The 110887-nt window shown below is 68.5% G+C and carries 117 protein-coding genes and 1 tRNA gene; 58 read left to right on the top strand and 60 right to left on the bottom strand.

Features of this window, described 5'->3' with window-relative positions:
• Nucleotides 1–567: 567 nt before the first annotated feature.
• The gene (locus ACFWNN_RS32085) at nucleotides 568–852 is read right to left on the bottom strand and encodes a MoaD/ThiS family protein (RefSeq protein ID WP_382443684.1); all 285 of its coding nucleotides are present in this window, start codon (nucleotides 850–852) and stop codon (nucleotides 568–570) included.
• A complete protein-coding gene (locus tag ACFWNN_RS32090; protein ID WP_382443685.1) occupies nucleotides 849–1928 on the bottom strand; it encodes a WD40/YVTN/BNR-like repeat-containing protein in 1080 nt (359 codons plus the stop codon). The genes ACFWNN_RS32085 and ACFWNN_RS32090 overlap by 4 nt, the downstream gene beginning before the upstream one ends.
• Before the next feature lie 147 nt (nucleotides 1929–2075).
• Between ACFWNN_RS32090 and ACFWNN_RS32095 the strand changes: the two genes are divergently transcribed.
• Nucleotides 2076–3764 (top strand): acyl-CoA dehydrogenase family protein, encoded by a 1689-nt coding sequence (locus tag ACFWNN_RS32095; protein WP_382443686.1) that lies wholly within the window; start codon nucleotides 2076–2078, stop codon nucleotides 3762–3764.
• Here the strand turns inward: ACFWNN_RS32095 and ACFWNN_RS32100 are convergent.
• Complete coding sequence (locus ACFWNN_RS32100) at nucleotides 3761–4390, bottom strand: TetR/AcrR family transcriptional regulator C-terminal domain-containing protein (RefSeq protein WP_382443687.1); 630 nt, start codon at nucleotides 4388–4390, stop codon at nucleotides 3761–3763. The two genes, ACFWNN_RS32095 and ACFWNN_RS32100, sit on opposite strands and share 4 nt — an antisense overlap.
• A gap of 68 nt (nucleotides 4391–4458) precedes the next feature.
• Between ACFWNN_RS32100 and ACFWNN_RS32105 the strand changes: the two genes are divergently transcribed.
• On the top strand, nucleotides 4459–4899 hold the full coding sequence (locus ACFWNN_RS32105) for an ester cyclase (RefSeq protein WP_382443688.1): 441 nt from the start codon (nucleotides 4459–4461) through the stop codon (nucleotides 4897–4899).
• Here ACFWNN_RS32105 and ACFWNN_RS32110 read toward each other — a convergent pair.
• The 5 genes from ACFWNN_RS32110 to ACFWNN_RS32130 form a co-directional block, all read right to left on the bottom strand.
• A complete protein-coding gene (locus ACFWNN_RS32110) occupies nucleotides 4896–5795 on the bottom strand; it encodes an asparaginase (protein ID WP_382443689.1) in 900 nt (299 codons plus the stop codon). The genes ACFWNN_RS32105 and ACFWNN_RS32110 overlap by 4 nt on opposite strands.
• Nucleotides 5776–6543, bottom strand: a complete 768-nt coding sequence (locus ACFWNN_RS32115) for an amino acid ABC transporter permease (RefSeq protein ID WP_382443690.1) — start codon at nucleotides 6541–6543, stop codon at nucleotides 5776–5778. The genes ACFWNN_RS32110 and ACFWNN_RS32115 overlap by 20 nt, the downstream gene beginning before the upstream one ends.
• On the bottom strand, nucleotides 6543–7157 hold the full coding sequence (locus ACFWNN_RS32120; RefSeq protein ID WP_382443691.1) for an amino acid ABC transporter permease: 615 nt from the start codon (nucleotides 7155–7157) through the stop codon (nucleotides 6543–6545). Before ACFWNN_RS32120 ends, ACFWNN_RS32115 begins: the two co-directional genes overlap by 1 nt.
• Nucleotides 7154–7906, bottom strand: coding sequence for a glutamate ABC transporter substrate-binding protein (locus ACFWNN_RS32125; protein WP_382443692.1), 753 nt, complete (start codon nucleotides 7904–7906; stop codon nucleotides 7154–7156). Before ACFWNN_RS32125 ends, ACFWNN_RS32120 begins: the two co-directional genes overlap by 4 nt.
• A 236-nt stretch (nucleotides 7907–8142) precedes the next feature.
• Complete coding sequence (locus ACFWNN_RS32130; protein ID WP_030468404.1) at nucleotides 8143–8349, bottom strand: cold-shock protein; 207 nt, start codon at nucleotides 8347–8349, stop codon at nucleotides 8143–8145.
• Nucleotides 8350–8589: 240 nt separating this feature from the next.
• On the opposite strand from ACFWNN_RS32130, the gene ACFWNN_RS32135 reads away from it, so the two are divergent.
• Nucleotides 8590–8799, top strand: coding sequence for a hypothetical protein (locus tag ACFWNN_RS32135; RefSeq protein WP_382443693.1), 210 nt, complete (start codon nucleotides 8590–8592; stop codon nucleotides 8797–8799).
• 74 nt (nucleotides 8800–8873) lie between these two features.
• On the top strand, nucleotides 8874–9578 hold the full coding sequence (locus ACFWNN_RS32140; protein WP_382443694.1) for a hypothetical protein: 705 nt from the start codon (nucleotides 8874–8876) through the stop codon (nucleotides 9576–9578).
• Between the two features lie 12 nt (nucleotides 9579–9590).
• Here the strand turns inward: ACFWNN_RS32140 and ACFWNN_RS32145 are convergent, their stop codons facing one another.
• Nucleotides 9591–10688, bottom strand: coding sequence for a sugar ABC transporter substrate-binding protein (locus tag ACFWNN_RS32145; protein WP_382443695.1), 1098 nt, complete (start codon nucleotides 10686–10688; stop codon nucleotides 9591–9593).
• Nucleotides 10689–10918: 230 nt separating this feature from the next.
• On the opposite strand from ACFWNN_RS32145, the gene ACFWNN_RS32150 reads away from it, so the two are divergent.
• The 5 genes from ACFWNN_RS32150 (at nucleotide 10919) to ACFWNN_RS32170 (ending at nucleotide 16887) form a co-directional block, all read left to right on the top strand.
• Nucleotides 10919–12619, top strand: coding sequence for a S8 family serine peptidase (locus ACFWNN_RS32150; RefSeq protein WP_382443817.1), 1701 nt, complete (start codon nucleotides 10919–10921; stop codon nucleotides 12617–12619).
• Between the two features lie 170 nt (nucleotides 12620–12789).
• Nucleotides 12790–13506, top strand: coding sequence for a MerR family transcriptional regulator (locus ACFWNN_RS32155; RefSeq protein WP_382443696.1), 717 nt, complete (start codon nucleotides 12790–12792; stop codon nucleotides 13504–13506).
• Nucleotides 13507–13561: 55 nt separating this feature from the next.
• Nucleotides 13562–15022: an alpha/beta hydrolase gene (locus ACFWNN_RS32160; protein WP_382443697.1), complete on the top strand. Its 1461-nt coding sequence runs from the start codon at nucleotides 13562–13564 to the stop codon at nucleotides 15020–15022.
• A gap of 115 nt (nucleotides 15023–15137) precedes the next feature.
• Nucleotides 15138–15923: a chitosanase gene (locus ACFWNN_RS32165; RefSeq protein ID WP_382443698.1), complete on the top strand. Its 786-nt coding sequence runs from the start codon at nucleotides 15138–15140 to the stop codon at nucleotides 15921–15923.
• Nucleotides 15924–16098: 175 nt separating this feature from the next.
• Nucleotides 16099–16887 carry a chitosanase gene (locus ACFWNN_RS32170; protein ID WP_382443699.1) on the top strand — a complete coding sequence of 263 codons (789 nt, stop codon included), beginning with the start codon at nucleotides 16099–16101 and terminating at the stop codon, nucleotides 16885–16887.
• A 520-nt stretch (nucleotides 16888–17407) separates the two neighbouring features.
• Here the strand turns inward: ACFWNN_RS32170 and ACFWNN_RS32175 are convergent.
• Both ACFWNN_RS32175 and ACFWNN_RS32180 read right to left on the bottom strand, forming a co-directional pair.
• The gene (locus tag ACFWNN_RS32175) at nucleotides 17408–20338 is read right to left on the bottom strand and encodes a glycine--tRNA ligase (protein ID WP_382443818.1); all 2931 of its coding nucleotides are present in this window, start codon (nucleotides 20336–20338) and stop codon (nucleotides 17408–17410) included.
• 283 nt (nucleotides 20339–20621) lie between these two features.
• On the bottom strand, nucleotides 20622–21020 hold the full coding sequence (locus tag ACFWNN_RS32180; protein WP_382443700.1) for a hypothetical protein: 399 nt from the start codon (nucleotides 21018–21020) through the stop codon (nucleotides 20622–20624).
• On the opposite strand from ACFWNN_RS32180, the gene ACFWNN_RS32185 reads away from it, so the two are divergent.
• From ACFWNN_RS32185 to ACFWNN_RS32200, 4 genes are all read left to right on the top strand, one after another.
• On the top strand, nucleotides 21019–22440 hold the full coding sequence (locus tag ACFWNN_RS32185; RefSeq protein WP_382443701.1) for an LCP family protein: 1422 nt from the start codon (nucleotides 21019–21021) through the stop codon (nucleotides 22438–22440). The two genes, ACFWNN_RS32180 and ACFWNN_RS32185, sit on opposite strands and share 2 nt — an antisense overlap.
• A gap of 115 nt (nucleotides 22441–22555) precedes the next feature.
• Nucleotides 22556–23041, top strand: coding sequence for a helix-turn-helix domain-containing protein (locus tag ACFWNN_RS32190; RefSeq protein WP_382443702.1), 486 nt, complete (start codon nucleotides 22556–22558; stop codon nucleotides 23039–23041).
• Between the two features lie 77 nt (nucleotides 23042–23118).
• Entirely contained in the window at nucleotides 23119–24366 is a 1248-nt protein-coding gene (locus ACFWNN_RS32195; protein ID WP_382443703.1) for a MurT ligase domain-containing protein, read from the top strand.
• Nucleotides 24359–25066 (top strand): type 1 glutamine amidotransferase, encoded by a 708-nt coding sequence (locus tag ACFWNN_RS32200; protein WP_382443704.1) that lies wholly within the window; start codon nucleotides 24359–24361, stop codon nucleotides 25064–25066. The genes ACFWNN_RS32195 and ACFWNN_RS32200 overlap by 8 nt, the downstream gene beginning before the upstream one ends.
• On the opposite strand, the gene ACFWNN_RS32205 is transcribed toward ACFWNN_RS32200, so the two are convergent.
• Nucleotides 25032–25634: a TetR/AcrR family transcriptional regulator gene (locus ACFWNN_RS32205; RefSeq protein WP_382443819.1), complete on the bottom strand. Its 603-nt coding sequence runs from the start codon at nucleotides 25632–25634 to the stop codon at nucleotides 25032–25034. The genes ACFWNN_RS32200 and ACFWNN_RS32205 overlap by 35 nt on opposite strands.
• Before the next feature lie 97 nt (nucleotides 25635–25731).
• On the opposite strand from ACFWNN_RS32205, the gene ACFWNN_RS32210 reads away from it, so the two are divergent.
• Entirely contained in the window at nucleotides 25732–27204 is a 1473-nt protein-coding gene (locus ACFWNN_RS32210) for a flavin-containing monooxygenase (RefSeq protein WP_382443705.1), read from the top strand.
• Here ACFWNN_RS32210 and ACFWNN_RS32215 read toward each other — a convergent pair.
• Entirely contained in the window at nucleotides 27188–28222 is a 1035-nt protein-coding gene (locus ACFWNN_RS32215; protein ID WP_382443706.1) for a zinc-dependent alcohol dehydrogenase family protein, read from the bottom strand. The two genes, ACFWNN_RS32210 and ACFWNN_RS32215, sit on opposite strands and share 17 nt — an antisense overlap.
• Before the next feature lie 112 nt (nucleotides 28223–28334).
• On the opposite strand from ACFWNN_RS32215, the gene ACFWNN_RS32220 reads away from it, so the two are divergent.
• Nucleotides 28335–29462, top strand: coding sequence for a carboxylesterase family protein (locus ACFWNN_RS32220; RefSeq protein WP_382443707.1), 1128 nt, complete (start codon nucleotides 28335–28337; stop codon nucleotides 29460–29462).
• On the top strand, nucleotides 29459–30190 hold the full coding sequence (locus ACFWNN_RS32225) for a class I SAM-dependent methyltransferase (RefSeq protein ID WP_382443708.1): 732 nt from the start codon (nucleotides 29459–29461) through the stop codon (nucleotides 30188–30190). The genes ACFWNN_RS32220 and ACFWNN_RS32225 overlap by 4 nt, the downstream gene beginning before the upstream one ends.
• Here ACFWNN_RS32225 and ACFWNN_RS32230 read toward each other — a convergent pair.
• Both ACFWNN_RS32230 and ACFWNN_RS32235 read right to left on the bottom strand, forming a co-directional pair.
• Nucleotides 30177–31811 carry an NPCBM/NEW2 domain-containing protein gene (locus tag ACFWNN_RS32230; RefSeq protein WP_382443709.1) on the bottom strand — a complete coding sequence of 545 codons (1635 nt, stop codon included), beginning with the start codon at nucleotides 31809–31811 and terminating at the stop codon, nucleotides 30177–30179. The two genes, ACFWNN_RS32225 and ACFWNN_RS32230, sit on opposite strands and share 14 nt — an antisense overlap.
• 16 nt (nucleotides 31812–31827) lie before the next feature.
• Nucleotides 31828–32403: a hypothetical protein gene (locus ACFWNN_RS32235; RefSeq protein ID WP_382443710.1), complete on the bottom strand. Its 576-nt coding sequence runs from the start codon at nucleotides 32401–32403 to the stop codon at nucleotides 31828–31830.
• 355 nt (nucleotides 32404–32758) lie between these two features.
• Here ACFWNN_RS32235 and ACFWNN_RS32240 point away from each other — a divergent pair, with 355 nt between their 5' ends.
• Nucleotides 32759–33370 carry a TetR/AcrR family transcriptional regulator gene (locus ACFWNN_RS32240; RefSeq protein ID WP_382443711.1) on the top strand — a complete coding sequence of 204 codons (612 nt, stop codon included), beginning with the start codon at nucleotides 32759–32761 and terminating at the stop codon, nucleotides 33368–33370.
• Here ACFWNN_RS32240 and ACFWNN_RS32245 read toward each other — a convergent pair.
• A complete protein-coding gene (locus tag ACFWNN_RS32245; RefSeq protein ID WP_285638153.1) occupies nucleotides 33367–33588 on the bottom strand; it encodes a DUF3618 domain-containing protein in 222 nt (73 codons plus the stop codon). The two genes, ACFWNN_RS32240 and ACFWNN_RS32245, sit on opposite strands and share 4 nt — an antisense overlap.
• A gap of 109 nt (nucleotides 33589–33697) precedes the next feature.
• On the opposite strand from ACFWNN_RS32245, the gene ACFWNN_RS32250 reads away from it, so the two are divergent.
• A tRNA-Leu gene (locus ACFWNN_RS32250) sits at nucleotides 33698–33771 on the top strand.
• Between the two features lie 14 nt (nucleotides 33772–33785).
• Here ACFWNN_RS32250 and ACFWNN_RS32255 read toward each other — a convergent pair.
• On the bottom strand, nucleotides 33786–34898 hold the full coding sequence (locus ACFWNN_RS32255) for an ATP-binding protein (RefSeq protein WP_382443712.1): 1113 nt from the start codon (nucleotides 34896–34898) through the stop codon (nucleotides 33786–33788).
• A gap of 127 nt (nucleotides 34899–35025) precedes the next feature.
• Here ACFWNN_RS32255 and ACFWNN_RS32260 point away from each other — a divergent pair, with 127 nt between their 5' ends.
• Nucleotides 35026–37629: a glycoside hydrolase family 97 catalytic domain-containing protein gene (locus tag ACFWNN_RS32260; protein ID WP_382443713.1), complete on the top strand. Its 2604-nt coding sequence runs from the start codon at nucleotides 35026–35028 to the stop codon at nucleotides 37627–37629.
• A gap of 94 nt (nucleotides 37630–37723) precedes the next feature.
• Nucleotides 37724–38338 (top strand): DedA family protein, encoded by a 615-nt coding sequence (locus ACFWNN_RS32265; protein WP_382443714.1) that lies wholly within the window; start codon nucleotides 37724–37726, stop codon nucleotides 38336–38338.
• A gap of 515 nt (nucleotides 38339–38853) precedes the next feature.
• On the opposite strand, the gene ACFWNN_RS32270 is transcribed toward ACFWNN_RS32265, so the two are convergent.
• Nucleotides 38854–39960, bottom strand: coding sequence for an NAD(P)-binding domain-containing protein (locus ACFWNN_RS32270; RefSeq protein WP_382443820.1), 1107 nt, complete (start codon nucleotides 39958–39960; stop codon nucleotides 38854–38856).
• 95 nt (nucleotides 39961–40055) lie between these two features.
• Here ACFWNN_RS32270 and ACFWNN_RS32275 point away from each other — a divergent pair, with 95 nt between their 5' ends.
• The 6 genes from ACFWNN_RS32275 (at nucleotide 40056) to ACFWNN_RS32300 (ending at nucleotide 46705) form a co-directional block, all read left to right on the top strand.
• The gene (locus ACFWNN_RS32275; protein WP_382443715.1) at nucleotides 40056–40811 is read left to right on the top strand and encodes a hypothetical protein; all 756 of its coding nucleotides are present in this window, start codon (nucleotides 40056–40058) and stop codon (nucleotides 40809–40811) included.
• Nucleotides 40812–40818: 7 nt separating this feature from the next.
• Complete coding sequence (locus ACFWNN_RS32280) at nucleotides 40819–41847, top strand: LLM class flavin-dependent oxidoreductase (RefSeq protein ID WP_382443716.1); 1029 nt, start codon at nucleotides 40819–40821, stop codon at nucleotides 41845–41847.
• A gap of 337 nt (nucleotides 41848–42184) precedes the next feature.
• Entirely contained in the window at nucleotides 42185–42712 is a 528-nt protein-coding gene (locus ACFWNN_RS32285; protein WP_382443717.1) for a hypothetical protein, read from the top strand.
• Between the two features lie 23 nt (nucleotides 42713–42735).
• On the top strand, nucleotides 42736–43203 hold the full coding sequence (bcp, locus tag ACFWNN_RS32290) for a thioredoxin-dependent thiol peroxidase (RefSeq protein ID WP_382443718.1): 468 nt from the start codon (nucleotides 42736–42738) through the stop codon (nucleotides 43201–43203).
• A gap of 285 nt (nucleotides 43204–43488) precedes the next feature.
• Nucleotides 43489–43827, top strand: coding sequence for a DMT family transporter (locus tag ACFWNN_RS32295; protein WP_382443719.1), 339 nt, complete (start codon nucleotides 43489–43491; stop codon nucleotides 43825–43827).
• A 10-nt stretch (nucleotides 43828–43837) separates the two neighbouring features.
• The gene (locus ACFWNN_RS32300) at nucleotides 43838–46705 is read left to right on the top strand and encodes an NACHT domain-containing protein (RefSeq protein ID WP_382443720.1); all 2868 of its coding nucleotides are present in this window, start codon (nucleotides 43838–43840) and stop codon (nucleotides 46703–46705) included.
• Here the strand turns inward: ACFWNN_RS32300 and rdgB are convergent.
• Both rdgB and rph read right to left on the bottom strand, forming a co-directional pair.
• Nucleotides 46702–47301 carry an RdgB/HAM1 family non-canonical purine NTP pyrophosphatase gene (gene rdgB, locus ACFWNN_RS32305; protein ID WP_382443721.1) on the bottom strand — a complete coding sequence of 200 codons (600 nt, stop codon included), beginning with the start codon at nucleotides 47299–47301 and terminating at the stop codon, nucleotides 46702–46704. The genes ACFWNN_RS32300 and rdgB overlap by 4 nt on opposite strands.
• A complete protein-coding gene (rph, locus tag ACFWNN_RS32310; protein WP_382443722.1) occupies nucleotides 47298–48065 on the bottom strand; it encodes a ribonuclease PH in 768 nt (255 codons plus the stop codon). Before rph ends, rdgB begins: the two co-directional genes overlap by 4 nt.
• Nucleotides 48066–48114: 49 nt before the next feature.
• Between rph and ACFWNN_RS32315 the strand changes: the two genes are divergently transcribed.
• Complete coding sequence (locus tag ACFWNN_RS32315; protein WP_382443723.1) at nucleotides 48115–48609, top strand: DUF2231 domain-containing protein; 495 nt, start codon at nucleotides 48115–48117, stop codon at nucleotides 48607–48609.
• Here ACFWNN_RS32315 and ACFWNN_RS32320 read toward each other — a convergent pair.
• The 4 genes from ACFWNN_RS32320 to ACFWNN_RS32335 are packed head-to-tail and all read right to left on the bottom strand — an operon-like array spanning nucleotide 48567 to nucleotide 51121.
• Nucleotides 48567–48983, bottom strand: a complete 417-nt coding sequence (locus ACFWNN_RS32320; protein ID WP_382443724.1) for an OsmC family protein — start codon at nucleotides 48981–48983, stop codon at nucleotides 48567–48569. The genes ACFWNN_RS32315 and ACFWNN_RS32320 overlap by 43 nt on opposite strands.
• Nucleotides 48980–49747, bottom strand: a complete 768-nt coding sequence (locus ACFWNN_RS32325) for an MBL fold metallo-hydrolase (RefSeq protein WP_382443725.1) — start codon at nucleotides 49745–49747, stop codon at nucleotides 48980–48982. Before ACFWNN_RS32325 ends, ACFWNN_RS32320 begins: the two co-directional genes overlap by 4 nt.
• A gap of 1 nt (nucleotide 49748) precedes the next feature.
• The gene (gene murI / locus ACFWNN_RS32330; protein ID WP_382443821.1) at nucleotides 49749–50498 is read right to left on the bottom strand and encodes a glutamate racemase; all 750 of its coding nucleotides are present in this window, start codon (nucleotides 50496–50498) and stop codon (nucleotides 49749–49751) included.
• Between the two features lie 11 nt (nucleotides 50499–50509).
• Entirely contained in the window at nucleotides 50510–51121 is a 612-nt protein-coding gene (locus ACFWNN_RS32335; protein WP_382443726.1) for a rhomboid family intramembrane serine protease, read from the bottom strand.
• A 33-nt stretch (nucleotides 51122–51154) separates the two neighbouring features.
• Between ACFWNN_RS32335 and ACFWNN_RS32340 the strand changes: the two genes are divergently transcribed.
• The gene (locus ACFWNN_RS32340; RefSeq protein ID WP_382443727.1) at nucleotides 51155–52015 is read left to right on the top strand and encodes an SMP-30/gluconolactonase/LRE family protein; all 861 of its coding nucleotides are present in this window, start codon (nucleotides 51155–51157) and stop codon (nucleotides 52013–52015) included.
• Nucleotides 52016–54088 carry a LuxR C-terminal-related transcriptional regulator gene (locus tag ACFWNN_RS32345; RefSeq protein WP_382443728.1) on the top strand — a complete coding sequence of 691 codons (2073 nt, stop codon included), beginning with the start codon at nucleotides 52016–52018 and terminating at the stop codon, nucleotides 54086–54088.
• A 156-nt stretch (nucleotides 54089–54244) separates the two neighbouring features.
• On the opposite strand, the gene ACFWNN_RS32350 is transcribed toward ACFWNN_RS32345, so the two are convergent.
• From ACFWNN_RS32350 to clpS, 6 genes are all read right to left on the bottom strand, one after another.
• Nucleotides 54245–55195: a PLP-dependent cysteine synthase family protein gene (locus ACFWNN_RS32350; protein ID WP_382443729.1), complete on the bottom strand. Its 951-nt coding sequence runs from the start codon at nucleotides 55193–55195 to the stop codon at nucleotides 54245–54247.
• Nucleotides 55196–55203: 8 nt separating this feature from the next.
• The gene (locus ACFWNN_RS32355; protein ID WP_382443730.1) at nucleotides 55204–55476 is read right to left on the bottom strand and encodes a MoaD/ThiS family protein; all 273 of its coding nucleotides are present in this window, start codon (nucleotides 55474–55476) and stop codon (nucleotides 55204–55206) included.
• 31 nt (nucleotides 55477–55507) lie between these two features.
• A complete protein-coding gene (locus ACFWNN_RS32360) occupies nucleotides 55508–55918 on the bottom strand; it encodes a Mov34/MPN/PAD-1 family protein (protein WP_382443731.1) in 411 nt (136 codons plus the stop codon).
• Nucleotides 55919–56002: 84 nt separating this feature from the next.
• A complete protein-coding gene (locus ACFWNN_RS32365; RefSeq protein WP_382443732.1) occupies nucleotides 56003–56914 on the bottom strand; it encodes a P1 family peptidase in 912 nt (303 codons plus the stop codon).
• Nucleotides 56911–57468, bottom strand: coding sequence for a DUF2017 domain-containing protein (locus ACFWNN_RS32370; protein WP_382443733.1), 558 nt, complete (start codon nucleotides 57466–57468; stop codon nucleotides 56911–56913). Before ACFWNN_RS32370 ends, ACFWNN_RS32365 begins: the two co-directional genes overlap by 4 nt.
• Nucleotides 57465–57764 (bottom strand): ATP-dependent Clp protease adapter ClpS, encoded by a 300-nt coding sequence (gene clpS, locus ACFWNN_RS32375; RefSeq protein WP_030479230.1) that lies wholly within the window; start codon nucleotides 57762–57764, stop codon nucleotides 57465–57467. The genes ACFWNN_RS32370 and clpS overlap by 4 nt, the downstream gene beginning before the upstream one ends.
• Before the next feature lie 79 nt (nucleotides 57765–57843).
• On the opposite strand from clpS, the gene ACFWNN_RS32380 reads away from it, so the two are divergent.
• On the top strand, nucleotides 57844–59127 hold the full coding sequence (locus ACFWNN_RS32380) for a nicotinate phosphoribosyltransferase (RefSeq protein ID WP_382443822.1): 1284 nt from the start codon (nucleotides 57844–57846) through the stop codon (nucleotides 59125–59127).
• 1 nt (nucleotide 59128) lies between these two features.
• The gene (locus ACFWNN_RS32385) at nucleotides 59129–59668 is read left to right on the top strand and encodes an isochorismatase family protein (protein ID WP_382443734.1); all 540 of its coding nucleotides are present in this window, start codon (nucleotides 59129–59131) and stop codon (nucleotides 59666–59668) included.
• On the opposite strand, the gene ACFWNN_RS32390 is transcribed toward ACFWNN_RS32385, so the two are convergent.
• The 4 genes from ACFWNN_RS32390 to ACFWNN_RS32405 form a co-directional block, all read right to left on the bottom strand.
• Complete coding sequence (locus ACFWNN_RS32390) at nucleotides 59665–60333, bottom strand: hypothetical protein (protein WP_382443735.1); 669 nt, start codon at nucleotides 60331–60333, stop codon at nucleotides 59665–59667. The genes ACFWNN_RS32385 and ACFWNN_RS32390 overlap by 4 nt on opposite strands.
• 118 nt (nucleotides 60334–60451) lie before the next feature.
• The gene (wecB, locus tag ACFWNN_RS32395) at nucleotides 60452–61624 is read right to left on the bottom strand and encodes a non-hydrolyzing UDP-N-acetylglucosamine 2-epimerase (protein WP_382443736.1); all 1173 of its coding nucleotides are present in this window, start codon (nucleotides 61622–61624) and stop codon (nucleotides 60452–60454) included.
• 76 nt (nucleotides 61625–61700) lie between these two features.
• Complete coding sequence (locus ACFWNN_RS32400) at nucleotides 61701–61892, bottom strand: LPXTG cell wall anchor domain-containing protein (RefSeq protein WP_382443737.1); 192 nt, start codon at nucleotides 61890–61892, stop codon at nucleotides 61701–61703.
• Between the two features lie 12 nt (nucleotides 61893–61904).
• Complete coding sequence (locus tag ACFWNN_RS32405; protein ID WP_382443738.1) at nucleotides 61905–62669, bottom strand: choice-of-anchor P family protein; 765 nt, start codon at nucleotides 62667–62669, stop codon at nucleotides 61905–61907.
• 298 nt (nucleotides 62670–62967) lie between these two features.
• Between ACFWNN_RS32405 and xrtP the strand changes: the two genes are divergently transcribed.
• The 5 genes from xrtP to ACFWNN_RS32430 all read left to right on the top strand — a co-directional run bounded on the left by xrtP (nucleotide 62968) and on the right by ACFWNN_RS32430 (nucleotide 68711).
• Nucleotides 62968–63486 (top strand): exosortase P, encoded by a 519-nt coding sequence (gene xrtP, locus ACFWNN_RS32410; RefSeq protein ID WP_382443739.1) that lies wholly within the window; start codon nucleotides 62968–62970, stop codon nucleotides 63484–63486.
• A gap of 44 nt (nucleotides 63487–63530) precedes the next feature.
• On the top strand, nucleotides 63531–64853 hold the full coding sequence (locus ACFWNN_RS32415; protein ID WP_382443823.1) for a glycosyltransferase: 1323 nt from the start codon (nucleotides 63531–63533) through the stop codon (nucleotides 64851–64853).
• A 116-nt stretch (nucleotides 64854–64969) separates the two neighbouring features.
• Complete coding sequence (locus ACFWNN_RS32420; RefSeq protein ID WP_382443824.1) at nucleotides 64970–65512, top strand: biotin transporter BioY; 543 nt, start codon at nucleotides 64970–64972, stop codon at nucleotides 65510–65512.
• A gap of 313 nt (nucleotides 65513–65825) precedes the next feature.
• A complete protein-coding gene (locus ACFWNN_RS32425; protein ID WP_382443740.1) occupies nucleotides 65826–66635 on the top strand; it encodes a TIGR04222 domain-containing membrane protein in 810 nt (269 codons plus the stop codon).
• A 156-nt stretch (nucleotides 66636–66791) separates the two neighbouring features.
• Nucleotides 66792–68711 (top strand): ATP-dependent DNA helicase, encoded by a 1920-nt coding sequence (locus ACFWNN_RS32430; protein WP_382443825.1) that lies wholly within the window; start codon nucleotides 66792–66794, stop codon nucleotides 68709–68711.
• Here the strand turns inward: ACFWNN_RS32430 and ACFWNN_RS32435 are convergent.
• The 8 genes from ACFWNN_RS32435 to ctaD all read right to left on the bottom strand — a co-directional run bounded on the left by ACFWNN_RS32435 (nucleotide 68680) and on the right by ctaD (nucleotide 75690).
• On the bottom strand, nucleotides 68680–69273 hold the full coding sequence (locus tag ACFWNN_RS32435; RefSeq protein WP_382443741.1) for a hypothetical protein: 594 nt from the start codon (nucleotides 69271–69273) through the stop codon (nucleotides 68680–68682). The genes ACFWNN_RS32430 and ACFWNN_RS32435 overlap by 32 nt on opposite strands.
• A 48-nt stretch (nucleotides 69274–69321) precedes the next feature.
• Nucleotides 69322–69606 (bottom strand): hypothetical protein, encoded by a 285-nt coding sequence (locus ACFWNN_RS32440; RefSeq protein WP_382443742.1) that lies wholly within the window; start codon nucleotides 69604–69606, stop codon nucleotides 69322–69324.
• Complete coding sequence (locus tag ACFWNN_RS32445; protein WP_382443743.1) at nucleotides 69603–69908, bottom strand: helix-turn-helix transcriptional regulator; 306 nt, start codon at nucleotides 69906–69908, stop codon at nucleotides 69603–69605. Before ACFWNN_RS32445 ends, ACFWNN_RS32440 begins: the two co-directional genes overlap by 4 nt.
• 10 nt (nucleotides 69909–69918) lie before the next feature.
• Nucleotides 69919–70494 (bottom strand): hypothetical protein, encoded by a 576-nt coding sequence (locus ACFWNN_RS32450; RefSeq protein ID WP_382443744.1) that lies wholly within the window; start codon nucleotides 70492–70494, stop codon nucleotides 69919–69921.
• 22 nt (nucleotides 70495–70516) lie between these two features.
• Nucleotides 70517–71896, bottom strand: coding sequence for a phosphatidylserine/phosphatidylglycerophosphate/cardiolipin synthase family protein (locus tag ACFWNN_RS32455; RefSeq protein WP_382443745.1), 1380 nt, complete (start codon nucleotides 71894–71896; stop codon nucleotides 70517–70519).
• Between the two features lie 30 nt (nucleotides 71897–71926).
• On the bottom strand, nucleotides 71927–72604 hold the full coding sequence (locus ACFWNN_RS32460; RefSeq protein ID WP_382443746.1) for a peptidyl-tRNA hydrolase: 678 nt from the start codon (nucleotides 72602–72604) through the stop codon (nucleotides 71927–71929).
• On the bottom strand, nucleotides 72604–73818 hold the full coding sequence (gene serB, locus ACFWNN_RS32465; RefSeq protein ID WP_382443747.1) for a phosphoserine phosphatase SerB: 1215 nt from the start codon (nucleotides 73816–73818) through the stop codon (nucleotides 72604–72606). The genes ACFWNN_RS32460 and serB overlap by 1 nt, the downstream gene beginning before the upstream one ends.
• Nucleotides 73819–73899: 81 nt before the next feature.
• Nucleotides 73900–75690: a cytochrome c oxidase subunit I gene (ctaD, locus tag ACFWNN_RS32470; protein WP_382443748.1), complete on the bottom strand. Its 1791-nt coding sequence runs from the start codon at nucleotides 75688–75690 to the stop codon at nucleotides 73900–73902.
• 143 nt (nucleotides 75691–75833) lie between these two features.
• Between ctaD and ACFWNN_RS32475 the strand changes: the two genes are divergently transcribed.
• Nucleotides 75834–76340 (top strand): DUF305 domain-containing protein, encoded by a 507-nt coding sequence (locus tag ACFWNN_RS32475; RefSeq protein WP_382443826.1) that lies wholly within the window; start codon nucleotides 75834–75836, stop codon nucleotides 76338–76340.
• Nucleotides 76341–76356: 16 nt separating this feature from the next.
• On the top strand, nucleotides 76357–77142 hold the full coding sequence (locus tag ACFWNN_RS32480) for a phosphotransferase family protein (protein ID WP_382443749.1): 786 nt from the start codon (nucleotides 76357–76359) through the stop codon (nucleotides 77140–77142).
• On the opposite strand, the gene ACFWNN_RS32485 is transcribed toward ACFWNN_RS32480, so the two are convergent.
• From ACFWNN_RS32485 to ACFWNN_RS32495, 3 genes are all read right to left on the bottom strand, one after another.
• Nucleotides 77139–77843 carry an LPXTG cell wall anchor domain-containing protein gene (locus tag ACFWNN_RS32485; RefSeq protein ID WP_382443750.1) on the bottom strand — a complete coding sequence of 235 codons (705 nt, stop codon included), beginning with the start codon at nucleotides 77841–77843 and terminating at the stop codon, nucleotides 77139–77141. The genes ACFWNN_RS32480 and ACFWNN_RS32485 overlap by 4 nt on opposite strands.
• A gap of 1054 nt (nucleotides 77844–78897) precedes the next feature.
• A complete protein-coding gene (locus tag ACFWNN_RS32490) occupies nucleotides 78898–80130 on the bottom strand; it encodes an aKG-HExxH-type peptide beta-hydroxylase (protein ID WP_382443751.1) in 1233 nt (410 codons plus the stop codon).
• Nucleotides 80131–80314: 184 nt separating this feature from the next.
• Entirely contained in the window at nucleotides 80315–80467 is a 153-nt protein-coding gene (locus ACFWNN_RS32495; protein ID WP_382443752.1) for a hypothetical protein, read from the bottom strand.
• A 159-nt stretch (nucleotides 80468–80626) separates the two neighbouring features.
• On the opposite strand from ACFWNN_RS32495, the gene ACFWNN_RS32500 reads away from it, so the two are divergent.
• Nucleotides 80627–81424, top strand: a complete 798-nt coding sequence (locus tag ACFWNN_RS32500; protein ID WP_382443753.1) for a FadR/GntR family transcriptional regulator — start codon at nucleotides 80627–80629, stop codon at nucleotides 81422–81424.
• A gap of 91 nt (nucleotides 81425–81515) precedes the next feature.
• A complete protein-coding gene (locus tag ACFWNN_RS32505) occupies nucleotides 81516–82649 on the top strand; it encodes a hypothetical protein (RefSeq protein ID WP_382443754.1) in 1134 nt (377 codons plus the stop codon).
• A 1-nt stretch (nucleotide 82650) separates the two neighbouring features.
• Here ACFWNN_RS32505 and ACFWNN_RS32510 read toward each other — a convergent pair whose 3' ends face one another.
• The gene (locus ACFWNN_RS32510) at nucleotides 82651–83709 is read right to left on the bottom strand and encodes a hypothetical protein (RefSeq protein ID WP_382443755.1); all 1059 of its coding nucleotides are present in this window, start codon (nucleotides 83707–83709) and stop codon (nucleotides 82651–82653) included.
• Nucleotides 83710–83983: 274 nt separating this feature from the next.
• On the opposite strand from ACFWNN_RS32510, the gene ACFWNN_RS32515 reads away from it, so the two are divergent.
• The 5 genes from ACFWNN_RS32515 to ACFWNN_RS32535 all read left to right on the top strand — a co-directional run bounded on the left by ACFWNN_RS32515 (nucleotide 83984) and on the right by ACFWNN_RS32535 (nucleotide 89595).
• On the top strand, nucleotides 83984–84967 hold the full coding sequence (locus ACFWNN_RS32515; protein ID WP_382443756.1) for a LacI family DNA-binding transcriptional regulator: 984 nt from the start codon (nucleotides 83984–83986) through the stop codon (nucleotides 84965–84967).
• A 109-nt stretch (nucleotides 84968–85076) separates the two neighbouring features.
• Nucleotides 85077–86414, top strand: a complete 1338-nt coding sequence (locus ACFWNN_RS32520; RefSeq protein WP_382443757.1) for an ABC transporter substrate-binding protein — start codon at nucleotides 85077–85079, stop codon at nucleotides 86412–86414.
• The gene (locus tag ACFWNN_RS32525; RefSeq protein ID WP_382443758.1) at nucleotides 86415–87272 is read left to right on the top strand and encodes a carbohydrate ABC transporter permease; all 858 of its coding nucleotides are present in this window, start codon (nucleotides 86415–86417) and stop codon (nucleotides 87270–87272) included.
• Complete coding sequence (locus ACFWNN_RS32530; RefSeq protein ID WP_285638041.1) at nucleotides 87269–88102, top strand: carbohydrate ABC transporter permease; 834 nt, start codon at nucleotides 87269–87271, stop codon at nucleotides 88100–88102. The genes ACFWNN_RS32525 and ACFWNN_RS32530 overlap by 4 nt, the downstream gene beginning before the upstream one ends.
• 11 nt (nucleotides 88103–88113) lie before the next feature.
• Nucleotides 88114–89595 (top strand): glycoside hydrolase family 13 protein, encoded by a 1482-nt coding sequence (locus ACFWNN_RS32535; RefSeq protein WP_382443759.1) that lies wholly within the window; start codon nucleotides 88114–88116, stop codon nucleotides 89593–89595.
• 71 nt (nucleotides 89596–89666) lie between these two features.
• Here ACFWNN_RS32535 and ACFWNN_RS32540 read toward each other — a convergent pair whose 3' ends face one another.
• Genes ACFWNN_RS32540 through ACFWNN_RS32555 form a run of 4 tightly spaced genes read right to left on the bottom strand, consistent with a single transcriptional unit; the run spans nucleotide 89667 to nucleotide 91825 of the window.
• Nucleotides 89667–90542 (bottom strand): WXG100 family type VII secretion target, encoded by an 876-nt coding sequence (locus ACFWNN_RS32540; protein ID WP_382443760.1) that lies wholly within the window; start codon nucleotides 90540–90542, stop codon nucleotides 89667–89669.
• Nucleotides 90539–90877 (bottom strand): type VII secretion target, encoded by a 339-nt coding sequence (locus ACFWNN_RS32545; RefSeq protein ID WP_382443761.1) that lies wholly within the window; start codon nucleotides 90875–90877, stop codon nucleotides 90539–90541. Before ACFWNN_RS32545 ends, ACFWNN_RS32540 begins: the two co-directional genes overlap by 4 nt.
• Before the next feature lie 3 nt (nucleotides 90878–90880).
• Nucleotides 90881–91345 (bottom strand): YbaB/EbfC family nucleoid-associated protein, encoded by a 465-nt coding sequence (locus ACFWNN_RS32550; RefSeq protein WP_382443762.1) that lies wholly within the window; start codon nucleotides 91343–91345, stop codon nucleotides 90881–90883.
• Complete coding sequence (locus tag ACFWNN_RS32555; RefSeq protein WP_382443763.1) at nucleotides 91346–91825, bottom strand: DUF6346 domain-containing protein; 480 nt, start codon at nucleotides 91823–91825, stop codon at nucleotides 91346–91348.
• 277 nt (nucleotides 91826–92102) lie between these two features.
• Here ACFWNN_RS32555 and ACFWNN_RS32560 point away from each other — a divergent pair, with 277 nt between their 5' ends.
• From ACFWNN_RS32560 to ACFWNN_RS32600, 9 genes are all read left to right on the top strand, one after another.
• Complete coding sequence (locus ACFWNN_RS32560; protein ID WP_382443764.1) at nucleotides 92103–92864, top strand: DeoR/GlpR family DNA-binding transcription regulator; 762 nt, start codon at nucleotides 92103–92105, stop codon at nucleotides 92862–92864.
• Nucleotides 92865–92938: 74 nt separating this feature from the next.
• Nucleotides 92939–94273, top strand: coding sequence for an ABC transporter substrate-binding protein (locus ACFWNN_RS32565; RefSeq protein ID WP_382443765.1), 1335 nt, complete (start codon nucleotides 92939–92941; stop codon nucleotides 94271–94273).
• Nucleotide 94274: 1 nt separating this feature from the next.
• Nucleotides 94275–95207 carry a carbohydrate ABC transporter permease gene (locus tag ACFWNN_RS32570; protein ID WP_382443766.1) on the top strand — a complete coding sequence of 311 codons (933 nt, stop codon included), beginning with the start codon at nucleotides 94275–94277 and terminating at the stop codon, nucleotides 95205–95207.
• Complete coding sequence (locus tag ACFWNN_RS32575; protein WP_382443767.1) at nucleotides 95204–96019, top strand: carbohydrate ABC transporter permease; 816 nt, start codon at nucleotides 95204–95206, stop codon at nucleotides 96017–96019. Before ACFWNN_RS32570 ends, ACFWNN_RS32575 begins: the two co-directional genes overlap by 4 nt.
• The gene (locus ACFWNN_RS32580; protein ID WP_382443768.1) at nucleotides 96016–97005 is read left to right on the top strand and encodes a zinc-dependent alcohol dehydrogenase family protein; all 990 of its coding nucleotides are present in this window, start codon (nucleotides 96016–96018) and stop codon (nucleotides 97003–97005) included. The genes ACFWNN_RS32575 and ACFWNN_RS32580 overlap by 4 nt, the downstream gene beginning before the upstream one ends.
• Nucleotides 97006–97126: 121 nt before the next feature.
• Nucleotides 97127–97351, top strand: coding sequence for a hypothetical protein (locus tag ACFWNN_RS32585; protein WP_382443769.1), 225 nt, complete (start codon nucleotides 97127–97129; stop codon nucleotides 97349–97351).
• Between the two features lie 41 nt (nucleotides 97352–97392).
• Nucleotides 97393–99204 (top strand): ATP-binding protein, encoded by a 1812-nt coding sequence (locus ACFWNN_RS32590; RefSeq protein WP_382443770.1) that lies wholly within the window; start codon nucleotides 97393–97395, stop codon nucleotides 99202–99204.
• Entirely contained in the window at nucleotides 99201–99845 is a 645-nt protein-coding gene (locus ACFWNN_RS32595; RefSeq protein ID WP_382443771.1) for a response regulator, read from the top strand. Before ACFWNN_RS32590 ends, ACFWNN_RS32595 begins: the two co-directional genes overlap by 4 nt.
• A 71-nt stretch (nucleotides 99846–99916) precedes the next feature.
• Nucleotides 99917–100462, top strand: coding sequence for a hypothetical protein (locus ACFWNN_RS32600; RefSeq protein ID WP_382443772.1), 546 nt, complete (start codon nucleotides 99917–99919; stop codon nucleotides 100460–100462).
• On the opposite strand, the gene ACFWNN_RS32605 is transcribed toward ACFWNN_RS32600, so the two are convergent.
• The 3 genes from ACFWNN_RS32605 to ACFWNN_RS32615 form a co-directional block, all read right to left on the bottom strand.
• Entirely contained in the window at nucleotides 100449–100622 is a 174-nt protein-coding gene (locus tag ACFWNN_RS32605) for a DUF397 domain-containing protein (protein ID WP_382443773.1), read from the bottom strand. The genes ACFWNN_RS32600 and ACFWNN_RS32605 overlap by 14 nt on opposite strands.
• Nucleotides 100597–101442 carry a helix-turn-helix domain-containing protein gene (locus ACFWNN_RS32610; protein ID WP_382443774.1) on the bottom strand — a complete coding sequence of 282 codons (846 nt, stop codon included), beginning with the start codon at nucleotides 101440–101442 and terminating at the stop codon, nucleotides 100597–100599. The genes ACFWNN_RS32605 and ACFWNN_RS32610 overlap by 26 nt, the downstream gene beginning before the upstream one ends.
• Nucleotides 101443–101503: 61 nt before the next feature.
• Nucleotides 101504–102439 (bottom strand): asparaginase, encoded by a 936-nt coding sequence (locus ACFWNN_RS32615; protein WP_382443775.1) that lies wholly within the window; start codon nucleotides 102437–102439, stop codon nucleotides 101504–101506.
• A 24-nt stretch (nucleotides 102440–102463) separates the two neighbouring features.
• On the opposite strand from ACFWNN_RS32615, the gene ACFWNN_RS32620 reads away from it, so the two are divergent.
• Complete coding sequence (locus ACFWNN_RS32620; RefSeq protein ID WP_382443776.1) at nucleotides 102464–102961, top strand: GNAT family N-acetyltransferase; 498 nt, start codon at nucleotides 102464–102466, stop codon at nucleotides 102959–102961.
• On the opposite strand, the gene ACFWNN_RS32625 is transcribed toward ACFWNN_RS32620, so the two are convergent.
• The gene (locus ACFWNN_RS32625) at nucleotides 102945–103673 is read right to left on the bottom strand and encodes a FadR/GntR family transcriptional regulator (protein WP_382443777.1); all 729 of its coding nucleotides are present in this window, start codon (nucleotides 103671–103673) and stop codon (nucleotides 102945–102947) included. The genes ACFWNN_RS32620 and ACFWNN_RS32625 overlap by 17 nt on opposite strands.
• A 158-nt stretch (nucleotides 103674–103831) precedes the next feature.
• Between ACFWNN_RS32625 and ACFWNN_RS32630 the strand changes: the two genes are divergently transcribed.
• On the top strand, nucleotides 103832–104824 hold the full coding sequence (locus tag ACFWNN_RS32630) for a hypothetical protein (RefSeq protein WP_382443778.1): 993 nt from the start codon (nucleotides 103832–103834) through the stop codon (nucleotides 104822–104824).
• Between the two features lie 54 nt (nucleotides 104825–104878).
• Here ACFWNN_RS32630 and ACFWNN_RS32635 read toward each other — a convergent pair whose 3' ends face one another.
• The 6 genes from ACFWNN_RS32635 to ACFWNN_RS32660 all read right to left on the bottom strand — a co-directional run bounded on the left by ACFWNN_RS32635 (nucleotide 104879) and on the right by ACFWNN_RS32660 (nucleotide 109571).
• Complete coding sequence (locus ACFWNN_RS32635; protein WP_382443779.1) at nucleotides 104879–105556, bottom strand: polysaccharide lyase family 7 protein; 678 nt, start codon at nucleotides 105554–105556, stop codon at nucleotides 104879–104881.
• A gap of 110 nt (nucleotides 105557–105666) precedes the next feature.
• Nucleotides 105667–106230, bottom strand: a complete 564-nt coding sequence (locus ACFWNN_RS32640; protein WP_382443780.1) for an acireductone dioxygenase — start codon at nucleotides 106228–106230, stop codon at nucleotides 105667–105669.
• Nucleotides 106227–106817 carry a methylthioribulose 1-phosphate dehydratase gene (mtnB, locus tag ACFWNN_RS32645; protein WP_382443781.1) on the bottom strand — a complete coding sequence of 197 codons (591 nt, stop codon included), beginning with the start codon at nucleotides 106815–106817 and terminating at the stop codon, nucleotides 106227–106229. The genes ACFWNN_RS32640 and mtnB overlap by 4 nt, the downstream gene beginning before the upstream one ends.
• Nucleotides 106814–107473, bottom strand: a complete 660-nt coding sequence (gene mtnC, locus ACFWNN_RS32650) for an acireductone synthase (RefSeq protein WP_382443782.1) — start codon at nucleotides 107471–107473, stop codon at nucleotides 106814–106816. Before mtnC ends, mtnB begins: the two co-directional genes overlap by 4 nt.
• Complete coding sequence (locus ACFWNN_RS32655) at nucleotides 107470–108471, bottom strand: s-methyl-5-thioribose-1-phosphate isomerase (RefSeq protein WP_382443783.1); 1002 nt, start codon at nucleotides 108469–108471, stop codon at nucleotides 107470–107472. Before ACFWNN_RS32655 ends, mtnC begins: the two co-directional genes overlap by 4 nt.
• A complete protein-coding gene (locus ACFWNN_RS32660; protein WP_382443784.1) occupies nucleotides 108471–109571 on the bottom strand; it encodes an acyl-CoA dehydrogenase family protein in 1101 nt (366 codons plus the stop codon). The genes ACFWNN_RS32655 and ACFWNN_RS32660 overlap by 1 nt, the downstream gene beginning before the upstream one ends.
• Nucleotides 109572–109711: 140 nt before the next feature.
• On the opposite strand from ACFWNN_RS32660, the gene ACFWNN_RS32665 reads away from it, so the two are divergent.
• Together ACFWNN_RS32665 and ACFWNN_RS32670 are read left to right on the top strand one after the other, a co-directional pair.
• Nucleotides 109712–109915: a cold-shock protein gene (locus ACFWNN_RS32665; protein ID WP_285637992.1), complete on the top strand. Its 204-nt coding sequence runs from the start codon at nucleotides 109712–109714 to the stop codon at nucleotides 109913–109915.
• A gap of 154 nt (nucleotides 109916–110069) precedes the next feature.
• Complete coding sequence (locus ACFWNN_RS32670; protein ID WP_382443785.1) at nucleotides 110070–110636, top strand: hypothetical protein; 567 nt, start codon at nucleotides 110070–110072, stop codon at nucleotides 110634–110636.
• The last annotated feature ends 251 nt before the right edge of the window (nucleotides 110637–110887 follow it).

Genomic DNA, 110887 nt, shown 5'->3' on the forward strand with positions numbered 1-110887 from the left:
TCGGCCGGAAAAGGCCGGGCTGAAAAGCGCCCGGCCGAGCTCGAGAAGCTAGCACCTCGCACCCAAAGTCAAGCCCCAATCTCTTTGCAGCGTGGTTGCGTTTGTGCTGGTACGTCACGTCATTACCGGTTGCCCTGGTTCGCCCAGGAGGGACGCCTCGCCTTCGGCATTGCGTTGAAGCAGGGAAGCTCGGCTGCGCCATCGCCGTACGCACGCTCAGACGGGCTCGCCTTCGGCTTCGCGTGTCCTCAAGCCATTGGTGACCTGAGTCTTGGCTCCACCCGTCTTGGCTCTACCCGTCTTGGCTCCACCGTCCTGGCTCCACCGTCCTGGCTCCACCCATCCCGGTGCTACCCCGTCCTGACTCCACCCGTCCTGACTCCACCCGTGTTGGCTCACCACCGGCCCGCACGCCCAGCCACCGCACCCCGACCACGGCGTTCGGCGGCCTCGCCCCGGCCACCGGTCAGCAGCCCACCAGTCCCACCGGCAAGCCCGCCCCGTCGTTCCCGCTGACAAGCCCGCGCCGCAGTCGCCGCCGGTCAGGTCGCTCGCCTCGTCGCCGGGTCAGCCTCCTGCCACGCTCGGCAGGATCTGCACCTCCGCCCCCTCCGGCAGCAGTGTGCCCGCGCCCTCCAGCCGTCGGCACTCCTCCCCGTTGACGTAGAAGTTCACGTACCGCCGCAGGCCAGCCCGCTCGTCGCGCAGCCGCCGGTCCAGGCCTGGGTACCGGTCGGCCAGCACGTCCAGGGTCGAGCCCAGGGTGGCTGGTGGAGGCACGTCCACCTCCAGTGAGGCGGCGCCGTCCACCACTCCTCGCAGGACGCCTGGGATCAGCACCTTCACCTTCACGTCGGGACCACCGCCGCTCGGACCGACATGACGTCGGGCAGGTGGGCGGCCACCTGGTGCCAGGTGTTGCCCTCGTCCGGGCTGGCGTAGACCTCGCCTGAGCGCGAGCCGAAGTAGACGCCTGGGGTCGGGGCCGTGTCGGTGCACATGGCGTCGCGCATCACGGCCGACCAGAAGGTGTCGGGTAGGCCCTCGCCGAGGGCTTGCCAGGTGGTGCCTGCGTCTTGGGAGCGGTAGACGCGGCACTTGCCTTCTGGTGGGAAGCGGCGGCCGTCCGCCTCGATCGGGAAGGTGAAGATCGTGTCCGGGTCGTGGGGGTGGACGACCATCGTGAAGCCGAAGTCGGTGGGCAGGCCGGCTGCGATGGACTGCCAGGTGTCGCCTCCGTCGTCGCTTCGGTAGACGCCGTGGTGGTTCTGGGCGTAGAAGCGCGAGGGCGAGGCCGGGTGTTGGGCGACCTTGTGGACGCACTGGCCGAACTCTGGCCACGGGTCCGGGTAGAAGTAGGCCTTGATGCCCTTGTTGCGGGCTTCCCAGGACTTGCCGCCGTCGGCTGTGCGGTAGACGCCGCCGGTCGACATCGCCACGAGCATGCGGTCGGGGTCGACCGGGTCGGGGACGATCGTGTGGATGGCCTGGCCGCCGAAGCCCTCGCCCCAGTCCGGGCGGTGCGGGTGGTTCCAGAGGCCCTCCACGAACTCGAAGGAGCGGCCGCCGTCGGAGGACTTGAAGAGCGCGGACGGCTGGGTGCCCGCCCAGACGACGCCCGGTTGGGAGGACGGGGCCGGTTGGAGTTGCCAGACGCGTTCCAGCGAGGCGTCCTCCACCGGGAACGCGATCGGGGGTGTCGAGGACTCCTCCCAGGAGGCGCCCAGGTCGTCCGAGATCGAGACGCCGGGGCCGAAGTGCGGGGACGAGACGCCGGCGAGCAGGCGCAGCCCGGAGCGGGCGTCGAACGCCACGGCGTACACCTCCTGCATCGCGTGGTGCGGGCCGTCGACCTGCCACGAGACCCTGTCCTCGCTGCGGGCCAGCCAGAGCCCCTTGCGCGTACCGATCGCCACCACCACCGTCATCGCAACGCAGCCTCCCAAGCCCAGGAATGTGACTCACAGCACGTTACGCCGAGGGTCTGACAATTTCTGAACGAGAGGGAAACCCCACGTAGACCCACAAGTTACTCACTGGTAGCGTCCGAACGCAGAGACGCAAGGAGGCGCACAGTGCTGCTCGACCCGAACCACTACGACCCGGCCCACCTCGACGACGAGACCCGCCGCCTGCTCAGGGCGACCGTCGACTGGTTCGAGGCCCGCGGCAAGCGGCAGCTCATCGCGGACGCGCAGGACAAGGTCTGGTACACCGAGTTCCTCGACTTCGTGAAGCGCGAGAAGCTCTTCGCCACCTTCTGCACGCCCGGCAGCGTCGACGGCACCAAGCGCTGGGACGCCGCCCGCAACGCCGCGTTCAGCGAGGTGCTCGGCTTCTACGGCCTCCAGTACTGGTACGCCTGGCAGGTCACGGTTCTCGGCCTCGGCCCCATCTGGATGAGCGGCAACGAGGAGGCCAAGCAGAAGGCCGCGGCCCTGCTCGACTCCGGCGCCGTCTTCGCGTTCGGCCTCTCCGAGAAGGAGCACGGCGCCGACGTCTACAGCACCGACATGATCGTCACGAAGACGGACACCGGCTACGAGGCCACCGGCGGCAAGTACTACATCGGCAACGGCAACGTCGCCGGCATGGTCAGCGTCTTCGGCAAGCTCGCCGACTCCGACGAGTACGTCTTCTTCGCCGTCGACAGCCAGCACGAACGCTTCGAGCTGGTCAAGAACGTCGTCGACAGCCAGATGTTCGTCAGCGAGTTCAAGCTCAACGGCTACCCCATCACCGACGCGGACGTCCTGCACCGCGGCCCCGACGCGTTCTCCGCCGCGCTCAACACCGTCAACGTCGGCAAGTTCAACCTCTGCACGGCGAGCATCGGCATCTGCGAGCACTCGTTCTACGAGGCGATCACGCACGCCCACAACCGGATCCTCTACGGCAACCCGGTCACGGACTTCCCGCACGTGCGCCAGAACTTCGTGGACGCCTACGCCCGCCTCACCGCCATGAAGCTCTTCGCGGACCGCAGCGTCGACTACTTCCGCAGCGCGAACGAGGACGACCGCCGCTACCTCCTCTTCAACCCCATCACCAAGATGAAGGTCACGAGCGAGGGCGAACACGTCATCGACCTGCTCTGGGACGTCATCGCCGCCAAGGGCTTCGAGAAGGACACCTACTTCACCCGCGCCACGGCCGACATCCGCGCGCTGCCCAAGCTCGAAGGCACCGTGCACGTGAACCTGGCCCTGGTGATCAAGTTCATGCCGAACTACCTCTTCAACCCGAAGAGCTACGACGAGGTCCCGACCCGCCACGACGCGACGGACGACGACTTCTTCTGGCACCAGGGCCCGGCACGCGGCCTCGGCAAGATCCAGTTCCACGACTGGGAGCCGATCTACACCGAGCACGCCCACCTGCCCAACGTGAAGCTGTTCCACGAGCAGGCGAAGGCCATCAAGACCCTGCTCACCACGGCCGCGCCGGACGCCGACCAGCAGAAGGACCTCGACTTCCTGCTGAACCTCGGCCACCTGTTCACGCTCGTCGTCTACGGCCAGCTCGTCCTGGAGCAGGCCAAGATCACGAACACCGACCAGCACGTGCTGGACCAGATCTTCGACGTCCTGGTCCGCGACTTCGCCGGCTACGCGACCGCGTTGCACGGCAAGGCGAGCAGCACCGAGGCCCAGCAGCAGTGGGCCGTGGGCCAGATCCGCAAGCCGCACGTCGACCCGGCCCGCTTCGACGCCGTCTGGCAGCAGGTCGAGGCCCTCTCCGGCCGCTACGAGATGCGCCCCTAGGACTGGTAGCACTCCAGCGCCGCGATCATGAGTTCGAGCCCGAACTCGAACTCGTGGTCGTGGTCGTAGGTCGCCAGCTCGTCGATCACCCCGGCGGACAACGGGAACGCCGACACGTCGACGTCCGCGTACGGCGACAACGCGATCCCGCCGAGCTCCGGCGACGTCGCGACCTCCCGCATCAACGTCCCCAGCAGGTACGACACCATCGCCCGCATCATCCCGACGGCGATCTTGCCGCGGAAGCCCGCCCGGTCGAAGTTCACCAACGCGGCCTCGATCGTCCGGAACCCCGCCTCCGAGCTCAGCCGGCGGGTCGCGAGCAGCACGAACGCGCGGGGGTGCCGCCGGGCCAGCTCCCGGACCGCACGGGCGTGCGCCCGGAAGTGATCACGCCAGTCGTCGCTGTCCACGTGGTACGGCCGGGCGTCCGCCATGATCCGCTCGGCCGCGAGATCGACCAGCACGGCCTTGTTCGGCACGTGGTTGTACAGCGACATCGTGCCCGCGCCCAGCTCGGAGGCGAGCCGTCGCATCGAGACCGCCTCGACGCCCTCGCGTTCGATCAGCCGCACGGCCGCATCGACGATGCGGTCGCGGGTCAACGGTTCACGAGATGAGGACACTGGCGGAGACCATACGACGTGGAGTAGCTTCCCTGCGACGTACGGCGTACGTAGGAGGGTCGGCCGGCATGACCGAGTCCAAGGCGCTCAGAGCGCTGCGTGAAGCGATCGTCTTGGAGCACATGGAGTCGCAGAACCAATTCGACTTCGACACCTCCCTGAACACGTTCCCCCACCCCCGCTACGAGATCATGGCGTCCGGCCAGGTCCTCGACGGCGTGGACGCGGTCTGGGACTACTGGCAGCGCACCCGCGCGGCGTTCCCCGACCAGCGCAACAAGGTCATCGACGTCCACCACGCGGACAACGCCGTGATCCTCGAGTTCGAGTTGCAGGGCACGCACCTCGGCAGCCTCACCGGCGAGGAGGTGACCGGACGGTCGTTCAAGGTCAGAATGGTCGGTTTCTTCCTGTTCGACAAGGACGTCCTCGTCTGCCAGCGGGTCTACGGTGACACAGCCACCGTGATGGCCCAGCTCGGCCTGCTGGACGTACCGGAAGAGTTCTAGAAGACCACCCGGACCTCCCCGACGACCTGTCCACCTCCTGTCACGGGTACGGCCAGGGATTCCTTCGCGGGCGACACGTCGAACCCCATGGCCGCCAACGCCGTGAGCCCGATCGCCGTCGTGGCGCGGGGATTGCCGTCGAGCACCTTCACCGCCACGGCGTGCCCGGCCGCGGTCGCGAGCACCAGCACGCCTTCCGCACCGCCCTTGGCCACCACGCCGGGCAACCGCTGCATGATCACCGTGTTCACGTGCCCGGTTCCCCCGACGTACTCGGGAAATCCGCGCATCGCGTCGGCCACGGGAGTGCGCACGAGACCCTGCATCGCGCGCGCCAAGCCGTGCAACGACAACGCGAACACCGGCGCTCCACAACCGTCGATCGCCGTGTGCACAACGGACTCGCCGGCCAGTTCCTCCAGAGTCCGCCGCACGAGCTGTTGCAACGGATGCGACGGCTCCAGATAGGTCTGTGTGGGCCACCGCGACGCCACACAGGCCGCCAACATCGCCGCGTGCTTGCCGGAGCAGTTCATCCGCACGCGCGAGGGTTCCTTCAACCGTTGACGCGTCTCCTCGTCCTCCGGCCACGACGGCGGGCAGCGCAACAACCCCACCGGCAACCCGCCGAGCAGCTGCCGGACGAGCTCGACGTGCCGGTTCTCCCCCGTGTGCGACCCGGCCGCGATCGCCAGCGACGGCCCTGCCAGCGGCGCTCCCGCGGACAGGCAGGCCAGCGCCTGGAACGGTTTCATGCACGACCGCGGCAGCACCGGGTCCTCGACCGCGCCGACCGCCACGCCCACCTCACCGGACGGCAGCAGCCCGATGACGCTGCCGTGGTGCAGGCTCTCCACGAACCCGGAGCGGGTGACCTCAGCGAGCAGTGCGGGCACGGGATGCCTCCAGCCTGTGGGCCAGCCTGGACAGCGCCAGGTTGACCACGAGGTAGACGAACGCGACGACGATGAAGGTCTGGATCAGCAGGCCGTTGTAGTTCGCGAGCACCCGGCCGTTGAACAGCAACTCCGTGTAGGACACGACATATCCCAGCGAGGTGTCCTTCAAGAGGCTGACAGCCTGCGTCACGAGCAGCGGTGTCATGTGCCGCACGGCCTGGGGCAGCACCACGACCCGGGTCACCAGCCCGTCCGGCATGCCCAGCGACAACCCGGCTTCGCGTTGCCCCGCGTCGACCGCCTCGACGCCCGCCCGGAAGATCACCGCGTACGACGCCGCGTGCGACAACGCCAGCGGCACCACGAGCTTCCAGAACAGCGGCAGGTTCACGCCGAACGACGGCAGCACGAACAACATCACGTACACGAGCAGCAGCACCGGGACCGTGCGCATGACCTCGGCGTACGCGCGTGTGAACCGGTTGGGCCGCAACGCCAGCAGCAGCCCGGCGGCCATCGCCAGCACTCCAGTCGCACATGCCGCCACCACCGTCGAACCCAGGCCTTCGAGCAGATAACGCCACACGGGCCAGGTCAGATACGGCTGCCACCGAACCGGCTCCAGCTGGCCGTTCGCGGCGAACTGCCGCAACCCCAGCGCCACCAGCCCGAGCAGCACGACGGCGGACACCGCCGTGACCCAGCGGACGCGGCGGCGGAACCGGGGACCGGGAACGTCGAACATCAGGCCAGCCGCCGTTCCAGCACGCGCGCACCGAACCCGATGCCCGCCGCCATCACCAGGTAGCAGAGTCCGACGCCGGTGAACACCAGCAACGGCTGGGCGATCTCCAGGTTGATCCGTTGCGCCGCACGGGTCATGTCCACCACGCCGACGACGCCGGCCAGCGCCGTGGCCATCGTCAGCGCGATCGCGATGTTCGCCAACGGCTGCACGACGTTCTTCAGCGCCTGCGGCAGGATCACGTGCCGCAACGACTGCCGGAACGTGAGCCCCAGCGCCCGTGCGGCCTCGCCCTGACCCGGCGCCACGGCGTGCACACCCGACCGCAGCGCCTCCGCCACGAACGCCGCCTCGTACAGCGCGATCGCCGTGAAAGCCGTCCAGAACAACGGCATCCGCACGCCCACCTCGGGCAGTCCGAACACGAACAGCACCAGCCACGCGAGCAGCGGGACGTTGCGCCAGACCTCGACGTAGACCGCCCCGACCCCGCGCAGCAACGGCACCGGCACGATCCGCAGGACCGCGACCAGCGCTCCGACCAGCAACGCTCCGGCACAACACAGCAGGGTCAGCGCGACGGTGTTCAGAAACCCTTCGAGGACCAGGCTCATGAGGCGATCGCGGGTGGCGCCGGCGCGTCGCCCGCGACCACGGTACCGATGGTCTGCCGCCAGACCTCCTGCCACAGCCCGGACTTGCCGATCTCGCGCAGCCAGTCGTTCACGAACTTCGTGAACTCGGCGTCCCCGTGCTTGATGCCGATCCCGTACGGGTCCTCGGTGAACGGCTCGCCGACGAGCTCCAGTTCGGCGTCCTTCGACGCGTCGGCCACGAGAATCGCCTGGTCCTGCACGTAAGCGTCGCCGCGACCCTGCTTCAGCGCCGTCACGCACTCGGGGTCGGAGCCGAACTCGACGATCTTCGCGGTGGGCGCGGTGTCCTGAACCGCTTTCACCCCAGGGGTGTTCGCGCCGACGATGACCGTTTTACCTGCCAGGTCAGCGGGTTTCGAAACACCGGTCGTGCCCTTGCGCACCGCGATGGCCTGCCCGGACTGGTAGTACGGCCCGGCGAACGACACGCGCTCCTGCCGTGCGGGGGTGATCGTGTAGGTCTGGATGATGACGTCGACGGTGCCGTTGGCCAGCAACGGTTCGCGCGTCTCGGAGGTCGCGGTGAGCAGCTCCGTCGAGGGCTTGCCGACGATGTAGTGCGCGAGCAGCTTGCCGAGGTAGGCGTCGAAGCCCGTGAGCTCGCCGCTGATCGGGTCGAGCTGGGACAGCAGCGGGGCGTCCTGGGAGCCGCCGACGATCAGCTCGCCTCGCTTCTTGATGCGGTCGACCGCCGAGCCTGGGGTCACCTGACCTGCGTAGACAGGGGCTTTGGCCAGTAGGGCGTCGATCTTGCTCCCACCGGGGACAGCGTCTGAACCGCCGGAACACCCGGCCACGAAGAGCAACAGAGCGGCTACGAACAGTCTCCCCATGCCCCGAAGCTACTGATCGCGTTCGGACGGGCACAAGACGCAGCGAAGCCGCCTGTCCAATACAGGACAAGCGGCTTCGTTGTGAGATCAGCTGTGCTGACCGGTCAGACTCAGACGGCGCGAACGCCCTGGGCCTGCGGGCCCTTCTGGCCCTGACCGATCTCGAACTCGACCCGCTGGTTCTCCTCGAGAGCCTTGTAGCCGTTCATCTGGATCTCGGAGTAGTGGACGAACACGTCGGCGCCACCGTTGTCGGGGGAGATGAAGCCGAAGCCCTTCTCCGCGTTGAACCACTTGACGGTGCCCTGTACTGCCATCTTGCTACTTCTCCTCTAACAGGTGCCGGATCGCGCTCGCGACCACCGGGTCAAGTCGGAAGAGCGCCTTCTCCGGAACCTGGAGAAACCGCACAACTCGCGACCTCGTTCCGCGAGCGGGGTTTGTCCACGAACACGAAACGTACGACCTCGGACAGTCAACCACGCCTCCCTGGTCGCAGTCGAGCCATCAATCTCACTGCTACCGTGAGACCCCGAACGACCGCACGGAGGTCCCCGGTGTCCGAGTTGACGACGATGTCGATCACCGTCACCGTCGCCCCGCACACGGCCGGAGCCCTCACCGCTCTCGTCGAGCAGCACCTCGCCGCGCCCCCCGTGAAGCGCTCCCCCAAGCGCCGCTCGAACACCGTCACCTCGGTCACCGGCGGCAACGTGTTCCAGATCGGGACGATGTACGGCGACGTCCACACCGACCGGGACCGGTAATCTGGTGGGTCGTTGACCCAGGGGGCCGTGGTGTGACCGGCAGCGAGAGACTGCTCTTCTTCTTCATCGGTTTGGTGACCACCTTCGTGTTCATCCGCATCAGCGTGCGCATGATCAGGGCGAAGGTGCGGTGGTGGCCGGGAAACATCGTGCATGGCGACACGCACGTGCATCACGTCGTGTTCGGCACCGTGCTGCTGCTCCTGTCGAGCGTGATGGGCCTGGTGATCCCGGACGACATGTACGGCGCCCGGCTGGCCGCCGCGGCCGGGCTCGGCGTGGGCGCGGCGCTGGTGCTGGACGAGTTCGCGCTGATCCTGCACCTGCGGGACGTGTACTGGACCAAGGCGGGCCGGCTGTCCGTCGACGCCGTGTTCCTCGCCGTCGGCCTCACCGGCACGTTCCTGCTGGGCGCCCGGCCGCTCGGCTACGACGAGGTGCTCCAGCTCAACCCGGAGACCACGCCCGCGTCCACGTTCACGCTGCGGGTGATCGCGATCGGCGTGAACCTCTGCTTCGCGATCGTGGCACTGCTCAAGGGCAAGATCTGGACGGGCCTGCTCGGCCTGCTGATCCCGGTCGTGCCCGCGGTGGGGGCCGTGCGGCTGGCCCGGCCGGGCTCGCCGTGGGCGCGCTGGCGGTACCCGGAGGGCTCGCGGAAGCTGACCCGCGCCTACCGCCGGGAGGCGCGGATCAGACAGCCGATCATCCGGGCGAAGATCGCCGTGCAGGAGTTCATCTCCGGTCGCCACGACCTGCCCGACCAGGACAGGCCGTAGCGACCGGGAGCGTCAACCGCCGACGATGTCCTGCTGCTTGCACACCGGTCCGAGATCGCCGGCGCACAGCTCGGCCGCCTTCACGATCCCCTCGGTGACCAGACCGCGCACCGAGTCCTTCTTGACCAGCGTGGCGCCCAGCAGCACCGACTTCATGTCGCGCCGCGACACGGGGTCCCGGAGGTTGCCGGTGGCGAGGTCGTCGGCACCGTCCAGGTCGCCCTTCGCGATGGCGATGGCGAGCCGCGCGGCCGCCTCCGCCTCGTCGCGCACCGGCTTGTAGACCGTGACGCACTGGTCGCCCGCGAGCACCGCGCGCAGACCGTCGATCGTGGCGTCCTGGCCCGTGACCGGCACCTTGAGGTTCTTCTTCTTGAGCACCGCGATGACCGCGCCCGCGAGGCCGTCGTTCGCCGCGACCACGCCGTCGACCTTGCCGCCGTTGTCGTTCAGGATCTGCTCGAACAGCTGCCCGCCGAGCTCGTTGTTCCAGTCGGCGACCGGCTGCGACTTCACGAGCTTGAGCGCGCCGCTGTCGTACTTCGACGACAACCGCGACTTCTGGCCCTGCGTGAACAGCGTGGCGTTGTGGTCGGTCGGCGCGCCCTCGATCTCGATGATCTGCGCGCCCGGCTTGTTGCCGAGGCACTCCAGCAGCCCGTCGGCCTGGAGCTGGCCGACGTTCACGCTGTCGAACCCGACGTGGTACTCCGCCTGGCCGCCGAGCGTCACCCGGTCGTAGTCGATGACCGGGATGTTCGCGGCTTTCGCCTTCTTCTGCACCGCGAGACCGCCCGCCGCCGACAACGGCGTGATCATCAGGACCTTCACCTTGCGGCGGATCATCTCGTCGGCGATCTGCGCGAACTTCGCCTCGTCGCCCTCGGCGTTCTCCATGAACGGTTCGATGTCCGCGTAGTTGAACGCCTGCGTGAGCAGCGGCCGGTCCTGCTCTTCCCAACGCGCGGATGTCGTTCGGTCGGGAAGGATTACCCCGACGATTGGTTTGGGACCGCGCGTGGGCAGCGTCGGAGAACCCTGACCAGCGTCACCACAGGCAGAGAGGAGAAAGAGCAGGCACGCCGACGATGCCATTACCCGTCTTCGCATAATCGCGAAGTCCAGCGCTTGAATCTTGTTAAGTCAAGATTTCTTCTCATAACATCACGCTCCGCTTCCGATCGGCTACAGTTCGATTCCGTACGAAAGGTGCTGATGCGAGGCGAATTTTCGTGTCAGTGTGTCCAACTTGGGCGGCAATCGGGGGCCGCACCGATGTTGTTGGATCCAGCCCTGACCGGGTGTGAGGAGACAGCTAGGTGAGAACGCGCAGAACCGTGATGGCGGTGGCGGCAACGGTGTCGCTGATCGCCGCGGGCACTTCGGCGGCGGGGGCCGCGCCGGCCAGCACCGGGCCGGTGACGGAGTACACCGTCCTTCTGGAACAACCCGGTAACCGCGACTTCGCGATCGACGCCGTGGAAGCGGCGGGCGGCGAGGTCCTGCGGAGCAACGACGCCGTCGGCCTGCTGACGGTCAAGGCGCCCGCGAACGGCTTCGTGGAGAAGGTCTCCGCTTCGAAGGAGATCGTCGGCGCCGCGCGGACCACGCCGATCGGGCACGCGCCCGCGGCGAAGGCCGCGAAGATCAAGCAGGACAACGTCGAGAAGGAGAACAAGGGCGAGAAGCCGAACAAGGCTCCCGCCCAGCAGGGCTCGACCGCCGGCATGGACCCGCTCGACGGGGACCTGTGGGGTCTGAACCTGGTGCGCTCCAACATCGCGCGGGCCAAGCAGGCCGGCGACAAGCGCGTGTACGTCGGCATCCTCGACACCGGTGTGGACGGTTCCCACCCGGACATCGCGCCGAACTTCAACAACGAGCTCTCGCGCAACTTCACCATCGACATCCCGAACGACTCCGATGGTGGCGTGTTCGACGGCCCGTGTGAGTTCCGCGGTTGCGTCGACCCGGCCAACTGGGACGACGGCGGCCACGGCACGCACGTCGCCGGCACCATCGGCGCCGCTGCCAACGGCTTCGGCATCTCCGGTGTCGCGCCGAACGTGTCGCTGGTCAACATCCGCGGCGGCCAGGACGCGGGCTCGTTCTTCCTGCAGCCCGTCGTCGACGCCCTCACCTACGGCGCCGACATCGGCCTGGACGTCATCAACATGTCGTTCTACGTCGACCCGTGGTACATGAACTGCGCCAACGACCCCACGGCCTCCGCCGAGGAGCAGCTGGAGCAGCGCACGATCATCAAGTCCGTCCAGCGCGCGCTGAACTACGCGCACAAGAAGGGCGTCACGCTGATCGGCGCCGGCGGCAACAACCACGAGGACCTGGGCAAGCCGCGCCAGGACGTCGTGAGCCCGAACTACCCGCCGGGCCACGCCCGCCCGCGTCCGGTCGACAACGCGACGTGCCTCAACCTCCCGACCGAGGGCAACCACGTCATCTCCGTCTCCGCCCTGGGCCCGTCGACCTCGAAGGCCGACTACTCCAACTACGGCCTCGAGCAGACGGCGGTCTCGGCTCCCGGTGGTTACTTCCGCGACGGCCTCGGCACGCCGTGGTACCGCACCAACGAGAACCTGATCCTGTCGACCTACCCGCGCAACGTCGCTCTCGCCGAAGGCGCGATCGACGAGGCCGGCAACATCACCCCCGACGGACTCGCCGTGGGCGTGAAGAAGGCCGTCCAGGGCGACAAGGTCGGCTACTACCAGTTCCTGCAGGGCACCTCGATGGCCGCTCCGCACGCCGCTGGTGTCGCCGCGCTGATCGTCAGCCAGTACGGCAAGAAGGACAAGAAGAACCCGGGCCTCACCCTCGACCCCGAGAAGGTTGAGAAGGTCCTGCTCAAGACCGCGACGCAGCGCGCCTGCCCGAACCCGCGCACCGTGTCGTACGTCAACGTGGGCCGTCCGGCCGAGTTCGACGCCACCTGTGAGGGTGACGCGAAGTTCAACGGCTTCTACGGCCACGGCATCGTGGACGCTTACGGCGCTGTCACCCGTGGTGGCCAGTTCCTGTAAGTCCTTGTAACGCAACAAAAGGCCCCCGGTGTCTTGCCGGGGGCCTTTTGCGTGCGACGAAAGTGGACTCGCTCTCACACCTTCGTCTGAAAGATCCGTTCTGCCTTGACCGTGCCGTAGCGGCATAGTTTCCACTGGGTCCTGTCAGCAAGCCGGAGAGGAGGAACGTCGTGGGGTGGAGCACCAGTCAGCTGGCCGATCTCGCCGGCACGACGTTGCGCACGATCCGGCACTACCACGACGTGGGCCTGCTCACCGAGCCGGAACGCCGCGCCAACGGCTACAAGAGCTACGGCGTGGACCACCTCGTGCGAGTGCTGAGGATCAAGCGTCTCACCGATCTCGGGCTGTCGCTCGCGCAGATCGCGGAGCTCGGCGACGGCGACGAACACCCGCGTGAGGCGTTGCGGGAGCTCGACGCCGAACTGGCCGCGCAGATCGAACGCCTGCAGCAGATGCGGGCGGATCTCGCGCTGGTCCTGCACCAGCAGGTGCCGACCGATCTGCCGCCGGAGGTCGCGGTGATGATCGAGAACGCGAACCTGTCACCGCAGGACCGCTCGTTCACGGTCGTGCTGGCCCAGCTGCTCTCTCCGGAGACGCTGGCCCGCTACGCCGGGACGTTGAAGGACTACTCGCGGGATCCGGCGGTGATCGCGTTCGACACCCTGCCGGAGGACGCGGACGAGCAGACCCGGCAGGCGGTGGCGGACGGCATGCGCGCCATGCCGTACATGGCCGAGATGCGGGCGGCGTTCCCGGATCCGGCCGGTCTGTACAGCGACGCGCCGCGCGGCGTGGAGCACGCGAAGCAGACCGTCATCAAGGTCATGGTCGAGCTCTACAACAAGGCCCAGCTGGATGTTCTCGTCCGCATGAGCAGCTGACATTCCATTGGTTGAGGCGTGCCGAGGGGGCACGCCGTCGGGGAGGTATTTGCTAATGCGAAAAACGATGTCGCTGGCCGCGGTGGTGACCGCGGCGGCAGCGCTGGTGATCACGCCGGGGGTGTCGTCGGCGACCACGCCGGCCGTGGAGATCAAGTGGGCCGCGTGCCCGTCCGACGTGGCGTTGCCGGGTCTCGAGTGCGGGACCATGCAGGTACCGCTCGACTACCGCAAGCCGTCGGGCCGCAAGACCGAGGTGATGATCTCGCGGCTGGCCAGCCAGAACCCGGAGAAGCGCAGGGGAATCCTGCTGACCAACCCGGGCGGGCCGAGCGAGGGGCTGACGTTCCCGTTCGTGCTCAAGGCTTTGGGGCTCCCACAGAGCGTGCTCGACGCGTACGACGTGATCGGCATGGACCCGCGCGGCATCGGCTACAGCTCGCCGTCGACGTGCGACATGACCGAGGAGCAGATGGCGGACGGCAGCGTTCCGCCGTACGCCAACAACTCCGCCGACGTGCGGCAGCGCGCCGCCGAGGTGAAGCAGATCGCCGAGCAGTGCCTGAAGTCGTCGTCGGCCGAGGCGTTGCCGTACAACACGACGCAGAACATCGCGCGTGACCTGGACACGGCCCGTGCGGCGCTGGGCGAGAAGAAGGCGTCGTTCCTCGGCTACTCCTACGGCTCGTACCTGGGTTCGGTGTACGCCACGCTGTTCCCGAAGACCTCCGACCGCGTCGTGATCGACAGCAACCTGCCGAAGACCGGCTGGGACGTCGAGGGCGGCCGGCTGATGGGCCGCGGCGTCGAGGACACGTTCCCGGACTTCGCGAAGTGGGCCGCGGCGCACCCCGAGTACAACCTGGGCACGACGCCCGCGCAGGTGAAGGCCAAGTTCTTCGAACTGGCCGCACGCCTCGACAAGAAGCCGTCGGTCGAGGGCATCGACGGCAAGCTGTTCCGCTTCACCGTCTTCACGAAGCTCTACGCCACGGGTGACGCGACGTTCAAGAAGATGGCCGAGTCGTGGCAGGCCTTCGACACCGGCAAGCCGCAGCCGCCGGAGGAGTACCCGCCGGTCGCGCGCGTGCAGGCCCTGCTGGCCGGACGCCTGAACGTGATCTGCGGCGACTCGGCCTGGCCGACCTCGGTCAGCACCTACGAGCGCAACGTCGCGATCGACCGCGTCAAGCACCCGATGTTCGGTGCGGCGGCCGCGAACATCCAGCCGTGCGCGTTCTGGCCGAAGCCGGTCGAGAAGCAGGTCCTGCCGTCCGACAAGGGCCCGCGCAACGTGCTGCTGGTGCAGAACGAACGCGACCCCGCGACGCCGTTGGTCGGCGCTCAGTCGACGCGCCGCGCGTTCGGTGACCGGGCCGCGCTGATCACCATCGACCAGGGCGGTCACGGCGCCTACGCGCTCGGCAAGAACAAGTGCGCCAACGACAAGGTCACCGCGTACCTGCTCGGCGGCGAACGTCCGAACGACACGAAGTGCGCAGCTGAAACTGGCTGATGACCGACAGGGCCGGTCCGCTTCCCGCGGGCCGGCCCTTGCCGTGGGAGCGCTCGCACGCTAGCTTGGCCACCGCACCAACGTCGCCGCCGAGTCCACTGTGGAACGGAGCGGCATGAAGACGTTTACACGGCTCGCGGCAACGGTTCTGTGCGCGGCAGCGCTGATCACCCCTGCCACCGCGCACGCGGCCGACCTGAACGACCCGCAGCTCAAGGACATCGCGATGCAGCTGGTGTCGAGTGCGGAGAACTCCTCTTTGGACTGGCGCGCCCAGTTCGGGTACATCGAGGACATCGACGACGGCCGCGGCTACACCGCCGGCATCATCGGCTTCTGCAGCGGCACCGGCGACATGCTCGACCTGGTCCGCCTCTACCGCGACTGGAGCCCCGGCAACGTCCTGGAGAAGTACCTCCCGGCGCTGGAACGCGTGAACGGCACCCCGTCGCACGACGGCCTCGACCCGAACTTCACGGGCGACTGGGAGCAGGCGGCCCAGGACGGCACGTTCCAGGGCGCCCAGGAACACGAACGCGACCGCGTCTACTTCGACCCGGCCGTGAACCGCGCGAAGCAGGACGGCGTCCAGGCACTAGGCCAGTTCATCTATTACGACGCAATCGTGATGCACGGCGACGGATGGGGCGATCTGGACTTTTCGTCCATCCGCCAGCGCGCACTCAACACCGGCGTTCGCCCGCCCGCGCAGGGCGGCGACGAAACCCAGTGGCTGCACGCGTTCCTGGACGCCCGCGCGTGGGCCATGAAGCAGGAGCCGGCCCACGAGGACACCAGCCGCGTCGACACAGCTCAGCGCCGCTTCCTCAACGAGGGCAAGCTGAACCTCGAACGCCCTCTCCAGTGGCACGTCTACGGCCAGCAGTTCGACATCAGGTGATCTGACGTTCCGGCGGAAGCGCGTGCAGGACAAGCGTTTCCGCCGGAATGCCGCCCCGAACGGCAATTGTCCGTTTCGCGAATTAGTAAAGACTCTTGCCAATAAAGGTCTGAACCCCTTACCGTTGCTCCCACGCCGCCCGGGCCCCCACAATCCCTGCCCCGGAGGGAACTTCGTGAAAATCACTGGTCGCCTCGCGGCCGCACTGCTGACGTGCGCCGCCCTCTTCACCACCACGGTTGGCACCGCCTCCGCGGCCAACCTGGACGAGCCCCGCCTCAAGGACATCGCGATGCAGATCGTGTCCAGCGCGGAGAACTCCTCCACGGACTGGAAGTCCCAGTTCAGCTACATCGAGGACATCGACGACGGCCGCGGCTACACCGCGGGCATCATCGGTTTCTGCAGCGGCACCGGCGACATGCTCGACCTCGTCGAGCTGTACAAGACCAAGAAGTCCGGCAACGTCCTGGAGAAGTACCTCCCGGCGCTGCGCAAGGTCAACGGCACCGACTCGCACTCGGGCCTCGACCCCAACTTCACCAAGGACTGGAAGACCGCGGCGAAGGACTCCGTCTTCAAGGCGGCACAGGAGTCCGAACGCGACCGCGTGTACTTCAACCCGGCCGTGAAGCAGGGCAAGGCCGACGGCGTGCGCGCCCTGGGCCAGTTCGCCTACTACGACGCGATCGTCGTGCACGGCGACGGCGGCGACAAGACGAGCTTCACCAACATCCGCAAGCGCGCCCTCACCAAGGCGAAGCCCCCGTCACAGGGCGGCAACGAGACCACGTGGCTCAACGCCTTCATGGACGCCCGCGTGTGGGCCATGAAGCAGGAGGCGGCCCACGAGGACGTCTCGCGCATCGAGACCGCCCAGCGCGTCTGGCTGAAGGCGGGCAACTTCGACCTGAAGACCCCGCTCAAGTGGAAGGTCTACGGCGACAGCTTCTCCATCAGCTAGTCGCACCGCTTCACCCGTGAGAAGAGGGGCGCTCCCGGCAGGAAGCGCCCCTCTTCTCACGTCCAGGAAAGGCAAGCACAGCACCAACCGCAGTCGTCAAAGCAAGGCGACCACGCACGCCAGCCCGGCGCGCGCACCCAACCGGCAGCCGTCAACGCAAAGCCAACCACCTACGAAACCTGGCACGCGAAGCCGAAGGCGAGCCCGAACGGGCCAATGCCCGCCACAGAGCCGGTTCCACCGCTCAAGGCGATTGGGGCTTGACTTTGGGTGCGAGGTGCTAGCTTCTCGAGCTCGGCCGGGCGCTTTTCAGCCCGGCCCTTTTCCGGCCGACCAGCGCCTCGCAAGGGCCCCGAAGTCAAGCCCCAATCGCAACCCCCCAGGTCTTTCGTCGAGACCCGCGCGCCCACCCTCGCAACCGCCAGCCGAAGTGTGGAACGCAACCAACCCCGCTGGAACAGGAACCGACAAACGAAAAGGGGCGTCCCGCACCGGGGACGCCCCTCCTCCGTCGTGAGAACTACAGCTGCGTCCAGTCGAGCACCGGCGCCGCGAAGTCGCGGATCGACGCGAGCAACCCGAGCCGGGCCGCCTTCACCTTCTCGTCCTCGGCCATCACCAGCACCTCGTCGAAGAACGTGTTGATCGGCCCGGTCAGCCCCTCCGCCGCGGCGAAGAACGCGGCCAGCCCGACGACGTCCCGCGACACCCCGTCGAACGCCTTGTGCAGCGCCACTTCCGCGGGCTCGCTCAACACCGAGGCGTCGTAAGCACTCTCGACCGTGCCGGGCACGATCCGCCGCACCCGCTGCAACGCCGCGGCCAGTGCGTCGAAGGACTCGTTGCCCGCCAACGCTTCCAGCTGTTCAAGCGTCTCGTCGGCGAGCACCGGCGAGTCGGCCAGCGGCAGCACCGCCTGCACGAACCGGTGCTCGTGCCCAGCGTCCAACAGGGCCTGCTCGTACCGCCGGACCGCGAACTCCCGAGCGGTCTCCAGTGCCTCGGCCGAAACCGAAAGACCCTCGGCGGCAAGCGAAAGCGCCACCGGCAACGTGATCGCCCGCAGGTCCGGGAACGCCCGCAGCACCGTCACCGCGCCGAGAGCGGCACGGCGCAGGCCGAACGGGTCGGACGAGCCGGTCGGCTGCGCGCCGATGCCGAAGAGCCCGGCCAGGAGGTCGAACCGGTCCGCCAGCGACAGCAGCGCACCCGGCACCGACGACGGCAGCGCGTCACCGGCCGAGCGGGGAAGTTCCATCTCCCACAACGCCAGCGCGACCTCGGACGTCTCGCCCGCCCGCGCCGCGTACTCGCGAGCCATCACACCGGCGAGCGACGACAGCTCGATCACCATCTGCGAGCCGAGGTCGAACTTGGCCAGCGCACCGGCCCGGTCGAGCGTCTCGCGGTCGACGTCGACGACCCCGGCGAAGCGTCCCGCCAGAGCGGCGATGCGACCCGCGCGGTCGGCCATCGACCCGAGCTTGTCCGCGAACGTCAGCTTCGCGAGACCGGCCTTCATCTCCTCCAGCGGCGTCTTCAGGTCGGCCCGCCAGAAGAACGCGGCGTCCTCGTACCGGGCCCGCAGCACGGCCTCGTTGCCCGCCCGCACCAGGTCCGCGTCGATCGACCCGTTCGCCACGGCCACGAAGTGCGGCAGCAACGCCCCGTCGGCCGCGCGCACCGGCAGGTACCGCTGGTGCTTGCGCATCACGGTGGTCAGGATCTGCGCCGGCAGCTCCAGGTACCGCTCCTCGAACGAGCCGAGGATCGGCGTGGGCCACTCGACCAGGTTCGTGACCTCGTCCAGCAGGCCGTCGACCTCCACGACACCGCCGACGGACGCCGCCAGCTCCTGCGCGGCCTCGACGATCGCGGCGGACCGCACCGACGCGTCGGCCTGGATCCCGTGCGACACCAGGAACTCCAGGTAACCGTCCGCAGTGGACACCTCGACGACCGGAGCGTCGGCCGTGCGGTGCACGCGGGTCGACGTGCCGGAGGCCAGCGACGACACCGCGACGGGCACCGGGGTCTCGCCCAGCAGCGCGAGCAGCCACCGGATCGGCCGGGTGAACGACAGCTTCGGGTCGTTCCACTTCATGTTCTTCTCGGCGCGCAGGTCCGACACGACCTCGGCCAGCAACCCGCTGAGCACCTCGACGGCGCCGCGGCCCGCGTCGGACTTGGTCAGCGCCACGAACTCGACGTCGTTCTCGACCACGCGCCCCAGCGCGGAGACCTCGACGCCCTGACCGCGCGCGAAGCCCTGCACGGCCTTCGTCGGGTTGCCGTCGGCGTCGAACGCGGCGGAGACCCGAGGCCCGCGCACGGTGCGTTCGGCGTCCGGCTCCCGCGGCGAGACTGCGGGCACGGAAACGATGATCCGGCGTGGCGTGCCGTGCACGGTGACCTCGCCGTGCGTCAGGCGGGTCGCGCCGAGCTTCGCGGACACGGCCTCGCGCACGGCGGCCACGGTCCGCAGCACCTCGTGCGGAGGCAGTTCCTCGGTGCCGATCTCGAACAGCAGCGTGGCCGGCGCCACGACGTCGGCGAACGACGAGGGCTTCGCGACCGCGGCGGGGAGTTCGGCGACCCCGAGCGGGTGCCCGAGCTCGGCCCGGCGCTCCGCCCACAACGCCGCGACCTCACGCGCCAGCCCGCGCATCCGGCCGAAGGCACGCGCGCGCTCGGTCGTCGAGATCGACCCGCGCGCGTCCAGCACGTTGAAGATGTGCGAGCACTTCAGGACGAAGCTGTGCGCCGGAACGGGCAGACGGGCGTCCAGCATCCGGCGCGCCTCGGTGGCGAACTCCTCGAACAGGCGCTTGTTGGCCTCGACGTCGGCGTCGTCGAGGTAGTACCGGGACATCTCGTACTCGGCCTGGCCGAACGCCTCGCCGTAGGAGATGCCGGGCGCGTAAGCGATCTTCTTGAAGTGGTCGACGCCCTGCAGCGCCATCATGATGCGCTCGATGCCGTAGGTGACCTCCACCGACACGGGGTCGAGCGTCATGCCGCCGGCCTGCTGGAAGTACGTGAACTGGGTGATCTCCAGCCCGTCCAGCCAGACCTCCCAGCCGAGGCCCCAGGCGCCCAGCGCGGGCGAGGCCCAGTTGTCCTCGACGAAGCGGACGTCGTGCGCGCGCACGTCGATGCCCAGCGCCTCCAGCGAGCCGAGGTAGAGCTCCTGCGGGTCGCCCGGGTCGGGCTTGAGGATGACCTGGAACTGGGTGTGCGTCTGCAGCCGGTTCGGGTTCTCGCCGTAACGGGCGTCGTCGGGCCGCACGGACGGCTCCACGTACGCCACGCGCCACGGCTCGGGACCCAGCACCCGCAGCACGGTGGCCGGGTTCAGCGTTCCCGCCCCGACCTCGGTGTTGAACGGCTGCACCACGATGCAGCCTCGGTCGGTCCAGTACTTGGTCAGCGCGAGCAGCGCGTCCTGCATCGTCAACACGGCGACGAGTCTACGAAACAGACAAAACCGCTGGTCAGGGGGTCTGAATCGGGTGGCCCTCGCCACTGTGTCACCCTGTGCACAACCGAGTGGACCTCCCGCACGTCTACTTGGAGTACCCGGATGTGCTGAGAGGAGTGGGTGTGGACAACCGGCCGCCGCGGCCAGGAGACCCGAACGGGAATCCCAGGCGACCCTCCGCCACCCCGCGCCCCCAGGCGGGCCAGCCCCGCCGCCCGCAGACGCCCCCGCGCGCCGCTGACCAGCAAGGTCGTCAGCCGGGCCGGGCGGAACCGCCGCGCAGGGAACCCCCGAAGCGCGCGGAACCGCCGCGCTCCGACCCCCCGCGCCGCACGTCGGCGAACCGGAGCGAGCCACCCCGCCGGGAGCCCCAGCGCCGCGACCCGGCGGACCGGAACGAGCCGCCCCGCCGCACGTCGGCGAACCGCTCGGAGCCGCCGCGCCGCGCGTCCGTCGGCCGCACCGACCCGCCTCGCGCCACGTCGTCGGCGCCGCGCCCGCGTCCGGTAGCCGACCGCCCGACGGTCCGGACCACCCCCGCGAAGGCGAAGGCCGAGGCAGCGCCCCGCCCGCGTCCCAGGCCGGCGGCGGCACGCAGGCCGAGCAGCGCCCAGCGCGGCGCGTCCACCGGCGCCAAGATCTTCCTCAGCATGCTGTCCGCCACGATCCTGCTGGTCACCGGCATCGCGTGGCAGAACCTGACGGCACTGACCGACGGCCTGACCAAGCAGGACCTGAACCTCGCCGACGCCGGGGAGAAGCCCGCCGACGGCGCGATCGACATCCTGCTCGTCGGCATGGACAGCCGCACCGACTCCAAGGGCAACCCGCTGCCGCAGGAGATCCTCAACGAACTGCAGGCCGGCGGCAGCGACGACGGCGGTTTCAACACCGACACGCTGATCCTGCTGCACATCCCGAACGACAGCGGCAAGGCGTACGCCGTGTCGTTCCCGCGCGACTCCTACGTGAAGATCGCGGGCGGGTTCGGCCGACACAAGATCAACTCAGCCTACGGCTACGCCAAGAACCAGGCCGCCGAGAAGCTCCAGGGCAGCGGCAAGGCCGCGCCCGACGTCGAGATGGAGTCGCGCAAGGAAGGCGCGAACAACCTCATCGCGACCATCCAGGACCTGACCGGCGCGACGATCGACCACTACGCCGAGGTCAACCTGGTCGGCTTCTACGAGATCACCAAGGCCATCGGCGGCATCGACGTCTGCCTCAACACCAAGGTGCGCGACAGCTTCTCCGGCGCGAACTTCCCGGCGGGCCAGCAGACCATCGAGGGCAAGAACGCGCTCGCGTTCGTCCGCCAGCGGCACGGCCTGCCGATGGGCGACCTCGACCGCGTCGTGCGCCAGCAGGTCTTCATGGCGGGTCTCGCCAAGAAGATGCTGTCGGCGGGCGTGCTCACCGACAGCACCAAGCGCAGCGACATGATCAAGGCCGTGAGCGGCGCGATCGTGCTCGACGACGGCTGGGACATCACCAAGTTCGCCCTGCAGATGAAGGACATGACGGGCGGCAACATGACGTTCCAGACCATCCCGACCGGCAACCCCGACCTGCAGACGCCCGAGGACGGCTCGGCGGTCGAGGTGGACGCCGCCGAGGTCAAGACGTTCGTCAAGAACCTCGGCAAGGCGCCCGCGTCGAACAGCCCGGCCGACCCGAAGTTCGACAAGGCCTCGGTCACGGTCGACGTCCGCAACGCCTCCGGCCAGCCCGGTCTCGCCGCCACGGTGCTCGAGTCGCTCGTCGCGAAGGGCTTCACCGGCGGCCAGACGGGCAACGCCGACGCCCTGGCGAAGTCGGTCGTCCGGTACGGCAAGGGCGGCGAGGCGGGCGCGAACGCCGTCTCCGAGGCCCTCGGCGGCGTGAAGATCGAAGAGGACGTCAACGTGCCCGCGGGCGCGGCCCGCGTCTTCCTCGGCTCCGACTACTCGGGTCCCGGATCGCAGGGTTTCGCCGGCTCGGGAGTGCTCGCCCTGGACGGTGCGCGTCAGCAACCGGCTGACCCCGCGGCCCCTCCGCCCATCTCCGCAGACGGCGTGCGCTGCGTAAACTGATACTGAGAGTAGAGATGTATAGCCCGTTCGGGGGATTCTGCCAGTAAGTTGCGTAAGCGACGAAGCACCAGCGCCTTCCATCACCGTGAGATGCGCTCACGGGGTGGAGGGACCAGTGCAGACTGCGAACGGCCAAATCGACACAGCGGCGTACCAGCGCGTGCTCGGTGATGAGATCCGCAGCCTTCGCAAGCAGCGCGGATGGACCCGCAAGGAACTGAACAAGCGGTTGCAGACGGAGATCTCGCTGCAGACGCTCGCGACGTACGAGCTGGGCACGCGGCAGTGTTCCGTCGTGCGCCTGGTGGAGATCTGTCACGCCCTGGACGTTCCGGCACACGAAGTCCTCGCTCGTGTGCACGAACGCTTCTTCGGCGACGCCCCCGCCGGGCACCTGACGCTGAGCCTCACCGCGATCGCCGCGAGCGACAACCCGCGCATCCTGCCGTTGAAGCGGTGGGCGGCGGGCCGGCTGCACGCGTTGCCGCCGGGCGCGTCCCCGGAGATCCACCTCGACCTGCCGGCGTTGGAGAACATGGCTCAGCTGTGCCAGTTGCCGACGGTGGAGCTCATCAGGATCCTCCGCGGACTGAGCCGGTAGTCGCACCGAACCCGGTTCACAGCAACGAAACGACCGTGCGGAAAGGGGCGAATTCCAACGCCGGTAGAGTCTTTGGGGTGAACGATTCCCCCGCCCGCCTCCCTCTGCGGACCGCAGCCGCCGTGAAGCTGGGCAACCTGAGCTCCACGTTGTCGCAGAAGATGGGCCTCGGCGCCGGTGGCATGATCGGCGGCCGGGTCGCGCTGAAGCTCGACCCGCAGGCGCTCAACCGCCTCACCCAGGGCCGCACCGTCGCCGTCGTCACGGGCACCAACGGCAAGACCACCAGCACGATGATGCTGGCGAGGGCCGTGGGCGCGCTGGGCGAGGTCGCCACGAACCACAGCGGCGCGAACATGCCCGACGGCCACGTCACGGCGCTCTCGAAGCAGCCGGACGCGCCGTACGCGGTGCTGGAGTGCGACGAGGCCTACTTCCCGGCCGTCGCGGGCGCCAGCAACCCGTCCGTCGCGGTGGTCCTGAACCTCTCGCGCGACCAGCTCGACCGGGTCGGCGAGGTCCGCACGATCGAGCGCTCGCTGCGCGACGCGATCAACAAGCTGCAGAACTGCACGATCGTCGCCAACTGCGACGACGTGATGGTGACGAGCGCGGCGTGGAACGCCTCCAAGGTCGTCTGGGTCGCCACCGGCACCGGCTGGCACCACGACTCGGCGAGCTGCCCGCGCTGCGGCAGCCCGATCCGCTGGCAGGGCGAGCACTGGCACTGCACCGGCTGCGACCTGGCACGGCCGCACCCGAACTGGATCACCGCCGACGAGGCCATGATCACGCCGGAGCACCGCAAGCTGGAGCTGCGCCTCACGCTGCCGGGCAAGTTCAACCAGGCCAACGCCGTCATGGCGTCCGCCGCGGCCCACGCGATGGGCGTGCCCGCGGACGAGGCCGTGCGCAGGCTGCGCGGCGTCTCCAACGTGAGTGGCCGCTACCGCACGATCACCCGCAACGGCCGCAGCGCGCGGCTGCTGCTCTCCAAGAACCCCGCGGGCTGGAGCGAGACGCTCACGGTCGTCAAGGAGGCCAACCACCCGGCCGTCCTGGTGATCAACGCCCAGGAGGCCGACGGCCGCGACCTGTCGTGGCTGTGGGACGTCCCGTTCGAACGCCTGCAGGGCCGCACGGTCATCGCGTCCGGCGAGCGCGCCACCGACCTGGCCGTGCGCCTGACGTACGCCGAGGTCCAGCACACGATCGTGCCGGACCCGTTGAAGGCCATCGACCAGATGCCCCAGGGCGCGGTCGAGGTCATCGCCAACTACACCGCGTTCCGCGACTTGAATGCCAGGGCTGCCGCTGATGAGTGAGTCGACAATCCAGATCGCGCTCGTGCTGCCGGATCTCCTCGGCACGTACGGCGACTTCGGCAACGCCGTGGTCCTCGAGAAGCGCATGAAGTGGCGCGGCATCAAGGCCGAGATCGTGCCGATCAACTACGGCCAGCCGGTGCCGGACTCGTGCGACATCTACGTCGTGGGCGGCGGTGAGGACACCGCGCAGACGCTGGCGGTGAAGCACCTGCGCGAGCACCCCGGCCTGCAGCGCGCCGTCACGAAGAACGCCGTGGTGCTGGGCGTGTGCGCCGGCATCCAGATCTTCGGCGAGAGCTTCACCCGTGCCGACAACGTCACGCACCCCGGCATGGGCCTGATCGACTCGTCGTCCCACGCGGGCGGCAGCCGGGCGATCGGCGAGGTCGTGGCCGAGCCGGCGAACGGCCTGTTCGCGGGTCCGCTGATCGGCTTCGAGAACCACCAGGGCCGCACCACGCTGGGCCCGGCCGCCCGGCCGCTGGCGCACGTCAAGGTCGGCACGGGCAACGACGGCAGCGTCGAGGGCGCCGTGCAGGGCCGGATCGTCTGCACCTACCTGCACGGCCCGGTGCTGCCGCGCAACCCCGCTCTGGCGGACATGCTGATCGAGTGGGCGACGGGCACGAAGGTCGCTCCGATCGACCTCCCCGCCGTCACCGCTATGCGGGCTGAGCGGGTGAAGGCAGCTTCATAAGGCGGTTTTCGACGCCTGGCCAGATCACGGTCATGACGTAGTCGGTTGCGAGCGCGGGTCCTACCTTGGGCCTGCGCTCCATCCACACCGCGAGCCGTTCCGTCGCCCCGACGACGATCTCCGCGAACGCCTCCGCCTCCAGCGGGTCGATGTCCGGCGTGAACGACGCCAGCACGGCCCCGATCATGTCCGTCTGCTGCTGACGGATGCCCTCGACCTCCTCCTGCGCCGACGGCACGGCCACGGCCGCCTCCTGCCGCAGCAGTGCCCACGACTTGCGGTGCTCGTCGATGAACTCGAAGAACGCGCGGAGCCCGAGCCGGAGGAACTCCTCCGGGTTCTGCGCGCCCGAGATCGCCGCCGCCGTCTTCTCCCGCAACTCGGTGCGCGCGCGATGGATGCACCCGATGAGCAGGCCTTCTTTAGAGCCGAAGTACTCGTAGAGCATCGGCTTGGAGACGCCGACGCGTTCGGCGATCTCGTCCATCGACGTGGCCAGATACCCCTGCTCGGCGAAGATCTCCTCCGCGACGGTGAGCATTTGAGCCATGCGCTGGGCCTTGGGCATGCGGCGCCGCGGAGCAGTCACGAACGGAGTCTACCGCTCGTAACTTACTTCGAGTAACCTACTGCGAAGTAGCCACCGCGAGCGGAGGGACTCCCCCATGCACCGGACGACGAAAGTGCTCGTCATCGGCACCGGCTTCTCCGGCCTGGGCATGGCCATCGAGCTGAAGCGCCGGGGTGAGCACGACTTCGTGGTGCTGGAGAAGGCGGCCGACGTCGGCGGCACCTGGCGGGACAACAACTACCCGGGCTGCGCCTGCGACGTGCCGTCGCACATGTACTCGTTCTCGTTCGAGATGAACCCGAAGTGGTCGCGGATGTTCGCACAGCAGGGCGAGATCCAGACCTACCTGCTGCGCGTCACCGAGAAGTACCGGCTGCGGCCGCACATCCGCTTCAACACCAAGGTGTCCGGGGCGCAGTGGGACGACGATGCCAAGCGCTGGACCGTCACGACCGAGCAGGGCGACACGTACACGGCCCAGGCGCTGGTCGCGGGCGTCGGCGCGTTGCACATCCCGAACGTCCCGGAACTGCCCGGCATCGAGAACTTCGCCGGCGAGGCGTTCCACTCGGCGCAGTGGAACCACGACCTCGACCTGACCGGCAAGCGCGTGGCCGTGATCGGCACGGGCGCGTCGGCGATCCAGTTCGTGCCGAAGATCGCCGGGCAGGTCGCGTCGATGAAGATCTTCCAGCGCACGCCGCCGTGGATCATGCCCAAGGCGGACCGGTCGATCAACGGCTGGGAGCAGAAGCTGTTCCGCGCCTTGCCGTTCACGCAACGGGCGTACCGCAACTTCGTGTACTGGACCCGCGAGTCGTCCGCGCTGGGGTTCGCGGTGAACCCGAAGATCATGCAGTTCGCGCAGGGGATCGCGTTGCGGCACATGAAGAAGCAGGTGCCGGACCCGGAGCTGCGCCGCAAGCTCAAGCCCGACTACACGATGGGCTGCAAGCGCGTGCTGATCTCCAACGACTTCTACCCCGCGCTGGGCTACCCGAGCGTGGACCTGGTGACGGACAAGGTCTCCGAGGTGCGCGAGAAGTCCATCGTGGACAGTGCGGGCGTCGAGCACGAGGTCGACGTCATCATCTACGGCACCGGGTTCCACGTCGTCGACTCGTTCGACTACCTGGACATCCAGGGCAAGGGCGGGGTCGACCTCGCCAAGCAGTGGCGGGAGAAGGGGATCGAGACCTATTTCGGCATCACGGTCTCGGGCTTCCCCAACCTGTTCTTCCTGCTGGGCCCCAACACCGGACTCGGGCACAACTCGGTCGTGTTCATGATCGAGTCCCAGATCCGGTACATCTCGCAGTGCCTCCAGCTCCTCGACAAACACCGCGCAGAGGAGTTGGACGTACGAGTGGAGGCCCAGCAGGAGTTCAACCGCGAGATCCAGCAGAAGCTCACCAAGGGCGTGTGGACCCAGGGCGGGTGCAAGAGCTGGTACCTCGACGCGCAGGGCGTGAACCGCACCGTGTGGCCGGGATTCACCTGGCGGTACTGGATGCGGACCAAGCGCGTGCGCGCCGAGGACTACGTGCTGACTACGGCTGGACGATGACCTTCAGGGCGGTCCGCTCGTCCATCGCCTGGTAGCCCAGGGCGACGTCGTCGAGCGAGACCGTCCGGTCGAAGACGGGGCCGGGGTCGATGCGCCCGGCGAGCACGTCCGCGAGCAGCTCGGGCAGGTACGCGCGGGCCGGGGCGACACCGCCACCGATGGCGATGTTGCGGTTGAAGAGCTTGTTCAACGGCAGCCCCGGCATCTCGTGCGGCACGCCGACGTACCCGATCCGGCCGCCGTCGCGCACGATGCCCATCGCGGTCTCCCACGACTGCTCGGTGCCGACGCACTCGAGCACCGCCGACGCGCCGAGCCCGCCGGTCATCTCCTTGATCCGCTCGATCGCGGCATCACCGCGTTCGGCGACCTGGTCCGTGGCGCCGAAGAGCTGGGCGATCTTGGCGCGGTCCTCGTGGCGTCCCATCGCGATGATCCGCTCGGCACCGAGGCGCTTGGCCGCGAGCACACCGCACAGGCCGACCGCGCCGTCACCGACGACCGCGACCGTGCTGCCCGCCACCACCCCGGCGCCCATGGCCGCGTGGTGACCGGTGCCCATGACGTCGCTGAGGCTCAGGAACGCGGGCAGCAGCGCCGCCGGGGCGTCCGCGGGCACCCGGACCAGCGTGCCGTCGGCCTGCGGCACCCGCACGGCCTCGCCCTGCCCGCCGTCGCTGCCCTTGCTGCCCCAGAACCCGCCGGCGCGGCACGACGTCTGCAACCCGGCCTGGCAGTACGCGCACGTGCCGTCGCTCCACACGAACGGCGCGATGACGCGGTCGCCGACGTTGACGGACTTCACCGCGCTGCCGACCTCCTCGACGATGCCGAGGAACTCGTGCCCGATCCGCTGCCCCTCCTGGCGCTTCGCCACGCCGCGGTACGCCCACAGGTCGCTGCCGCAGATGCACGCCAGCTCGACCCGGACGACGACGTCGGTGGCCTCCTGAACGGCCGCGTCCGGCACCTCCTCGACGCGGATGTCCTTGGTGCCGTAGATCGTCGTAGCCCGCACTCGGAGCCCTCCTCATGTCTCGTTGCCCAACCGTTACATCGTCCTCCTGTCCTCGGGTTTCCGCCGAATCGAGACACTGTGGAATTGCTTACTCATGCTTACTATCGAGGGCGTGATCACAGGCCTGGTGCAAGCCCGCGGCATCCGTTACGCGACCGCTGACCGTTTCGCCCCGCCGACTCCCGTTGCCTGGGACGGCGAGCGCGGCTCCACGCGTGGCCCGGCCTGCCCGCAACCGCCGTCCGCACTCGTCGCCGTCGTCGGCAACTCGGTCGAGGGCCTGGAGTTCTCCGAGCACTGCCAGGTGCTGTCGGTCACCGCCCCCGCCGACGCCTCCGGCCTCCCGGTGATGGTCTGGTTCCACGGCGGCGCCTACGTGACGGGCAGCGGCGAGTCGTTCAAGTACGAGACGACGTTGCTCGCGTCCGAGGGCGTGGTGGTCGTCAGCGTCAGCTACCGCCTGGGCGTCTTCGGCTACCTGCGCGACAACCTCGGCCTGCAGGACCAGTTCGTCGCGCTGCGCTGGGTCCGCGACAACATCGCGTCGTTCGGCGGCGACCCGTCCAACGTCACGATCTTCGGCCAGTCCGCGGGCGGCGACTCCGTCTACGCGCTGATGCTGACCGACACCGAGGCCCTGTTCCACCGCGCGATCATGCAAAGCGCACCCCTGGGCACCCGCAGCCCGGAACGCGCCGACATGACCGCGGCCCTCCAGACCGCCGTCGAGGTAGACGCCACGACGCCCGTAGTGGACGTCCTCGCCGCCCAGGCCGCCGCCGTGGCGTCGGTGGGCCCGCAGTTCGCCCCGTCCGGCGGCATGCCGTTCGCCCCCGTCGTCGAGGGCGACCTGGGCGCGGCCGCCTCGCGCGTCGAACTGCTCATCGGCCACACCGCCGACGACGGCAGCCCGTACGTCCCCAGCCGCGAGCACTGGGAGGCCGTGACCGAGCTGATCTTCGCCGGCGGCGCCCGCTCGTTCGTGGCGGACTTTGCCGCGGCGGGCGGCGAGGTCGCCACCTACCTGTTCAGGTGGGCACCGGAAGGCGCCCCGCTGGGCTCCTGCCACTGCATGGAGCTCCCGTTCCTCTTCGACCCGGAGCCGTGGCTCGGCGCGGGCATGCTCGCCGGCGCCAAGCCGGACCCCGACCTGGCGCGGACCATCCGGAGCACGTGGGCGGGTTTCGCCAGGGAAGGCCTGGCCGCCCTCCCGTCCCGCACGCTTGAATTCGGCGGGTGACCGACCTCCGCAGCACCTTCGGCACCGACGCGGCCCGCTACCGGCGGGCACGTCCCGCCTACCCCGCCGAGCTCTTCACGCACCTGACCGGTCCGCGCATCCTGGAGATCGCGCCGGGCACCGGTCAGGCCACGTTGCCGTTGACCGCCCTGGGCCACGTCACGGCCGTCGAGCTGAGCCCGGCACTCGCCGCCCTGGCCCGCGTGCACGCCCCCGCCGCCGACGTGGTCGTGGCGGACTTCGACCACTGGCCGCTCCCGTCCGACGCGTTCGACCTCGTGGTGTGCGCGACGGCGTTCCACTGGCTCGACCCGGCCACCCGCATGTCGCGCTGTGCCGCCGCTTTGCGCACCGGCGGCGTGCTCGCGGTGATCTCGACCCATCACGTGGCGGGAGGCACCTCGCGGTTCTTCGTGGACGTCCAGGAGTGCTACGAGCGCTGGGACCCGTCCACCCCGCCGAACCTGCGCCTCTCCCCCGCCGCCGCGATCCCGCGCGAGTTCGACGAGAGCGACCTGTTCGGCCGGCCCGCGTTCCACCGCTTCGAGTGGGAGCAGGCCTACGACACCGAGGCGTACGCCGACCTGCTCCTCACCTACTCGAACCACATCGCGCTGCCGACCCGTGACCGGCTGATCGCGGACATCAGGTCGTTGATCGACACCCGGCACGACGGCCGCGTGGTGAAGCGGTACATGACCCAGCTGGCCGTCGCTACGCGCAGGTGATGCGCGGCGAGGCCCAGTCGCCGTGGTCGGAGTTGATGCCGTCGCCGGCGTCGGTCAGCACCAGCCGCAGGGTCTCGGCGCCGCTGACCGACGCGGTGAGCCTCACCGCCGCGTCGGTCCCGGTGAGCCGCCCCGACTCCGCCACCTTCACGTCGTCCGCGAACACCTGGAACACCACCGACCCGCGCCCCGCGGCCACCTCGTCGTCCACCCCGACGTCCACGGTCAGCGAGGAACACTTGCGCCCCAGGTAGAACTCGATCGCCGAGGCCGCGTGCGCCCCGAACCCGCGCGCGTGCCCGACACCGTTGATCGCGATCGCCTTACCGTCACCGGCGCCCTGGCCGCCGACGGACCGGTCGATCTCGACGGGCCCCCAGCCGTTGGCCGAGGACGAGGCCCCGAACGCGGACAGGTCGGAGACACCGGCCGGCGGGGTCGGGCGTGGCCCGTTCGAGGAGACCCGGTAGAGCACCGTGCCGTGCGAGGGCACCGAGGCCGAGATGGTGCCGGTGGTCGTGCGGGTGGCCTTGGTCCACAGGTCCTTCAGCACCGCCGGGCCGCTCATGCCGATCTCGGCCAGCGAGGTCGAGATCGTCTGGGTGGAGCCCGACTTGTTGAACAGCGCCACCGCCTTGTCGCCGCCCGCCAGCGGTTTCACGATCACGTCGACGCCCGACGTGCCGGTGGTGCGGATCCGCTTGCCCTGCACGCCCAGCCTGTCCTGGTCGATGGCGATCACGTCGCGGTTCTCCAGGATCGTGAACGTGTCGGCGGAGACCTTGCGCAGGTCAGAACCGATCAGCAGCGGCGCGGCCATGACGGCCCACAGCGAGAAGTGGCTGCGGTACTGGGTGGAGCTCATCTTGCCGTTGCCGACCTCCAGCATGTCGGGGTCGTTCCACCGGCCAGGGCCCGCGTAGGAGTCGAGCACCACGTTCTTCTCGTAGATGTCCATGGTGCGTGGCCAGGTGTCGTTGATGTCGCCCGTGGTGCGCCAGAGGTGTCCCGTGTCGGAGGACCACTCCCACGGCTTGTTCTGGCCCCATTCGCAGAGCGAGAACACGATCGGACGGCCGGTCTTCTTGAGTGCGTCACGCATCTTGCGGTAACGCTGCTTCGCGTCAACGCCCTGGTTGTTGCAGTTGTCGTACTTCAGGTAATCGACGCCCCACGACGCGAACTGCTGCGCGTCGGACTCCTCGTGGCCCAGACCGCCGGGGAAGCCGTTGTCCTTGTTGCACGTCTTGGTGCCGGCGCTGGTGTAGATGCCGAACTTCAGGCCCTTGGAGTGGACGTAGTCGGCGACGGCCTTGATGCCGTTGGGAAAACGCGTGCGGTGCGGGACGAGCTTGCCCGCGGCGTCGCGGGTCTTCTCGGCCCAGCAGTCGTCGATGTTGACGTACTCGTAGCCCGCGTCCTTCAGGCCCTTGCTGACGAAGATGTCGGCGATGCCCTTGACCATCGCCTCGGTGAACTCGGCCCGGCAGGCCGTGGTGTTCCAGTTGTTGAAGCCCATCGGCGGGGTCAGGGCGAGGCCGTCCGGCAACGCCGAGGCCGCCGGCACGGCCAGTCCGAAACTGACCATCGTGGACACGATCGCAAGCGCGGCAATGCGCATGAGAACTCCCTTTTCGTCAGGCGGGCAGACCCCAGGGCCTGCCCGGAGTCGTGATGGCGATCGGCCGCACGGCCAGATCGGGACGGCGGCCCTTCGGGTGCACGAGCACTTCCTGCCCGCGCCGCAACGGGATCTCCAGCGTCCCGTCGCCGCGGTCCCGGTACCGCACCGGGCTCACCGCGGTCACCGGGTCCGGGTTGAGCACGTACCCGTCCGGCAGCGGGTTGAAGTCCGCGCGAGGCGGAATCGCCAACGCCGGCACGAACTCGATCGCCGGCCGCTCGGTCCCGGAAGCGCTGAAGTCCAACGAGAACACCGAGCGTTCGGAGTGGACGCAGGCGGCGAACGTGATCACGCCGGCCGCCGCGATCTTCAGGTTCCCGACAGGAAGCCGGCACACGCCGAACCGGCTGCCGCCGGTGTCGCGGTGATCCTGCACGTCGGCGCGCTGCACGATGAACCTGACGACGTTCCCCTCGGCGTGGACGACGCGCCCGTCACCGAGGAACGGGGCCTGTCCGTACCGGGTCGGCGGCCGCCGCCAGACAAGATCCTGTGCCCCGACGAACTCTTTCCAGGACCGTTCCGACATGCCGGAACACCCGAAGACCTCCGATGGCCCGGTCCCTTTCCCGGTCGCCGCCCCCGACTGACCCAGCGGCACCGCCACCGTGGCATCGCCGAGAAAACCCCTTATGCCAAAGACCATCACCCACTCCTCGCCCGCGCATGACGACTACTCACGTTCAGCTGCGCGGCGAGGCAGCCTGGTCTGGACAAGTCGAAAGGTAGGAGTTCTGGGGCACATCGCGCAAGACCCAACCGAGAACAACACGAAGCAACAACCGGGTGCTGCTCACCCTGCAAGATGGGCAAGACGCCTAGGATGTGCCGCCAAAGGGGCGGGGAGGACACGCACGAGCCGTGCCCTGGTACGAGGAGGTGGCATGGCCGTGTCGACAACGGCGTTCAACGAGGGAAGGACCCCGCAACGGGGCCGTCCTCGAGACGCCAGCAGGGACGACGCTTTACGTCAGGCAGCGCTGGAGGTGATGGCCGAGGTCGGGTACCGGGCGCTCACCATGGACGCCGTGGCCGCGCGGGCCAGGGCGGGCAAGGCGACGATCTACCGGCGGTGGGAGTCGAAGCTCGATCTCGTGATCGACACGTGCACCCAGCTCGCCACGCAGAACCTCGCGGCACCGGACACCGGCTCACTGGCCGGGGACCTGCGCGAGTTCCTCTCGTCGTTCGCCGCGTTCCTCTCGGGACCGATCGGCAAGGCGGCTCAGGCACTCGTGGGCGAACTGCCGCACGAGCCGGAGCTGGCGGCGGCGTTCCGGGAGACGTTCCTGATCTCGCAACGCGATGTGCTGCGCGGAATTCTCGACCGGGCCGCCGAACGGGGCGAGCTGCGCGCCGACGCGCCGCGCGGCATGGCCGTCGAGATCGCGGGCGCCGCGTTGATCTACCGGCTGATGCTGACCGGGGACCCGCTCGACGAGCCGTTCGTGGAGAAGGTCGTCGAGCAGGTGCTCCTGCCGTTGGTGCGTTCTTAGCGGAACAGCTTGCGGACCAGCGCGAAGCCGACCACGGCGCCGACCGCGATCAGCGTGTACTTGACCTTGGGCTGGCTCAGCACGTCGAGCACGGACGACTTGCCCTGCTCGACGAGCTTCTGCGGGTTGGCCCGCTCGCTGAGCTCGTCCAGGGTGGCGGCCAGCGCGGCGCGAGCCTGCTCGATCTCGCGCTGGATGGTGTCGGGATCGCGAGCCACATGTCCTCCTAGCAGCGGTTCTGCCCGCAACCGTAGTGGACGGTCAGGACCGCGGCTTCGCGCGACCCGCGAGAGCGAGTCCACGGAGGGGCTATAGGCTTCTCCGCGAGGGGTCGTAGCCCAATTGGCAGAGGCACTGGGTTTAGGTCCCAGCCAGTGGGGGTTCGAGTCCCCCCGACCTCATTGATCTGCGGTTTTCAGTGGTTCGCCGCGGGGGCTGGCCCGCGGCGAACTGCCCTCAGGTTAGCCGCGGCGACACCGGGTGTATCACCAGTGAACTGCTCGGCGAGGCGCTCGCGGCCGTAGAGCCGCACGGACTCCAGCTGCTCGAACCGGCCCGCGCCGGTGAACATGAGCAACGACTTCGCCACCAGCGCCGACAGCAGCACCAGCACCCGGTCCGACGGCAGGTCGCACGCCTGCACGGCGACGTCCAGACCGAACCCGCCCGGTCCCTTCGAGATGCACCGGAAGACGTGCTGCTCGTCGGCGCTCAGCCGTTCGTAGCTCCAGCCGATCGCGGCGCGCAGGCTCTGGTGCCGCACCGCCGCGGTGCGGTTGCCGCGGTTGAGGAGTTCCAGGCGGTCGTCCAGGCGCGCCAGGAGTTCCTGGACGGGCAGCACGGTCACGAGCCTCGCCGCGAGCTCGATCGCGAGCGGCAGGCGGTCCAGGCGGTCGCAGAGGGCGGCGATCGCGTTGCGGTCGCCGAGCCGCAGCCCCACCTGGTTCGCGCGGGCGCGGTCGGCGAACAGGTCCACGGCGTCCGTGATCGACAACGGCTCTACGGCGAACAGGACCTCGCCCGGCACCCGCAGCGGTTCGCGGCTCGTCGCGATCACCGAGAGGCCGGGGCAGCCGAGCAGCAACGGCTCCAGCAGCGCCGCGCACTCCCGTGCGACGTGTTCGCAGTTGTCCAGCACCAGCACGGTCCTGCGGGCCGCCAGAGCGCTCACGAGTGTGCTCAGCGCCGGTTCGGAGGTCTGCTCGCCCAACGCCTCGGCGCACGCCCGTGCGACGTCCTGGGCGTCGTCGAGCTCGACCCAGGTCGCGTCCTTCGCGAGCTCCTTGACCAACCGGCTCTTGCCGACGCCCGCCGGTCCGACGAGCGTCAGCACGCGCGGCCCGACCCTGGCGAGACGGGCCAGTTCGGCGTCGCGGCCGATGAAACTGTCCAGTGCCGTAACGGGTTCGTGGACGCGCTGCCGGTAGGCCCGTTGCCGGCAGGCGTTCGAGCAGTACCTCGCGTGTCTGCGCCGGGAGGTGGCGGTCGCGGTGCCGCAGATCGCACACGTCCCCACCAGGTCAGCCATCGAACCCGATCGTAGTCAAACGATTACATGCCGGAAAGGCCTTTCCCTCCGGTTGTGGACCAATGGCCCTCGACCGCGTATACATCGGATGTGTCGCCGCCGCGACCGACGTCGGGAAGGACTGGACATGCGGTTGTCCACCGTGCGGCGACACGTGGCGGGAGCACTCGTCGCCACGCTCGCAGTGAGCGCGATAACTCCTACAGCAGAAGCACAAAACTCTCCCTGGCCGAAAGCTGTCGTGACGCTGTCGGACGGTGTCCCGAGCCTGTCGGTGACCCGTGGCGGCACCACCGTGCTGGAACCGAGTCCGCTGGGCGTGGTGACGGAAAGAGCGGATCTTTCGTCCGGGCTCCGGTTGACCGGACGGACCGAACGGCGGGTGGTCGAGCACTACACGGCGTCGTCCGGCAAGCAACGGCAGCGTTCGGTGGTCCACCGGGAGGAGCGCTACTCGTTCGCCGGAGCGGCCCGTGTGGATCTTGTCGTGCGGACCGCGGAGGACGGTGTCGCGTACCGCTACGAGGTCCCGGCCGGACTGGGCGGCGTGCTGCGCGAGACGTCGGCGTTCCGCGTTCCGTCCACTGCGACCGGGTGGATCGCGAAGTACCGGCGTGACTACGAAAACCCGTTCGTGCAGACGAACGCGGCGGCCGCCGAGACGGCCGAGTACCTCCATCCCGCACTGTTCGAGACGAACGGTGTGTACGCGCTGCTGACCGAGTCCTCTGTGGATGGACGCCACTCGGGCGCTCGCCTCGCGCACACCGCGGGCTCCGGCCTCTACTCGATCAGGTACTGGGACGAGCGGGTGGCGGTGGACGGCGCCTGGCAGTCGCCGTGGCGCACCGTCGTCGTGGGCTCGCTGGCGGACGTGTCGGCGTCGACCCTGGTGGACGACCTGGCGCCGCGCTCGAAGGTGCGCGACACGTCGTGGATCAAGCCGGGCAAGGTGTTCTGGAGCTGGCTCGCGGGCGGCCGTGAAGCAGGTCAGAGCCTCGCGATGCAGAAGCAGTACGTGGACTACGCCGCAGCACACGGCTGGCCGTACGCACTGGTCGACGCGGGGTGGTACTTCGACCCGAACTGGGACTACGACCCGACGTGGGAGCAGACGTCGTGGATCCCGTCGCTGATCGCGTACGCCTCCGCCCGTGGCGTGAAGATCCATCTCTGGGTCCACTACGACGAGCTGGACACCCCGGCCGAGAGCGCCGCACGGCTCGCGCTGTTCGAACGCTGGGGCGTGGTGGGCGTGAAGATCGACTTCATGGACTCCGACGGCCAGGACCGCTACCGCTGGTACGACCGCGTCCTCGCCGAGACCGCCGCCCACCACCTGCTGGTCAACTTCCACGGCTCGACCATCCCGCACGGCGTCCACCGCACCTGGCCGCACGTGATGACGATGGAGGCGGTCCACGGCGGCGAGAAGTCCTCGGGCCTGACCGGCCCCCACCTGACCGCGCTGCCGTTCACCCGCGGCGTGGTGGGCGGCATGGACTACACGCCGCTGGCCTGGCACCGCCCGTCCCGCACCACCTCGGACGCCCACGAACTGGCCCTGACCGTGCTCTACGAGTCGGGCCTGGCCAACCTGGCGGGACGCCCGGAGGACCACGCGGCCCGCCCCGCGGCCGAACGCTTCGTTGACCAGGTGCCGACGACCTGGGACGAGACCCGCCTCCTGTCCGGCCGCCCGGCCGACCACGCGGTGTTCGCCCGCCGCTCGGGCGACCGCTGGTTCCTCGGCGGCGGCTACTCCGGCCAGGCCCGCACCGTCTCCGTACCCCTCTCCCTGCCCGCGGGCCGCTGGCTGGTGGAGATCACCCGGGACGGCCCAGCGGGCCTGGTCTCCGAGTCCCGCACCATGCGAGCGGGCGAGGCCCTGACGCTGGACGTGGCCACCAACGGCGGCTTCGCGGCCATCGCCTGCCGAGCAGGCTCCCGAACCTGCGCACGCCCGACCCCCACCGTCCCGAGAACCTCGGTCTCGGCCTCGGCGAACGGCTTCGCGATAACCGGCCTCTTCACCACCACCACGGACGTGCGCGACGTGACGCTGACACCCCGCGTACCCACCGGCTGGTCGATCCAGGGATCCCCTGCCACGGCCAAGGTCCTGCGCCCCGGCCAAGCGCTGTCCGGCAACTGGACCGTCATACCTCCCGCAACCGAGGGCTACTTCGACATCCCGGTGGTCGCGTCCTTCGACAACGGCACGGAGTCGGAGAGAACAGCCCGCGTGCACGTGGTGCGCCCCCTGCCGGCCGGCTGGTCCTACCTCTCGGACCGCCCCTGGTCCTCAGCGACAGGCGGCGACGGCCCGGTGGAAAGAGACCTCTCCAACGGCGGCCCATCGGCCAACGACGGCCGAGGAATAGCACTACGCCGCTCCACCTACGGCAAAGGCCTGGGCACCCACGCCGATTCCGAGATCACCTACGACCTGCCCACCCCCTGCACCACCTTCTCCGCCTCCGTGGGCGTGGACGACGAAGCAGGCCTGGACGTGGCCCGCCAACGAGCAGGCGGCACCGTCTCGTTCCAACTCCTGGGCGACAACAACGTCCTGACCACCACACCGGTGCTGAACGTGCGCTCCCCAGCCACCACCATGACCGCAGACCTGACCAACGTGAGGACTCTCACCCTGCGCGTCTTGGACGGCAACGACGGCACCCAGAACGACCACGCTTCTTGGGCAGACGCAAGGATCCTCTGCTCCTGAGCACGCGACCCTGAGAGGAGGGTGGGGTTTCCCCCACCCTTCTTTTGTGGTTTACCCCAATGTCGACCCCCACCAGCGTCCGTAACTTGGACTCATGAACTTGGTCGACTGGGTCACCGACCTGATGCACACGGCCGGCGCCCCCGGAGCGGCCTTGGCCATCGCGCTGGAAAACCTCTTCCCGCCCCTACCAAGCGAAGTCTTCCTCCCCCTGGCCGGCTTCACCGCCGCCCAAGGCAAGATGTCCCTGCTGGACGCCATCCTCTGGACCACCTTCGGCTCAGTGGCAGGCGCCATCCTCCTGTACTGGATAGGCGCCCTCCTGGGCCGCGGCCGAGTACGAGCAATAGCAGCAAAAATGCCCTTGGTCAGGGTGTCCGATGTGGACAAGACAGAGGCCTGGTTCCTCCGCAACGGCTACCGAGCAGTCTTCTTCGGCCGCATGATCCCAGTCTTCCGCAGCCTGATCTCCATCCCAGCAGGCGTGGAACGCATGCGCTTGGCCCCGTTCCTCGCCTACACAGCAGCAGGCAGCCTCATCTGGAACACAGCCCTGATCCTGGCGGGCTACCTACTGGGCGACAACTGGCACCTGGTCGAGCAGTACGTGGGCATCGGCTCAAAGGTGGTCCTAGCCCTGGCCGCAGTAGCCGTAACCATCTTCGTAGCCACCCGCCTGACCAAAAACCGCACCAAATCCAAGACCTAACCCCAACCCCAAGCCCACCAAACAGCCAACGCAAGGCACCACGCACACAGGCCAGGCGCGCGCTCTCAACCGCAGTCGTCAACGCAGGCCAACCACGCCCGCAAGCCAGGCGCGCGGTGCCAACCGGACAGCCGTCAACGCGAAGCCAGGCCACCTACGAGGCCCGGTACGCGATGCCGCAGGCGAGCCCGTCCTACCTGGTCGGGGACACGGAGGCGGTGCACAACTGCTCTGGCGATTGGGGCCTTACCTTGAGGAGGCGGGATGCCACCCTCGCGGGATCGGCTGGGCGCTTTTCAGCCCGGCTTTCCGGACGACAGGGCGTCCCGCCAGAGGCTCAAGGTCAAGCCCCAATCGCAACCCCATACGTCGACACGACCCGCGCGACCAACTCTCGCAACCGCAGCCGAACCAACAAACGCGACCAACCCAGCTGGAACGCGACATACCAACAGAACCGGCACCGGCCCAAAAGCCGCCCGAAGCTCTAGCCGCGAGACACGACGCGCAAGGCGCTAAGCCACCTTGACCTGACCCAAATACCCGACCAACTCCCGAACAGCCGCCCGCCCAGCCCGATTAGCCCCAACAGTGCTGGCCGAAGGCCCATACCCGACCAAATGGATCCGAGGATCCGAAACCACCCGAGTGCCGTCCACCTGAATCCCACCCCCAGCCCCACGCAACCGCAACGGCGCCAAATGATCCAGATCATGCCGAAACCCGGTAGCCCACAAAATCACGTCAGCATCGAACCGCTCACCGGTGTCCCACTCCACCCCACCAGGAGTGATCCGGGAGAACATCGGCTTCCGATCCAGCACCCCAGCCGCGATCCCAGCCCGAGTCTCCTCGTTCAACGCCAGCCCGGTAACACTCACCACGCTGCGAGGAATGAGCCCAGCCCGAACCCGTTCCTCGACCATCCCGACAACCCACCGCCCGTAGTCCTCGGTGAACGGCCCCTCCCGCCAAACAGGCTCATGCCGGGTAACCCACCGAGTCTCAGCAGCAAAGGGAGCCAACTCCAGCAAGAGCTGGGTAGCCGAAGCACCCCCACCGACAACAACCACCCGCTTACCGACGAACTCCTCAGGCCCCTGGTAATCAGCGGTGTGCAGCTGCCGACCGGCAAACGTCTCCTGCCCTGGGTAGTGAGGCCAGAACGGCCGCCGCCAAGTCCCAGTCGCATTGATCAACCCACGCGCAGCCCACACCCCGGCAGAAGTCTCGACCCGAAGCAAGCGGCCCTCGCCCTCAACCAAGCCGCCCTCAGTCAAGCCACCCCCACCCAAAGGCCCCTCGTTCGCCACGGACGTGACGTTCACCGGCCGAACCACCGGCAGCTCGAACAACCGCTCGTACCGCCCGAAGTAAGAGGGGATCGCCGAGTTGGCCCGCTCCTCGGGCGACGGCTGCTCGAACGGCATCCCGGGCAACTCGTGGATCCCGTGCACGGTCCGCATGCGCAGGCTCGGCCACCGGTGCAACCAAGCCCCGCCGGCAGACTCGTTGGCGTCGAGCACCACGTGATCGACACCGCGCCGCCGCAGGAAGTAGGAGGCGGACAACCCCGCCTGTCCCGCACCGATCACCACCACATCCGTCACGTCCACGTCCACACCAACGTCAACGGAAGGAGGGACGAACTCCTTCTCCCCCTGTGAGCGACAAAACATCAGGCAAAAGGTGAGAGCCACCGCTAACTTCCGGGGGCGTGCACCTACTTCTGACGATGGCGTTGCTCGCGACTCCCGCGACCACGCTCGCGGCCCCCGTGACCACCACTACGGCGTCCTACGCGGTCTACGACCGGATCACGCACAAGCTGACCGGACGAGACGTGCACAAGCAGATCAGATCCGCCTCGCTCGTGAAGATCCTCATCGCGATCGAGCAGTTGGAGACGCGCGGGGACGACCCGCGCATCGAACCCATGTTGCGCGTCAGCGACGACAACGCGGCCAGTGAGCTGTGGGTCGAGAACGGCTGGGAGCAGCTCGTCGTGCGGGTGGCCGACCGTCTGAAGCTCGAGGACACGCGGCCGCCGGAGAACCGGGGCATGTGGGGTTACACGGCCGTGAGCGCGTCCGACATGGTCAAGGTCTACCGGTACCTGCTGGAGGACGCGAAGCCGAAGGTGCGCTTCACGATCATGGGGCACCTGCAGCGGGCCGAGAAGTGCGCGTCGGACGGGTTCGACCAGTCGTTCGGGCTGCCGTCGGCCACCTGGCATCCCGCGTTCAAGCAGGGCTGGTCGGGGTTCGGTGACCCGACGAAGCCGTGCGTGGACCGGCCCAGGGCGCGCGTCCAGTGGGAGCTCGACACCAAGTCGCCTGCCCTGCACACGTCCGGGACGTGCCTGTTCAGCGTCGTCGTGGTGCTGACTCTGCACCCCCAGGGCACGACGTACGAGAAGGCCGCGAAACGAGTTACCCGGCTCACGGAAGAAGTCACGAAGTATCGGTGTTGATCGATGTATGAGCCGTCTGAGTGAGATCCCGCTGTCCGTTCTCGACCTCGCGCCCATCACGTCGGGGTCGAGCGCCACGACCGCGTTGCGGCACGCGCGGGAACTCGCTCAGCACGCGGAACGCCTCGGCTACCAGCGCATCTGGTACGCGGAGCACCACAACATGCCGGGCATCGCGTCGTCCGCGCCGGCCGTCCTCATCGGGCACGTCGCGGACGCCACCGAGACGATCCGGGTCGGTTCGGGCGGCGTGATGCTGCCCAACCACCCGCCGCTCGTGGTCGCCGAGCAGTTCGGCTTGCTGGAGGCGTTGCACCCCGGTCGCATCGACCTCGGCATCGGCCGCGCGCCCGGCACCGACCAGAAGACCGCGCGCGCGTTGCGGCGCACCGAGGCCGGGCTGTCCGCGGAGAACTTCCCGCAGGAGCTCACCGAGCTGATCCAGTACTTCGAGGGCACCGCCGAGCTCAACGCCGTGCCCGCCGCCGGCAACAAGCCGCCGATCTGGCTGCTGGGCTCGTCGGGTTACAGCGCCCAGGCTGCCGGGCTGCTCGGCCTGCCGTTCGCGTTCGCTCACCACTTCAGCGCCCAGAACACGCTGCCCGCGCTGGCGTTGTACCGGCGGCACTTCCGGCCGTCCGAGGTGCTCGACAAGCCGTACGCGATGGTGTGCGCGTCCGTGGTCGTCGCCGACACCGACGAGCAGGCCCGCTACATCGCGGGCCCGGGAGCGCTCTCATTCGTGAAGCTGCGCCAGGGCCGCCCCGAGCCGCTCGCCACGCCGCAGGAGGCCGCGGACTACCCGTACACCGAGATCGACCGGCTCGTGGTCGAGGACCGGATGGCCAACCAGATCATCGGATCCCCCTCAACGGTCCGCTCCGGGCTGGACGAGTTGCTGGAGTCGACGGCGGCCGACGAGCTCATGGTGACGGCCATCGTTCACGGGCACGATGACCGTCTGCGTTCGTTCGAACTCCTCAGCGAGATCGCCGAACGGACGCCTTCGCTGGGCCGTTCAGCCGCACATACGTGAGTCGGTCAGGCGTGACCTTCACGTTTCGTACGACTGACGCTGCTCTGAACGGGTGATAAACGGCTCCGCTTGTAGCGCGGGGCACACAGTGGGCGATGATCGGTGTGAGCGCGCACGCCCCCCGACGCGCTCCCTAGCTTCACCCGGTGGTCTCGACCACCAGGACGGCGTGGGGCCGGCGCACTTGTGGCGCCGCCCACGCCGCCCATCACACTTCGGCCACGGCCCGGCACCAGGTCCGCTTCAGAGGCCACTTTCGTTCGCACTACTCCCTTCGGCACCGTCACAGTTGACGTGAGTCGCTCACACCCACCGCCGGGGTGGGAAAGGGGAGTTCGTGAAGTTCGCCAAAACGGCCGCGGGCCTGTGCCTGTTGCTGGCCGTGGCGGGATGTGCGGGCCCCAGTGTCGCCGTCACCCCCGATGAGAACCTGACAGTCGAGCAGCGCGCCGAGACGCCCAACGCGTCCGCCGCAGCAGCCTTCGGCACGCAACGCGTGTGGACCTCAGGCCTCTCCGTCGTGGTGTCCGCCCCGCGTTCCCTCTCACCGTCCGAGACGGCGATCCCACCGGCCAAGCGCACCGCGGTCTTCACGATCACCGTCTACAACGGCTCCAAGACCCCCTACCGGCCGTCCCAGCTCGCCGTGAAGGCGACAGCGGACGACCAGCAGGCCGCCGAGCTCCTCGACTCCGTGCAGGGCCTCAACGGCCTCGCCTCGGCCATCGCCGAGCTCCCACCGGGCCGCGACACGCAACTCCAGCTGGCGTTCGCCGTGCCGGAGACACCGGTGAAGATGACGCTGACGATCCAGCCGGGTGGCCACGACCAGAACGCGCCGACCGTCTTCGAGGGCCAGGCGTAGGTCACCGGAATAGTCTCTGGGGCATGACCAGTCGTCTCGAACCTGGAGACACCGCGCCCGCGTTCACGCTGCCCGACAGCGAGGGCAAGCCGGTGTCCCTGTCCGACTACCTAGGCAAGTCCGTGGTCGTGTACTTCTACCCGGCCGCAAGCACGCCGGGCTGCACCAAGCAGGCCTGCGACTTCCGCGACAACCTCGCCGTCCTGGCCGACTCGGGCTACGAGGTGGTCGGCATCTCCCCCGACAAGCAGGCGAAGCTGGCGAAGTTCCGCGACGAGGAAGGCCTCACCTTCCCGCTGCTGGGCGACCCGGACAAGACCGTCCTCACCGAGTGGGGCGCGTTCGGCGAGAAGCAGAACTACGGCCGCACCGTCCAAGGCGTAATCCGCTCCACCTTCCTCGTGGGCCCGGACGGCAAGATCGTCAAGGCGATGTACAACGTCCGCGCCACCGGCCACGTGGCCAAGCTCCTGCGCGAACTCCCGGCCTGATTCTCACCACAAACGTGATGCCGCCGTCGTTTTGGTTGCGACGGCGGCATCTTCCTGAGGTATGGTCGGTTCGAGGGTGTGCAACAAAGCCACCCCTGTTCCGGTGAGGGTGATACACCGTGTGTCGCTTGACGGCACCCAACGGCCCCGACATCCCGTCTGATTTCGTCTTGCGAGTCCACTTCCCCACGCGAGGCGGCTGACCAGGCCTAACGGGCCCAACGTCAACCGTTCTCTTCAACACGCACGCCTAGCGCTGCGTGCATTTCGTGCTGGGAAAATTCAATGCTCAAGTGGATCCTGCTGGCCCTCGCCGTAGGCGCGGAAGTCTTCGCGACCCTCTGCCTCAAATACTCGGACGGCTTCACCAAACCCTGGCCGGTAGCCGGCCTCGCAACCGGCTTCCTAACCGCCCTCTACCTCGAATCGCTAGTGATCAGAATGGGCGTCCCGGTGGCCATCACCTACGCCATCTGGGCAGGCGCAGGCATAGCCCTGGTAGCCATCACGAGCCGAGTCCTCTTCGCCGACCCCCTGAACCTCGCCATGCTCACCGGCATGGCCCTGATCGCCGCAGGCGTCTGCGTCGTGTCGGTCGCCTCCCACGCCCAGGCAGCCGTCTAATCTCGTTTGGGTGGGCTTAGAACTCGCTGCCGCCAGACTCGGCCAAACCATCGCGACCCGCGCAGCCACAGCCTGGCTGGCGACCCGCACCAAGGAAAAGGCACGAACCTCTTCCCTGGCCGACCTGGCGGCAGCAGAGCTGTCCAAGCCCGTCCAACGAGCCAAGCTGGACACCCTGGTCCAAAGCATCAGCAACACCATCGCCGAACAACTGGAACCAGTCCTCCAACGCTGCCCAGAAGACGAGATAGAACCCTCGCTAGCCGCCGTAGAAGTCGCTCTGCAGCACATCGACCTCTCAGACGAGGCCCTGCTGGCCGACGACGCCAACCCCGAGGTCCTGGCCCAACGAATCCGGCGCGAACTCCCCCGCCAGGACCTGGGCCGCTTCTACGACATCGCCTTGGACCAGTCCTGCCGCTACCTGGTCCAGGTGATCCGACACCTGCCGTCGTTCCAACCACGCGCCCTGGCCGAAGTCCTTTCCCGCGCCACCGCCCAAGTCGCACTACTCGAAGACGTCCTCTCTCGTCTCCCCCGCACCTCGCTCTACGCCCCGGCAGGCACGGACGTCGACGACGAGTTCCGCGACGAGTATCTCCGCTTCATCGGCGCCAACCTGGACCGCCTCGAACTCCTCGGCCTGTCCACGAAGGATCACCCACCACTCCCGCTGAGCGTCGCCTACATCAGCCTCACGGTGACGGGTGGGGAGAAGCGCCGCGACACCTGGTTCCACGATCCCGACCACCGAGCACATTCAGGTGTGCGCGTCGAGTCGGCATTGGTCAACCGCACCTTCGTGCGTGGCGGTGCCGGTTCCGGCAAGACGACCTTGCTGGATTGGCTCGCTGTCGCTGCCGCTCGGAGCGGCTTCACCGGCAATCTCCAGAACTGGAACGGACTGGTGCCGTTCCCGATCCGACTACGCGCCTTCGCGGACGTGCCACTTCCCAAGAAACCGGAGGAGTTCGTCACCGGCTGGCTCGCCGGGATCATGCCAGCCGGATGGGTGCACCGAGTTCTCCGTGCGGGCAAGGGCCTTCTGCTCGTTGACGGCGTAGACGAGGTACCACCACACAAGCGGCCGAAGGTCCGCGAGTGGCTGCGCGAACTCGTGCAAACATTTCCCTCGACCCAAGTCGTAGTCACGGCCCGCCCTGCCGCTACGGACGAAAAGTGGTTGGCGGATCTGGACTTCTCCTCGGTCGAGCTGGAACAGATGAACCCCAGCGATGTGAAGATGTTTCTCCACCGCTGGCACGAGGCAGCCCGAGCACCCGAAGAGGCGCAACGACGTCTCGTGACCCAACTCGAAAGCCGGGAACACCTCCAGGGCCTGGCCTCATCCCCATTGTTGTGCGCGATGTTGTGCGCACTGAACCTTGGCAGGATCTCGGAACTGCCGCAGAACCGTATGGAGCTGTATGCGGCCGCACTCACGATGTTGCTGGACCTGCGCGACGCCGAACGTGGAATCGCCCGAATCCTGACCGCCTCGGACAAGACCGTGCTGCTGCGGGATCTGGCCTGGCGGTTGACGTTGGGCGGGCTGTCCCAGCTCCCGACCACGAAGATGCACGAACACGTGACGCGCAAGATCCGGTCGATGCCCAACGTCGACTATGCAACCGAAGAGGTCGTCGCGCACCTGCTCGAGCGCAGCGGTGTCATCCGGGAGCCCGTCCCCGGCCGGGTCGACTTCGTGCACCGGACTTTCCAGGAGTACCTCGCCGGTGAAGAGGCGATGCAGGACGGTCAGATCGACACCCTGATATCGCACGCGCATCTGGACTCCTGGACCCAGACGGTCGTGCTCGCCTGCGGCCATGGCCAACGCACTCAGGTGACCGAGTTGCTGAACGGAGTGCTAGCCCGATCCGACCACGAACCGCGCAAGGCGCGCCGGCTTCGACTGCTCGCCGCCGCATGCCTGGAGACCATCAGCGACGTGGACGGCGACGTGTGCGACCGGATCGACGCGATCGTCCGCGACCGGATCGTCCCTCCGCGCAGCATGAAGGAGGTCAAGTCGCTGAGCGCGATCGGCCACCGTGTGCTCCGCTACCTGCCTACCTCGCTCGACGAACTCTCCGAAGCCGTAGCAGCCGCAACGGTGCGTAGTGCCGCACTGGTTGGTTCACCAGAAGCGATGGCCAAACTAGCCGGATATGCGCAAGATCCGCGCGAGGCCGTGCAGGAAGCGCTGATCAGTACATGGCTCAGCTTCGATCTCCAGCGGTACGCGGAAGAAGTCCTGGTAGACGCACCACTGTGTGACGGCCTCGGTAAGATCGAGTCGGTCCGGCTGTTCCCTCACCTGCCCCGGCTTGGCCGACTTACCAGCGTGGACATCTGGCTCCCCACAGAAGAAGCACTGCCACACCTCGACTTCATCGAGTACCTGCCTCCGATACGCGGCATCTTCACGTGGGTAGAAGGCAAGATCGATCTCAGCTGTTTCGCAGGCACGAAACCGCAGTCGGTGATTCTCGTCGACGCTCAGCGCTTCACCAACATCCGACGCTTGCCAGATGTCACCTCACTTGGGCTGCACCAGCAACGCAGATGGCGCAACCTCGACTTCCTGCGAGGTCGATCTCTTGAATACCTGCACATCAACGAACTCGCTCCCGGCTGCGACGTGAGTGCGCTCGCCGAGTTGACCGAACTACGCGCCATGTACTGCCAAGGCTGGAGCGACCCTGAGACCATCTCGATGCTTCCACCTGTAAAAACACTCTCGCTCACAGGTATCGAGCCGATTGACGTCCGTCCGCTCCGCGATCGATCACTGAATCTTCTTCTTCGTCGATGGTGCAACTACGTCGGGGTCGATGAACTCGGCCCCGACGTCAAGGTGCGCTGGGTCGGCTAGACCAGCTTGCGCAGGTGCGGGACGAGGAGCTTGAGGGCGCGGCCTCGGTGAGACTCCGCGTCCTTCTCCTCGGCCGTCATCTCGGCTGAGGTGACCTCGTACCCAGAAGGCACGAAGATCGGGTCGTAGCCGAACCCGTTGGTGCCGCGACGAGCCCGCAGCAACGTGCCGCGCCACTCTCCGCGCACGATGACCTCTTCGCCACCAGGCACGACCATGGCGACCACGGACACGAAGGCGGCACCGCGCCGCTCGTCCGGCACGTCGCCCATCTGCCCCAGCAGCAGGTCGAGGTTGGCGTCGTCATCACCATGCCGACCAGACCACCGGGCAGACAACACCCCAGGCATGCCGTTCAGCTCGTCAACGGCCAACCCCGAGTCGTCCGCCACCGACACCAGACCGGTGGCAGCAGCGGCGTCGCGGGCCTTCGCCAGGGCGTTGCCCTCGAAGTCCGGCGCGGTCTCGGGGGCCTCAGGGAACTCCGGCACGTCCGAAAGGGACAGCACCTCGATCCCAGCCAGATCCTCGGCCACCACGATGCGCTGCAGTTCGCGAAGCTTCTTCGCGTTGCGCGAAGCCAACAACAGCTTCATCGCTTGCCACCGGACTTCGGCTCCGGCAGGACGCCGGGGTAAGGCGCCGACAGGGCCTCCGCCTGGATGCGGTTCAGCTCCGCGCAGCCCTGCAGGGCGATGTCGAGCATGCGGTCCAAAGTGGAGCGGGCGAAGGTCGCGCCCTCGCCGGTGCCCTGGACCTCGATCAACGTGCCCGCGTCGGTGGCGACGACGTTCATGTCGACCTCGGCGCGCGAGTCCTCCTCGTACGGCAGGTCCAGTCGAACCCGGCCGTCCACGACACCGACCGACACGGCGGACACCGCGCACGACAGCGGTGAGGGGTCGGCCAACCTACCCGCAGCACCCAAATACGTCACGGCGTCGGCCAACGCCACATAAGCGCCGGTGATGGCTGCCGTGCGGGTACCGCCGTCGGCCTGGATCACGTCGCAGTCGATGACGATGGTGTTCTCACCGAGCGCCCTGAGGTCGATGCAAGCCCTCAAAGAACGGCCGATCAGGCGCGAGATCTCGTGCGTTCGGCCGCCGATTCGGCCCTTCACGGACTCGCGGTCGCTGCGGCTGTGCGTCGCGGACGGGAGCATCGCGTACTCGGCGGTCACCCAGCCGAGGCCGGAGCCCTGTCGCCATCGGGGCACGCCTTCGGTGACACTCGCGGCGCACAGCACGCGGGTGTTCCCGAACTCGATCAGGACCGAGCCCGCGGGCCAGGTCTGATATCCACGCGTGATCCGGATGTCACGCAACACGTCGTCGTATCGGCCGTCGCTTCGCACCACGGGCCCTACCCTAATGAACCCTGCGGAGCGCCATGGCGTAGGGAGAGACATGCTGACGATCGACGGTATTCCGCTTCACCCGTTGCTGGTGCACGCGGTGGTCGTGCTGCTGCCTCTGGCGGCGCTCAGCTCGATCGCGATCTCGCTGGTCCCGAAGTGGCGGCGCAAGTACGCGTGGCCCGTTCTCGGGGTCACGCTGGCCGGTGTCGCCGCTGTTCCGCTGGCCAAGCAGGCCGGCGAGGACTTCCAGGCCGCACTGGAGCGCAACGGCGTGCAGAACCCCCTCATCCAGACGCACGCGGACCTCGGCACGACGCTGCTGCCGATCGCGCTCGGCTTCGGCGTGGCGGTGATCGCGCTGCTGGTCGCCGGACGGCTGGCGGACCGCGAACGGGAGGCCGAGGCACCCACCACGAAGACGTGGCGGGTGATCTCAGTCGTCGTGTCGGTGCTGGTGGTGCTGCTCGCGGTCGGCACGACGGTGCAGACCGTGCGGGCCGGTCACAGCGGTTCGGAGGCCGTCTGGAGCGGCATCGGGAGCTGAAGCGGCGAGGTCGCCGACTGCTTCAGCGTGCGCGTGACCGTGCAGAACTGCTCCACGGCACGCCGGACGACGACCTCCAGGGCTTCCGGGTCCTCGACGGCGGACAGGTCGTACGAGAGCGTCACGGGGATCGAGATCACCTCGTTGCCGCTCTCGGACTGCACCGCGTCCGCCTCGGCTGTCAGCTGATCGCCGCCGGTTCTGCGCAGGATCAACGTCTCCGACGTGACCATCGCGCACCCCGCGGCGGCCGCGACCAGCAGTTCCACCGGGCTGAACGAGCCCTCCTGGCCCTTGCGCCCGATCCGCACCGACGCGCCGCGCCCGTTGGTGGCGACGAACTCGTGCTCGCCGACGCGCTCGATCTCGATCATGTCCGCTCCCCCACCTCGTACCGGCCGCCCTGCACGACCAGCTCACTCGGCCCGCCGAACGCCGACCGGGCCTCCTCCAGCACGTCCTCGCGCGACGTCCACGGCGGCACGTGCGTGATCAGCAACCGGCCGGCGCCCGCGCGGGAGGCCAGCTCACCGGCCTCGCGCCCGGACAGGTGCAGGTCCGGCTGCCGGTCCGGGGCGTGCGTCCAGCTCGCCTCGCTCAGCAGCACGTCCGCGCCCGCGGTCAACGAGTCCAGCGCGTCGCACGGACCGCTGTCCCCGGTGTAGGCGAGCGTGACGCCGCCGCACGAGATGCGGAACCCGTAGGCCTCGCAAGGATGCGCGACCACCGCGGAGTCCACGGTGAACGGTCCGATCTCGACCCGCGACCCCAGGCCGTGGAACGTGAACACGTCGCTGAAGTCCAGCGAGGACCGCTCGGCCTGGTTCGGCGCGTAGGCGGCGACGAACCGCGACGGGGCCTCCTCAGGCGCGTACACCGGCAACGCCGCGGCAGGCGGAACCGGATGATATTTCCTTGCCACGTAGAGAGAAGACACGTCGACGCAGTGGTCGGGGTGCAGGTGCGAGAGCACCAGCGCGTCCATCGAGAACAGCGGCCGTTCCTCCTGGAACCGCGACAGCACGCCGTTGCCGAACTCCAGCGCCAGCGTGAACCCGTCGGCCTCCAGGAGGTATCCCGAGGCGGCGGCGCCGGGTCCGGGAATGCTGCCGGAGCAGCCGAGCACGGTCAGCAGCACATCAGCCCCACTGTTCGAAGGTCGGCAGGAACCGGGCGGCGAGCTTCGCGAACCGCTCGGGCGGGCCGGTGCACGTCACGCGGTGCACGGCGGGTTCGGCGGCGAACTCGTCGCGCTCGGTCAGCAGCCGGACGACGTCCTTCACCGTCTCCTCGGCGCTCGACACCAGCGTCACGTGCTCACCCATGACGATCTGGATCACGCCGGTCAGCAACGGGTAGTGCGTGCAGCCGAGCACCACGGTGTCGACGTCGGCGCGCTGCAACGGTTCCAGGTACGCCTGCGCGAGCCCGAGCACCTGCCGGCCCGACGTGATGCCGCGTTCCACGAAGTCGACGAACCGCGGGCACGGGGCCGCGGTCACCGTCACGTCGCGGGCCGCCTGGAACGAGTCCTGGTACGCGTGCGAGTTGATCGTGCCGACCGTCGCGATCACGCCCACCCGGCCGGACCGGGTCGTCATCACCGCGCGCCGCACGGCGGGGAGGATCACCTCGACCACCGGCACGTCGTAGCGCTCACGGGCGTCGCGGAAGCACGCGGCGGACGCCGTGTTGCACGCGATGACCAGCATCTTCGCGCCTTCGTCCACGAGGCGGTCGCAGATCTCCAGCGCGTGCTTGCGGGCCTGCGCGATCGGCAGCGGCCCGTAGGGACCATGAGCCGTGTCGCCGATGTAGTGGATCGACTCGCCCGGCAACTGGTCCATGATCGCGCGGGCGACCGTGAGGCCGCCGACGCCCGAGTCCATGATCCCGATCGTCACGCCGTGAATGTAGCCGGTGCCTCGGTGCGGCGGTTGTCACGAGACACACCCCACGCAGCCAAAACGCCACCTATTGCGCCGAACAGGTGGCCTTCCCACGACACCCCGGGCTGGCCGGGCAGCACGCCCCACAGCGCCGCGCCGTACAACGCGAACACGCCGACGGCGATCACCAGCTGGAGCCACGAGCGCGCGAAGATCCCGCGCACCAGCAGGAACGCGAGGAAGCCGAACACCAGCCCGGACGCGCCGATGTGGCTGCCGGGGCTGCCGAACACCCACACGCCCAGCGCGGACGTCAGCCAGATGACGGCGGTGATCTGGAAGAACTGCTTCAGGCCGCCCGAGGTCGCGAGGAACCCGAGCAGCAGCAACGGAACGGCGTTGCCGGTGAGGTGACTCCAGTCGCCGTGGATCAACGGCATCCAGAGCAGGTTGTCCCACTCACCGAAGTTCCGGGGCAGCACGCCGTCGTCCTCGAGCGAGCCGCCGGTGGCCACGTCGAAGGCCTCGACGACGTAGAGGAAGCCGACGAACCCGGCCACGACGAGCAACGACAGCACTGGGTGCGGCGGGATGACCCGTTTCGCTAGCGCGGTGCGGTCCACATGACCAGCGTACGTGGCATTTAAGGTGGTTGGGTGGCTATCGAAGTAGCGGTGCGCGCTTCCGCCCAGCTGGGCGAGGGTCCGACGTGGGACCACAGCAGCTCCACGTTGCTGTGGGTGGACATCCTCGCCTCCGAGGTGCACCGGTACGCACCGGCGCGCGACGACGACGCGGTGCTGGTCATGCCGCAGCACGTCGGGGCCGCCAAGCCGCGGTCGCACGGCGGCATCGTCTGCAACCTGCGCGACGGCATCGCCCTGGTCGACCGCGACGGCACCAAGAGCTGGCTCGTCTACTGGGCACGTGAGGGCGTGCGCGGCAACGACGCCGGCGTCGACCCGTCGGGCAGGCTCTGGGCCGGCACGATGCGCTACGACCAGGCCGCCGACGAGGGCTGGCTCGCCAGGATCACCGGCGAGGGCGCCGCGAAGGTCATGGTGGACAAGGTGAACACGAGCAACGGCGTCGGCTGGAGCCCGGACGCCACGCTCATGTACTACGTCGACACGCCGACCCGCCGCATCGACGTCCTCGACTTCGACAACGCCTCCGGCACCGTCGCGAACCGCCGCCCGCTCGCGCACGTCGGCAACACCGACGGCTGGCCGGACGGGCTGACCGTGGACGCCGACGGGTGCGTGTGGGTCGCGTTGTGGGGTGGCCGGGCCGTGCGCCGGTACACGCCCGAAGGCGTGCTCGACCGGGAGATCGAGGTGCCCGTCGACAACCCCACGGCGTGCTGCTTCGGCGGCCAGGACTTCACCGACCTCTACGTCACGTCCGCCCGCTCGGGGCTGTCCGACGAGGCGCTGATGGACCGCCAGCTGAACGGGTCCGTGCTGGTGCTGCCCGGGGTCGGCCAGGGCGTGCCGAGCGTGGCGTTCAACGGCTAGATGTTCTCCCGCTTCATCGGCCGCACGAAGCTGCTCACCGATCTGCGCGGCCTGCTCGCCGAGCACCGCCTCGTCACGCTGACCGGTGCCGGCGGCGCGGGCAAGACCAGGCTCGCGCGGGAGATCGCCGGCACCGTGTTCGTGGAGCTGGCGACGATCAGCCGCCCGGACATGCTGCTGCGCGGGGTCGCCGAGGTGCTGGAGGTCGAGGACAGCGCGGTGCCCGACCACCTCGCGGACCGCAGGACCGTGCTGCTGCTCGACAACTGCGAGCACCTCAGGGACGCCGTCGCGGACCTAGCCACCGACCTGCTGCGGCAGGCGCCCGGCCTCACGGTCCTCGCCACCAGCCGCGAACGGCTCGGCGTGCCCGGCGAGCGCGTCCTCGTCGTGCCACCGCTCGACGTCCCGCCCGCCGACGCCCCGATGAGCGCGGACTTCGAGTCGGTCGCGCTGCTGGCCGACCGCGCGCCGGACTGGCGGCTCACCCCGCAGAACTGGCCCGACGTGGTGAAGCTGCTCAACCGGGTCGCGGGCCTGCCGCTCGCCATCGAGCTCGCGGCCGTGCGGCTGCGCGCGATGCCGCTCACCGAGGTCGTCGAACGGCTCGACGACGAGATGAAGCTGCTCACCCGCAACGACCGGGTGGCGTTGCCGCACCACCGGACCCTGCGCGCGGTCATGGACTGGAGCCACGACCTCTGCACACCCGACGAGCAACGGCTCTGGGCGCAGGTCTCGGTGTTCGCGGGCGGCTGGGACCTTCACGCAGCGGAAGCGGTCAGCGACTCCGGCACGACCCTCGACGACCTCGACGGGCTGGTCGCCAAGTCGATCGTGATCTTCGAGAACGACCGCTACCACCTGCTGGAACCGTTGCGGCAGTACGGCGCCGAACGCCTCGGCGACGACCTCGCCGTCGTGCGCAAACGCCACCTCGACCACTACGGCGAGCTCGTCCGGCACGTGTCGGCGGGCTGGATCACCGACACCGCGCTGGTCGGCGTCCTGCGGGTGGAGATGGCGAACGTCGAGGCCGCGCTGGAGGCGAGCCTGCGCGAACCCGGCCGTGCGCTCGAGCTCGAGTTCCAGCTCGCCCGCATGCACGGCGCGTTCTTCGCGAGCGGCTGGCCCGAGCAGTACCGCAGGCTCCGGCGCGCACTCGAAGGCGGTGCCCACGACCACTGGCACCTCGAAGCGCTCACGTTCGCCGCGTCGCTCGCCCTCACCCTCGGCCGTGCCGACGAGGCGGCCGAGCTCCTCGCCGAGGCCGAACAACTCGACAGCGAGTTCGCGGGCGTGTTCTACGCACGCGGTGAACGCCAGTGGCTGCTGGACGGCGACTACACGGCGTTGGCCACCATGCGCGAGGCACGCGCCCGGTTCGAGCCGGAGCGCCGGGTGATCTTCTCCGTGCACATCGCGATGGCGTCCGCGCTGCTCGCCGAGGAAGAAGAGGTGCGCGCGGACATCGAGGACCTCGCCGCGACGGCCGACAGCAACGAGATCGCCGCCGGGGGCCTGCTGATGGCCAGGGGCGTCGCCGAGCTGCGGTTCGGTTCCCCCGACGAGGCCGCTGACCTGCTGCGAGCCGCGCTCGTCCGGCAACGCGCCAGCGGCGACCAGTGGGGTCCGGTCTGGGCCGTCGAGGCACTCGCGTGGGCGACGGCGGCGAGCGGGCAGGCGCGCAGGGCCGCCCGGCTGCTCGGCGCCGCGGAGGCCGCCCAACGGCTGACCGGGCGTCCGCTCGCGAGCCACGAGACGTTCCGTCAGATGCGCGCGCGGGCCGTGGCCAGGGCGCGCGGCCCCGAGTACCGCCGGGACCACGCGGCGGGCGTGGGGATGCGGTCGTTCGACGAGATCCTCGCGGTGGCGCTCGGCGAGGACACCGGCCCGCTCACGCCGGCCCAGCTGGAGGTGGCGAAGCTCGTCGCCGAGGGCCTCACCAACCGGGAGATCGCGGCGCGGTTGCACAAGTCGCAGCGCACTGTCGAGACCCAGGTGCAGCAGATATTCGCAGCTCTGGGCGTGCAGAAGCGCGTTATGATCGCTCAGCGGCTCAACCTGAGTTGATGAGCGTCATACGTATGGCATCTTGCGGTTTATACGGATGTGCGCCCCTCAGCCGGTGAACTACAAAGAAGCAGTTCACCGGCCGCACGAACATCTGGGGGGATGTCATGAGCGAAGATCTGGCCTGGAAGGGCGCCTGAGTCCGTCAGGCGTTCATCACGCCCAGAGGTGGCCGTCGAGCTTGGCGGCCGCCTCGTCCAGCGTTCCGGCGTAGGCACCGGTGGAGAGGTACTTCCACCCGGCGTCCGCCACGATGAACACGATGTCCGCGGACTTCCCCGCCACCTCGGCCTTCTGCGCCACGGCCAGCGCCGCGTGCAGGATCGCGCCCGTCGAGATGCCGGCGAAGATGCCCTCGGTCTCCAGCAGCTGCCGGGTGCGGCGCAACGCGTCGTAGGAGCCGACCGAGTACCGCCCGGTCAGCACCGACTCGTCGTACAGCTCCGGCACGAAGCCCTCGTCGAGGTTGCGCAGCCCGTAGACCAGCTCGCCGTAGCGCGGTTCGGCGGCGATGACCTGCACGTCCGGCTTGGCCTCGCGGAGGAACCGCCCGACGCCGACCAGCGTGCCCGTCGTGCCGAGACCGGCGACGAAGTGCGTGATCTCCGGCAGGTCCTTCAGGATCTCCGGACCCGTGCCGCGGAAGTGCGCCTCCGCGTTGGCCGGGTTCCCGTACTGGTAGAGCATGATCCAGTCGGGGTTCTGCTTCGCGAGCTCCTTCGCCGTGGCGACCGCCTGGTTCGACCCGCCGGCGGCGGGCGAGAACACGATGCGCGCGCCGTACGCCTGCAGCAACTGCTTGCGTTCGGTCGAGGTGTTCTCCGGCATCACGCACACCAGGCCGTAGCCCTTGAGCTTCGCGGCCATGGCGAGCGAGATGCCGGTGTTGCCGGACGTCGGCTCCAGGATCGTCGCACCGGGACGCAGGATGCCGTCCCGCTCCGCCGCCTCGATCATGGCCAGCGCGGGCCGGTCCTTGATCGAGCCGGTCGGGTTGCGGTCCTCGAGCTTCGCCCAGATGCGCACGTTCTCGGACGGCGACAGGCGCGGCAGGCCCACCAGAGGCGTTCCGCCGAGCGCGTCGAGGAGCGATTCGTAGCGGGCCATGTCGGAGATCAGCCGCCTGCGACGGCCGGGAGGATGGTGACGTTGTCGCCGTCCTTCACCGCGGACTCGAGGCCACCGGAGAAGCGCACGTCCTCGTCGTTGACGTAGACGTTGACGAAGCGGTGCAGCACGCCCTCCTTGACCAGGCGCGCCTTGAGGCCGCCGTGGTTGTTCTCCAGGTCGTCGATGACCTCGGCGAGCGTCGTACCGCTGGCGGACACCGACTTCTCGCCCCCGGTGTGGGTGCGCAGGATCGTCGGGATCGACACGGTGACTGCCATGGTGGTTCTACCTCCGGGAAACGGGTGCAACTCAGGATTCGATGATCTTGACCGGTTCCTCGGTCACGACACCGTCGACGATGCGGTACGACCTCAGCTCGTGCTCGTCGGGGTCACGCGTGGAGACGAGCACGTAGTGCGCCTCCGGCTCCCCCGCGAACGAGATGTCGGTGCGGGACGGGTACGCCTCCGTCGCGGTGTGCGAGTGGTAGATCACCACGGGCACCTCGTCGTTCGCGTCCATTCCGCGCCACACCTTGAGCTGCTCGGCCGCGTCGAACCGGTAGAACGTCGGCGACCGCTCCGCGTTCTCCATCTCGATGAAGCGCTCAGGGCGGTCGGACCCGTACGGCCCGGCGATCACCCCGCACGCCTCGTCGGGATGGTCGCGGCGCGCGTGGGCCACCATCGCGTCCACCAGGTCACGGCGAATCACCAGCACGCCCCAATCCTACGGGCTGGCGGGAGTTGTCTCGGTATGCGAGATACCGGCGCGTGCACCTGGTTTGACCTGGACTGATGCGACTCAGAGATCGCGGAACGCCGGCACGCCGTTCAGCGAGGTCGCCTCACGTGCCCCGGACACCACGGCCGCCGCGAACACCTCGGCCGCGGCGGCGCACAACGCGTCCAGCGCGAACACCCTCGGCTCCGCGAGCGGCACGGCCCCGGTGGCCAGCGCGAACACCGTGTCGCCGTCGAACATCGAGTGCGCGGGCCGCACGGCGCGGGCCAGGCCGTCCTGCGCGGCCATCGCGAGCCGCCGGCACTCCGCCTTGGTCAGGTCCGCGTCCACCGCGACCACGCCGATCGTGGTGTTGAGGCCGTCCGGCTTGCGTTCGGGCACCGTCACGGCCGTGGTCCCGAGCGACGGCTCCCACGGCAGTCCGGACGCCCGGTCGACGACCTCGCCGGCCGCGTTCACCACGGCCAACGCGCCGATCTGATGCGCGCCGACCGTGCTCACCGCGCTCCCGACGCCGCCCTTCAACGCCCCGACGCGTGCCCCGGCACCAGCGCCGACGCAGCCGAGGTCGAACGTCTCGGCGGCCGCCTCGCAGGCCGCGTAGCCGAACGACGAGTCCGGCCGGTTGCCCCACTCGGACATCGGCAGGTCGAAGATCACCGCGCCGGGCACGATCGGCACGACGTGGTGCGGCTGCGCGCCCACCGGGAAGCCGATCGAGCGTTCCGAGAGCCAGCGCATGACGCCGTCCGCCGCCGCGAGCCCGTAGGCGGAGCCGCCGGACAGGCACACCGCGTGCACCTGCTGGACCAGGTTCGACGGGTCGAGCAGGTCGGTCTCGCGGGTGCCGGGCGCGCCACCGCGTCCGTCGACGGCGCCGACCGCTCCGGCCGACACCAGCACGACCGTCGTGCCCGTGGCCCAGCCGTCCTCGATCCGGTGGTGATGCCCGACGAGAACGCCGGGAATCACGGCATCATCGCTTCGACCAGCGTGTCCTGCACCCAGGTCAGCCAGTGGTAGACGCCGAGGTGCGGCGAGCGCGGGTCCTCCGGCGGCAGCTCGTCCGGCATGTCCTCGGTGACGTCCAGCGCTGTCCCCAGCGCCAGCCGCACGTCGTTCAGCGACGCCATCCAGGCCTCGGCCTGCGCGATCGACAGCCGGATCTCCCCGCCGTCGGGCGAGCAGGTCTCCAGCACGACCTCGGCCGCGTTGGTCTTGTGGTCGAGCAGCTCCGGCTCGTGCAACGACCGCAGCGCCGAGGCCGAGTTGACCTCGTCCGGGTCGGGCGCGTCGTCGTCGAGCCGGTGGAAGTCCGGCAGCAGCCTGCCGAGGATCGGGTCGTCGGGCGCTTCCGACGGACCTGTCCTGATGCCGGTCAGCTCGGCCAGCTCGTCCTGCGGCGCTTCCTCGGCGCGGGCGATCAGCATGTCCTGGATCTGGCTGACCAGACCGCGCACGACCGCGGCCTCCTGCCGGTCCAGCCTGCCGATGACCACGTCACCGTCGCGGATCCACCTCTTCACGAGGCCCGCTGCATGGTCGCCCACAGCCCTGCCGCGTGGAGCTTCGCCACGTCGGCCTCCACCTTGTCCTTGGTCCCCGATGTCACGATCGCCTTGCCCTTGTGGTGCACGTCGAGCATCAGCTTGGTCGCATGGTCCCTGCTGAAGCCGAACAGCTTCTGGAACACGTACGTCACGTAGGACATGAGGTTTACCGGGTCGTTCCAGACCACGGTCTGCCAGGGTCGGTCCTCGGCGGCGACTTCCTCACCGACGGCCTCCGGCTGCGTCCGTTCCTGTTCGACGGGCGTGGTCATACCGCCAATGGTGTCATGTTCGCCGCAGTGACGGAGACCGCGTGCGGGTAAACCACCTGCGACCTTAGGGTTGGTGACCATGAACTCGACGGCGTTGCTGACCGATCACTACGAGCTCACCATGCTCGCGGCCGCGTTGCGTGACGGCACTGGTGACCGTCCGTGCGTGTTCGAGGTCTTCGCCCGCAGGCTCCCGGACGGCCGCCGCTACGGCGTGGTCGCCGGGGTGAACAGGCTGCTGGACGCGATCGCGGACTTCCGGTTCGGCGAGGAGGAGATCGACCAGCTGCGCCGCAACGCCGTGGTCGACGACTCCACTTTGGAATGGCTCGCGAACTACCGCTTCTCCGGTGAGATCGACGGCTACCCCGAGGGCGAGCTGTACTTCCCCGGCTCGCCGATCCTCACGGTGCGCGCGTCGTTCGCCGAGGGCGTCGTGCTGGAGACGCTCGCGCTCTCGATCCTCAACCACGACAGCGCCATCGCGTCCGCCGCCGCCCGCATGGTGACCGCCGCCAACGGCCGTCACATGATCGAGATGGGCTCGCGGCGCACGCACGAGGAGTCCGCCGTGGCCTGTGCCCGCGCGGCCTACCTGGCGGGCTTCCACGCCACCTCGAACCTCGAAGCGGGGCGCCGCCACGGCATCCCGACGGCCGGCACGTGCGCGCACGCGTTCACGTTGCTGCACGACACCGAGGAAGAGGCGTTCCAGAGCCAGATCGAGGCGCTCGGCGTCGGCACGACGTTGCTGGTCGACACCTACGACATCAGCGAGGGCATCAAGAAGGCCATCGCGGTCGCCGGCCCCGAGCTGGGCGCGATCCGGATCGACTCGGGCGACCTCGGCGTGATGGCGCGGCAGGCCCGCGACCAGCTCGACTCGCTGGGCGCCCGCAACACCCGCATCGTCGTGTCGAGCGACCTCGACGAGTACGCGATCGCCGCCCTGCGCGCCGAGCCCGTGGACGCGTACGGCGTGGGCACGTCGGTCGTCACCGGGTCGGGCGCGCCGACCGCGGGCATGGTCTACAAGCTGGTCGAGGTCGACGGCCGGCACGTCGAGAAGCGCAGCACGTCGAAGCAGTCGCGCGGCGGCTGGAAGAAGGCGCTGCGCCGGCACAAGGACACCGGAACGGCGCTGGAAGAGGTCGTGTTCCAGGCCTCGAACGAACCCGAGCTCGGCGAGTACGACAGGCTGGTGCAGCTCCCGTTGATGCGCGGCGGACAGCAGACCGACGAGGTGCCGACGCTGGAGCAGAACCGCGAACGCCTGCGTGCCGCGCTGGTGAGCGTGCCGTGGGAGGGCCTCAAGCTCTCGCGCGGCGAGCCCGCGATCCCGACGATCTACCTGGAGGGCTGACATGACCAAGGCGCTGATCGTCGTGGACGTGCAGAACGACTTCTGCGAGGGCGGCTCGCTGGCCGTGGCCGGTGGTGCGGCCGTGGCGGCGGCCATCTCGCAGCACATCGCCACCTCGGCGTACGACCACGTCGTGGCGACGCGGGACTACCACGTCGACCCCGGCCCGCACTTCTCGCTGACGCCGGACTTCATCGACTCGTGGCCGGTGCACTGCGTGGCGGGCTCGCCCGGCTCGTCGTTCCACCCGGAGCTCGACGTGTCCGGCATCGAGCAGGTCTTCTCGAAGGGCCGGTTCGCCGCCGCCTACTCGGGTTTCGAGGCGGAGAACGACCTCGCGGGCTGGCTGACGGACAAGGGCGTGACCGAGGTCGACGTCGTCGGCATCGCGACCGACCACTGCGTGCGCGCCACGGCACTCGACGCGCAGCGCAACGGTTTCCGCACGACGGTCCTCGTCGACCTGACGGCGGCGGTCGCCCAGACCACCCGCGACGCAGCCGTCGAAGAGCTGCTGGCCGCGGGTGTCCACGTGTCCTAAGGGGTCGGTGAGCAGGCGACCGTGCCCACGGTGATCGTGCCGGTGTAGCCGGACGACGGTTCGAAGGTGACCTTCAGCAGGGTCATGCTGATGCTGCCGTCGTTCGGCTCCGGGAACACCGTGTCGGTGAACTTGGCCCTGGCCAGCACGGTGCCGTTGTTCGCCTTGATCTCGTGCACGTAGCCGGGCGTGATCTCCTTGGGCAGGCCCGTCCACCCGGACATCGCCTTGAGCGACCAGCCCGCCGCCGTGCCCTTCTCGTCGGCGGTGCAGGTGATGGTCCACTCGCCGATCTTGAGCCGCGGGCCCTTCAGCCCGCCGGGAAGGCCGGCGAGCGCGGACAGGTCGAAGGCCTCGCCCTTGGCCGCGGACGTGGTCTTCGTCAGGAACTTCGCCGGGTCCACCATCTCGGTCGTGCAGGTGGAACTGGTCGGCCCGATCGCGAGACCGGTCCTGCTGACCGCGGGGCTGGAGCCGCTGACGGTGCCGGCCGCGTCCGGGTTCACGTCGCACACCGCGAGCGGCGCCACCTTGTACGCCTGACCCGACTTCGCGAAGTCGGCGGCGCCGGACGACGCCGTGCCGGGCGGATTCGCCGCGAGCGCGGGGGCCGCGGTCGCGAACGTCAACGCGACCACAGCGCCCGCGATCGAAATCTTGCGCATTTTTCGCATTGCCTCGTTTCCCACGGCCCGATAATGGTTGTGATGCGGGGCGTTGATAACGCCTCGGCACCTCATGTCACCCATTCGTGTAGGCAATTGCCTGACCGAGTGACATCTTTCAGCGGACTCCGGCGAGGGTGGCGAACGGCTCCCGGCGCGGCAGGGCCGTCGGGAGTCCCGCCAGCCTCTCCAGGGCGGAGCACACCCGCACGGCGGCACGCCCGTCGCCGAACGGGTTGCGCCCCAGCGGAAGCCGCAACCGGGAGCCGAGCACCCATCCCGCCTCGGCGAGGATGCGGGTGGTGTCGGTGCCGACGAGCCAGGCGCACCCGGCGTCGACGGCGAGCATGCGTTCGGTGGTCTCGCGCAGCACCAGGACGGGCACGCCGAACGACGGCGCCTCCTCCTGGATGCCGCCGGAGTCCGTCAGCACGAGGGACGCGCGCTTGAGCACGCGCACGAGGTCCGGGTAGTCGAGCGGGTCGGTGATGACGACGCGCTCGTGGCCGCCCAACAGCGACACGACCTGTTCGCGCACACCGGGGTTCGGGTGCGCGGGGATCAGCACGTGCAGGTCGGGGTGGCGGTCGGCGATGGCGCGCACGGCGTTGAGCACGCGCATGAGCGGGCGGCCCCACGACTCGCGCCGGTGCACGGTCAGCAGCATCAGCCGACCGCCGGTGGCGTCGAGGGTGCGTTCGAGGGCCACCAGATCAGGACTGCGCGCGGGCAGGTCGAGCGCCGCGACGCGTTGCACGGCGTCCACGACCGTGTTGCCGGTGACGACGATGTGGCTGTCCGGCAGGGATTCGCCGCTGAGCGCGTTCGCGGCGTCGTCGGTCGGCGCGAGGTGCAGCGACGTGATGCGGGAGATCATCTGCCGGTTCCCCTCCTCGGGGAACGGGCCGTAGAGGTCGCCCGTGCGCAGCCCGGCTTCCAGGTGTGCCACGGGAATGCCGCGCCAGAACGAGGCCAGCGCGGCGGCCAGCGTCGTCGTGGTGTCGCCCTGCACGAGGGTGACCGCGGGGTCGCGTTCCTCCAGCACGGCGTCGAACTCGGGCAGCAGCCGGGAGACCAGCTCGGCCTGCGTACCGGTGCTGCGGGGGACGTCCAGGCGGATGTCCGGCACCAGGTCGAACGCGCCGAGCGCCTGCTCGACCATGCCGGAGTGCTGTCCGCTGTGGACGATCGTGGGGTGCAGGCCCGGGTGGCCGCGCAGGGCGATGGCGACCGGGGCGATCTTCAGCGCTTCGGGCCGGGTACCGGCCACCAGCAGAACCTCTTTGCTCACCGTTGCGTCCTCTTTCTCGCAGGAGACCGGGGAGTCCGTCCCGGGGGCCGGGGGCAACCCCTCGGGACGGACCATGTCAGCCAGCTCGGTTCGGTCTGGCCTGGACGGGGACGGCACGGCGCCTCTTCCGCGTGGAGTGCATGAGGAACGCACCCGCGGCGAGAAGGACGATGCCCGCGACGATCCACCACGTCACGTCGGCGCCGGTGACCGCAAGGGCACCCACGCTCGTGCCGACACCCACGCCGGTACCGGGGACCTTGTACATCTGCCGCTCTCCTCAGGCCGCGTTCAGCGACGCGCGTCGGCGCAGCGCCACGAAACCGACCGGAGCGGCGACGACACCGAGCAGACCGAGGCCGATCCACAGGCCCGCCCCCGACGCCATCGGGATGGGCAGGCCGGCGGGGCCGCACGTGGCCGACGAGATGATCACGTCGCCCGTGCCGATGCCGCCGAGCACGCCCTGCAGCAGCTTGACGTGAATCGCGTTCACCGTGAGGCTGCCGTCGTCGTTCTTGATCTGCTCGTTGAAGATCACTTCAGCGATCTTGATGCCCGCCAGCTGGACGTCCAGCTTCGTGTTGGCCGCCGGGTCCGCGTTCACCTCTCCGAGCTTGCCGAGGTTGACGCCCGCGAGCTTGGCCTTGCCGGTCAGCCCCTTCTGGGTCGCCGCGCACTCCGCCTCCACCACCTCGGCGGAGATCTTCCCGGTGACCTTGGAGAGCAGGTCGACCTTGACGTCGACGGTGCTCGCTCGCGACTGCACACCGCCGGACTTCTCGTCACGCGACGCGGAGGCGTTGATGACACCGGTCTTCAGAATCCCGGTGAGGTCGACGCCTGCGAACGTGTTCTGCGTGGGACCGTTCGCATTGGCTGCGGCGAACGGCTCCGCGTTGACCGCGGGGCTGCCGAGCAGCGTCACGTTGAGCTTCGCACCGTAGGCCGAGGCGTCCCCCGGAGCGGCAGAAGCGGGTGCGGCACCGACCAGGAGTGCGGCAATCGCGATGACTCCGGCCAGTCCCGTCGTTCGGACTCGCATGAAACTCCTTCCCTTGATTCCTCCGGCTCCCGTTGGGCGTGGTGATACCAATCTGGTTTCACGCTTTCCGGGGGCAATTACCGGCATCGGCTTTCTTTCGAGGGAACTGAGGGTTACTCCCCGTATCGAGGGACACGACCACTCGTCTCGCCCAATCGAGGCCACTCATCGTGGGTTTTTTGATCAATTTCCGGTTACGGCGTCACCCGATCCGGGGGTGAGGGATGACGTTCCGTCTACCGATGGAGGGTCTAGTAGCCCGTCTGGGCGCTCCCTCATCGGTGGAAAGGATCTTCGGGTGACGCTTGCCCTGCGCCGCACCGCATTCCCGAGCCGGGTGACCGTGGTGGTCCTCGTCGCCCTCGCGGCAGGACTCGTGTTCGCACACCGGCTGTACCGGACGGCGGAGATCTCGTTGTCCGGCGCGATCCTGAGCGTCATCAGCTCCTACGGCGTGCACGTGGTCCCCGAGCGCCAGACCGTCTACTTCGGACTGGGCTCGGACACTCCCCTGGGCCTGCGGATGACGCCGGAGTGCACGTCCGCGTTCCTGGTGCTGCCGCTGATCGTGGTCGGCGCGGTGATGATCGCGTTGCGGCCGCGGATCCAGTCGCGCGTGCTGTTCGCGCTGGGCGTGGCGGCGCTGGCGGTGGTGGTCGTGAACCAGTTCCGCGTGCTCACGCTGGTGGGGCTGGTCCAGTGGCTGGGCATCGACACCGGCTACTACTGGGGCCACACGCTGCTGGGGTCGATGGTGAGCGTGTTCGGTGGCGCGGCCGCGCTGGTCGCGTTCGTCTGGCTGGCGACGCGGAAGTGAGCCTCGACCTCGTCCTCGGGTTCACGCAGGCGCTCGCTCTGACGATGAGCGTCGCCTTCGTGACGTACGTGTTCGTGATCGTGGTGCCGTACCTGCGGCGCAAGCCCGCACCCGTGGGCGAGCCGTCGTCGTTGGAGTGGCACTTCTTCGTGCCGTGCCGCGACGAGGAGGCCGTTATCGGCGGCACGATCAGGTACCTGCGCGAGACGTTCCCCATCGCGCACGTGTGGGTCATCGACGACGACTCCGACGATCGCACCGCCGGCGTCGTGCGGACGTTGAAGCGCAACGGCGGTATCCGCGATCCGCAGATCCATCTCGTGCAACGCCAACGGCCCTATGCCCGCACCGGCAAGGGCAACGCGCTGAACGACGCCTACCGCACGTTGAAGATGTGGATGGGTCGCCGGGCGGACGCCGACCGTGCGATCGTCGTGGTGGTGGACGCCGACGGACGTCCGGCCCCGAACTGCCTGGAAGTCTGTGCCGCCACTCATCTCTTCGGCAATCCGCGCATCGGCGCCGTGCAGGTGGACGTGCGGATGATCAACGCCGGACAGCGGCAACCGGGCGTGACGCGGTGGCGCCGGGCGTTCGGTGCCGGGCTGGTGCGGATGCAGGACCTGGAGTTCCGCACGGCCATCGCGGCGATCCAGATGTCGCGCGGTGCGACGGGCACGATCTCCATGGGTGGCAACGGACAGTTCACCCGACTGTCCGCTTTGGACTCGATCGCCGGGACGACCGGGTCGCCGTGGCGCGGGTCGTTGCTGGAGGACTTCGAGCTCGGCGTGCACCTGCTGACCGCCGGGTGGCACACGGGCTTTTCCTTGGACACCCACGTGAACCAGGAAGCGTTGTACTCGTTGCGTCGCTTCCTGGCGCAGCGCACCCGTTGGGGCCAAGGAACCATGCAGTGCATGCGTTACCTGCGGCGCATCTGGGACTCCGACCACCTGACGACGTTGGGGGCGGCGGAGATGATGTACTACCTGGCCCAGCCGTGGATGCAGTTGCTGGGCACGCTGATCTACCCGATTCCGATGGCGATGATGGCGTACCGGTTCGCCGTGTCACCCACCGAAGTCGTGACGTGGTTCTTCGACGGCGCGTGGATCCTCTTCACCGTGTACGGCGCGTTCGGTCTGTTGCCGTTCGTCCTGTGGGGACCGGTCTATCGCGCGCGCTGCGAACCTGTCGGTTTCTGGAAGTCCATCGCGTACGGGTTCGGCTACGCGCTGTACATCTACACGTTCTACATCACGTCGTGGCGCGCGCTGATCCGGTTGGTGCGCGGCAACAACGGCTGGACCAAGACGCGCCGCAACGAAGACCGCGTGGCGGGCAAGGTCGCTCTCGATGTGTGACCGGTCACTTTGTAGACATGGAACAAAGACGTTCTCGAGTCGGCGTGGTTAATCTCAGGTTCTCTCGATTCCGCCTGGGAGGGAACGTGACACTCGCACTCGCGCCCCGTCGCACCGTGCTCGCCGACTTCGTGCCGGGAGCCCTGGCCCGCGACCTGACGCTGGTCGTCGCCGGTGCCGCCTTCACCGGTCTCGCCGCCCAGGTGGCGCTGCCGATTCCGGGCAGCCCGGTCCCGCTGACGGGCCAGACGTTCGCCGCTCTGCTCGTCGGCGCTTCGCTCGGCTGGCAACGAGGTGCGACCTCGATGCTGCTCTACCTGATCGCGGGCGTCGCGGGGGTGCCGTGGTTCCAGGGCGGCTCGTCCGGCGTCCCGGTGTCGCTCGGGTACGTCGTCGGCTTCGTGTTCGCGGGCGCTTTGGTGGGCTACCTGGCCGGACGTGGCGGCGACCGCACGCCGTTGCGCACCGTCGGCCTGATGGCGCTGGGCAACCTCGCGATCTACTCGGTGGGCGTGCCGTGGCTGATGGCCGCTACGGGCATGTCGCTGGGCAAGGCCCTGACCGTGGGCGTGCTGCCGTTCCTGATCGGCGACGCGGTGAAGATCGCGCTGGCCGCGGGCCTGCTGCCGGGAGCCTGGGCGCTCGTCCGCCGTCGGTAGCTTGGACCAGGTGGTCACACCTGGGGAATATCTGTCTTTCTTGGATGCGCGTCTGCCGGGTCTTGTGGCAGGCGCGCATCTTTATGGGTCACGCGTGCTGGACGACGTCGTTCCCGACACGAGATCGTCGGCAAGCCCCGAGCCGGCGAACTGGCCGCCGCCCGCTGGCCCGACCTGCCGGTCCTCGACCTGGTCGCCTCCCGCCGTGGCGAGAACGTCCCGCTGAAGGTCTCGCACGCCCTGGCGTCCCTCGACCTGTACGACCGGATCATGGCCGACGTAACGACCTGACCTCCGCGGCCGAGAAATCCGCGTGACGACGCATACCCCCGAAGAGCTGGGCTGCCTCGCGGGCGGCCCGGCCCGCGCGGCCGAGGTCGCCCTGGCCCGCCTGATCCAGGCCGGCCTGGTCCGGGTCTCGCGCGAGGGCGTGCTGAGCGCCGTCCACGTGCCCGGCCAGGGCCCCGCCACCCCGCTGGAAGCCCAGATCCTGCGCGGCCTGCGCCACGGCCGCCTGCTGAACGACATCGTCTACAGCGCGTTCGCCTCCCCCGAGGCCGAGGGCCTGCGCACCCACCTCGTCAACCGCAAGCTCCTGCGCCGCCGCCGTTCCTGGCGTCCCCGCCTGTACCCGTGGCTGTTCCTCGCGGCACCGGTGCTGGCGATCGCCGGCGTGATGAGCGCCGTGGCCCCGCACCTGCTGGTGGACTTCCTGGACTTCGGCCCGCCGCTGACCGAGTTCCCGTTCTGGTACTTCTTCGCGGGTGCCGCGGTGGCGGTCGTCTGGGCGTCGATCCTGCGCGCCCGCGACCCCGGCCGCCTGCGCACCAGGGCGGGCTACGTGCTGGTCAAGCGGGCCCAGAACCGGGCGAGCTCCCGGGACCCGATCGGCGCCGTCGCGGCCCGCGGGTTGCGCGGACGGGCCGGCGGGATGGCGATCGCGGGGATGTTCGGGCTGTCGGCGCTCGCGATCGGCATGCTGCCGGGACGGGAGACGACGTCCAGCCACAGCTGCGGGGGCGGGTGCTCGTCGGACAGCAGTTGCTCCTCGGGCGACAGCGGGGGCAGCAGCTGTGGCGGCGGTGGATGTGGTGGCGGTTGTGGTGGAGGCGGCGGCGACTGAGCACACCCCCGAAGCCGTCTTCCTCTCGCGGGTCTGACGAGACTGTCGGACCTGCCGGGTACGGTCTGTCCCGTGCCTGAAGTTCCCCCCACCCTGAGCCTTCTCGAAACCGCCGTCCACGCCGTCGGTGGTGCGGAGCGCCCTGGTCAGGTGGAGATGGCGGAGGCCGTCGACCACTCGATCCGCACGGGCGAGCACCTCGCCGTGCAGGCGGGAACGGGTACCGGCAAGTCGCTCGCGTACCTGGTGCCGTCGATCCGGCACGCCGTCGCCGAGGACGAGACCGTCGTGGTCTCGACGGCGACGATCGCCCTCCAGCGGCAGCTGGTGGACCGGGATCTGCCGCGGCTGTCCAAGGCGTTGAAGAAGGAGCTGGGGCGGGAGCCCACGTTCGCGATCCTCAAGGGGCGCCGGAACTACCTGTGCATGCACCGCGTGCACAACGGGGCGCCGGACGAGCCGGAGGAGGACGCGCTGTTCGACCCGTTCGCGGTGTCGAAGCTCGGGCGCGAGGTGAAGCGGCTGCACGAGTGGTCGTCGGACACCGAGACCGGCGACCGCGACGAGCTGGTGCCCGGCGTGAGCGAGCAGGCGTGGCGGCAGGTGAGCGTCACGGCCCGGGAGTGTCTGGGGGTCAGCAAGTGCCCGATCGGGGCGGACTGCTTCGCGGAACGGGCGCGCGCGGAAGCGGGCAAGGCGGACGTGGTGGTCACGAACCACGCGATGCTCGCCATCGACGCGTTGGAGGGCTACCAGGTGTTGCCCGACCACGACGTGGTGGTGATCGACGAGGCGCACGACCTGGTCGACCGCATCACGTCCGTGGCGACGGAGGAGCTGAGCGGGTCCAGCGTCGGCATGGCCGCGCGCCGGTGCGGCCGGCTCATCGACCAGGACATCGCGGACCGGCTGGCCGAGGCCGGTGACGGGCTCGCGATGATCCTCGAGGACATGCCGTCGGGCCGTCTCGACGCACTGCCGCGCGCCCTCTCCGGCGCGCTCGCCGCCACCAGGGACGCGGCGCACAACTGCGTGACGGCCCTCGGATCGGAACGCAAGGAGGACCCGGACGGGGCGACGGCGCGCAAGCTGGCGCTGGCACTCCTCGAAGAGGTCCACGACTGCGCGGTCCGGGTGCTGGAGGCGTTCGACGAGGAACGCGACGTCGTGTGGGTGTCGGGCGACTTCAACCAGAAGGCGCCGTCGCTGCGGGTCGCCCCGCTCGGCGTGGGCGGGCTGCTGCGCGAACGGCTGTTCGCCAAGCGCACCACGGTCCTGACGTCCGCGACGCTGACGCTCGGCGGCGCGTTCGACACGATGGCCCGCCAGTGGGGGCTGCCGCCGTCGGAGAAGGTCCGCAAGATCGAGGGCGCGGCGACCGACAAGGACATCGACGGTCCCAAGTGGACGGGCCTCGACGTCGGCTCGCCGTTCCAGCACGGCACGAGCGGAATCCTCTACGTGGCCAAGCATCTGCCGCAGCCGGGCCGCGACGGCCTGCCGCCGGAGTACCTGGACGAGATCGAGGGCCTGGTGAACGCGGCGGGTGGCCGCGCGCTCGGCCTGTTCTCCTCGACCCGCGCGGCCAAGGCGGCCACGGAGGCGTTGCGGGACAGGCTCGACCACCCGATCCTGTGCCAGGGCGACGACGCGACCGGCCTGCTGGTCAAGAAGTTCTCCGAGGACGAGCGCACCTGCCTGTTCGGCACGCTGTCGCTGTGGCAGGGCGTCGACGTGCCCGGTCCCAGCCTCCAACTCGTGATCATGGACCGCATCCCGTTCCCCAGGCCGGACGACCCGCTGGCGTCGGCCCGGCAGAAGGCGGTGAGCTCGCGCGGCGGCAACGGCTTCCTGACCGTCGCCGCCACGCACGCCGCCCTGCTGATGGCCCAGGGCGCCGGCCGCCTGCTGAGGTCGATGTCGGACAAGGGCGTCGTCGCCGTCCTCGACCCTCGCATCGCCACGGCCCGCTACGGCGGCTTCATCAGGGCCTCACTGCCGCCGTTCTGGACGACCTACGACCCCGAGGTCGTCCGCGCCGCGCTCAAGCGTCTGGACGCTGCCCAGACGAAGTGATCCGCTCGATTAGTTCGTCGCGGAAGGCCTCGGCCTCCGCCCGGTCCTCGGAGGCGTCCGCCTTCTTCAGCGCGCCTTCGAGGATCTTCAACGCCTGCCGCTCGTCCCCGCGCGCATCGGCCTGCCGGGCCGCGTTCTCCATCGCGCGGGCCAGCGGGGTCTTCGCCTCGGGTTCCTGAGCCGCCTTGCTGAACCGGACCCAGTTGCCGCCCGGATCGACGACGACGAACCCGGTGTACCGGTCGTTGCGCAGCCGGGGCCGGGTCATCCGCGGAATACCGGCGATGAGCACTTTCTTGTGCACCGCGCGCATCCCCGCCGCAAAGGCCTCGTACAACGACCCGGTGTCCTCCACGATCACCACGCACGTGCTGTGCGAGTTCTCCGGCACGTGCCCCGGCATCCCGTAAAAGTGCAGGTTGCAGTCTTCACGCCGCAACGCCACGTAAGGGTTCGGCTTCATCTGCCGATAGGTGATCGAAAAGCCGAGCATCTCGTAGAACGACGCCATCTCGTCGATGTCCACACAGGGCAGAAGCGGAATTGTCAGTTCGTTGGCCACCGCCCGAAGCTAAGCCCGAAACGGCCAAAACGACACGGAGCAATTTGCTCAAGCGAACAGCAACACCACCCCGCCCGCCAACACCAACGCCGACACCACGGCGAGCAGGAGCACCCGCTTCCGAGGCGTCCCCGCGTGCTTCAACGCAATCCCCAACGGACCGACCACGACAGCCCCTCTCCCCGGCATCACGACAGCGGCCCGCACCGCCCCGAACGCCACCGCCCACGGCGACATCCCGAGCTCACGAGCCCCGACCACATCCGCTTCCCACTGCTCACGCCACCGAGCGTCCGACGCCACCAGCCGCACCACGAACAACGCGACCCTCATGTCGCCGCCCTGGGCACGAACCGAGGCCGAGGAGCAGCCCGGGCCACGACCTTGCGCGCCTCAGCGGCCCCTTCGGCGGTCAGCCGGTACATCCGCCGGCGAGGCCCGCGCCGTTCCGCGTCGTCGTCCCAGACCGAGGTCACCCACCCGGCGCGTTCCAACCGGTCCAGCAACGGATACACGCTGCCGGACGGCCTGCCGGTGAGCTTGATGATCTCCAGTCCCCACCGCGGCTCGTCGGCGCCGAGCAGCACCTCGAGCACGTCCGCGGTGGCCTTGCCGATGCGTTGCAGTGGCTCCACGCCACTAAGACTACCTATGTAGATTAAGCCGTTCAAGCAGCTCTTCGCGGAACTCCAGCGCCGACGCCCGCTCCTCCTCCGAAGCGTGCACCTCCCGCACCAGCGCCCCTTCGAGGATCTTCAACGCCTGCCGCTCGGCCCCGTGCGACCCCGCCAGCGTCACCGCGTTCGTCAGCGCCCGCGACAGCCCGTTGCGCCCCGGCTCCTGCCGCTCCCGCACCGCCGGCACCACCCGGATCCAGTTCCCACCGGGGTCGACCAGCAGGAACCCGTCGCGCCGAGGCCGGGTCATCCGCGGGATCCCGCTCAGCAGCACCTGCCCGTACACCGCCCGCATCCCGGCGGCGAACGCCTCGTACAGCTCACGCGGGTCCTCGGCCTGGATCAGGCACGAGCTGTACGACGCGGTGACGTCGTAGTCGGGGATGCCGAAGAAGTGGAGGTTGATCTCCTCGCGCCGCACCGACAGGTACGCGTTCGGGCGGTACTGCCGGTACGTGACGGTGAACCCGAGCATCACGTAGAACTCGGCGACCTCGTCGATGGAGGCGCACGGCAGCAGCGGGATCGTCACCTCGTTGGCCACGTCGCCAAACTAGCGCCGCAGGTCAGCCGTCGACCAGCAATCCACGTAACGGTCCTTGCAATCTTCCGGCACGACGAGACACACCGGGCAATGACGTCACACGGCCAGAGCCCTCCAGCTCACGCCGCCACACCTCGTCGACCACGAGATGCGCCGGGCCGGAAACATCCGCCTCCAGATGTTCCGACCACAGCCGCAGCCTCGTCGCGCGCACCACGTCGGCGTCGTCGGTCACGACGTTCACCTCGGTGTCGTTGAACAACGAGTGCTCGTTCAGGTTCGCCGACCCGACCGACATCCACCGGTCGTCCACAATGGACAGCTTCGCGTGCACGTACACCGGGGCATCACCATGTGCGACGAGCGTTGCGGCGACGAGTCGGTCGGAAGCATCAGCGTCCAGCAGACGACCGAGCTGACCGCGCGTGGTGTCGGCGCCGTTGCTCGGCTTCTGCGGCAGCAGCAACACCATCCGGAACTCGTCGGACGGCGGCCGCCTCAGCTTCTCCAGCAGCACCTCGGTGATCTCCGGCGACCACAGGAACTGGTTCTCCACGTAGATCAACGACTCCGCCGCTCGCAACGCCCTCAGGTACGAGTCCAGCAGGCTGAAGTCGCCGTGCGGGGCGAACGAGTAGGTCTTCTCCGGGATCGTGCGCACCAGCTGCACCGACGACGACCCGGCCTCGGGCGGCACCTCGGGCACCGGCAGGGTCTCCCCCGCGATCTCCAGCCACCGCGCCGAGAAGTGCGCCGCCACCTCCGCGACGACCGGGCCCTCCAGCCGGGCCACGTGGTCGTGCCAGCCCAGGTCGCGCGGCGGGTGCTCGGGCGAGTCGTGCCGGTCGCCCTCCACGGCCGTCATGTCGAGGCCGCCGACGAACGCCACGTCGTCGACGATCACGACCTTCTCGTGGTGGCAGTGCATCGTCCGTTCGCGCGCGTCCAGCTCGCACCGGACGGCTCCGCACTTCCAGAAAGCCTTCTGCGCGGCCAAAGCGCGCTTGCGCGTCGGTTCGAACATCGGGAACGGCGGCCCGGCCCACAGCAGCACGCGCACCGGAACCCGTTCCGCCGCAGCGGAAAGCAGCTCGCGCAGCTGCGGCGCGCCCGGCTCGCGGGTCAGCCGGAAGTCCGGCGACGCGTGCCAGTTCGCGATGTGCACGTACTTCTGGGCCTTCTCGATCGCGGCGGCCACCGCGGGAAACGCCGCGGCTCCGTCGACGAGGATCTCGATCGAGTTGCCGTGCTGGACCGGCCGGCGCGGAGTGAACCACCCCGCGCCCTCGCCGGCGAGCACGTCGCCCCACCCCAGCCGCCGCAACCGGCGCGTGTGGTGCGAGCACAACATGTTCTCCAGCCCGTCGCCGAGCCGGGCGTCAAGAACGTCGAGTAAGCCCACGAAACGCGGATTTACCCGATTCGCCCGGAGCTAAACCGCGATGACCGTCGTCGTGCCCGGCTCGACCTCGGTGAACCCCGCGTCCCGGACGGCCACGACATCATCGCGTCCCAGCAACGAGTCCCACTCCGCGACCGACGGCGTGCGCACCGCACACCGGTAGTCCAGCGCGGTCCACGCCTTCAGCTCGTCCACGGCCAACGTCGGCGCCAGCAGCATCGACGCGTGCCCGACCTGCGCCGCGAGCTTCCCTGCGGACATCTCGACCCGCGGGTTCACGTACAGCAGCCGCGCCCCCTCGGGCACCGCGCCCGGCTCGTCGACAGGTAGGTCGGACCCCGAGATCTGGAGCTTCGCGACCTCTCGAGGCGTCTCGGACACCAGCACGGGCAACAAGGACCGCACCGAAGCGCCGTCCACGGTGATCGTCACCCCGGGCAGGTCCTGCACGGCCTCCCACTGCACGCCACGGGCCCGCCGCGACACCTTGCGGATCCGCCCGGCCACCCACGCCCGGACAGCCTCGTGCCACTCCCCACCCTCGTCAGCACGGGGATCGAGGCACACCGCGACGGCCGAAGCCGCCGCGGCCTCCAGCAACGCCGTCCGGGAAGGCGGGTCGACTCGTTCGATGCGCAACACCATCGGCATCGCGCGGACTTCCGACTCCTCGGCGTAGTTCCGGGAGGCGATCAGGTCGAGGATCATCACAGCCGGGTCAGCTCCAGCCCGTCGGCGGCGTCGGCGGCCTCCACCTCGGCCCGCGTCACGCCGAGGATGAACAGCACGGCGTCGAGGAACGGGTGCGACAACGCGGTGTCCGCCACCTCGCGCAACGCCGGCTTGGCGTTGAACGCGATGCCGAGGCCGGCCGCGTTCAGCATGTCGATGTCGTTCGCGCCGTCACCGACCGCCACGCACTGCGCGAGCGACACGCCCACCTCGTCGGCGAACCGGCGCAGCGCCACGGCCTTGCCCGGCCGGTCGACGATCTCGCCGATCACCTGGCCGGTCAGCTTGCCGTCCACGACCTCCAGCGTGTTCGCCGCGCAGAAGTCGAGCTGGAGCTCGTCGGCGAGGCCCGTGATCACCGACGTGAAGCCGCCGGACACCACACCGCAGTAGAAACCGAGGCGCTTCAGCGTGCGGATGGTCGTGCGGGCACCGGCCGTGAGCTCCAGCGACGCCCCGACCTCCTCCAGCACCTTCTCGTCGAGGCCCTCCAGCAACGCCACCCGGCGCTTCAGCGACTCGGCGAAGTCGAGCTCGCCGCGCATCGCGGCCTCGGTGATCTCGCGCACCTGCTCCTCGCACCCGACGTGCGCGGCCAGCATCTCGATCACCTCGCCCTGGATCAGCGTGGAGTCGACGTCGAACACCACGAGGCGCTTGGCCCGGCGGGTCAGCCCGGCCCGTTCGACGGCGATGTCGAGCCCCACCCGCACCGACACCTCGGCGAGGGCGGACCGCAGCGCCGCGTCGTGCTCCATGGTGTCGTCCGCGACCGAAACGCGCAGCTCAAGGCCCGTGACGGGGTAGTCGGCGACGCCGCGGATCGCGTCGATGTTGACACCGAGCGACGCGAGCCGGCGTGCGACCTCGGTGAACGCCTTCGCGGTGACCGGGCGGCCGAGCACGATCAGCACGTGCGACGACTCCAGGCGCGCGGTGCGCTTCGAGTCGGCGCCGATCTCGATCTCCACGTGCATCGAGACGGTGGCCATGGCCTGCTCGACGGACTCCTGCAGGCCCTCGGGGTCGTGGTCGGTCGAGACGAGGGCGCCGAGCACCAGGCGTCCCCTGATCACGACCTGCTCGACGTCCAGCACCTCGACGCCGTGCCGGGTCAGCACGGCGAACAGCACGGAGGAGACGCCGGGCTTGTCGGGACCGGTCACGGTGATGAGCACGGGCGTTTTCACGTCGTCGTCTCCTCGTAGATGCGAAGAACCCCGGCCGCGTGGATGCGTCCGGGGTTCATCGTTGAACCTGTTACTCGCAGGTTACTTGTCGTGCCCTGGGTCGTCCTTCTCGGACGCCGTACCCGACTTCATGGCCGCCGCGGCCAGCTCCGAGGGAGCGGGCTTGGCGTCCTTGTGCGCGATCGTCTTGCCGGTGAAGGTCACGTGACCCTCGTTCCGGATGCGTTCGATCATGTGCGGGTAGTGCAGCTCGAACGCCGGGCGCTCCGAACGGATCCGGGGCAGCTCGGTGAAGTTGTGCCGCGGCGGCGGGGACGAGGTCGCCCACTCCAGCGAGTTGCCGTAACCCCACGGGTCGTCCGCCGTCACGACCTCACCGAAGCGGTAGCTCCGGAAGACGTTCCAGATGAACGGCAGCGTCGACGCGCCCAGGATGTAGGCACCGATCGTGGAGATCATGTTGAGCGTCGTGAAGCCGTCGGACGCGAGGTAGTCGGCGTACCGGCGCGGCATGCCCTCGTTGCCCAGCCAGTGCTGGACGAGGAACGTCGCGTGGAAGCCGAGGAACGTCGTCCAGAAGTGCAGCTTGCCGAGCGGCTCGTCCATGAACCGGCCCGTGATCTTCGGGAACCAGAAGTAGATACCCGCGAAGGTCGCGAACACGATCGTGCCGTAGAGCACGTAGTGGAAGTGCGCCACGACGAAGTACGTGTCGGACACGTGGAAGTCGATCGCGGGCGCGGCCAGCAGGATGCCGGACAGACCACCGAAGAGGAACGTGACGATGAAGCCGATGCTGAACAGCATGGGCGTCTCGAACGTCAGCTGGCCCTTCCACATCGTGCCGATCCAGTTGAAGAACTTCACACCGGTCGGGACCGCGATGAGGAACGTCATGAAGGCGAAGAAGGGCAGCAGGACCGCGCCGGTCGCGTACATGTGGTGCGCCCACACGGCGACGGACAGGGCCGCGATGCCGAGCGTCGCGTAGACCAGGCCGTTGTAACCGAAGATCGGCTTGCGGCTGAACACCGGGAAGATCTCCGACACGATGCCGAAGAACGGCAAGGCGACGATGTAGACCTCCGGATGCCCGAAGAACCAGAAGAGGTGCTGCCACAGGATCACGCCGCCGTTGGCGGGGTCGAACACGTGGGCGCCGAGATGCCGGTCCGCCAGCAGGCCCAGCAGGGCCGCGGTCAGGATCGGGAACGCGAGCAGCACGAGCACCGACGTCACCAGGATGTTCCAGGTGAAGATCGGCATCCGGAACATCGTCATGCCGGGCGCGCGCAGGCAGACCACGGTGGTGATCATGTTCACCGCGCCGAGGATGGTGCCGAGACCACCGACCACCAGGCCGGAGATCCACAGGTCGGCACCCGCGCCGGGCGAGTGGATGGCGCTCGACAGCGGCGTGTACGCGAACCAGCCGAAGTCAGCCGCGCCACCGGGGGTGACGAAGCCCGCCATCACGATCAGGCCACCGAAGAGGTAGAGCCAGTACGAGAAGGCGTTGAGCCGCGGGAACGCCACGTCGGGCGAGCCGATCTGCAGCGGCAGCACGAAGTTGGCGAAGCCGAACACGATCGGCGTCGCGTACAGCAGCAGCATCACGGTGCCGTGCATCGTGAAGAGCTGGTTGAACTGCTCCTGCGAGAGGAACTGCATGCCGGGCCGGGCCAGCTCGGTCCGCATCAGCATGGCCATCGCGCCGCCGACCATGAAGAAGGCGAACGAGGTGACCAGGTACATGATGCCGATTTGCTTGTGGTCCGTGGTGCGGAACATCCGCAGCAGGAAGGACCCCTTGACCGCAGTGCGCGTCGGATAAGGACGCGTTGCGATCGGCTGCGGGGCTACGGCCGTCACGGTGCCTCCAGGCCTTGGTGGGACCAGTCGTTCGGGAAACTCCCCGGGATATTAGACGGAGCCGATCAGCTCCATTCGGGTGGGCCACGGCCGGTGGCCAGCGGCGTAGCGCAGGTCACACGTATCCTGCCGCCGTGCTCCGAATGCTCGCTGTCGCTTCTGTCCTGTTGCTGGCCGCCTGTGGCTCTCCGGCCACGCACAACTCCGCGGACGTCGAATTCGCCCAGGGGATGGTCCCGCACCACGAACAGGCGCTGCAGATGTCGGGCATGGTCACGACCCGCACGGAGAACGTGCACGTGATCGACCTGGCCAAGCGCATCGCGGACACCCAGCGGCCCGAGATCGAGCGCATGAACGGCTGGCTGACGACGTGGAACGCGCCCGTGAAGGCGTCCACCCACACCTCGCACGGCCACACCGAGTCGCACGGCATGGTGGAGCTGGGCAACCTGGGCGACCTCGACGGCACCGAGTTCGACCGCCAGTGGCTCTCCCTGATGATCCAGCACCACCGCGGCGCCGTGGACATGGCGCGCAAGCACCTCTCGGCCGGCACCGACCCGGAGACCCGCAAGCTCGCCCAGGACGTCGTCAGCCACCAGGAGAAGGAGATCGCCGAAATGGAGTCGCTCCTCCCCCAGGGCTGATGCCAGCCTTCTGCCCGTGAACGTCCATGGGTCCGTGCGCGCCGCCGTCTCGCTGGCGGCCTCGCACGGCGTTGTGTGCGATGACCCCGTCGTGCTGAAAGCCGCGAGCAACGTCCTCGTACACCTGCGCCCGGCCCAGGTGGTGGCCCGCATAGCAGGCCGCACAGCCCTCATGCGCCCGTCCGTGGCCTCCCACTTCGCCCGAGACCTCTCGATCTCGGCCTTCCTGGCCTCCCGCGGCGTCCCGGTCGTGACGGCGTCCTCCAAACTCCCGTCCGGCCCGCACACCCACGACGGCTACGTGATGTCCTTCAGCGCGTTCGTGCCCCACGACCCCGACGCACGGCTCTCGGCGAACGACCTGCTCAAGCTGCTGCCCGACCTGCACTCCGAACTACGGCACTACGACGGCCCGCTACCCGTACGCGGCCCTCTGGACGACCTGGCCAACACACTCGCCTACCTGGACGACCTGCACGTGCCCTTGGAACCGTTCCAAGCCCACTACGCCTCGTTGCTCAGCCGCTGGAACCCCACCGACGTCCAGCCCCTGCACGGCGACGCACACCACGGCAACGTCATGGTCACCCCGTCCGGCCCGGTCTGGAACGACTTCGAGGACACCTGGCGCGGCCCGATCGCCTGGGACCTGGCCTGCGCCATCGGCACCGACGACGAAGGAGCCGCCCAGCGCGCCGCAGAAACCTACGGCGGCGGAGCGACTCCTTCAGACGTCGACTACCACCTGGAGCTCCGCACCTTCTTCGCGAAGCTCTGGGGAGTGTTCAAGCAGTACAGCTAGGCGCGACGCCTCCGCATCACCAGCACCAGCGCGGCACCGGCGGCCACCAACGCGGCCCCGAGCCCGACCAGCCAGGCGGCCCCGAACCCGGTAGCCGCAAGATCGTCGACCTGAGCCACCGCCACCGGCACAACCGTCGTAGTAGTAGGCACCAGCTCCTGCGAAGACGTCGTGGTGCTCGTCGTCGTAGGTGCCTCGGTGGTCGTCACAGCCGACTCAGCGGTCGTGGTGGTGGTCGTCGTGGTCATAGTGGTCGTGGCAGGCAGCTCCTCGACCTTCACCCCACACCCGAACCACTGCCCGATCTCCTGCAACTCACCGCCGTTGAGCACCGGCGCGCGCAACTCGTTCCACGGCACATCACCGAGCTTGTCCGCGAGGTACACGTTCAACAGGTCCCCGGCCCGCACCACCATGCCGGTGACCTTGACGCCCTTGGGCAACTCGGTGACGTTCAAGTACTTGGCGTTGTCACCACCGCTGTAGGTGAACCCGGCCGGCAACACCACGGACCCGGTCAGCCCGCCCACGGTGCAGGCCTCGGGGTGGTAGACGTCGACGAACTTGAGAAAGGCCTGCGCCCGCGAGTCATCAGTGGTCGCCTCGTCAGCGAACGCACTGGTGGTCAGCAAGAGCGAGGCAACACCGGCCAGCGCGACGGAGGCAAGCAGGCCAGCACGTCTCAGCGGCGTCAAACGCATCGGGTCACTCCGTGGGGGTCGGCGGATGCCGCGATCTAAGACGATCGACGTCCCCCGAACGGGTTAAATCACGATCAACAGTGATCCCCTTGGCCGAGTTGTTACTGCTCTGTGAAGTGGCGTCCCAAACGACCGAACGCCGAGGGGCCGGCGTGAACCGGCCCCTTCGGCGTTCGTTCGGAAAGCTGTGTCAGTCGTTCTGCGCGGCCTCGGTGGGCTTGAGGAACACAGTGCCACCGTTCGGCATCCGCCGGAACCAGTCAACGGAGGTGACCGGCTGACCGATCACCGGACCCACCCCGGTGGGGAGGTGGGGAACAGGAACGCCGGCACCGTGGGGGGTGTGGGGCCGACCGAGAGGCTGGTTCGGGGTGGTCATGGTTCCTTCTCGACGATTGGGTCGGGGGCTTGTCCTGGCAACGTTCAAGCGACCCGCTGCCGGACACGACGTCCCCGACCAGGGTGCCGATCCGATGAAGCCCGGTCCGCTTGAGTGTCACCTCGTGCGGTATTGATCATCTATCGTCCCGCGCAACACCAGAAAACCGCTGGTGAACCGCTTTCGAACGAGAGATTCGGAACTGCTGTGTAGCAATACCGGTAGACCGGGATGGCGAAGTGTACAACGGGCTGCAAGGGGCCTACCTGCACGTTTCCGCATCGAAACACGAAAGTGTGAGGGCCGGCGTCCGGTCCAACTAAGAGGGACGACGCACAGGCCCGCAGATCAAACAACTGCTCCCGCAGGCATCATAGATGCCCGTTCTGTCACCTGGAATAGAGAAATCACAGTCGGCGCCTCATGCCCCGCGGAACTCCTGCGGTCCAGCGGTTCACAACCCGAAGGATCTTGCCGAACCTCCGCTGCTGCGCAATACCCGCAGTGTTGGGCGTCACACGCGATACACAGTGCCGCCGTTCGGCATGCGGAGGAACCACTCCACCGAAGCCACTGGCCTGGGCACCGGCGCGATGACACCCGCGGGAAGTCGCGGAAGCCGGGCACCGGTGACCGGTTGCGGCAACGACCGACCAAGAGCCTCTTTCGCGGAAGTCATCGATTTCCCATCTGGACGTACTCGACGATCGATTCACGCACCAACGAGCCGAGAGCAGATCCCACGCGGTCGCGGGCCACCGCGGAGCCGACCTGCCATTCCTCGGTCGCACGGGAGAGCATCATCTCGAACGACAGCGCGGAGCCACGGAACTGACGCATCAGCCAGCCCGGGTCCGCGTCGAGCCAGTAGATCTCCGGACGGCCTGCCAGCCGGCCCGCGACAACACGACCGGTACCGGCGACCCGATGTGCGACACCGCTCCGGACCTCGAAACAGCTGCCCTCGGGCACCGTCCTGACACCGTCCACAGCGGAGTCCTCGGGCCCTGGAACGGCGGCGTCGCCCGAGAAGGCGTGCAGCAGCCAGCGGGCGTGCGGCAGCAGCACGAACTCGTGCGCCAGCAGCCACTCGCCGATCTCAGTCGCCCGCTCCCGCGCCTTGGGCAGCAAGGAGTGCGGCCCCAGCCGTTCCCCCTCGGCCACCACGGCGAACTGCGCCAGGCAGGAGTACGCGTGCCAGGCCGCGAACGTCTGCTCCAGAGGCCATCGCGCGTGGGACCACGAGTTCTCGAAGTACTCGGCGTCCTCGGCGTGCACGTCGAGGAACTCGCGCGTGATCGCGAAGTCGAAGAACTTCTCGTGCGCCCCCTCGTGCACCAGTGCCTCTGCCACCTCCATCGGGGTGGTGGGCTCATCGATCAGGACTATTCCGGGCACGTACCGCGACGAGGCGGAGACCACTCCCCCGGACGTCTCCGACCTGAGCACAGCGAGCATCGACACGTGAGCCAGCAAGTCGCTCGCCATGGCGGGGGCGAGCTTCCTCAACAGGGCGACGCCGTCCGCCACGATCCCGGCCGCCGCCTCGAACCGCGCGCCGTCCGCCTCGGTGAGCGGCTCCGGCTTCGCGCCGTCCGGCGCGACGATCCGCAACGGCGCTTCGAGCTGATCGGCCGCGGCGGGATCGGACGCCACCAGGAGGCCGAGGTCGCGCACGCCCATCGCGGAAACCTCGCGCAGTTGCCCTGGGTCCAGGTCGCCATGACCCGAAAGGGCGCGTCCGATCTCGTACCGTGTGATCGGGTGGTCGAGGAGGTTGTCCGACAACTCGGTGCCGGGCGCGAAGAGGTCGACTGCGAGGCGGTAGAGCGCACGCCGCTCGTCTACCAGCACGTCCGCGGGCGCCAGCTGCGCGTGGAGTGCAGGTGCAGAGGGAGAACCCAACATCGAAGACCCCGTGATTCACGTACCCGGCGGCGTGGAGCCGGCGCGAGACCCGCCGAAAGCTCCCTGGGGCCGAGAACATAGCGACTTGCGCCGCAAACGCAACATTGGGATCCCCCAACGAAAACAGGTGCCCCGGTCGCGTCCTGTGGCCGACGCGTCCGGGGCACGGTTCAGGTTGGTCTCATCAGCTGAACATGATGCTGGTGACGTTCACGAAGCCGACGACGGCCAGCGCGACGACCGAGACGGCGATCATCGTGAGCACCGTCCGCCAGCCGATCGCGGTGACGGCGACTGCGACGGCGGCGGCGATTCCGAGTGCACTCCCTGCTGACATCTCGTTCCCTCCCGACTAGGCGAGCGCGGGCTCCCAGGTGTGGGCGGTCCTGGGCGTCTCGCCATGGTCTTAAGAGTCCCGCGTTGTAGGTTGTCTGTCAACGGTCGCCAGGTTGCCAGACAAGTTGCAACCGAGAGGCAACACGCCTAAGCTGGACCAATGCCCGCCGACGATGTCCATCTCGGCGAGAGCTGGTCGCTCTCGCCCGATTCGCGACGGCCCCTCCCGGAACTCATCGAGCAGAAGCTCCGCGAGCAGATCATCGGCGGCACCCTCAAAGCGGGCGACCGCCTCCCCACCGAGCCGGAGCTCGCACGCAAGCTCGACGTCGCGCGGTCGTCGCTGCGCACGGCCCTGCAGCGGCTGCAGCTCCAGGGCATCGTCGAGGTGCGCCGGGGGCTCGGCTGGTACGTCCGCCGCACGGACCTCGCCGCCGTCGAGGAGCACCTCGAAGGACGGCTTGCCGCGCGGCAGTTCTCCCAGACGGACCTGCTCGAAGTGCGGATCGCGCTGGAGACCACGGCGGCGTCACTGGCCGCGGTGCGCGCGGGTGACGGCGAACTGGACGAGCTCGCCAAGCTGAACCACCGGTACCAGCGCGCGTCCGTCGACGACATGCAGGAAGTGATCGAGTCGGACGAGGAGTTCCACTCGGCGCTGATGCGCGCGTCGCACAACGAGCTGCTGGAGCAGATGTACCACGCGCTCGTGCCGGGCCTTCAGGACTGCAAGCGGCAGGCACACCCGTCTCGCGAGATCCACAACCGCTCGGTGAACGAACACGAACAGGTGATCTGGTTCCTCCGCCGGCACGACGAGGTGGGCGCGAAGAGCGCGATGACCACGCATCTGCTGGGGCTGTACAACGACATCGCGGCAGACGAGACCCAGGCCAAGGCGACCCTCAACACGTACGTAGGGGTGTCAGACAACCCGATCTGGGGCAAGTCGCGCTGATACGGCAGTGACCGAAAGGGTCTGGCGCTGATCCCTCTTCACTCCCACCATGTATGGACGGCCGGTGGAGTGAGGGGGCGGCGACCAGGTGGTGACGGCGCGCAAGCACAACCAAGCGCTGGCCGTCGCGATCCTGTTGATCGCCGTGGCGGCTGCCGACCTGACCGTCGTGTTGTTGTGGCAGCCGACAACGCGGAGCGTTCTGCACGACGCGTTGGTCGTGTTCTGGCCGTTGCCGGCGTTCGCGGGGTTCCTGCTCGGCGCCTACGAGCTCTTCCTGCACAAACGCCTGCTGTCGGAGTTCGGCAGGCTCTCCGGACCGGGCATCGTCGCGCACCTCCTGCCGTCCGAGGTGCTGCGAACGTTCCTCTCGACCGTGTACGGCCCCAACGACGCGAACGACGACGTGGTGGCCGGCGTGCTCGGCGGCGACGGCATGCGCCCGCGCGGCGACGACCTGACGATCAGCACCGGCACGACCGTGAAGCTGGAACTGCAGGGCATCGACACCAAGACGTACCACCTGATGACGACGCAGCGGTACCAGTTCCGAAACGACGTGCCGACCGAACGGTTCGTCATCTTCGCCACGTCGAACGCGACCCTGCGCGACAGCATCAGCGCCGCCTGCCGCTACCCGTTGTTCGAGCTCTACTTCATCCCGGACCCGTCGCTGTTCCTCGACTCCGTCGACGACCTGCGCCACTCCACCCAGATCGCCATCGACTACCTCGACCACGAGGGACGGCACCGGTCCGCGGAACCCAGCCAGATCCCGCCGGTCGAGGTGAGGTTCGACCAGTGGGCCAACTACCTCACGTTCTTCCGCGAGTCGACGGGCCCGCTCGGCAAGCTCAGCCCACTCGACCACATGAGTGACCTGCGGATCCTCGAATGCGACCTCAGCCGCATCGCCGACGACCACGTGGTCCGCGCGATCCGCGGACTCACCGTCTGGTCCCGCACCTTGCAGCGCACCAACGACGGCTTCTGCTACTGGCAGTCGCCCTATCCATCCTTTGTGGACACGATCAGCATCGACGCGACAGGGCTCGCGGTCGAGCAGTCCCCCAAGCACGAGTTCCGGGTCATGCCGTTCACCTTCCGGTCGGCGACGGCGGCGGCACGGTGGCTGGAGGCGAGCGAACTGGAAGACCTCGACGTCCGGTCGTGGCTCCTGCCCGGACACGGCGTGGCTCTGCTGTGGCGTGAGGCTACGGGCTGAGTCACCAGATCGCGGCGACGCCCTGGCCCTGCACGAGCCAACGATCGAGCCTCAGCAGCAGATGACCGTCCTTGGCGTCGAGCACGAGCGAGTCGACGCCGTCGAGGAAGGGCTGAACGAACACTTCCCTCTCGTGCCCCTGCACCAGTTCCCTCATGTCCATCGTAACGGTGCGGACGAACATCGGCCTGCTGGCAGACCAGAACAAGAAGTGCTCCTCAAGAGTCTGCGACCACCGGTAGTAGTGGCGGACGCGGACGAACTCCGTGCTCTCCTGGCTGAGATCCGCGACGAAGAGCGCGACGTCCGCGCTCGTCATCCCGACCGGCAAGGAGATGTGCTTGCGGAGCGCACTGGTCGGCACCTTCCGGAAAGGCGCCTTCCTCACGGCCCCCTGAGCCGGCTCCACGTAACACTCCAGCCGCTCGCCGAACGTCCTCACCGCTTCCTCGAAAGGAGTGGACCGCGGCAACGTGACGATCTCGAACAGTTCCGTGCTCGCCGAACTCAGCGCCGCCGCGTGTGACGGGGAGAAGGTCGCGGCGACCAACACCTGACCACGTGGCATGGTCACCTCGTACCTGGAGCTGACCTGGAGCACGCCGCCCGTCACGCTCTCGACCCGCAGAGCCACGGATACGTCGTGATGCGGAGGATTCGTGCTCAAGACCATGGACACCAGTGAGGACTTGTCGATCTGGTAGGCGATGTGCCGGTCGAGTGCGGCCGTCACGAGCTCTTCCGGAGAACTGGCGTCCAGTGCGAGGCGCCGGGTGGCCGGGGCGGTCATCGTCCTGGCCTCCTCGCGCATCTCGTCTATCTTCAGATCGACACTGCGCAGCAGCTCGCCCTGGCTCCTGCTCCGCGCCCACTCGAAGTAGATCGAGACCAGCAAGACCAGGACGAGGTCCTTGGTCACCGAGCTCAGACTCCGCGCGACGGCGTCACCCGCCTCCGGATTCAGCACGGCCGACACCAAGATCTTCGGCAGCGGCGTGTTGATCAGCGCGATCGCGGCGAGCACGCTGCCGAAGTAGATCAGCAGGCGCGACCGGACCATCGCTCAGTCCGCCGACCGCGCGTGAACGGTGCCGCCGGTCGGCATACGACGAAACCAGTCGACCCCCGTCACCGGCCGGCCGGGCGCCGGCGGGCCGGAGGGCACACGAGGCACCGGCTCAGGCACCGGTGATGACGGTTCGGGGTGGGAGTTCATCGTGGTCTCCTCCCTTGCCGGCCCCTTCGAGCGTAGCCAGGACACGGCCGTTCGAGCGACGACCAGGCGGGTGGAGTGACCTTGCAAACGGACGCAAGAAATTGCGTACACTTGCGCCATGACGCAACGGAGGCTGGCCGAGGTCGCGGCCAAGGTCGGGGTCAGCGAGGCCACCGTCAGCCGGGTGCTGAACGGCAAGCCAGGCGTGTCGGACGCCACCAGGAGTGCCGTGCTCACGGCACTTGACGTGCTGGGATACGAGCGGCCCACGCAGCTGCGGGGTGAGCGGGCGAGGCTGGTGGGGCTCGTGCTGCCCGAGCTGCAGAACCCGATCTTCCCCGCGTTCGCGGATGTCGTGGGCAACGCGCTCGCGCAAAGGGGTTTCACGCCCGTGCTCTGCACCAGGACGGCTGGGGGTGTCACCGAGGCCGAGTACCTGGAGCTGCTGCTGGAGCAGCACGTCAGCGGGATCGTGTTCGCCGGCGGGCTGTACGCGCAGAAGGATGCGAGCCATGGGCACTACCAGCAGATGATGTCCCGGAAGTTGCCTGCTGTGCTGGTCAACGCCGCTATAGACGATCTGGCGTTTCCGCGGGTCTCGTGTGATGACTCGGTTGCGGTGGAGCAGGCGTACGGGCATTTGACGTCCTTGGGGCACAAGCGGATCGGGGCTGTGCTCGGGCCGCCGGACCACGTGCCTAGCCAGCGGAAGCTGCTCGCCATCGAGAAGTGCGGTGGGGCTGATGTCGAGCACGCCATGTTCAGCCTGGAGGGCGGGCAGGCCGCTGCGACGAAGCTGGTGCAGCGCGGGGTCACGGCGATCATCTGCGCCAGTGACCCGCTGGCGCTCGGGGCGATCAGGGCGGTGCGCCGCGCCGGGTTGGACGTGCCCAAGGACGTGTCGATCATCGGGTACGACGACTCCGCGTTCATGACCTGCACTGATCCGCCCCTCACCACTGTCAGGCAGCCGATCGAAGCCATGGGAAGGGCGGCCGTTGAGCTGCTGGCCAACCAGATCTCCGGCAACGCGGTGGCGCCGGACGAGTTGCTGTTCGAGCCGGAGTTGGTGGTGCGGGCGTCCAGTGCGCCGGTGAGGTAACGAACGAAGTCAGCTTCTTGCGAGTTTTCGTCTGGATATTGCGTTCAGATGTAACGGGGACTTATGGTCGCCGTCACATCGACGCGCTCGCGAGAAGGGCGGCCCCACCATGAAGAAGTCCGCTGCCGTGCTGATTGGCGGTGTCCTGGCGCTAAGCACCGTCGGCTGTGGGAGCGGTTCCACGACCGAGCCGGGCGGCAAGGTCCAGATCAACATCAACGGCCAGCCGCCGCAGACGCAGGCGTTCGACCGCAAGGTGTTCGACGAGGACGTCGCTGAGTTCGAAGCGGCGAACCCGGACATCGACCTCGTGCCGCACGAGGGGTTCATGGACCCGAAGACGTTCAGCGCCAAGCTCGCCGGTGGGCAGCTGGAGGACGTCTTCTACGTCTACTTCACCGACCCCGCGGCGCTCATCGCCCGCAAGCAGGCGGCGGACCTGACGGACTACGTCAAGGACGTGCCGCACTACGGGGACATCAAGCAGGAGCTCAAGGACGTCTTCACGGTCGACGGCAAGGTCTACGGGCTGCCGACGGCGAACTACACGATGGGTCTGCTCTACAGCCGCGCCAACTTCACCAAGGCGGGCCTCGACCCCGACAGCCCGCCGAAGACGTGGGACGAGGTGCGCGCGGCCGCCAAGAAGCTCAAGGACGCCGGGGTCACCGGGTTCGCCGAGTACAGCAAGAGCAACCAGGGCGGCTGGCACTTCACGACGTGGATGAAGTCCGTCGGCGGTGACATCGCCAAGAAGGACGGCGACAAGTTCGTGGCCGACTTCAACAACGACAAGGGCAAGGAAGTCCTGCGCAGGCTCAAGGAGATGCGCTGGGACGACAACTCCATGGGCGAGAAGCAGCTCCTGGAGATCGGCGACGTGCAGAACATGATGGGCGCCGGGCAGCTCGGCATGTACCTGGCCGCGCCGGACAACGTCGCCGCGATCGTCAACCAGTTCAAGGGCAAGTACGACGACTACGGCCTGGCCGCGATCCCGGAGCAGAAGGGCACCCTGCTCGGCGGCGAGGGCTACATGATCAACCCGACGGCCACGCCCGACAAGATCAAGGCCGGCCTGAAGTGGATCCAGTGGAAGTACCTGAACCCGGACCGCCTCGAAGGCAACCTGCAGAAGTACAAGGACCGCGGCCAGCCCGTCGGCCTGCCGATCCCGCCGATCGCCGACATCTGGACCGGCGAGCCGCGCTCCAAGCAGGAAGACCTGAAGGCCAAGTACGCCACCATGCCGGTGAAGAACTTCCAGGCCTATGTGGACGGTTCGGAGAAGACCAAGGGCTCACTGGAACCGCCGCAGGCGCAGCAGGTCTACGCGATCCTCGACACCGTCGTGCAGGCGGTGCTCACCAACAAGGACGCTGACCACGCGGCACTGCTCAAGGACGCCGAGACCAAGGTCAACGCAGTTCTTGCGCAGGTGAAGTAAGTGCGGCGCCACGTCACCGCGTACGGCTTCCTGAGCCTCGCGCTGGTCGTCTTCGCGATCTTCTCCTGGTGGCCGATCGTGCGCGGGGTGGTCCTGAGCTTCCAGCAGGTCAACTTCGTCACGAGTCCCGACTGGGTCGGCTGGGAGAACTTCGAACGACTCTTCGCCGACCCGCTGTTCGGGGTGGCGTGGCGCAACACCTTGTACTTCACGCTCCTGGCGCTGCTGCTCGGCTTCGGCGTCCCGTTCCTCACGGCCGTCGTGCTCAACGAACTGCGGCACGCCAAGGGCTACTTCCGCCTGCTGGTCTACCTACCGGTGATGCTCCCGCCGGTCGTCACGGCCCTGCTGTGGAAGTGGTTCTACGACCCGGGACCCGGCCTGTTCAACTCGGTCCTCAGAGGACTGAACCTGCCGACGCTGCAGTGGCTCGACTCGGCGAGCACCAGCATGATCAGCCTCGTCCTGGTGATCACCTGGGCGAACATGGGCAGCGCGACGCTGATCTACCTGGCGGCGTTGCAGACCATCCCCGGTGAGCTGTACGAGGCCGCGGACCTGGACGGCGCCGGGATCTTCAAGAAGGTCTGGCACGTCACGATCCCGCAGACCAAGTTCGTGATCCTGATGCTGTTGCTGCTCCAGGTCGTCGCGACCATGCAGATCTTCACCGAGCCGTTCATCATGACCGGCGGCGGCCCTGAGGAGTCCACGGTCACCGTGCTGCTCCTGCTGTACCGCTACGCCTTCTACTACAACGACTTCGGCACCGCGAGCGCGCTGAGCCTCATCCTCTTCGCGGTGCTGGGCGTCTTCTCCTTCCTCTACCTCAAGATCACGAAGAAGGCCGACGCATGAGGACTCTCACCAGGGGCACCGGCCCGCTCTACTGGGTCGTTCTCGTCGGCACGCTGGTCCTGTTCACCGCCGCGTTCCTGCTCCCGCTCGTCTGGGTGCTGCTCGGCGCGTTCAAGCCACCGGCCGAACTCGCCCAGCAGCCGCCCACGATCCTGCCGCAGACCTGGGAACCGGGCGCGTACGCCGAGGCCTGGAACTACATGGAGCTCGGCAAGTTCTTCCTCAACACGCTCGTCGTCGCGCTCGGCGCGTGGGCCGTGCAGATGGCCGTGATCGTCCCGGCGGCCTACGCGCTGAGCAAGCTCCGGCCGATCTTCGGCAACGCGATCATGGGCCTGATGCTCGCGACGCTGATGCTGCCGTCGACGGCCGTGCTGGTCCCCGTCTACCTCACGCTCACCGACCTCGACCTGCTGAACAACCCGGCGGGCATCTGGCTGCCGGCCGCGGCGAACGCGCTGAACGTCTACCTGCTCAAGCGCTTCTTCGACCAGATCCCGGAAGAGCTCCTCGAAGCGGCCAGGATCGACGGCGCCAACACGTGGACGACCCTCGTCCGCATCGTGCTGCCGATCTCGCGCCCCATCCTCGCCGTCGTCTCGATCTTCGCGGTCGTGGCGGCGTGGAAGGACTTCATCTGGCCGCTGCTCGTGTTCCCCGATCCGGCGAAGCAGACGCTCAGCGTCGCGCTTCAACGCTTCGCGCCGGACACACCGATCAACCTCCTGCTCGCGGGCCTCGTGCTGGCGAGCCTGCCGATGGTGGCGCTGTTCCTGGCGTTCCAGCGGCACATCCTCGCGGGGCTCACCGCGGGCGGCGTCAAAGGGTGAAAGGACACCAGATGAGTTGGTGGCGGAACGCTTCCATCTACCAGGTCTATCTGCGCAGCTTCGCGGACGGCAACGGGGACGGCATCGGCGACATCGCCGGCCTCCGCGCCAAGCTCCAGCACATCGCGAGCCTCGGCTTCGACGCGATCTGGCTCAACCCGTGGTACCCGAGCCCGCTCGCCGACGGCGGCTACGACGTGGCCGACTACCGCGACATCGAACCGGTCTTCGGCTCGCTCGCCGACGCCGAGAAGCTCATCGCGGACGCGCACGGCCTGGGCATCCGGATCATCATCGACCTGGTCCCGAACCACAGCAGCGACCAGCACCCGTGGTTCAAGGACGGTCTGTGGGATCGCTTCCACGTCCGCGACACCGAGGAGCTCCCGAACGACTGGCAGTCGCGCTTCGGCGGTCCCGCCTGGAGCAGGCTGGAGGACGGTCGCTGGTACCTGCACCTCTACGCGGCTGAGCAGCCGGACTTCAACTGGGAGAACCAGGTCGTCCACGACGAGTTCGAGGACATCCTGCGGTTCTGGCTCGACCGCGGTGTGGACGGCTTCCGCATCGACGTCGCCGACGGCCTGGTCAAGGACTTCAGCAAGCCGAACGCGGATCTCCCCTACTCCGACCAGGACGGCGTGCACGAGATCTACCGGCGCTGGCGCCAGATCGTGGACGAGTACGACGGCGACCGCATCCTCGTCGGCGAGATGTGGCTGCCGGACCCGGTCCGGTTCGCGCGGTACCTCAGGCAAGACGAGATGCACTCAGCGTTCAACTTCGACTTCCTGTGCTGCCCGTGGAACGCCGACGAGCTGCGCAAGGTCGTCGACAGCACGCTCGCCGCGCACGAACCCGTCGGCGCTCCCCCGACCTGGGTGCTGTCCAACCACGACGTCACGCGGCACGTGACCCGTTACGGCCGTGAGAAGACCGGGTTCTCCTTCGCGGACCGGCAGCACGGCGCCCCGACCGACTTCGACCTGGGCACGCGCAGGGCCCGTGCGGCGATCATGCTCACGGCCGCGCTGCCCGGCGGCGTCTACGTCTACCAGGGCGAGGAGCTGGGCCTCTGGGAGGTCGAGGACCTGCCGGACGAGCTGCGCGAGGACCCGGTGTGGCACCGCTCGGGCTTCACCGACCGGGGTCGTGACGGCTGCCGCGTGCCGCTCCCCTGGTCCACTGAGGACGGTCCTAGCTGGCTGCCGCAACCGGCTAACTGGCAGGACTTCTCGGTGTCGGCCCAGCAGGACGACCCGGACTCGATGCTCGCCCTGTACCGCCAGGTGTTCGCGCACCGCCGCGGTGTCGACGGCGACCTGGAGTGGCTCGACCTCGGCGAGAACGTGCTGGCGTTCAAGCGCGGCGACACCACGTGCGTCGTCAACCTGTCGGACGCGCCCATCGAACTGCCGGGCGTGCCAACGTTGTCAAGCATCCCGCTGGTGGACGGCAAGCTGCCCGGTGACGCGGCGGCCTGGCTGAAGTAGCGGGAGTTCCTGGGGTGGACGAGGGTCGGGGGTGGCGCGAAAGCCGCCCCCGACCCTCAACTCGTCGAGCTTCAACGCGTCGCGTACGGCGAGTCGTCGGCTTTCGCGGCCTCGGTGGGCAGGTTCTTCGCGATGCCGATCGCGGTGGTGTCCACGATGGCGTCGGCCGCACCCTTCGGCATGATCGCCGCCAGACCGGTCTTGCACTTCTCCAGGACCTCGAAGATCTTGTTGACGACCTTCGACAGGTTCCGGATCGTCTTGATCACCTTGTCGAGCCAGTCCGAGACCTTCTTGGCCCACTTCATGATCAGCCGGATGCCGTCCGCGATGATGCCCGGCGTCGCCAGCCCGACCGTGAGCAACGCGGCCGCCGCCCACCGGATCAGCGCCTGCACCAGCTCGCTCATCGCCATCGAGATCAGGTCGCGGACGATCGTGCGGACGGTCGCGACGGCCACCCCGGCGCCGGTCAGCGCGGCGCCGACGCCCTCGGCGGCGAGCCCGGCGGCCTTCACCCCGGTCGCCTCGGCCTTCGCCACCGCGGTGTAGGCGTCGATCGCCGCACCCCGCCACGCGGCGGTGTCGGTGTCGACCAGGCGGGACATGTCCTCGCCGGCCCGCTTGAGGTGATCACCGACGTTGCCCCAGGTGGCGGCGTTCTGGTTGATCACTCCGGGGTTGCCCGCGAGCGAGTCGAGCATCGACTTCAACGGCTCGACGTGCTCGATGAACCACGCGAACGCCGACGACAGCAGCGTGCCGAACGGGTCGGTCAGGAATCCCAGCGCGTCGATGCCCGCGCCGAGGACGTTGATGCCCGCCTCCGCCCAGTCACCGCGCTGGATCGCCGAGACCGCGTCCGCCGCGGGCTCGACCAGGTTCAGCCCGGCGAGTGCGCCGGGGGCGTCGGGGGCCCTGGCCACCAACGGGTTGGGTGCGGTCATGAGGTCAGCTCCCCCAGCTTCTCGACGATCTTCTTGAAGTTGCCGCCGAGCGCCTGGTCGACGTTGTCGTACGCGTCGGCCATCCCGTTGACACCGTCCACAGTGGCGTCGACGACGCCGTGCGCGGTGTTCACGGCGCCGGTACCGGCCGCCTCGATGGTGCCCATGATCGGCTCCAGCAACGGGCTGCACAGGATCCCGTACGCGTTGGCGCCGTTGATGCGGGCTTGCCCGATGGCCTGCTGGGCGGTCTCGATCTGCTTCACGATGCCGTCCAGGCGGCGAGCGTGATCACGCATCGCCTGCGTCTGGACGTTGAACCCCGCTGCGGTCACGATTCACCAGCCCTTGTTGTCACGGGCGAAGTTGTGCCCGCCGAAGTCGTCGTCATCGGAGGGGCCGGTCGGACGCGGCTGCGCGGCGGGGTCCTCGGGCGGAGGCTCCGGGAAGCGCTCGTGGTAGCCGCCCATCAGCGCGTCCATGGTCGCGGAGTCCTCACCGATGATCGGCGCCATGACCTCCTGCATCCTGGCCGCGATCTGCGCCTGAGCCGTGCGCATCGCGCCGAGGATCTCGGCCGACAGCTGCGCGGGCTGCTTGCGCAACGCCGCGTCGGTCAGGTCCAGGACCGAGACGATGCCGTTCTGGTCGACCGTGACGGACACCGAGCCGTCAGACGAGCGCTGTGTCACCGACACCGCGTTCGCGACCTGCTTCATCTCGTCGGCCTGCTTGAGCTTGGCCTGGATCTGCTCGTTCCACTGACGCATCATCGCGTCGGGATCAGCTGCTGCCGGATTCATCTAGAAGTCCCTCTCCTGTGCCTTCTTACGACGGGAAGCCACCGTGCCCAGAACGGCCAGCGCCCCGATCCCACCGATCGCGAGTCCTCCAAGCACCGACCCGATGCCCAGCACGACGCTCGGCTCGAAGTCGGCCCGGTAGACCGGCGGGTTGCCCGCGCCGTTGCGGACCTTGCCCTCGCCCCGCTGCACCACCGGCACGTCGGAACCCTTGTCGGACGGCGTGAGCTGGCCGGGTTCGGCCGTCACCCGCGTCGTGCTCCCGCTCTTCCACTCCACATCGGCCTGGCAGATCCACCAGCTGCCGAAGCCGTACCTGCCGACCGGGCCGCTGCCCGTGCACTCGGTCACCCGAGCCACACCGGAGTCCGCCACCGGTTTCGTGCCCGCCGCCGGATCGAACTTCGTGAAGCCCGTCAGTCCCAGCAGGACACCGCCGGCCAAGATCGCCAGGGCGAACAGACCGGCAACCCATTTCATGCGTGTCGTCCCCTCGTCTACTGGGTGTTCGACTGGAATCCGATGCGCCCGGTTCCCCCGGTTTGAGCAACGACCTGGGGGCCATCCGGGCACGCGAACCCGCCAATCCGGGCATGCCCATTCTGGTCGACCTGCGTGAACGAGTCGTCACACACGGCGAGACGGGCGAAAATCGGGCAGGATCTCACCCAGTTGTGGTGCCCACCACAATGTTTCGAGGGTGTTTCATCTATGCACGGCCCGAACGGGCAAGCCGAGAGCCGAATGGGCAGGTGACATGCGAGCCGAGGAACGCAAGCGCCGCATCCTGGCCAGGGCCCGCGCCGACGGCCGCGTCGACGTGGTGGAGATGGCGCAGGAACTGCGCGTCGCGCCCGAAACGGTCAGGCGCGACCTGCGCGTGCTCGACGAGCACGGTCTGGTGCGCCGCACGCACGGTGGTGGTGTCCCGGTCGAGAGCGCCGGCTTCGAGACAGGACTCCGGTTCCGCGCCGGGTCGCACGTCCCGGAGAAGCGGCGGATCGCGAAGGCCGCCGCCGAACGGCTCGACGACGCCGAGACGGTCTTCATCGACGAGGGCTACACGCCGCAGCTCGTCGCGGAGGCGTTGCCCACCACCAACCCGCTCACGATCATCACCGCGTCGCTGCCGACCGCGGCGGCGATGTCCGAGCACCCGTCGTGCACCGTCCTGCTGCTGGGCGGTCGCGTCAGGGGCCACACACTGGCCACTGTGGACCACTGGACCACGAGGATGCTCGGCGAGATGGTCATCGACCTCGCCTACATCGGAGCGAACGGCATCTCCCGCGAGCACGGTCTGACCACACCCGACCCGGCGGTCGGCGCGGTGAAGGCCAAGGCGCTCAGCGCGTCCCGCAGAAAGATCTTCGTCGGGACGCACACGAAGTTCGGCGTCTCCAGCTTCCACCGGTTCGCCGAGGTCTCCGATCTGGAGGCGATCGTCACCGACAGCGGCCTCACCGCGCACGAGGCCCACCGGTACACGTTGCTCGGCCCCAAGGTCGTCAGAGCCTGATCTGCTGCCCTCCCCTCTCGGGCGCGACATCCCCCGTCTTCAACGCGCCCGAAAACCCTTGAAAGGAACCGACGATGTCGTCGATTCGCACACTCGGAGCCGCCACCGCGGTGTTGCTGCTCGCATCCGCCTGCTCGGGCGCGGGAGGCGGAGGCGGTGGTGAGAACTCGGTGAACGTCCTGATGGTGAACAACCCGCAGATGCAGGACCTGCAGAAGCTCACCGCGGACAACTTCACCAAGGACACGGGCATCAAGGTGAACTTCACCGTGCTGCCGGAGAACGACGTCCGCGACAAGATCAGCCAGGACTTCTCCAGCCAGGCCGGGCAGTACGACGTCGCCACGATCTCCAACTACGAGACGCCGATGTACGCCAAGAACGGCTGGCTCGCGCCGATGGACGACTTCGTGTCCAAGGACAGCGCGTTCGACCAGGCCGACATCCTCGAGCCGATCCGGCAGTCGCTGACCGCCGCCGACGGCAAGGTGTACGCGCAGCCGTTCTACGGCGAGTCGTCGTTCCTCATGTACCGCAAGGACATCTTCGCCGAGAAGGGCGTCACCCTGCCGGACAAGCCGACCTGGCAGCAGGTCGCCGACGCCGCCGCGAAGGTCGCCACCCCCGAGGTCCGCGGCATCTGCCTGCGCGGCCAGCCGGGCTGGGGCCAGGTCATGGCTCCGCTCACGACGGTCGTGAACACCTTCGGCGGCACGTGGTTCACCAAGGACTGGCAGGCGCAGGTCAACGCGCCGGAGTTCAAGGAGGCCACCAAGTTCTACGTGGACCTGGTCCGCAACTACGGTGAGGCGGGCGCCCCGCAGGCCGGTTTCGCCGAGTGCCTCAACAACATGACGCAGGGCAAGGTCGCGATGTGGTACGACGCCACGGTCGCCGCCGGCCTGCTCGAAGCCGACGACTCGCCGGTCAAGGGCAAGCTCGGCTTCACCCAGGCGCCGGTCGTGAAGACCGACACCTCCAGCTGGCTCTACACCTGGGCGTTCGGCATCCAGAAGGCGTCGAAGAAGCAGGAGAACGCCTGGAAGTTCATCTCGTGGGCCTCGGGCAAGGGCTACGAGGAGCTCGCGGGCAAGACCCTCGGCTGGTCGAAGGTGCCGGACGGCAAGCGTTCCTCGACCTACCAGCGCGCCGAGTACAAGCAGTCCTCCGGCTCGTTCGCGGCCGCCGCTGAGGCAGCCATCAAGGGCGCGAAGCCGAACGACCCCGGTGTGCAGCCGCGCCCGGCGCCCGGCATCCAGTTCGTCGGCATCCCCGAGTTCACCGACCTCGGAACCCAGGTGTCGCAGCAGATCAGCTCCGCCATCGCGGGGGCGACGTCCGTGGACGACGCGCTGAACAACGGTCAGGGGCTCGCCGAGAAGGTCGCGGCGAAGTACAAGGGACAGTGACATGGCAGTCCTGACGCGTGAGGAGCGGCCGGTGGACAACCGGCCGCCCCCCGTCCCCCGCAAGGGCTACTCGAAGTGGGCGCGGCGGGCTCCCCTGCTGCCCGCGCTCATCTTCCTGATCATCGTGACGCAGCTGCCGTTCGTCGCGACGCTCGTCATCTCGTTCATGAAGTGGAACTCGCTCGACCCCACCAACCGCGGGTTCGCCGGGTTCGACAACTACATCAACGTCTTCACGGACCCGGACCTGCGGTCCTCGGTCGTCAACACGATCGTGCTCACCGCGTCGGTCGTGCTGATCAGCCTGATCCTCGGGCTGGGCCTCGCGTTGTTGCTGGACAAGAAGTTCCGGGGCCGCGGGTTCGTGCGCACCATGCTCATCGCGCCGTTCCTCGTGGTTCCGGTGGCGGCGGCGCTGATCTGGAAGCACGTGCTCTACAACCCGGAGTACGGCCTGTTCAACGGAATCCTGAACTGGCTGGGCTTCGACGCCCAGCCGGACTGGATCTCCAACATGCCGATGAGCGCGGTCGTGCTGTCGCTGGTGTGGCAGTGGACGCCGTTCATGATGCTGATCCTGCTGGCCGGGTTGCAGTCCAAGCCGATCGAACCCGTCGAGGCGGCCACGATCGACGGCGCGTCGTCGTTCCAGATCTTCCGCTACCTGACGTTCCCGCACCTGCGCCAGTACCTGGAGCTCGGCGGACTGCTCGGGTCGATCTACATCGTGCAGAACTTCGACGCGGTCTTCACCATCACGTCCGGCGGTCTGGGCACGGCGAACCTGCCGTACATGATCTACCAGACCTTCTACCAGGCCCACGAGTACGGCGAGGCCTCCGCGGCCGGCGTCATCGTGGTGGCGGGGTCGATCATCATCGCGACGTTCGCGCTGCGCACGGTGTCCTCGTTGTTCAAGGAGGAGAAGCGATGACCGCCCGACTGGTCAAACACGGCTGGGGTGTGCTCGCCTGGCTCGCGGGCATCGTCTTCTTCGCTCCGGTGGCCTGGATGTTCCTGACCTCGCTGCACAGTGAGACGGACGCGGCCACCAACCCGCCGTCGGTGCTGGCTCCGATCACGTTCGACGGCTACGCGGAGTTCTTCGACTCCGGCGCGTGGCCGCCGCTGATCAACTCGTTCAGCGCCTCGATCGGGTCGACGATCATCGTGCTGCTGCTGGCGATCCCGGCCGCGTACGCGTTGTCGATCAAGCCGGTGGAGAAGTGGACGGACGTCCTGTTCTTCTTCCTCTCCACCAAGATGATGCCGGTCGTCGCGGCGCTGCTGCCGATCTACCTGATCGCGCAGTTCTCCGGGATGCTCGACAACATCTCGTTCCTCACGCTGCTGTACTGCTCGATGAACCTGCCGATCGCGGTGTGGCTCATGCGCTCGTTCCTGTCCGAGGTGCCGAAGGAGATCCTGGAGGCCGCCTCCATCGACGGCGCCGGGCTGATCACGATCCTGCGCCGGGTGGTCGCGCCGATCGCCATGCCGGGCATCGCCGCGACGGCGTTGATCTGCTTCATCTTCAGCTGGAACGAGCTGCTCTTCGCACGGGTGCTGACCGGTGTCGTCGCCGGTACCGCCCCCGTGTACCTCACCGGGTTCGTCACCTCCCAGGGCCTGTTCCTGGCGAAGGTGTGCGCGGCCGCGGTCGTGGTTTCTCTGCCGGTGCTCATCGCCGGGTTCGCCGCCCAGGACAAGCTCGTCCAGGGCCTTTCGTTGGGAGCGGTCAAGTGAAAGCAGCAGTGATCACGGGCGTCGGGTCCGTCGAGGTGACCACTGTGGACGATCCCAAGTGCGGTCCGCGCGAAGTCGTCGTGGACGTGGCTGCCTGCGGTCTCTGCGGTACCGATCTGCACATCCTCCAGGGCGAGTTCGCTCCCACCCTGCCGGTCGTGCCGGGCCACGAGTTCGCGGGCACGATCGTCGAGATCGGCTCGCAGGTGAACGAGGTGCAGGTCGGCGACCGCGTGGCCGTCGACCCGTCGCTCTACTGCTTCGAGTGCCGGATGTGCCGCAACGGCATGAACAACCTCTGCGAGCGCTGGGCCGCCATCGGTGTCACGACGGCCGGTGGCGCGGCGGAGTTCGCGGTGGCGCCCGTCGCGAACTGCGTCAAGCTGCCCGACCACGTGCGGCTGGAGGACGCGGCGCTGATCGAACCGCTGTCCTGCGCGGTGCGCGGCTACGACGTGCTGAAGTCGAAGATGGCGCAGCGGGTGCTGATCTACGGCTCGGGCACGATGGGCCTGATGATGCTGCAGCTCGGCAAGCTGACCGGCGCGTCGTCGATCGAGGTCGTGGACCTCAACGAGGAGCGCCTGAAGACCGCCGTCCAGCTCGGCGTCACCTCGGTGGCCACCTCGGCGGACGAACTGGACCGGCCGCAGGGCTGGGACCTCGTCATCGACGCCACGGGCAACGAGAAGGCCATCCAGGACGGCATCAACCGGGTCGCGAAGGGAGGGACGTTCCTCCAGTTCGGTGTCTCGGACTACTCCGCGCGGGTCACCATCGAGCCGTACAAGATCTACAACCAGGAGATCACCATCACCGGCTCGATGGCGGTGCTGCACTCGTTCGAACGGGCGGCGGATCTGTTCGCGACCGGAGTACTCGACCCCGAGATCTTCATCAGTGACAGGGTGCCGCTGGACGGCTACGCGGCGGCGTTGGACCAGTTCAAGGCGGGTGTGGGACGCAAGATCCAGGTCCTGCCGTGACCTGATCCGAGAAAGTTCTCAGAAGTTCGGGGCACTCGTGTATCCAGACGAGTGCCCCTGACTCCTTCCAGGCATGTCGAAGTCCCGGCAGAACGTCGAAGTACCGCCGTACTTTTCGCACATGTCCGACGAAGAGCTCCTCGCCTGGTACGCGGAGCTCCAGGCGCGCGCTATGAACGCGCCGCCTGGGGACGTCGATTTCAACCACGTCCACAAAGAGTCCAAGCCGATGACGGTGGAGGAGATCCGCCAGCGCGTCATGACCTTCCAGGGCTGGCCCGGAGGTCTCACCACTCAGGACGCCGGTTCTCCGTTCCACAACCTGTGGCACTGGCTCAGCGACTGACCCGGCGCGAGGTAACCCTCGCCCGGGTCATTGGTGCTCTGGTGGCCATCTGTGTGCTCTACGCCGTCGTGCACACGGTGGTCACCGGCACCGTTTCGCATCCGCGGAACTGGCTGGTCGCGTTCGCCTGCACCCTGCTCGGGGTGCGGGTGATCGGCCACGTCCGCAGGTCGCCCGTCGGGTGGCTGCTGCTGGTCATGGGCGTGTTCGGCGGGATCGCCGTCGCGGTCGCGGGCCAGCCGGCCGACCACCCCGCCCGGTGGGTCGAGGCGTGGGTCTGGTGGCCCACGTACGCGTTGCTGCCCGCGGTGGCCCTGGTCTTCCCGAACGGCAGGCCGTTGAGCAACCGGTGGTGGATCGCCATCGGTGCTTCGTTGTTCAGCGCTCTCTTCGGGACGATCGGGATCGCCTGGGCGTCGTGGGGCGATCCCGCGTCGTTCTGGCAGTCCGGTGGCGGCGGGCTCGCGAAGACGATCACGCTGGTCTCGGTGCTGGCGGCCGGGGTCGCGGTGATCGCGGCGGTGGTGTCCTTGGCTCTGCGGTGGCGGAGGGCTGAAGGGGACGAACGCCGCTTGCTCGTGTGGGCGTTCGCGTTGCTGACGTTGGCCGGCGTGGCGACCGTGGTGGAGACCACGGACGGACACGTCGCATGGGTCGTTGGTGTGTTGGCGTTTCCTGCGGCGGCAGTGATCGCCATCGTCCGTTATGGCCTGTACGACATCAGCCTGCTCATCCACCGGTCGTTGCTCTACGGCTCGTTGACGGTCGTGCTGCTGCTGGTCTACCTCGGCGTGATGGTCGGGGCGGGACAGTTGTTCACCAACGACGCCGAGGTCATCGGGGTCGTGGCGGCGGGGCTCGCGTTCGCGCCGATCCGTTCGTGGGTGCAGCGCAGGCTGGACCTGTGGCTGTTCGGGCAACGTTCTGATCCGCACGCCGCCCTGTCGTTGCTGAGCGAGAAGCTCGAAAGCTCGCAGGACGTGCTGCCGACCGTGGCGGCCACGGTGGCCGAGTCGTTGAAGCTGCCGTACGTGGCGATTCGCGGTGGGTCGGTGCTGGCCGAGCACGGGCGCAGTCGTGGATGGCCGCAGCTCCGGTTCCCCATGACGTACCGGGGAACGCAGGTCGGCGACCTCGTCGTGGAGCCGCGGGCGCCCGACGAACGACTGAGCGACCGCGAGCTGAGCCTGCTGGTGGACCTGGCGCGGTCGACCGCGCCGGCCGCGCAGTCGATCAAGCTGACCGCCGATCTGCAGTTGGCGCGTGAACGGCTCGTGCGGGCGCGCGAAGAAGAACGGCTGCGGTTGCGGCGCGACCTGCACGACGGCGTCGGACCCGCGTTGGTCGGCATCCGGTTGCAGCTCAAGGCGTTGCGCCGGTCGTTGGGCGACGTGCTGGACCCGGTGCTCGGCGACGTCGACACGACGGCCGTCGAGGTGCGCAGCCTCGTGGACGGGCTGCGGCCGCCGATCCTCGACCAGGGTCTGGCCCTGGCCGTGCGGGACGAGGCGGCGCGGTTCAACGGCGACCTGCGCGTCGAGGTGGAGGCCGAACCGATCGAGGGCCTGTCCGCGGCCGTCGAGGTCGCGGCCTACCGGATCGTCGCGGAGGCGTTGACCAACACCGCCAGGCATTCCGGTGCTTCTCGTTGTGTGATCACCGTGCGCGCGGACGGTGATCTGGTCGTGGAGATCGTGGACGACGGACGGGGCGTCGCGGCGGATTCCAAGCCGGGTGTGGGGCTGGATTCGATGCGAGAACGGTGCGCCGAACTGGGTGGATCGTGCACAGTGGGACCTGCTCAACCACACGGGACTCGGGTGGTGGCGCGGATCCCGTTGGAGGCCCAGTGACGCGAGTGGTGATCGCGGACGACCACCCGGTGTTCCGCCGCGGGCTGAAGGCGTTGCTGGACGGGGAGGACGGCCTCGAGGTCGTCGGCGACGCGGCCGACGGCGCCGAGGCCGTGCGCGTCGTCCTCGACCTCGAACCGGACGTCGTCGTGATGGACCTGCACATGCCGGTGCTCGGCGGCGTCGAGGCGGCCAAGCAGATCCTGGAAGTGCTGCCGTCCGTGGGCGTCCTCGTCCTGACCATGCACGAGGACGACGAGTTGGTCTTCGCGGCCATGAAGGCCGGCGCGCGCGGTTACCTCGTGAAGACGACCGACGACGACGAGATCGTGCGCGCCGTGCAGGCCATAGGAGCCGGCGAGGCGATCTTCAGCGCCACCATCGCGCAGCGCATGATGGGCTACTTCACCGCGATCTCGTCGTCGAAGGTCGTGGCGTTCCCCCAGCTCACCGACCGCGAACGGGACGTGCTGGAACTGATGGCGACGGGCATGGACAACCCGTCGATCGCGTTCCGGCTCTCGTTGTCCGGCAAGACGGTCCGCAACCGCGTGTCCGCGATCTTCACCAAGCTCCAGGTGGCCGACCGAGCCCAGGCCATCGTGCGCGCGCGGGAGGCGGGACTCGGAAGTCCCTCCTGATTCGGGACACCGGTCACCTGACGACGGGACCACGCCCCCGATTGGATCGGCTTTCCGCCGAAGGGGGCCCGATGGACATCACCTGGGACGTCGCACACGCGCGACTCAGCCACGACCGCATGCTGCACATCGCCAAGGCGCTCATCTCGATGCGCCCCGAGACCGTGACTTTGGGAGGCGGCGAGCCGCTCGGCGTGCCCGGCCTGTTCGAGATCGTCGAGCAGTTCCGCGCCGCCGGCATCGACGTCGTCCTCCGCACGTCCGGCAAGTCGCTGCACCCGTCGATGGTGCGCACGCTCCTGCTTTCGTGCTCGCGCATCGAGGTGTGCGCCATGGCGTTCACGCACGCCATGCACGCGTTGCACCTGCTCGACATCGGCGCCGCGAAGCTCTCGTCGCACGCCGTGTTCGGGTTGGACGCCACCGGCATCCGGCGCGGGTTCGACCGCCTGGAGGACTTCTGCGCCACCACCGCGTTCGAGATGCCGCGGCTGTCGTTCATCGCGTTCAGCGACACGCTCGGGTCGGACCACGCGCAGTACCTGCAGTCGCTCGCGCCGCAGACGGTGCGGGTGACCGTGGAGACCGCGGACACTTCTGTGGTCAGAGCGAGTTGAGCAGGGCGCGCCAGGCAGAGGTGGAGAACGCGAGTGCGGGACCGCTCGCGTTCTTCGTGTCCCGGACCAGTGTGTTGTGGGCCAGCGACACCTCCACGCAGCTTTCCGGGGTGCCACCGTTGCTGTAGGTGCTCTTACGCCAGGTCCGTTCCGCCGTCATGGAGGTCCTCTCGAAGTCCGCTGACGTACTCCGCCAGCTTTCGCTTCGATTGTTCCGCATCCAAGGCAACAGCATCCAGCCGCTGGAAGAGCCTCGTGGTCCGCGCGACGGCAACGCTGTCTTGGGCATACACCTGAGCTGTGTCGGACTCGGTGTACACCACCGGCGATGCCTTGCCGAACTCGTACAGCGTGGCAGCAGACCGGAAGGCAGTGACGTGCGCAGGCACAACCCGGAGTATGTGGGTGTTGAAGAGAAGTCGTAGGTACTGATCTTCGCGGACCTGCGCGTCACCCAGCCGCATCCGCAAGGCCAGTTCGTGTACGTAGAACAGGCATTCGGGGCGGTTGTGCCGCCTCATGATCGTTTGCCGGTCGGTGCGTGCCTGGACCAGCGCCGTGATGTCCTCAGGCGCCTCGACGTACGAGTCCACGAACAGCTGTCGCGCGTAGCCCTCTGCCTGTATGAGGCCGTGAATGGTGAGGATGTCGTAGGACGTGATCTTCGTGGCCATCGCCTCGACCATCGCGAGTGTGCGCACGTTGTCCGGCACCTGGGCGAAGAAGAGGTCAAAGGCGTTGTAGTAGCGGCTGCGGAACTCGTTGGCGAAGTTGATGTCCTTGCCGCACGTCGCCAGGTACTGCACGAGGTCGACCTCGCTCGCCCGCACCTTGCCGAGCTCGATGTCGGACACCTTGCTCGGGTCCCACCCCAGTTGGACAGCCATCGCACGGCCGTTGAACTGCGTGGACGTCTCCCTCAGGTGGCGTAGCTCGTCACCGAGATCCCGGCTGTACGGGGTGGAAATGATCGCGGTCATACCGATCGACGCTATGGCTTGGATTCGGTCCATGCCACTGGCTCGTTCGGGTGAAAAAGAGCTAGAAAACACCGCCACGAGCTGCGAAAACGTCGTCGATAGGGTGCATAGCGCCGATAGCGAGCCGCAGCAGCACGCGGGCCTTGCGGGGGCACAACCAGCCGGCCATGACCGCGCCGCGCTTGATCAGGTCCGACTCGGAGCCGACGAACCCGTAGGTGCCGCTGAACGTCGTTCCCGCGCCGGTCCTGCTCGCGACCACGACGGGGAACCGGGCGCGGGAGATCGCCTCGGCCATGCCCGCCGACACGTGGCCCACGCCCGTCGCCGCGACCACGACGCCCTCGACGTTGAGCCAGTCGAGGATCGACCCGTCATCGTCCACAGTGGCCTCGATGAGCGGCACGGCCGGAACCGCGTCCGGTCGTGACAGGGCGGGGAACCGGTGTGCGGGGTGGAAGTACCGCGGGGTGCCCTCGACGACGAGGCCGGCTGGTCCGGGGAACGACTGGAAGGCGTTCATCAGGCTGCTGTGCGCCTTGCGGACCCAGCGCGCGGCGTGGACCTCGTCGTTGAGCACGAGCAACGCGCCGCGCCCGCGTGAGTTCTGAGCCGCCGCAACGGACACGGCGGCGGCGAGGTTGGCGGGGCCGTCCGCGCCGGGCAGGCCGGGGTGCCGCATCGCGCCGGTGACGACGACGGGTTCGTCGTGCGGCCACAGGCAGTCGAAGAAGTACGCGGTCTCCTCGAGGGTGTCGGTGCCCTGGATGATCACGACGCCCCGCGCGCCGTCCCGGACCTGCTCGTGAGCCCAGTCGAAGGCTTCGAGGAGGGTCGTGAACGTCAGTGAGGCGCCGGGGATCGTGGCCAGGGTGGCGATCTCGCCGACTTCGAGGCCGGCGACCAGATCCGCGGCGCCGAGGGTCGGCGCCACCGCGCCGGAGCCGGTCATCGTGATCGTGCCGCCGAGCGAGGCCACCGCCACCCGTGAGTCCATGCGGGTCACTCTAGGGTGGGAGTCGTGACCGATCCCGCCGCGTGGCCACCCGTCCCGATCAGGACCGAACGGCTCGTGCTGCGCGAGTCGGAGGCGCGCGACCGGCCGGCGTTCGTGGAGCTGTTCTCGTCGCCCGAGGTGGGCACCTACATCGGGGGCGCCCAGCCTCGGGACGAGGTCGAGCGCACGGCTCCCGAGATTCCCGGCCGGCGCCACGGCTTCTTCGTCGTCGCGCTGGACGGCGAGATGATCGGCATGGTCACGTTCGACCCGGTCGACGGCGGCCGCGAGCTGGGGTCTCTGTTCCTGCCCTCCGCGTGGGGCAAGGGTTACGCGTACGAGGCGTGTGCGGCGGCGCTCGACTGGTACGCCACCGCGCACCCCGACGTACCGCTGACGAGCGACACGCAGGTCGCCAACACCGCCTCGATGCGCCTGCTGGCGAAGCTGGGCTTCGTCGAGGGCGAGCGCTACGAGGCGTACGGCGCCGAGCAGGCTCAGTGGCTCACGCCAGGTGCGTGAGCAGTGCTTCCTGGTGTGTCTTCAACGCGACCAGCAACGCGTCGCGGTTCCCCTCGCGCAGTGCGGTGAACATGGGTTCGTGCAGGGCTATCTGCTTCTCGAACTCCTCGCCCCGCAACCACCAGGGCAGTTCGTCGGCGGCGATCCACCGGTCGTAGGCCTTGCCGGCGACGGCTCCGTGCGCGCTCTCGAAGAGGCTGGTCAGGTAGCGGTTTCCGGCCAGGCGGACGAGCTCGACGTGGAAGTTCGTGTCGGCGGAGATCCACTCCGACGCGCAGCCGCGGGCCTGCCGCAGCCGTTCCAGCGCCTGTTCCAGCGCCGTGAGGTCGGACCCGGTGCAGAGGATGTCGCCGGCCGCGCCCTGTTCCAGCAGGTAGCGCAGGCGCACCAGTTCGTCGATCGAGTCCGGTGCCAGCTCGACCATCAGCTGGAAGCTCTCGCCGACCACCGCGTCCGGCCTGCGTCGCACGAACGCACCTGCGCCCGGCCGGATGTCGATCAGGCCGCGGACGGCGAGGCGGCGCAGCGCCTGGCTCACGGTGGGGCGTGAGCGGCCGACCAGTTCGGCCAGCCTGCGCTCGCTGGGCAGGCGGGCGCCTTCGGCCAGGTCGTGGGTGACGATGTAGTCCTGCACCTGCGCGGCCACGCGGTCGGCGATCGCGCTGACCGGTTCGATCTGGAACGCGCGCGCCAGATCGCTGTCTTCCGGCACCTCGTCACCCCGTTCCGGCCAACCGGCCAAGTGGCCTGACCAACGGTACCGCACGGCCGTAACCTGCCGTTCCCTCGAAAAGGTTGACACGTCATCTTCAGTAGGCGTCAAATTGGCTATGCCACCTGGCCAATCTGGCCACCGAAGAGGAGACGAGAATGAGCAACGACGAGACCCTGTCCCGGCGCGGTGTGCTGCGCGGAGCGACCCTGGGCGGCGCCGCGCTCGCGGCGACATCGCTGTTACCGGCGGGCGTGGCGACGGCGAGCGACGTCCGGCAGGTGCCGGGCGTGAGCACCGTGATCGACGCCTCGCACGCCACCCGTGAGGTGGCGGCGCGGTTCAGCGACTACTTCCGCACCAAGTCGAGCAAGACGCCCGACGGGCTGATGGCGTTCTTCGACCGGCGGAACACGACCTACATCGACGCGATCCTGGGCTGGCCGTTCTACACCTGGCAGGAGCTGCACGACCTGTTCGCCGAGTACATGCCGCAGTGGCCGAAGGACGGCACGTCCTCCCCCGTCCGCGTCCTCGGCGACGCGACGAGCGCGGTCGTGTTCTTCACCAACAGCGTCAACCTGTTCGGGCCGTCGGAGATGCGCGCCGCAGGTGTTGTGAACTTCAACCGGCAGGGCAGGATCACCCGCTGGGTCGACTACTGGGACGGCCGCCACTTCGGCACGGACAACCTCAACGGGTCCAAGCTGCCGGACGACCAGTTCCCCCGCGACTTCAAGGAGTCCCTGAGCGGAGAGACCGCCGCGAGCACGATGCGCCGGGTGTCCGACCGGCTGAACACCCTGCTGCGCAACGGGGAGAGTGCCGCGTCGCTGTTCGCGTACGACGCCGTCTTCGAGGACGTCAGCGCCCACCTGCAGATCATCGGGCCGCGCAGCATCAGCGCGTACCTCACGAGCGCGACCGGGCTGCTGCCGTACACGGGCAACGGAGTCGCGGTGCGGCACGTGGCCGGCAGCGCGGCGGGCGGCGGCTACGAGTGGACCGCCACCGGACGGGTGCCGCGCGGCCTCAACGCCCTCGAACTGGACGAGCAGGGCAAGATCACGCGCCTCACCGCCGTGTGGGACGGCACGCGGGTCGACGACCAGACGCTGATCTCGTTGGCGCAGAAAGCGATCGAGCACTGACGGGCGAGCCTGCTCCCGCGCGTCCCGCCGCGGCACACGGGAGCAGGCCCTGGCTCACTGGCGCCAGTAGGTGATGTTGCGGAAACGGGCCTCCGCACGCCCGCTGCCGTGGTGGTAGACGCCGTTCTTGAAGTACCGCGTCGCCGGACCCTCGTCCTGGTGGGTCAATTTCAGGGCACCGTTGTAATAGGTCTTCACGGTGCCGCGGCCACCCGCGACCGCGGTGTGTTCGACACGAATCTTGAACCACTTGTTGTAAATGCCCGTCGCGACGACCTGATTGCTGTCCTTGCGCAGGGTGCCGCCGTTGATGTTGGCGACGTTGAGCATCACGTCGGTGGCGCGCGTGCCGTCCGGGCGGCTGCCGCGCAGGATCTGCACGACGGTCGGACCGCTCACTCCGGCCGGGATGAAGATCTCGCCCTCCCAGGCCCGCGAGCCGCTCGAGTACTCCTGGTTGAAGCGGAGCTCGGTGCGCGGATCCGTGGGGCTGCCGGGGGTGTGCGGCTGGTCGTAGTCGTACACCCACATCGTGTGGACGCCGCCTTCGAACTTGTAGCGCGCGCTGGTGGCGAGGTTGTGCGGCTTCTGCACGGTGTACGTGTACGGCGCCGAGACCCATTGCGCGGACGGCGGTTGAGCGAGGGCCTGAGCCGCCGGCGCCACGATCAGGGGTGCGGTCAACGCGAGGGCTAGAACGGAGCGGCGTGTGTGGAGCGCAGGGGTTTCCACGGTGAATCCCTCCGACCTTCGATAAGTGGTCTGTACCACTTTGGGGTCAGAAGGCGGAGGGATCAATACCTGTTTCGAAATCCGGCACAAGATTCAGGTGAGTGAACTTTTCACATTCCTGAACGAATCTCGTCGAACGTCGGGAACTTCTTCGCGATGTCGCTTCCGGTGAAGTTGCCGATCCACCCGTCGTCGTCGTGGAAGAACCGGACCGACACGTAGTCGGGTTCGGTGCCCATGTCGAACCAGTGGGTCGTGTTCGCCGGAACGCTCAGCAGGTCGCCCTCGGTGCAGAACACCGCGTACACCTTGTCGCCGATGTGCAGGTAGAAAACGCCTGCGCCACGGGCGAAGTAGCGGTCCTCGTCGTCGTCGTGCGTGTGCTCGGCGAGGAACTTGTTGCGGAACTCCACGGCCTTCGCGCGGTACTCGTCCGTGTCGGCCGGGGTCATCTCCATCGCGTCGACGTAGGTGTACCCCTCCGTCTCGCTGACGCGGGCGATGTCCTTCTCGTAGGCCTGCAGGGCGTTCTCGGCGGTGACACCGTCCACAACGGACCACCGGCTGAAGCGCACGCCGTGCTCCTTGAGCGCGGTGGCGATCTCCTCGGCGTCGGTCGTGCGCAGCACGGTCTCCTCGGGGCCGGTTTCCGGCCACACCGTCAGCAGCGTCATGAGGTCCTCCCCGTCAGTCGTGTCTCCACCTTGAAGCGCAGCAACCACTCCAGGCATTCCAGGCGGTGCCGTGCCTGCATCAGGTCGTCGCCCCACACGTACACGCCGTGCCGTGCCACGATCAGCGCCGGCACCTCGGGGTCGAAGCCCTTCTCGAACGCGTCGCCCAGCTCGATCATGTCCTGGGAGTTGCGGACGACGGGGATCACGACCTCTTCGTGGTCGTAGCGCCCGAAGCCCTTCAGCATCTCCAGGTCCTTCAGCACCACGCCCTCCGGCCAGTGCTCCGCCGCCACGACGGGGGCCAGCGCGTGGACGTGCACGACGGCGCCCGCTCCGGCCACCTCGGCGATCCGCGCGTGCAGACCCGCTTCGGCGGACGGGACCTTGTCGCTGTCCACGGCGTTGCCGCGCACGTCGATGACAACGCTGTCCTCGGCGGTGATCTCACCCTTGTCGACGCCGCTGACCGTCACCGCGAGGCGGAGCGGATCGCGTTGCAGGACAACGGAGAGATTGCCGGACGTACCGCGCATCCAGCCCATCTGCGCGTAGCGGACGCACTCGCGCGCGAGTTCCGCCGTCACGACGAGAGCTCCCACACGGTCGGGTGGGGCGTGAAGTCGGCGTTGCCGTACGGCTCGCCCGCCCGCGCGACGCCGACCGTCTTCCAGCCCGCCTCCTGCGCGGCGTGCAGCTCGGCCGGGACGTCGCTGTAGAACGTGATGTCGTCGGACTTCAGCGTCTCGGCGATCTTGTGGTACGACGCCGCTTCGCGCTTCGGGCCCGCGTTGACCGTGTCGAAGTGGTGCTCCAGCAACGGGGTCAGGTCGCCGTCCGTCGTGTGCTGGAAGAACGCGACCTGGCCCGCGACCGAACCGCTCGAGAAGATCGCGAGCTTGATGCCGTCGTCGTGCCACTTGCGGATCGCGGGGACGACGTCGGGGAAGAACTCCGCCACCAGGTCGCCCTGCGCGTAGCCCTGCTGCCAGATGAGGCCCTGCAACGTCTTGAGGGGTGTGACCTTCTGGTCGGCGTCCATCCAGTCGTGCAACGCCTTCACGACGTCGTCGTGGCCGCTGAGTTCCTTGATCTGCTGCACGGCGTCAGCGACCACCGGGTCGTCACCGTGCTGCTCGATCCACGGCCCGAGGCGCGGGCGCGCGTAGTCGTAGAGGACGACCAGCACCTGGTCCGTCGCGCTCAGCGTGCCCTCGATGTCGAGCACGACCCACTTGCTCACCGCTGTTCTCCCTCGTAGTACTCGTCGAGCTGACCGGCGTCGTACACGCCCCGGTCCGTCACCACCGTGGTGACGAAGCGGGGTGGTGTCACGTCGAACGCCGGATAGTGCCCCTTCACCCTCGGCGTGGCGCTCGGCCTGCCCAGGACCTGCAACACCTCGGCGCCGTCGCGGTACTCGATCTCCACGTGCTCCGCGGTCGGCGCCTGCAGGTCGGGCGCCTGCACCTGCGCGTGGAACGGCACGCCGAACGCGTGCGCCGCCACGGCCAGGCCCAGTGTGCCGACCTTGTTGATGACGTGCCCGTCCATGGTGACGCGGTCGGCCGCCGTGACCAACGCGTTCACCACACCGCTTTGCAGGACGGCGGCGCCCATGCCGTCCGTGATGAGCGTGGTGTCGACGCCCATCTCGATCAACGTCTCCGCGGTGAGCCGCGCGCCCTGCAGGTACGGCCTGGTCTCCGTGCAGAAGAACTTCAGCCGCTTGCCCTGGTTCTGGGCCGCCCTGACCGTCTCGGTGAGGTACAGGTCGGCCCAGCAGTGCGTCATGACCGTGGCGTCGTCGGGCAGCAGGTTCGCCGTGTGCTCCCCCAGCGCCTGGCTCTTGGCCCGGTACCGGCGGTCGCCTTCCAGCGCGCCTTCGAGTGCTTGTTTCACGTCCTGCGCCGCGTCCACGTGGTCCAGGACGACGCGGGTCGCCTTGCGCAGAGCGTTGTTGGTGCGCCTCGTGTTCTCCAGCAGCGCAGCGGTTTCACCCAGCTGTGCGCGGGCCTGCTCGAACGGCTGGTCCTCCAGCGTGCGTGCCTTGAGGACCATGCCGAACAGGACCGCGAAGTACGGGCCGGAGGACTGGGTGACCATGTCCTCGATGGCCCGCGCGACGTCCTCGGCCGTGCGGCACAGCACCCACTCGCGTTCGAACGGGAACCTGCGGCGGTCGAGGACGAGCACGCCGTCGTCGGTGAGCTTGACCGAGTCGGCGAGCACCGGCTGCATCAGCTGTACCCGGTGTAGGCGGGGCGCGCGCCGGTCAGGAAGTGCTCGCCGACCTCGCGGGCCTTGTAGACGACCGGGTCGTGCAGCGTGAGCGTGCGGGCGTTGCGCCAGAAGCGGTCCACGGCGTACTTGCCCGCGGTGCCGCGCGCGCCGACCTGCTCGAAGATGCGGCTGGTGACCTCGTTGACGAGCTTGGTGCTGACGACCTTGGCCTCGGAGATGACGACGGCGACCTCGGCGCGCTTGGCCGGGGTGAGGTGCCGGCCGAGCTCGCTCGCCTCCCAGAGCTGGCGGGCCGCCTCGTCGGCGAGCAGCCCCGCGGCCTTCGTCTGGGACACCATCTCGCCGTACGCCACGACGATGTACGGGTCCTCGGTCGCGGCCTCGACGCCGCTGACGAACCACGGGCGGGTCTTGGTGCGGGTGTAGTCGGCGGCTTCGGCGAGGGCGCCTTCCGCGAGGGCGACGTAGATCTGGGCGAGCACGAGCTGGAAGCCGATGGCGGCGAGGCTGAGCCGCGGGTCCTCGTTCGCGGGCTGGGGGCCGAGGATCTCGGTGACCTCGACGTTCTCGAAGTTCACCCCGCCGGACGCGGTGAGGCGCTGGCCGATGTTGTCCCAATCGTCCAGGTAGGTGATTCCGTCGGCCTTGCCGTCGAGCAGGAACGTGAGTTTTTCACCGTTGTCGGTGCGGGTGGCGCTGACGACGAGCCGGTCGGCGACGGCGGCGCCGGTGGCGAACGTCTTGCGGCCGTTGAGCGTGAAACCGGAGCCGGTGGGCGTGAGTTCGAGCGCCGCGTCGAGCGGGTTGCTGACGCCGGCCCAGAACTGGTCGGGCTGGACGCTGAACTGGGTGTCGAACAGGCCGCTGCGCCAGATCTGCAGGTAGTGGTACCCGAGGAGGTGTCCGACGTTGGCGTCGGCAGCGCCGATGATGCGGCCGATCTTCTGCTGGACGGACCACTCGCGGACGTTCAGCAGGCCGCTCTGCCGGAGCAGTTCCACCTCTTTGGTGGGTGGCTGGTTGGCCCGGTCCCTGTCCGCCGCGTCGGACCTGAGCGTCGCCGCCACCTCGTGCGCGACGTCCAGCCAGTTCGTCATCCCTGCTCCTCTCGGTGGTACCTGCTCCAACTTACTTCTTCACACCACTGGGCTAACCACGATGTGAGAGTGACCTTCGCCTGGCAGACTGCGCGCGAACCTCGCTCTGGCGGGGGTCCAACATCTAGGGAGCAATCGGTATGGCGCAGGGCACCGTGAAGTGGTTCAACGGCGAGAAGGGCTTCGGATTCATCGCGCAGGACGGCGGCGGTCCGGACGTGTTCGTGCACTACTCGCAGATCTCCGGCACCGGCTTCAAGTCGCTGGAAGAGCAGCAGCGCGTGGAGTTCGAGATCGGTCAGGGTCAGAAGGGACCGCAGGCGCAGGACGTCCGCGCCATCTGATTTTCTCGGGGCCCGCTCGGCGTTGCGCCGGGCGGGCTTCTTCATGCCCTCAGCTCTCTGAGCTGGGCTTCCAGAATTGTCAGACCCTTCTGTCATCGTGGTCACATCACCTCGTTTGGACCACCACGATGATCGGAGAGGTTCCTTGGCTCCCATGGAGAACTCGTTCCGCCAGTGCACCCGCCACCGCAAGGACGGCGTCCGCTGCGAGTCCTGGGCGATGAACTGGTCCGCCTCTTCGCCGGACCCTCACGCTTGCTGGCCGCACCTGACCGCTTCGGAACGGGCCGCTGTGCGCGCTCTGTCCGCCCCGATTCCGCTGCGGCCGCGCCGCCCTACGTACGAGGCCACCTCGCACCGGTTGCGGAAGTCGCTCAACAAGGCGGCTTTCCTGCTGGCCACGGAGAGCGGGCGCCATCCCGGCTCGGTCAACACCGAGGTGAACGGGGTGATGGGGGTCGAGCGGCGGGCCGAGGCGAGCAAGGAGCAGCTGCGGGAAGGGTTGCGGCACGTCGGGGATCGGCTCAGGGCCCTGGGCAGACCGCGAGTCGCCGGGTCGTGGGGCGCCGGCTCGTGGGGCACTGGCTCGGGAGGCGCCGGGTCGAGAGACAGCGGGTCGAGAGACAGCGGGTCGGCGAACGCCGGATCCGGGAGCAGCGAGGCTCGGGGCGCCGAGTCACGAGATGGCCGGGCGACGTTCAGCGGTGATCCGCCGTTCTGACCCCGACACCCGATGCCGCCGACGCCGAGCACCGCAGGAGGCACGACGCCACAACCTGGGCGCCTCGATGTCACCTCGCGCCGAGCGCCCCACCTGCCCCGCATCCCCGCATCCCCGCATCCCCGCATCAGCCTTCATCCCGTGCCGGTCCCGCACCCGCGCACGAGAAAGGCGCCGCGACCCGTCGGTCGCGACGCCTCTACTTCCCGCCGCGGGATGTCGACGACGAAGGCTCGCGGCCTGGCGCGAGC

Origin of the sequence: Lentzea sp. NPDC058450 (assembly GCF_042721395.1) — a bacterium.
In the GTDB taxonomy this organism is placed as follows: domain Bacteria; phylum Actinomycetota; class Actinomycetes; order Mycobacteriales; family Pseudonocardiaceae; genus Lentzea.

What these genes read in the sequence shown, in the direction of transcription:
- ACFWNN_RS32090 (WP_382443685.1), bottom strand. Translation starts at nt 1,928, where the DNA reads ATGACGGTGGTGGTGGCGATCGGTACGCGCAAGGGGCTCTGGCTGGCC.
- ACFWNN_RS32385 (WP_382443734.1), top strand. Translation starts at nt 59,129, where the DNA reads ATGACCAAGGCGCTGATCGTCGTGGACGTGCAGAACGACTTCTGCGAG.
- ACFWNN_RS32575 (WP_382443767.1), top strand. Translation starts at nt 95,204, where the DNA reads ATGACCGCCCGACTGGTCAAACACGGCTGGGGTGTGCTCGCCTGGCTC.
- ACFWNN_RS32145 (WP_382443695.1), bottom strand. Translation starts at nt 10,688, where the DNA reads ATGCGAAGACGGGTAATGGCATCGTCGGCGTGCCTGCTCTTTCTCCTC.
- ACFWNN_RS32255 (WP_382443712.1), bottom strand. Translation starts at nt 34,898, where the DNA reads ATGGCTGACCTGGTGGGGACGTGTGCGATCTGCGGCACCGCGACCGCC.
- ACFWNN_RS32495 (WP_382443752.1), bottom strand. Translation starts at nt 80,467, where the DNA reads ATGTCAGCAGGGAGTGCACTCGGAATCGCCGCCGCCGTCGCAGTCGCC.
- ACFWNN_RS32185 (WP_382443701.1), top strand. Translation starts at nt 21,019, where the DNA reads ATGCTGTCCGCCACGATCCTGCTGGTCACCGGCATCGCGTGGCAGAAC.
- ACFWNN_RS32535 (WP_382443759.1), top strand. Translation starts at nt 88,114, where the DNA reads ATGAGTTGGTGGCGGAACGCTTCCATCTACCAGGTCTATCTGCGCAGC.
- ACFWNN_RS32235 (WP_382443710.1), bottom strand. Translation starts at nt 32,403, where the DNA reads ATGTCGGAACGGTCCTGGAAAGAGTTCGTCGGGGCACAGGATCTTGTC.
- ACFWNN_RS32380 (WP_382443822.1), top strand. Translation starts at nt 57,844, where the DNA reads ATGAACTCGACGGCGTTGCTGACCGATCACTACGAGCTCACCATGCTC.
- ACFWNN_RS32585 (WP_382443769.1), top strand. Translation starts at nt 97,127, where the DNA reads ATGTCCGACGAAGAGCTCCTCGCCTGGTACGCGGAGCTCCAGGCGCGC.
- ACFWNN_RS32600 (WP_382443772.1), top strand. Translation starts at nt 99,917, where the DNA reads ATGGACATCACCTGGGACGTCGCACACGCGCGACTCAGCCACGACCGC.
- ACFWNN_RS32350 (WP_382443729.1), bottom strand. Translation starts at nt 55,195, where the DNA reads ATGGCCCGCTACGAATCGCTCCTCGACGCGCTCGGCGGAACGCCTCTG.
- ACFWNN_RS32265 (WP_382443714.1), top strand. Translation starts at nt 37,724, where the DNA reads ATGAACTTGGTCGACTGGGTCACCGACCTGATGCACACGGCCGGCGCC.
- ACFWNN_RS32355 (WP_382443730.1), bottom strand. Translation starts at nt 55,476, where the DNA reads ATGGCAGTCACCGTGTCGATCCCGACGATCCTGCGCACCCACACCGGG.
- ACFWNN_RS32670 (WP_382443785.1), top strand. Translation starts at nt 110,070, where the DNA reads ATGGAGAACTCGTTCCGCCAGTGCACCCGCCACCGCAAGGACGGCGTC.
- ACFWNN_RS32295 (WP_382443719.1), top strand. Translation starts at nt 43,489, where the DNA reads ATGCTCAAGTGGATCCTGCTGGCCCTCGCCGTAGGCGCGGAAGTCTTC.
- ACFWNN_RS32205 (WP_382443819.1), bottom strand. Translation starts at nt 25,634, where the DNA reads ATGCCCAAGGCCCAGCGCATGGCTCAAATGCTCACCGTCGCGGAGGAG.
- ACFWNN_RS32565 (WP_382443765.1), top strand. Translation starts at nt 92,939, where the DNA reads ATGTCGTCGATTCGCACACTCGGAGCCGCCACCGCGGTGTTGCTGCTC.
- ACFWNN_RS32630 (WP_382443778.1), top strand. Translation starts at nt 103,832, where the DNA reads ATGAGCAACGACGAGACCCTGTCCCGGCGCGGTGTGCTGCGCGGAGCG.
- ACFWNN_RS32315 (WP_382443723.1), top strand. Translation starts at nt 48,115, where the DNA reads ATGCTGACGATCGACGGTATTCCGCTTCACCCGTTGCTGGTGCACGCG.
- ACFWNN_RS32320 (WP_382443724.1), bottom strand. Translation starts at nt 48,983, where the DNA reads ATGATCGAGATCGAGCGCGTCGGCGAGCACGAGTTCGTCGCCACCAAC.
- ACFWNN_RS32540 (WP_382443760.1), bottom strand. Translation starts at nt 90,542, where the DNA reads ATGACCGCACCCAACCCGTTGGTGGCCAGGGCCCCCGACGCCCCCGGC.
- ACFWNN_RS32530 (WP_285638041.1), top strand. Translation starts at nt 87,269, where the DNA reads ATGAGGACTCTCACCAGGGGCACCGGCCCGCTCTACTGGGTCGTTCTC.
- ACFWNN_RS32230 (WP_382443709.1), bottom strand. Translation starts at nt 31,811, where the DNA reads ATGCGCATTGCCGCGCTTGCGATCGTGTCCACGATGGTCAGTTTCGGA.
- ACFWNN_RS32430 (WP_382443825.1), top strand. Translation starts at nt 66,792, where the DNA reads ATGGCGGAGGCCGTCGACCACTCGATCCGCACGGGCGAGCACCTCGCC.
- ACFWNN_RS32665 (WP_285637992.1), top strand. Translation starts at nt 109,712, where the DNA reads ATGGCGCAGGGCACCGTGAAGTGGTTCAACGGCGAGAAGGGCTTCGGA.
- ACFWNN_RS32210 (WP_382443705.1), top strand. Translation starts at nt 25,732, where the DNA reads ATGCACCGGACGACGAAAGTGCTCGTCATCGGCACCGGCTTCTCCGGC.
- ACFWNN_RS32610 (WP_382443774.1), bottom strand. Translation starts at nt 101,442, where the DNA reads ATGACCGCGATCATTTCCACCCCGTACAGCCGGGATCTCGGTGACGAG.
- ACFWNN_RS32415 (WP_382443823.1), top strand. Translation starts at nt 63,531, where the DNA reads ATGAGCGTCGCCTTCGTGACGTACGTGTTCGTGATCGTGGTGCCGTAC.
- ACFWNN_RS32240 (WP_382443711.1), top strand. Translation starts at nt 32,759, where the DNA reads ATGGCCGTGTCGACAACGGCGTTCAACGAGGGAAGGACCCCGCAACGG.
- ACFWNN_RS32655 (WP_382443783.1), bottom strand. Translation starts at nt 108,471, where the DNA reads ATGCAGCCGGTGCTCGCCGACTCGGTCAAGCTCACCGACGACGGCGTG.
- ACFWNN_RS32520 (WP_382443757.1), top strand. Translation starts at nt 85,077, where the DNA reads ATGAAGAAGTCCGCTGCCGTGCTGATTGGCGGTGTCCTGGCGCTAAGC.
- ACFWNN_RS32440 (WP_382443742.1), bottom strand. Translation starts at nt 69,606, where the DNA reads ATGAGGGTCGCGTTGTTCGTGGTGCGGCTGGTGGCGTCGGACGCTCGG.
- ACFWNN_RS32180 (WP_382443700.1), bottom strand. Translation starts at nt 21,020, where the DNA reads ATGCTGAGGAAGATCTTGGCGCCGGTGGACGCGCCGCGCTGGGCGCTG.
- murI (WP_382443821.1), bottom strand. Translation starts at nt 50,498, where the DNA reads ATGGACTCGGGCGTCGGCGGCCTCACGGTCGCCCGCGCGATCATGGAC.
- ACFWNN_RS32120 (WP_382443691.1), bottom strand. Translation starts at nt 7,157, where the DNA reads ATGAGCCTGGTCCTCGAAGGGTTTCTGAACACCGTCGCGCTGACCCTG.
- ACFWNN_RS32165 (WP_382443698.1), top strand. Translation starts at nt 15,138, where the DNA reads ATGAAGACGTTTACACGGCTCGCGGCAACGGTTCTGTGCGCGGCAGCG.
- ACFWNN_RS32115 (WP_382443690.1), bottom strand. Translation starts at nt 6,543, where the DNA reads ATGTTCGACGTTCCCGGTCCCCGGTTCCGCCGCCGCGTCCGCTGGGTC.
- ACFWNN_RS32605 (WP_382443773.1), bottom strand. Translation starts at nt 100,622, where the DNA reads ATGACGGCGGAACGGACCTGGCGTAAGAGCACCTACAGCAACGGTGGC.
- ACFWNN_RS32175 (WP_382443818.1), bottom strand. Translation starts at nt 20,338, where the DNA reads ATGCAGGACGCGCTGCTCGCGCTGACCAAGTACTGGACCGACCGAGGC.
- ACFWNN_RS32160 (WP_382443697.1), top strand. Translation starts at nt 13,562, where the DNA reads ATGCGAAAAACGATGTCGCTGGCCGCGGTGGTGACCGCGGCGGCAGCG.
- bcp (WP_382443718.1), top strand. Translation starts at nt 42,736, where the DNA reads ATGACCAGTCGTCTCGAACCTGGAGACACCGCGCCCGCGTTCACGCTG.
- ACFWNN_RS32485 (WP_382443750.1), bottom strand. Translation starts at nt 77,843, where the DNA reads ATGCGTTTGACGCCGCTGAGACGTGCTGGCCTGCTTGCCTCCGTCGCG.
- ACFWNN_RS32570 (WP_382443766.1), top strand. Translation starts at nt 94,275, where the DNA reads ATGGCAGTCCTGACGCGTGAGGAGCGGCCGGTGGACAACCGGCCGCCC.
- rdgB (WP_382443721.1), bottom strand. Translation starts at nt 47,301, where the DNA reads ATGAAGCTGTTGTTGGCTTCGCGCAACGCGAAGAAGCTTCGCGAACTG.
- ACFWNN_RS32280 (WP_382443716.1), top strand. Translation starts at nt 40,819, where the DNA reads ATGAGCCGTCTGAGTGAGATCCCGCTGTCCGTTCTCGACCTCGCGCCC.
- ACFWNN_RS32405 (WP_382443738.1), bottom strand. Translation starts at nt 62,669, where the DNA reads ATGCGAGTCCGAACGACGGGACTGGCCGGAGTCATCGCGATTGCCGCA.
- ACFWNN_RS32460 (WP_382443746.1), bottom strand. Translation starts at nt 72,604, where the DNA reads ATGATCCTCGACCTGATCGCCTCCCGGAACTACGCCGAGGAGTCGGAA.
- ACFWNN_RS32345 (WP_382443728.1), top strand. Translation starts at nt 52,016, where the DNA reads ATGTTCTCCCGCTTCATCGGCCGCACGAAGCTGCTCACCGATCTGCGC.
- ACFWNN_RS32390 (WP_382443735.1), bottom strand. Translation starts at nt 60,333, where the DNA reads ATGCGCAAGATTTCGATCGCGGGCGCTGTGGTCGCGTTGACGTTCGCG.
- clpS (WP_030479230.1), bottom strand. Translation starts at nt 57,764, where the DNA reads ATGACCACGCCCGTCGAACAGGAACGGACGCAGCCGGAGGCCGTCGGT.
- ACFWNN_RS32260 (WP_382443713.1), top strand. Translation starts at nt 35,026, where the DNA reads ATGCGGTTGTCCACCGTGCGGCGACACGTGGCGGGAGCACTCGTCGCC.
- ACFWNN_RS32150 (WP_382443817.1), top strand. Translation starts at nt 10,919, where the DNA reads ATGGCGGTGGCGGCAACGGTGTCGCTGATCGCCGCGGGCACTTCGGCG.
- ACFWNN_RS32105 (WP_382443688.1), top strand. Translation starts at nt 4,459, where the DNA reads ATGACCGAGTCCAAGGCGCTCAGAGCGCTGCGTGAAGCGATCGTCTTG.
- ACFWNN_RS32555 (WP_382443763.1), bottom strand. Translation starts at nt 91,825, where the DNA reads ATGAAATGGGTTGCCGGTCTGTTCGCCCTGGCGATCTTGGCCGGCGGT.
- ACFWNN_RS32550 (WP_382443762.1), bottom strand. Translation starts at nt 91,345, where the DNA reads ATGAATCCGGCAGCAGCTGATCCCGACGCGATGATGCGTCAGTGGAAC.
- ACFWNN_RS32560 (WP_382443764.1), top strand. Translation starts at nt 92,103, where the DNA reads ATGCGAGCCGAGGAACGCAAGCGCCGCATCCTGGCCAGGGCCCGCGCC.
- ACFWNN_RS32130 (WP_030468404.1), bottom strand. Translation starts at nt 8,349, where the DNA reads ATGGCAGTACAGGGCACCGTCAAGTGGTTCAACGCGGAGAAGGGCTTC.
- ACFWNN_RS32490 (WP_382443751.1), bottom strand. Translation starts at nt 80,130, where the DNA reads ATGTTGGGTTCTCCCTCTGCACCTGCACTCCACGCGCAGCTGGCGCCC.
- ACFWNN_RS32660 (WP_382443784.1), bottom strand. Translation starts at nt 109,571, where the DNA reads ATGACGAACTGGCTGGACGTCGCGCACGAGGTGGCGGCGACGCTCAGG.
- ACFWNN_RS32640 (WP_382443780.1), bottom strand. Translation starts at nt 106,230, where the DNA reads ATGACGCTGCTGACGGTGTGGCCGGAAACCGGCCCCGAGGAGACCGTG.
- ACFWNN_RS32515 (WP_382443756.1), top strand. Translation starts at nt 83,984, where the DNA reads ATGACGCAACGGAGGCTGGCCGAGGTCGCGGCCAAGGTCGGGGTCAGC.
- ACFWNN_RS32510 (WP_382443755.1), bottom strand. Translation starts at nt 83,709, where the DNA reads ATGGTCCGGTCGCGCCTGCTGATCTACTTCGGCAGCGTGCTCGCCGCG.
- ACFWNN_RS32200 (WP_382443704.1), top strand. Translation starts at nt 24,359, where the DNA reads ATGAGTGAGTCGACAATCCAGATCGCGCTCGTGCTGCCGGATCTCCTC.
- ACFWNN_RS32500 (WP_382443753.1), top strand. Translation starts at nt 80,627, where the DNA reads ATGCCCGCCGACGATGTCCATCTCGGCGAGAGCTGGTCGCTCTCGCCC.
- ACFWNN_RS32475 (WP_382443826.1), top strand. Translation starts at nt 75,834, where the DNA reads ATGCTCGCTGTCGCTTCTGTCCTGTTGCTGGCCGCCTGTGGCTCTCCG.
- ACFWNN_RS32400 (WP_382443737.1), bottom strand. Translation starts at nt 61,892, where the DNA reads ATGTACAAGGTCCCCGGTACCGGCGTGGGTGTCGGCACGAGCGTGGGT.
- ACFWNN_RS32615 (WP_382443775.1), bottom strand. Translation starts at nt 102,439, where the DNA reads ATGGACTCACGGGTGGCGGTGGCCTCGCTCGGCGGCACGATCACGATG.